The following is a 114,328-nucleotide window of genomic DNA, read 5'->3' as shown; positions in this document are numbered from 1 at the left end:
CCATCTTGCCGGTGTTTGCGCCGCGCATCAGGTCGATGAACGCTTGCGGTGCATTCTCCAGGCCTTCGACGATGGTCTCGTCCCACTGAATCTTGTTGTCGGCGAGCCACCCTGCCATGTGGGTGCGGAATTCGCCACCGAGGTGACGGTAGCCGCCCACGAGGAATCCGCGCAGTGTGAGCTGCTTGCCGATCACCAGTGCCAGGTTGTGGGGAGCGGTGGGCTTCTCGGTGGTGTTGTACTGAGCGATGGCTCCGCACAGGGCAATCCGGCCACCCTGGTTCATGGCATCGATGGCGGCTTCGAGATGCTCGCCACCGACGTTGTCGAAGTACACGTCGATGCCGTCAGGGGCGGCAGCGGCGAGCAGTTCGGTGATCGGGCCGTCGTGGTAGTCGAATGCCGCATCGAATCCGAGTTCGAGAAGTCGGGCAACCTTCGCCGGTGAACCGGCGCTACCGATTACTCGCTTCGCTCCGAGCAACTTGGCGATCTGACCGACGAGCGATCCGACGGCACCGGCTGCGCCGGAGACGAATACGGTATCGCCTTCCTTGAAGTTGGGCTTATCCCCCCAACCCGAGGCCGTGGACGACAACGTCGCCCACAGCGCGATCAGCCGACTTGGATTCGACGACCTCGCCGACAGCACCACCGTCGAGCGGCGCACCGACCTGGAACGGCGGAAGGTAGGACTTCACGTCGTTCATTCGGCCGCGCATGTACGGGTCGACGGAGATGGCGATGTTGCGGACCAGGATCTGGCCGTCTTCGAGTTCGGGGAGTTCTACTTCGGCGGTGGCGAAGTTCTCCGAGGTGGGCCAACCGTTCGGGCGTGAAGCGAGACGGATTTCCCGGCTGACAGTGGTGGTGCTCATTCGTCGTCCTTACTTACTTCGAGGGTGACCTCGATGTTGCCGCGAGTTGCATTGGAGTACGGGCACACCTGGTGCGCCTTCTCCGTCAACTCGACGGCCTGATCATGGGGCAGATGGGGGAGTGAAACCTCCAGCGTCACAGCGAGTCCGAAGCCTCCTGCACCGTTGGGGCCGATGCCGACCCGCGCGCCGACTGCGGAATCAGCCACGTTGGCCTTCTCGGCGCGGGCGACCATCTGCAGAGCGGAGTGGAAGCATGCTGCGTATCCGGCGGCAAAGAGCTGCTCGGGGTTGGTGCCTTCGCCACTGCCACCCATTTCCTTGGGAATGGCGAGGCCGAGATCGAGGCGTCCGTCCGAAGTGCGAGCGTGACCGTTGCGGCCTTCGCCGGTGGCAAGTGCTTCTGCGGTGTAGACGATATTCATGACTTCTTCTTTCCGTCGGAGTGGGCGTTGGATGCTTGAAGTGACTCACCGAGACGAGTGAGAACGTCTCGGAGTTCGGTGAGTTCGTCGTTACTCAGACCAGTGGCGCCTGCGAGCTTGGCCGGGATGTCCTCGGCCTTGCTGCGCAAGGTGGAACCCGCCTCGGTCAGGTGAATCTCGACGCGACGCTCGTCCGTGGTGAGGCGTCGGCGCTCGATGAATCCCAGACCCTCCAGCCTCTTGAGCAGCGGCGACAGAGTTCCGGTATCGAGATCGAGTGCCTCACAGATCTCACGCACGCCCCGGCCGTCTCGTTCCCAGAGTGTCAACAGGACGAGGTACTGGGGATACGTGATTCCCAGGTCGTCGAGCATTGCCCGGTACGCGGCCGTAGTGGCCCGCGACGCCGAATAGAGGGCGAAGCAGACCTGGCGTTCGAGAGCGAGTGGGTTGGTCACGAGAACAACTGTAGCGCACAGTTAAGTTGTGCACAACAAAGAAGTGTCAAATAGATCCGCGGATGCACAGCCGTCTGGTTACGGCGTCGACAGAATCTCGGATACGCACTCGAGGAAGGTGAGCACTGCCTGGGCGGCGGGTGCCGGAAATCGGGTGCGCACTGCCAGCCCGTCGTGGGTGCGCGAAAACCAGAACTGAACGTCGTCGGCGCTCGACACGCGACTGACTTGCTGCGGATTGATCGGCGCAGGTTGTGAGTCGCCGGGCCGTGATTCGCGGGGGCGAGATCCACCGGGCATGGTCCGGTAGTCGGCGTAGGACACCGAGAAGATGTCTCGGCGAGTGGGCGAAACCTCGGGTCCCAAGCTCCTCAACACTTGTCTCGACGACACGGACGACAGTGAAAGTGACTCGTGGAAAGCGAGATTGACTGCCCGAGCCGTGCTGTGAAGATCATCCATGCTCGTCACGGTGATGGGTGCATTGGCCACCAGCCAGCCGAAGGTGTGGTTGTGCCGCGGTTCCCGACGCGTGTGAACAGGGAACAGAAGGCGTGTGTCTCTCTTGTCGGTCAATTGTGTTGTGGCCAAACCGATCGACGCAAGAATCGCACCGAACGACGAGTGTCGATGATCGGCGCAGTTCTGGTCGAACAGCTCTGCTTCGTCGGCGTCGAGGAGCATTCGGGTGTCTGTGCCCTGGGGCGACATGGTCCCGGCGGGCAGCCCCAGATCTACGGGAAAATGGGGAGTGTCACCCCCGCAAGATCGAAGGAAAGACCGCCACCCCGAAATGCGGTGGTCGCCGGGCTCTGGATCCGCGGTTGCCGATTCACGGAAGCAGTAGTTGAGGAAACTCCCGGGCTCGGGCAAGAGATCTGACGCGATCGGATTACGGTCCGCCCGCGTGTATTCACGATACAGAGTGCTGATCTCGGTAATTGCGATGCTCATGGACCAGCCGTCGCAGATGGCATGGTCGAATCCGCAGATCACTGTCGACTGGTCCTCGCGGGTGATGGCCCCGAGAAAGTAGGCGGGAAACGCAAAAGGATTGCACCATCGATCCAAGCGCTCGCCCAAGAGTTCTCGCACCTGTTCCGGCGTTCGCGCGTCCGCCACTGTTTCCTCACGGAGGCGCAGATCGACGACATCGGCGACGTCGACGAACAGCGCCGAGGATTCATCCGCTTCTTCGGCCTGGGAGAACGAGCACGACAGGGCGTCGTGACGGGACGTCCATTCCTCGAAGCTGGCCCGGAGTGCGTCCGTGTCGATCGGGCCGGGAACGTCGAAAGTGGCAGCGAGCCAAGTCGTATCGCCGCGGCTCCCGGCAAGATGCAGCTGCTGATTCGAGGTCGGAGGAACCGGATATGTCGATCCGGTGGAGATTTCGCTCGGCGTCCACTGCAGGATGCGGCCCGGCCGTGCCTCGAACCTGTCGAGAAAGGTGATGTGCATCAGGCGGTCTCCACTTCCTGACGTGCATCCGCCTGACGAACGACACGGTAGTCGCCGGTATCGGCGACCGTTCTCAGGACGTTGCGGAGGTGTCGAAGGTACCGATCCACCGATGTGTGCGCTTGCTCGGTATCGGGAAAACTGACCATCACGTACGTACGGTCTTCCTTCCGGTTGATCCACATCGACAGATCACCCGTCGTTCCTGGCCCACCGAGTGCGCGCGCTTCGAGTTCGTCGTGGTGCTCGGCACCTGGAATCAGGCGCATGTCGATGTACGACACCATCGGCGGGACCGAGGTTCCGCCGATGTCGGATCCGGTCAACTTCGACACCTGGGCGATCACCGAGTGAATGGACACGTCCGCGAGTCCCTTCACGGCTGCGCGAGCAGCGTGAGCAAGGGGGAGTGCATCGGTGAAGGTGGTGACACCACTCAGCGTGAACGAGACCGGGACGAGATTGATGAACCAGCCTTGAGAAAACAGGTATCTCGGATCGGAACGAGTACCGACTGCGTTGAGCGCGAAGTAGTTCGCTCTGTCAGAAACTTCGATCTCGGTGAGGGCGAGGGCTGCGAAGATCCCCGTGGAGAATCCGACGCCATTGGACTTGCACAGCGCTGCGAACGCGGCTGACTCGTCGCTGTCGAGAACGTCGATATGTGTGCGGGTCGACCGGGTCTGTTCGCCCTGCGCGACGCCGAGGTCGAGGGGGAACGTCGGGAGTTGTCCGGCGTTGGCGGCGAGAATCGAAATCCATTGCTGCACAGGTTCTGCGGATAGGTCGAGGTTCTTCGCCGCTGCCCGTTCTTCGCCGCTGTACTCGACGTAGCTGCCGGGAGAGGGAAGTTGAGCGTCGATGCCGGCGCTTTCGGCGATGTACAGCGCACGAAGTTCTTCGACGCCCAGCATCAGCGACAGGCCGTCGGTGTGCGAGTGATCGACGCCGTAGTAGATGGTGAAACCGGCGCCGGTGCCGTGCTCGACGGCGCCACTGGTGAACGAAGGCCATTGCAGTGGGCTGGTATCGCCTGCGAAACTTCGGCTGACATGCTCGCGAACCGCATCGGTCGTGTTCAGGGAACCGACGCTGTGCGGCGCGAGTTCGATCGTCGATTCATCCACCACGTGACGGTCGATGACCCCGCTGCCGCCAGGATCTTCGGATGGTCTCACCTCGAACCAACTGTGAAGTGTGTTGTGCCGCAATACAAATGCTTGGACAGCCCGACGCAGTGCCTCCCGATCGAGATCACCGGGCAGAGTGAACGTGAATCCGATCCACGGTGACCAGTCGACGCCTTGTGCGCGCTTGTGATCGGCGGTACGAATGTGTCCCTCTTGTAGGAACGAGAGAGGTTGGTCGCTCAGTGGTGCCCGAGATGCTGCCGTCAGGGACTGCTCAGTAGGCCTGAACTCGGTGAGCGTCCCGGCTTTCGGTGCCCAGAGATCGATGGGTGTCATTTCCATGAGAGTTCTCCTCGATCGGTGCAGCGGTATTGATCGGTACGGCGGTATTGATCGGTACAGCGGTGTTGGTCGGAGGTGAGCATGTGTCGGTCGAGAAGGCAAAGTCCTCCATTTCGCGGCGTAGGAGTCCCGCGAACTGATGGATGTGGCGGCTTGTGCGCGCGTTGCCTGGGTGGCGTATGGCCAGATTGAGCCCTTCGGGAGTCCGTGTGAGCCAGATGTAGACGTCGGTTCCCGAATGATCGCGACTACGAAGGCCTCTGGTCTGCCAGCTCGTCCATTGCTCGGCACCAGGAACGTGACGAACGTCCATGTACGAGAGCACGAACGGCAGGTGCTGCGGGGAGTCGATCAGCTCGCACACTTTCGAATACGGCAGGGCCGCTGCGGGACGGACGCGTCGCATCTCCGTGCCGGCAACCTTGGCCAGATCGCTCACGGTTGCTGCGGGGGTAATCGGAATCCTCACCGGCACAACACCGATGAACCATCCCAGCGACGCGGCCCATCGAAGCTCCGAACGGGTGTGTTGCGGCACCACGACGCGGAATTCGTCTGCACCGGTGAGATCGCCGGTCACCTTGGCCGCGCACGCGAGTATCGCGGCCAGGAATCCTTGGTTGCTGCGCTTGCTCGCTTCTGCCAGGCGTTCGGCTCCCCGGGCGCTCAGAAGCCAGGCGGACAGGCTCTGCTGAGGGACTCGGCGTCCGGCGACCGGTTCGGGCAGCGCTGGAAAGAGCGGAGCCTCGCCCTGCGCGTAGAACTCGCGCCACGTCTGCACCGCAGGGTGAGAGCAGTCCGCGTGTCCCACGAGATCTCGTTCCCTGGTGCCGAAGTCGATGTAGCTTCCGGTCTCCGGCGGCGAGGAAGGGCTTCCCTCGCTCGCCGAACGGTAGATCGTCTGCAGTTCGTGCGCGGTCAACGCCACCGAATATCCGTCCAGCAGAGCATGATCAGCGGCAAAGACCACGGTGAAATGGTTGGGACCTTCAATTGTCGCGAACTGGTATGCAGGCCAGACAAGTGGATCGGTCGACCGGTCGAGCAGTTGCTGCAGATGCGTGAAGACGGACATCGAGGACGCAAGATGTCCGACTTCGTTACCCAGAACTCGGACGTCTCCAGGACCCGCGGTGCGTCGGACTATCGCTTCGCCCTCCATGGCGACTCGTGTTCGGAGCACTTCGTGGCGATCGATCCAGTGATCGAGAGTGGCCGCCCAGATCCTTCGGTCGAGTCGGTCGTGGATGCGAAACGAGGTACCCAGCCACGACGGAGTGCATCCGTCGTTGTGATGGTGCGCCTGCCGTTTCGCCTGCTCGGCATGTTTCAAGTGTGCTTCGTGTATGTAGCTGGCGGGACGCTGGTCGACAGGCCACAGTTCGGGCGGATTCACTGCGGCAGGAGTCCACTCGGTGACGGTCCCAGGAGGTAGGGGATAGTCGGCAAGTTCCGTGAATTCCATTGGGAAACCTGATCTCTCGAGATGGCGAAAGGTGGGGATCGTGAACGGGGCGGATGTTTGTAACCGAGAGTGACAGATGATTAGTCAAGGCAAGTAGAACGCGACCCGAGGCTCCGCGCAACTGCTTCGGTGCGGGATGTGACGAGGAACATTCTGCTCGTTATTTCGGACAATTCGAATACTGGACATCCGGTTTACTGCCCTGGTCACCTGTCAGTTGATCGATCAATCACTCTGGGGTGAAACAAATTTCAACAGACCGTTGTGAATTCCGTCGGACGGCGAAGAATGTGCGCATGCGAATGTCGGAATATGTTTGTGTGTAGCAATTTTCGTAAGGGTTTGACTGTATCTCTTTTAATTGCAACAGGGTTCGTGTACAGCCGTCGTGCCCGTTCGGCGCGCGGATTGTTCACCGAGTATTGACATGCTCGGCATCTGCCGGTCGTATGCAGACGGTATTTGTAAGCGATGACTGATCCGATGGAATACGACCTGGTTGTAATCGGCTCCGGCCCGGGTGGTCAGAAGGCTGCCATCGCGGCGGCCAAGCTGGGTAAACGGGTAGCGATGGTCGAGAAGGGCAACATGCTCGGGGGAGTGTGCGTCAACACCGGCACCATTCCGTCGAAGACGTTGCGCGAGGCGGTTCTCTACCTCACCGGGATGAACCAACGCGAACTGTACGGCGCAAGTTACCGCGTCAAGGAGAACATCACTCCGGCCGACCTGCTGGCGCGAACCCAGCATGTCATCACCAAAGAAATCGAAGTCGTGCGATCTCAGCTCCTGCGTAACCGCGTCGAATTGTTGGTAGGGGTCGGCTCGTTCGTCGACGAGCACACCATCCTCGTCGAGGACGCCTCGCGCGGAGACAAGATGACGATCACGGCAAAATTCGTTGTGATCGCGACCGGAACGTTGCCTGCCCGCCCGGCGGGGGTGTCCTTCGACAGTCACCGGGTGCTCGACTCCGACGGAATCCTCGATCTGACCTCCATCCCGACCACCATGGTCGTGGTGGGCGCGGGAGTGATCGGTATCGAGTACGCGTCGATGTTCGCGGCACTCGGCACCAAGGTCACCGTCGTCGAGAAGAGAACGTCGATGCTGGACTTCTGTGACCCCGAGGTCATCGAATCGCTTCGGTTCCATTTACGCGATCTGGCGGTCACTTTCCGATTCGGTGAAGAAGTGACGGCCGTCGACGTCGGAGCGAACGGAACGCTTACGACGCTGCGCAGCGGCAAGCAGATTCCCGCCGAGACCGTGATGTACTCGGCGGGACGGCAAGGCCTCACGGCGCCACTCGCGCTGGAGAACGCCGGGCTCGAAGCCGACGAACGTGGCCGTATCTACGTCGACGACAATTTTCGCACCAAGGTCGAACACATCTACGCCGTCGGTGACGTCATCGGCTTCCCGGCGTTGGCGGCGACGTCGATGGATCAAGGTCGACTCGCGGCCTACCACGCCTTCGACGAACCAGGCGCGAAGCTGATGGATCTGCAGCCGATCGGCATCTACTCGATTCCCGAGGTGTCGTACGTAGGCGCCACCGAGGTCGATCTGACCAAGGAATCGGTGCCGTACGAGGTCGGGGTTTCCCGATACCGTGAACTCGCGCGCGGGCAGATCGCAGGCGACACCTACGGGATGCTCAAGATCCTGGTGTCGACGGATGACCTGAAACTGCTCGGCGTTCATATCTTCGGCTCGGGTGCAACGGATCTCGTGCATATCGGCCAAGCGGTGATGGGGTGCGGCGGGACCGTCGAATACCTTGTCGACGCCGTCTTCAACTATCCGACACTGTCCGAGGCGTACAAGGTGGCGGCGCTCGACGTCATGAACAAGATCAGGGCTCTCAAGCAATTCCACTAGGGGTCGGGGTGTCCCCAGGTACCGGTCAGGGGCGGTCGGTGTACTTCTCGGGTAGCACTTGTTCGAATACCTGAGGGTGATGTCAGGCCTGGGAAAATAGGGCAGGGTCTACCTCTATGACCATTGCCCATGAACTTCGTGTGGAATTTCGATGCTGATCGGACTGCTTGCCGCGATCGTGGCGTGCGTCGGATACGGCGTTGCGTCGGTGTTGCAGGCGTACGGCGCGCGCAAGTCGGCAGCGGCCGCCGAGCAGCGAGGCGAGGCCGGACACGTGACGGCGACGGGTGGCCCGACCTTGCGTTCGACGTTCGCCGCCGCGCTGACGGCGTCGTTCATCCTGGGCACCGTGCTCGATGCGGTCGGATTCGCCGGTAGTGCCATCTCCGCGCGGCTCATTCCACTGTTCTTGTCGCAGACAGTGGTCAGTGCCAATCTCGTCATCACGGCAGTGCTGGGGACCGTGGTCCTGGGCATCCAGTTGCATCGTCGCGACTGGTTCGCGATCGCCGCGGTGATCGGATCGCTCCTGCTGCTCGGTTTGTCTTCGGGGCACGCGGGCGGCGGGAGTTCCAACGAGGTCGTCCACTGGGGTGTCCTGGTGGGCTCGGCGTTGATCTTGTCGATCGGTATCGGTTTGATCCGATGGTTGGGCTCACGCGCAGCAGTTGTCGCCGGGTTGATCTCGGGTGTGCTGTTCGGCTGTCTGGCCATTGCCGTACGCGTGGTCTACGGAATCGATCCGTTCGAAATCGGCACGATGCTCCGCGATCCGGCCGGCTGGGCAATCCTCGTCTCGGGCCTGGGCGGTTTCTATCTGCACACGGTGGCGTTGCAACTGGGATCCGTCAACGGAGCGACAGCGGCACTGGTTGTCGGCGAGACGGTCGTTCCGGGAATCGTCGGCGTCGTGGTGCTCGGCGATGCGTCGCGACCGGGCCTGGAATGGCTTGCCATCGTCGGATTCGTCGGAGCGATCGCGGGCGCCGTCGCCGTGGCCGTCTTCGGCGCGGCGAGCCACGAGGGGAAACCTGCCGAAGAAGTGACCGTCTGATTCGAAAACCACAGCCCTTCGAAAACTGGAACGCGAACACGACCACAGACGTGTTAAAAAGACACTTCAAGTCGATGGCGGAGGGTCAATGGTGCACGAGGGCCAAGCGAAGCACGAGGCAGAAGCCATCGCCGGCAACCGGTCGAATTGGGACGATCGCGCCGAGGTGCATGTGCGCTCCGAAATGTATGACGTCGGAGGGTTTCTCGCCGACAGAGCGGCCATTTCCAGAGTCGTGCAGAACGATCTGTCGAGTCTGTCTACGCATCTGCCGGCGTCGGGAGTGCGGGATCGCTCGCTCCTGCACTTGCAGTGTCACATTGGTATCGACACCATTTCCTGGGCGCGCCTTGGTGCGGTGGAGGTGCACGGGCTCGATCTTTCGCCCAACTCTCTGCGCCACGCAGCGCGTATCGCGAAGGCCGACGACCGCGAGATCACCTGGGTGGAAGGTGATGCGCGATTCGCCTCGACGCTGATCGACCGACGTTTCGACACGATCGTCACTAGCGCCGGGACAATCGTCTGGTTGCCGGAACTCGCCCACTGGGCCCAGTCGATCCACGACCTCCTCGAGCCGGGTGGGGTGTTTCAGATCCGGGACGATCATCCGATCCTCGGCGCAATGGCATTCGAGCCGTGGATGATCACCGACGACTACCTCTCCGGAGGCGGCATGCGATCGTACGAAGACTCGGCGACCTATACCGGGAACTCCGACGGACAGATAGCGCACACCGCCAACCACGAATGGCGCCACGACTTAGGCGAGGTCATTGGTTCCTTGCTGGATGTGGGTCTTCATATCGAATCAGTTTCGGAACTTCCCTACATGGACTGGCCGGCCTTCCCCGAACTCGTTCCATGCGCCAACGGATGGACTCTGCCGAGCCACTCTCCGCGGATCCCTTTGAACTTCGCCATCGTCGCCAGGCGAAATCAGCGAAGTGAGTGAGCAGAGCCGATCCCTTGGGAGACTTCGAATAATTCCTGGAGTGGCGTGGCCGTATTTCGTGCATGATCGTCGGATGGCTTTGTCCCGGTTGTTGCCTGCCAACTCGCCCCTATCGCAAGTCGGCGCGTCGAGTGTCGTGTGTCCAGGGATCGAGTGAATCGTAGTTCTTTCAAGCTAATACTTTTGGTGGATAGTGCTTTTCGCTCGAACTCTGCTCGGCGTTGTTGCAACCGTTCGACGAATTTGCAATATCAGGTTCGAGTGAACTTGCGTCGCTGTTCGGTCGGTCCAGCGGTAACGGAAACCGCATTTTCGCAGATAGTTCCAATGCACGACCGATGCCTCGCATACGTTGTGCGGTCAGAGGCACCGGGTCGTAGACCGGAGGAAAGTAATGAGCAGCTTGGATATTCAACGTTGGTCGAACGACTTCACTGCGCTGACCAAAGTCATTTCGGAAGGCATCGAGCAGTTTGTTCTCCGGTTCATTTCCAGCTGAAGTGATCTGAGCTCGCTGCCTGGCAAGGAGTTATTGATCTCCACCGCGGTTCGGAGGCCGAATCGTGATGAAGCAGAGGTTCTTACGGGGTCTGGGAGGCCTGGGCGGGGGCGAGCAGGTAGGAGAACACGTACGCAACTGCGGCGATGACCGCCAGTACGATCAAGGATGTCGGAAATCCTTGTCGACCCAGCTCATGGATCAACTAGAACACAGGCGCGATCCCGAGGCTGTGGAGTATTTCGGATTCAGGGGCTGAAGAACTCGAGTCGACTGTGCAGCCGTGCGATCGACGGGTCCCCGATCGTGCGCCTGCCGTCGGTACGGGCTTGGCTCGGTGTCATCCCGTAGAAGTTTTTGAACGCGCGCGCCAATTGGGATTTCGAGGTGAAGCCACAGCGCAGGGCCAACGCGTCGGTCGTTTCGTTCGACATCTCGGCTCTTGTCAACTCGCGGTAGACGAGTTCGAGGCGCTTGCGCCGTATGACAAGAGCAATTCCGCCGTCGGATGCGAATGCGCGGTAGAGCTGTGCTCGGGAGACCGACAATGCTGCGCACATGCTCGTCGGGCCGAGCCAGGTCTCCGAGAGATGCTCGGCGATGTAGGCGTACGCACGATCGCGGAGAGAGTGATCGGGCCGCGGCGACAGATCAGGTTCGGCGATACCCAAACTGACACGCAGGAGGGAAGCGACGACGTCCTCGTAGCCGGCCGCAGCATCGGGATCGAGATGCGGTAGCGCGAGTACGACCGATTGCATGCACTGAGCGAGCACGACGGCAGGAACTCCGCGCAGTACCGTCCCGTGTAGAGAACGACCCTTCGACTCCGCTTCGACGAGGGAGCGCGGCGCCAGGAGTGTGATGGTGCGTCCGGTCGCCTCGGTTTCGACGTCAGCGGTCCAGGTTCGCCCGAGGTCGAAGAACGCGATGTCCCCAGGGCGGGCGACAAAATCCACTCCGTCGGCGTCACCACTGACCTGTCCACCGAGGACGACCTGGATCATGTACTGATCGTCGAGTCCGCTCTCGGCGATCACAACTTTGCTGCGGTTGTACTTCTGCGCGTTGAAGGTCGTTTCACCGATCAGCGAGGTCCCGATAGGCAGGGCGGAGATCGAGCCTTGGAGGGGCGTGTCGGCGCCTATCGGCTCGGTGACGAAGAACGGACGCGTGACGACACGCCAGAAGTCGTTGGCGTCCGCAGGGTCCACCGATCGAGTCGACACGCGAATGCGGGCGGAATTCATCGGCACGCGGGCATGATATGTCAGATCCCGCAGGTCGCAGTCACTCTCCCGCAAATAAACGTCAATAGTGACCGAGCCCACATAATGAGACAAATCGGGCGTATTTGTGAGACGGCCAGTGCTCGCGTGTCGCGGTGATTCTGTCTATGTTGTTCGTTATGGGTGGACAGGTTGGGAGTTCGATGCTCGAACGAAATCTCGAGTTCGGCGGGGATCGACTGCTCGTTTGTCGGCCATCATGACATCCACTTCGAATCGGTCGCAGCTATCTCGAGCAAAGCGAAATCCTCGAGGACGGGGCACGCTGCAAAGACGGCTCGCCGGGCGTGGAGCCACGGCGATTCGTCCTCGTCTGCTCGGGTTGATGGAACGCTCGGCGGGATTGACGGTCATCGATTCGCCGCGTGGGTTCGGGAAGACGGACCTCGCCGCGTTGTGGCTCACGACTCTCGGGCACATGCCCATCAGACCAGTTGTCTGGGTGCCGGCGCCATCGAATCGGATGACCCCCCTCGAGTACTGGAACACTGCGCTCGCAGTGATTCAAGATTCTCTGGAATCGCTCGAGGCCCCGCCACGAATGCGCGAGGATCCGGTGGGGGCAATCGAATCACTACTCGACTCGTCGCCCACTCCATTCGTGTTGGTGTTCAACCGCATCGACCTGGTTGAGGGTGACGAGGTGGGACGCCGAATCGTGGATCTGATCGTGCGGCTTCCCGGATTGAAAGTAATCGTCACGCTGCAGGATCGGTCTGCGACGGACTTACTCGAGGACGTCCGCGTGGACGAGTACCTGTGCGCGAACGACCTCAGGTACACGCTCGACGAGTCCACAGTTCTGTTCGCGGAGGCAGGGATCCACCTTCCCTCGGGCATCGTCCATTCGATCTGCGAGCGTGTTGCCGGCGTTCCTGTGCTGATGAAGGTTGCTCTGAGTGCGGTTGCGGGGCTGAGTGAACCGAGTCGTGGGCGCGAACGCGTTCAGCAGCGAGTGGACCAGGCGATCCACGCGTACGTCAGTCGGACCGCTCCTCGATCGGGCAAGTCGCTCGAGTTGTTCGACTTCGCGACTACGATCGCCGCCGCCCGCACCGTCACACCAGAGATCGCTCGTGTCTTGTCCGACGATCTTGACGTGGAGGGCAAACTGGACTTGCTCGAGTCTTTCGGTCTGATCTTTCGGGACGGTCCCGAGGGAGAAGCATCCTGGTACTTTGCGCCGTCAGTTCGACTGGCATTCATGCAGATACGGACCGAACAAGGGGATGGATTCGACGATCCCTTCCAGATTCTCGTCGATCACGCTCTCGGGACTTCGGATATAGCCGGTGCCGTTCACTACGCCTTGGACGGACGCCATTGGACCAGGGTGCTCGACATACTCGAGCGTCACTGGGCCGATCTTCTGGTCGATCACACCGGATTGGTCCGGACTGCGTTGCAATCCATACCCGGCGACGTACTCAGTTCGAACTCTTCGATTCTGGTGGGCCGTGACCTGCTCGAATCACGCCTACGGCCGCAGTTGGTCAACGGCGATTCGTTGCCGACGGAACCGGCGGAATTGCGTGCGATAGGTGGTAGTTCGCATGCGCACAGCTTGTTGAACGTCGGGACGGTCCAATCGGTTGTGCTGAGAACATCCGGTAAGTACCAACGCTCTACCGAGATCACGCGCAAGTTGGCTCACGTCGTGTACGGACTCGGTGACGAGTCGTTGGGCGCGTTGGGGTCTCAACTGCCCGCCCTGCGCCTGATCTGGGGTGTTTCGCATCAACTGACCGGTGACCTCGGTGATGCCGCGGTGGAATTGCGACTCGCCTATCAGGGTGCGATGGAACACGGTCCGGAGTTCGTCCTGCGGCACGCCGCTGGCAATGCCGCGCTCAACTCCGCGCTGATCGGGGACGTCGCGCACGCGACAGACTGGCTTCACCTCGAAAGCACACACCCGGACGTTTCGGGATGGTTGGGACCGCCCTCGCATATGGGGGGAGCGATCGCGCGGGCGCTGGTGGCGTGCGATCGCGTGGACCTGAATGCCGGCGCTGCCGCGATGGACGCGCTCGCCGAGATCACACCGCCGGGCGACCTGTGGGCGTTCGCGGCCTACACGTACACCAGATTCGCACTGCTGCAATCGGATCCGTTCTCGGGGCTGATTTCGCTCCAGCGCGCAGTGGCAACGCACGGGCACGTGAATCCGTGTGAACGATCACTCGGTGACGCACTTCTCGCCGCGGCGCGTATCGATCTTCTGTTGGCGTCCGGGGAGGGTACCAAGGCGCTGGAGGAATCAGTCGCTGCGTCACATACGTTTGCTGTTGTCACGGTTTCTGTCGCTCGTGCGCATCTCCTGACGGGGGCTCCGTCACAGGCATTGGAATTGTGTCGCGAAATTGACTGGAGCGAGCAGTATCTCACGAGGTTTCGGCTCGAGTCCCTGCTGATCGAATGCGCTGCGCTGTGCGAACTGGGGAGAATCCCCGCTGCCGCCAGTCCGTGGGAGGAGGCTCGCGGACTGCTCGAAACCTCAGGTGTCCTGTCGGCGCTGGCGACCATACCGCGTGATCTGATCAGGCAACTGGAAGAGCGGGCCGAGGGCCCGAGCAGTGCCGTCGCAAGCTTTCTCGAATCCGAAGTGCCGCAGATGTATCCGGCGGTTATCGTTCAAGTCCAATTGACGAAGCGGGAGATGGACGTTCTCGTGGAACTGGGTCTCGGCATTCCGATCGGCGAGATAGCGCGAAAGTTGTTCGTATCCAACAACACATTGAAGAGTCACCTGCGAGCCCTGTATCGCAAACTCGGTGCGCATTCCCGCGAAGAGGCCGTCGCGGCAGCGCACCGACATAACCTCCTCGGCAGTGGGCAGGACTGATCGACGTCAGTGCAAATTGCGCTCGGAGTAGATCTTCATCGCGTCACGGACCAGCGAAGCGGTGCCTTCTCCGTACTTGTCGTAGTTTGCAGTGAAGCGGGGATCGTCGACGTACATCTGGCCGAGTCCGGTGAAGGCGTCGGCGCTGGGAGTCCTTCCCTGCCAACCGATTTTTATCCACTCGAACTGTCTCTGGGTAATCGTCTGGACGTCGTCGCTTTCCGCGGGTAGGCCCGCTGTCAGTGCTTTTCCGAATGCCGCTGCGATGTCGGCTTGAGCTTGCAGATGTGCTTTCCGGTCCTGCTCGGACATCGACCGCCACCAGTTGTCGCCGCTGGTATAGGCGTCCTTGCCCCAACGCTCGATGACCTCGTCCTTGTATCGGGTGTGGTCGAACCCGTCGAAAACATCTTCCGGCATGAGTGATTCACCTTTCTTCGTCTTGTTCAACGTCCTGTTGACCGATTCGATCTGTCTCGAGATCCGCGTGCGCTCTTGCTCGAGGAGTTCGAGGTGCGTACGCAGCGCGGCGGCCGTGTCGCGTTCACCGGTGAGGACTTCGGCGATGGCCGGCAATCCGAGTCCGAGTTCCCGAAGCAGCAGGATGCGTTGCAGTCGCACCAGGGCGTCTTCGTCGTAGAAGCGGTAGCCGTTGGCGCCGATGCGGCTTGGTTCCAGGAGTCCGAGATCGCCGTAATGGCGCAGCGTTCTGCTGGTGGTACCGGCGGATTTGGCGAGTTCTTGGATGGACCATTCGCTCACGTGGAGTTCCTACTCTCGGATCGGTTGTGCTCATTCAGCATGCAAGTTGACGTTGCGTCAATGTCAAGAAAGTTCTCGGTGTGCATTGTCGGGAACGTTTTATGTCCGTTTCGCCGTATCGCCACGAACGGGTCTCCAACTGATTGATTCGATGACCTAGGTCACGTGATTTGGCTCACAAATTGCCAATTTGAATAGTTGAGCAAGCCTCTGTTGACGCTTTCACATACCTCGACCACGATCATCTGAACAGATCGAGTTACGCGGTTGTTGAAAATGCACGGTAGTTGAAATGCACTGCAGACGGAACGGTGGTCCACGATGACTGAACTGGTGTCGGGCGTAGCCCAGGCCAAGCCCTATGACCTCGATGATCGGTACCGGTCGGGATCGGGACCGGTGTTGCTGACCGGTGTTCAGGCAATCGCACGCGGTTTCGTCGAGCAGCACGTTCGCGACATCCGGGCGGGTAAGCGTATTGCCACTTTTGTCTCCGGTTACCAGGGCAGCCCCCTCGGCGGCGTCGACAAGATGCTCCACGGCATGCCCAAGGTTCTCGCGGAACACGACATCACCTTCATCCCCGGCTTCAACGAGGAGCTCGCTGCCACCGCGGTATGGGGAAGCCAGACGGATCTCCCGGCCGGAACCGCGACCCACGACGGCGTGACCGGCGTCTGGTACGGCAAGGGCCCCGGCGTCGACCGCGCTACCGACACCATTCGCCACGCCAACATGTACGGCGTGAACCCCAAGGGCGGCGTCGTCCTGCTGGTGGGCGACGACCCGGCGTCGAAGTCCTCCACGGTTCCGGCCGTCAGCGAGCGCTCGCTTGCCGCGATGGGTGTGCCGGTTCTCTTTCCGCGCAATGCCGAAGAGATCATCACGATGGGTATGCACGCCGTTGCACTCTCGCGGGTGTCCGGTTGCGTCGTAGCGCTGAAGATCGTCGCCGACGTCGCCGACGGTGCCTGGACGATCGACGGCAGCATCGCGGACTTCGACATCGTGGTTCCGGAAGTGCAGTTCGAGGGCAAGCCCTTCGTCTACAAGCAGCGTCAGATGGCTGCGCCGCCGGACAGTGTCGTCGCCGAGGCCGATCTGTACGGCCCGCGATGGGATCTTGTTCACGCGTACGGAACTGCCAACAATCTCGATGTGATCGAGGTCAACCCCTCCGGTGCGAAGATCGGTATCGCCGCCACCGGTACAACTTTCGACTCCGTCCGCCAAGCTCTGGCAGACCTCGGCGTCGATGATGCGGCGCTGCACCGCGCCGGGATCCGTCTCCTTCGCATCGGAATGTGCTACCCCGTCGTGGGCGAGAAGATCAAGGAGTTCGCCGAAGGTCTCGAGCAGATCGTCGTGGTCGAGGACAAGACCGCGTTCATCGAAGCTCAGATCCGGGAAGTCCTGTACGGCACCGACGATGCTCCTCGCATCATCGGCAAGCGTGACGGCCAGGGCCGTCTGCTCATGCCTGCCAGTGGTGAACTGACCGCAGGCCGGCTGCTCGCCCCGTTGCGGCGCGTACTGAAGCCGCACGTCGAGCTCAAGCGCACCCTCCCGGCACCGCTGTCACTGAACGTGCTCTCCGCCAAGCGAACCGCGTACTTCTGCAGTGGGTGCCCCCACAACCGTTCCACCGCTATCCCCGAGGGTTCAATCGGCGGCGGCGGAATCGGTTGCCACACACTCGTCACCATGTCCGGCCGTGAGGACAGCGCTGTCACCGGCCTGACGCAGATGGGCGGCGAGGGCAGCCAGTGGATCGGGCAGGCACCGTTCACCGACGTGCCTCACCTGTTCCAGAACATCGGCGACGGCACCTTCTTCCACTCCGGTCAGTTGGCTGTCCAGGCATGCATCGCCGCAGGCGTGAACATCACCTACAAGTTGCTCTACAACGAAGTAGTGGCGATGACCGGTGCACAGGACGCAGAAGGTGCCCTCTCCGTTGCTCAACTCAGCCACAAGCTGACCACCGAGGGCGTCAAGCAGATCATCATCTGCGCCGACGAGCCTTCGCGCCACAACAAGCGCGCCCTGGCCAAGGGCACCAAGCTCTGGCACCGCGATCGCCTCGACGAGGCTCAGAAGGAGCTTCGCGAGATCAAGGGCGTCACCGTACTGATCTACGACCAGCACTGTGCGGCCGACGCTCGTCGCCAGCGCAAGCGTGGCACGCTGCCCACTCGCAACACTCGCGTCGTCATCAACGAGGCAGTGTGCGAGGGCTGCGGTGACTGCGGTGTGAAGTCGAACTGCCTCTCGGTCCAGCCTGTGGACACCGAGTACGGTCGCAAGACGAAGATCGACCAGACGTCCTGCAACACGGACTACACCTGCATGGACGGCGATTGCCCCTCATTCGTGACCGTCGAACTGGTGCCGGGCAAGAAGGCTCCCAAGGTCGCACGTCCCGTCCCGCCCGTCGTCGCAGATCCCGATTTCGGACCGCTCACCAGCACGCAGAACGTGTTCCTCGCGGGCATCGGCGGCACCGGTATCGTGACCGTCAACCAGGTGCTCGCAACGGCGGCACTGCGCGCCGGCCTCGAGGTGGAGAGCCTTGACCAGATCGGCCTGAGCCAGAAGGCCGGACCGGTTGTCTCGCACCTGCGTTTCAGCTCCAGCGCGCTCGAGCCGTCCAACCGCCTCACCCCGGGCAGCGCGGATTGCATCGTCGCCTTCGACCTGCTGACCGCGACGGACAACAAGAACCTCGACTACGGCAACGCCGAGAAGACGGTCTCCATCGCATCGACGTCGCAGACGCCGACCGGAGACATGGTCTACGACAAGGCTGTTCGCTACCCCGAGGAGACGTCACTCCTCGCCCGTCTCGACAAGGTGTCGCGCACCCTGCGCTCGTTCGACGCACTCGCCGCGGCACAGGAGTTGTTCGGTAACACCGCAGCCGCCAACTTCCTGCTGATCGGTGCTGCCTACCAGAGCGGTGGACTTCGTCTGCCGGCCGAGGCCATCGAAGAAGCGATCGGCATCAACGGCGTTGCCGTGGACGCGAACATCGCGGCATTCCGTTGGGGCCGTGCAGCAATTGCCGACACTGCAGCGTTCTCGGCCGTCACCACGCCGGCCAAGTCCGTCCGCGAACCCGTTGTCGCACCGGCTCACATGTTCGCCGGAACCACCTTCACCGGTGAAACCCTGCGACTGGTCGAACTGCGTGCGGCACAGCTCATCGAGTTCCAGTCCGTCAAGATCGCCCAGCGCTACATCGATCAGGTTCAGGCAGTCTGGACTGCTGAACGTGCCGCAACCGAGCGGACCGATTTCAGTGAAGCGGTCGCCCGCGGCCTGTTCAAGTTCACCGCGTACAAGGACGAGTACGAAGTTGCTCGCATGCTGGTCGATCCTGCCTTCATCGAAGACGTCAAGTCGCAGGTGCCGGCCGGGGAGAACCTGACCTACAAGCTCCACCCCCCGATCCTCCGAGTGATGGGCCGCAAGAAGAAGATCGGCCTCGGGCCCAAGTCGCATGTTGCACTGAAGGTTCTGGCCAAGGGCAAGAAGCTGCGCGGTACCAAGCTCGATCCCTTCGGCTACATGCACGTCCGCAAGGTCGAGCGTGAACTGCTCGCCGAGTACGAGGCCATGATCGCTGATCTCTCTCGTACGCTCGCAACCGACGGATACGATCGCGCCGTCGAGATCGCGGCGCTGCCGGACGTGGTTCGCGGCTACGAGGACATCAAGCTCGGCAACATCGAGCTGTACAAGACTCGCCTGCGCGAACTCGGTGTAGGTGAGTAGGAGCGTCGGCGAGTAGATCGAAGAAGACTGTGCCCCAGCGACCGTTGTCGCTGGGGCACAGTTGTATTCAGAGCGGTATCGTACGGAAGCGGGTTCAGGAGGGCGGGAACTGGCCGTCGGCGACCACAGCGCTGCCGTTCCACGTGAAATTCACGATATTCGGTCCGCCTTGAGGGCAGCAGAATGCGTCGTCGTCGAGCAACCATCGGTATTGGACGGACACCGAATTCTTGTTGCTGTCGATGACGTGTGTGTACGAGTACGGCTTGCTGGTAGCCGTGCCCAGGTAAGTCCCGTCGTGGAAGAACAGGACGTGTGACTGATACGTCGCATCGCCCACGCCGTCACCGTCGACCGAAACCCAGAGCAGGTCAGGACAATTACCGATCTGCTCCTCGCTCGCGGATCTCGGTATCCAGCTGCCGCCGTTGACGTCGGTTCCCAAGGTACCGATTGCGTCGGTGACGACCGGGGAGTCGACGTCGACACAGGGACCTGAAGCCGGGACTGCAGGCGTCGTCGCCGGCACGGATTCGCTTGCTGGGGTGCCCGATTGCGGCGGGGGAGAACTCGTTACCGTCGTCCCGGATTCGTTTGCCGTCGAGGTCGCCGACGCCGTTGAGCTTGACGCTGTTGAACTCGCCGCCGCCTCGGGTGTTCCTTCGGTCGACCCGCAACCGGCGACCATCAGGGCAGTGGCCGTCACCAGTGCCGAGACAGCGACGGCGGCCGAAATCGGAGCTTTCCTGCGCATGCGTCCTCCAGAGAGTGTGGGTTCACGTGTTCAAGTCCCTCCCTCGTTCTGTCGCCGGGCCGCATGCGTGCGTTATCGAACAACTGATAACGATCAGCTATCGGGCTTCGGTGTTGACGGCTTCGGTGTTTGTAGCTCGAGCGGAGTCGTATCGCACGGATCCGGCAACCACGGTCATCGCGATTTCCGTGGTCAGGAGAGAATCGACCCCTTCGGTGAACGGATCTTGTTTCAGTACGACAAAATCGGCTGCTTTTCCCCGAACCAGTTGGCCGGTCACATCTTCCCACCGGCACGAGTAGGCGGCGTCGCGGGTTGCGTGAGCCAGCGCGTCCGCGAGGGGGAGTGCGTACCCCGGCAGGTTGGGTGCCAGCGACGGATCGATTGCGGATCGACGGGTGGTGGCGATGAACATGTTCGGCAGCGGCGGGTGTGGAGCAGTCGGAGCGTCGGAACCCAACGCCAGAACCGCTCCGGCCTCGGTGAATTCGGGCCAGGGGTACGCGCGATTCACCCGGTAGTCGCCGAGCATCGCCTGCCAGTTCTCTTGGATAGCAGGGTCAGCGTGAACCGGTTGCATCGAGGCGATGATTCCCAGGCGGGCAAGCCTTTCGACGTTGTCCCGGGTGATGGACTCCAAGTGTTCCATTCGGTGCCTGCGGGGAATGTCTCCGTTGGCGGCGATCGCGTACTCGAGTGCCGTCAATCCGATCTCCGACGCCTCGTCGCCGATCGCGTGCATCGCGATCTGCAGGCCTGCGGCGTCAGCGGCTGTCACGACGGGGATCAAGGACTCGAGATCCCAGATGGGCTCGGCGTTGGTGCCGTCAGAGTACGGATCTTTCATTGCGGCAGTGCAGCTGTCGATCACACCGTCGATGATGATCTTGATTCCGGCGATACGGAGCCACGGACCTTGGACGCGCTCGTGGAGTTCGATCACGTCGTGAACTTGTCGGACGTTGTCAGCCTCGTTGTCCTCGCGGGTCATCAGCCAGTGAGCCGCGACGCGCAGCGGCAATGTGCCGTCTCCTGCATCCAATGCTCTTTCCAGCGAAGCTAATTCGTCCGCGCCGAGAGCCATGTCGACCGCGCCGGTCACGCCGTCCTCGAGATAGTGGCGGAACGCGAGCGCGAGGGCGGCGTCCCGGTCCTCGTCGGATGCGAGCTCCGCCAGTTTCGGCCAGACGTAGAGCATCATGGCGGTCTCGTACAGCATTCCGGTGGCTTCTCCGGTGTCCGGATCCCGGCCGATACGACCGCCGATCGGCTCGGGCGTGTCCGCGTCGATGCCGAGTTCTCGCAGTGCTGCAGTGTTCACCCAGACCGAATGTACGTCGTTGGCGTCGAGGTACACCGGGCGATCGGGCACGACGGCGTCGATCATCTCTCGCGTCGGGTGCCCTCCATCCAGCGCGGAGAACAACCAACTGCGACCCAGCAGGCGTGGTGCGTCCGGGTTCGATTCCGCGAATTGCTTGATGCTGGACTGAATGTCGGCGAGATCGGTGGCATCACGCAGATCCAACTTCTGCAGCGCGAATCCCATCATGACCAAATGTGTATGGGCGTCGACGAAACCGGGTAGCACGACGGCGCCTTGGAGATCGATCACCTCGGCGTCGGGAGCCAGGATATCGGCATAGACGGTTTCGCCCACGAATCTGAGCTTGTGGTTCTCGACGACTATCGATTCGGCCCATCCGTCGTCGGCAGCCGTGAAGATCTTTCCGTTGCGGTAGTGAGTGAAGCTGTCATTCATGACTTCTACGTGATCCTTACGCGATGACGGTAGTAGTGATGGCGGCGCTGTGGTGACGATACGCACCCTCGGTACGTGCGGAGAGTCGGGAAACCAAGGCGAACGGGACTAATAGAACGAAGCTGATCCCGGAGATGATGACTCCGAAGGTCGGATACCCGAGGCTGGCCGTCACCGAAGTGCCGAACAGCGGCGCGAACGCGGAGCCGATGAGGTAGGTGCCCAGTAGTGGGGCCGACCATCGGCCGGCGGCGTCGAGCGCGGCCGAGATGGCAACCAAGACGATGAACGTGGCCGCGTAGACAGTGTTCCAGGCGATGACCAGTACCAGGTAGATCGTGGGATCGGTGGTGAGGCTGGCAGACAGCTTCAGGATTGCCCCGAGTATCAGTAGCACGGAGATCGATACTGTCCGACTGACCCGAGAACCCAACGCGGTCAAAGTAACAGCCGCGAGCACGCCACCCGCCGTTGATGCGCTCAGCGCGAGACTCATTTGTTGATCCGAGAGTCCGGCGTGCTCGGAACCCATGATGCCGAGTACTGCCCACAGTGAGTCTTCGCTGATCGCCCAGACTGCAAGCATCGCGAGAAATGCGGTTCCGGCAAAAGTGAGTCGTTTCGCGCTTACCCCGGCGGGGAGAGTGGTGGTCGTCTTGGCGGACTTCGCCGTCTCCGGCGACTCTTTCACCGGGGATGACGGCAACCAGGTGACCGTTGCTGCGGTAGCCAGTGCCAGGACTGCGACGATGCCGAATGCGTTGGTCATGTGTGTGCCGAGGATGGGTATGAGAGCGAGGACGGCTGTGACGACGACACGGTTCACGAGGCCGCTGATGCTTGACGCCCGGTCCGGGACGATGATCGCGGTACACGCGATCATCGTGGACGGTGCGATGGCCGCAACGCCGAATGCTGCTGCCATTGCCATCAGGCTGACGCGGCCGAGGAGATGACGATGCCGACCCGATGCGATACGAGTGGTGGCGAGGCAGGTGAACGCGCAGACCAGCAGCGATGCGGTCAGGACGGCACCGGCGGCGGATTCGGTGACACCGAGGTCCTCGACCATTGCCACGATCATCAGGGGGATGAGGTTCGCGGTGATGAATCCCATGACACCGATGCTGAAGACGGCAATACCGCGGTTGGCGGTGAGTGGAACCCGGTCGGACTGCGTAATCGCAGAAGCGTTGATTGGCACTAGGGCAACCCCATGTCCTGAAGGGGGTGGCGGAACCGACCCCTGATGGCGTGATGCGAGTCACTTAATGAATGTGATTCGTTAAGTATGGGGATGGGCCCTGCCTCGGTCAAGGGGTATAACGAATTTGATTCGTTAATTGTATGTTTCGGGATACCGCCTCCCGCAAAGTGGCGTCGCCGGTCTGTTTCTTGTTGTGAGGCTTATGCTTCCGCAATGGCTGAGATTGCGGAACGCACCCGCTACTTCGAGCGCTACGTCACTTTCGTCGACGCGATTGTCGCCATTGCGATCACGCTGCTCGTCCTGCCGCTGGTCGAACTCACCAGTGACCACCACGGCACCACGTCGGAACTCCTGCGCGATCACGCTGCGCAGTTCTATTCGTTCGCCCTGAGCTTTCTGGTGATCTTCCGTCTCTGGTGGTCGCAGCATCGGCTGCTTCGTTTCGTGGTCGACGGAGACAAGGTGGTTGTGCGCGGGCTGGGGTTGTGGGTGATGACCATCGTGTTCTTGCCGTTCCCGACTGCGCTCGTTGCAGCGCCGTCGCAGGATCTCGGAACCAGGGCTCTCTACATCGGGACAATGGCAGCCAGTGCTGCGTGCCTGGCGGTGGTCGCGTGGGGTCTGGTTCGCAACCCTTCGTTGAGCGAAGAGAATGCGAAGCCGCATTTCACCGCTGAAATCGTCACTTTCCTGATCATGGTGGTGGCGCTGCTCGTCAGTGTGCTCGTTCCGGTGACGTCGTACTTCCCGCTGTTTCTTCTCCTGCTGTCGACGCCGATCGAGAAGCTGTGGAACCGAGTGGCGGCGAAATGGAGTCGCGGTGAAGGTGAGATGAGCTAGTCGGCGCGAGCGGTCATCGCGGATTTCTTGGCTTTGTTTCCGCAGATGTTCATCGAGCACCAGCGTCGGTTGTTGCCGCGGCTGGTGTCGACGTAGAGGCCGGTGCACCCGTCGCCCTGGCAGGCTTTGACGCGGTCGTGGTCGGGTCCACCGAGCACCGCGATCGCGTCGGCAGCCACTATCGACAAAGCGTCGCGGATCGGATTGTCTCCGGCTGATTTCCAGAGGGCCCGGCCACTCTCGAAGACGAGGTGGGCATCACCGAGTTCGGATGCGGTGTTGACGATCCCGACATCGGCGCGTGAGGCGCGGCGGTCCTCGCATACGGCGGTTCCGATGCGATGAATGGCCTCACGTAAATCCTGCGCGCCGCGGAGGTCGTCGTCTGTCGCGGTTGCTGGGGTGTCCATCAGATCGTTGGCGCGTAACCATAATTCGAGTCGCTGCGGGCTCGTGAGTCGTTCGAACCTCAAGCCGTTCCGATTGGTGAGGGTGGCGGTGAAGCGGAAGGCGAGCGTGTCGTTGTCGAGTCGAAACACGTCCCGAGCGGATTGATCAGCTCCTGCTTCGTTCACTTTCATCCTCCTTTGTAGCGAACCATCTCAACCGGTTCGACAGCAACTGTACCTGTGTGAGAGTGTTGAACCGTCTTAGGTGGTTCAACACTCTCGAGAGGGAAATCCATGACTTCTGTTTCCGTGGTCGGTTTGGGTGCGATGGGTCGTCCCATCGCTCGAAATCTGATGGGTGCAGGCTTCGACGTGACGGTGTGGAATCGCAGCCCTGAAGCGGTAGCCGAATTGGTCGCGGAAGGGGCGACCGGCGCGAAAACCGTTGCCGAGGCATTCCAGTCCGGTGTTGTGCTGTCGATGTTGGCGGATGATTCGGCCGTGTCTGCGGCCATTCTGGATCCCGCCGTACTCGCATCCGTTCCGACTGGAACCGTGCACGTCAACATGGCCACCGTCAGCGTCGGCCTTGCCAAGCGCGCCGCCGCACTGCACGCCGACTACGGCATCGGGTACATCGCGGCGCCGGTATTCGGACGCGTTTCTGTTGCTCAGGCCGGCCAGTTGAACATCATCGCCGGCGGCGACAGTTCCCTCCTCGAGCGAGTGCAACCCTTCCTCGACGTCATCGGGGCTCGTACGTGGCCACAAGGTGAGCGTCCGGAGGAGGCCAACATCGTCAAGATCATCGGCAACTACCTCATCCTCGCCGCGATTCAATCCTTGGGTGAGGCAATCACATTGGGGGAGAGGTCAGGTGTGGACGGAAGCCAACTCGTAGAACTGCTGACCTCGACGATCTTCCCGGGGCCGGTCTACTCCAGCTACGGAAACCTTGTCGCGACGCGTCAGTACGAGCCTGCAGGATTCACCACCACTCTGGGCCTCAAGGATTTGAGGCTTGCGCTCGACGCCGCCGACAGCGTCGATCTGGATTTGCCGTTCGGCGGCGTACTTCGAGGCGTGCTCGCTCAGGCTCTGGCGAACGGTCAGGGCGAGATGGACTGGGCGTCGATTGCAGAACTGGTCCGTTCCGGCCAGTCGGGTGAAGGCAGTCCCGAAACACCGACGAGGTGAGCGCGAACTCGGACGGGACTGCGACTTCGGCACTGGCGGAGACCGATTCCGTCCGGACGCTACCGCTGGCCGGGTTGTCGGCACTCGCAATGGCAGGTTTCATAGCAATCACAACCGAAACCATGCCGGCCGGACTACTGGTGCAGATCGGGTCAGGGCTGTCCGTATCTGTCTCCGGCGCCGGGCAATTGGTCACTGCATACGCGTTGGGCTCGGTCGTCGGGGCGGTACCACTGATCGCATTGACCCGAGGACTGCGACGGCGTGCTGTCCTGGTGTCGGCGACTGTTGGATTCGGTGTCTTCAATCTGGTGACAGCGCTGTCGTCGAATCTTGTTCTCACCTTGGGTGTTCGGTTTCTGGCGGGCATGGCAGCAGGTGTGGTGTGGGGGTTGCTTGCGGGGTACGCACGCAGGATGGCGCCCCCTCATCTGCAGGGGCGGGCCGTTGCGGTTGCCTCCGTCGGACAGCCGATCGCGCTGGCAATCGGCGTTCCGATGGGTGCGTGGCTCGGGACCCTGGCCGATTGGCGCGTAGTCTTCGCCGTGATGTCGGTTGCTGCGCTACTTCTGGTCGTGTGGATACTCACGGTGATGCCGGACTTTCCCGGGCAACAAGCGGATCGGCAGCTGTCGGTGCGGAAAGTCCTGGTCCTGCCGGGCGTACGACCGATTCTGTTTGTCGCGTTCTTGTGGATCTTCGCGCAAAACATCGTGTACACGTATCTGGCGGCGTTTCTGGATCGCATCGGTTTCGGCGATCGGTTGGGAATCGTTTTGTTCGTGTTCGGACTTTTCGCCTTCGTGGGCATCGGTGTGGTCGGGGTGTTTGTCGACCGGGCCCTTCGAAGTCTCACCGTGCTGAGCTTGGTGGTCTTTGCCGCAGCTTTGACGGCGTTGGGCGTCGGCGGTGACAGCTTCGCAGTGATCGCACTCAGCGTTGCGGTATGGGGCGTGGCATCCGGAGGCGCTCCCACTCTCCTTCAGACTGCGCTCGCCGACACGACGGGCGACGCTGTGGACACTGCGCAATCGGTTTTCGTGACGATCTTCAATGCGGCGATCGCAGCGGGCGGCGTCGTGGGCGGGCTGATCTTGGCGGACAGGGGTGCGGGAGCGTTGCCGTTGGTTTCGCTGGTGCTGATCGTCGTCGGTGTTCTTGTGGTCAGTATCCGACAATTCGGACATAGCTTGTGATTCACTTCACGCATGCGAAAGTCATTGCTGGTGGTTGCTCTCGTTGCTACTTGGTTTGTCGCCGGAGCGATGCCCGCGGGGGCTGCGGATGCGAACTGGTCCGGTGATTACTCGCTCAAGCGTTTCGCCGCGACCAAGACGGGCACAAGTCTGGCCGCCAGCCAGTGGGAGCCCGATTTCTCCGATACATACACGTTCGAGACGGATTGCTCGAGCGGAGTCTGTATCGCCACAGTGGTCGGCGGTCCGGCTCCCGCCAATCCGACGTTGCCGCAGCCTGCGCGATACACCTGGGACGGAACCAGTTGGGTGCACCCCTATGACTGGGAGTGGGATTGCTACCAGGGGGAAGGCGTGCCCAAGGTGTGGGCACCGGCGCACTCCGAGGCGTATTACACACCTCAGCCCGATGGCAGTCTGAAAGGTTCGTGGCGTACCGACATCGCGAGTGGTCCCTGCGAGGGATCGGTGATCATGCACGTCGAGGCGTACCCGGTCGGTCGATCTACCGGATCCTTCGGTAGTTGAGAACGATCTGTGGCCCGAAGGTGTTGAAACAAATCTGAGCCCGCGGGAATTGATCGAGCCCCATGCACGTTAATTGAGTCAGTAACGCTCAACTTTCTGCAAGGAGGCTTCGGAATGCCAGCATTCTTCGGGCCCGAGGGTCCCGGTCGCATCGATATTTCCCGGCTCATGAGCAGGGCCACCCAGCAACTCATGGCTGACGCTGCACGTGTAGCGGCTGCTCGCGGTGATTCGGATCTCGATGCACTGCACGTTCTCCGCGTCATGGCGGAGCAGGATCCGGTCCGCACGCTCATGCAGCGCGCCGGAGCCGACCCGAAATCCGTGGTCGACGCCGTCGACCTGCGGCTGCCACAAGGCCGTGAGCAGGGGGCCTACTCTGCTCCTGCGCTCAGCAGCGCCGTGAAAACCGCTCTACTCGAGGCTCATCAACTGGCCCGAGCCCTGGGATCGACGTACATCGATCCCGAACACCTCTTCATCGCATTGGCTGGTGACCCCGATCATGTTCCGGGTCGTCTGCTCGCTTCGGCCGGCATCACGCCGGAGAAGCTGCAGGCAGCGGTTCAGAATCCTGCAGCCGGTCCAGTCGAAGAGGAGTCCACCACACCGACGCTCGACAAGTACGGCGTCGATCTCACCGATCACGCACGCAACGGCGGCGTCGATCCGGTGATCGGCCGCGCCGACGAGATCGAACAGACCATCGAGATCCTCTCCCGCCGCACCAAGAACAACCCCGTCCTGGTGGGTGAGGCCGGCGTCGGCAAGACTGCCATCGTCGAAGGTCTCGCCCAGCGCATCGTCGACGGGGATGTCCCGGAATCGTTGATGGGCAAGAGGATAGTCCAGCTCGAACTCTCGAGCATGGTCTCGGGTACTCGCTACCGCGGAGACTTCGAGGAACGGCTGACCAAGGTGATCGACGAGATCACCGCACACAAGGACGAGCTGATCGTCTTCATCGACGAGATGCACACCATCGCCGGTGCCGGAGGCGGCGCCGAAGGTGCGATGGATGCCGGAAACATCCTCAAGCCCAAGCTCGCTCGCGGTGAACTGCACATCGTCGGCGCCACCACGCTCGACGAATACCGCAAGAACATCGAGAAGGATCCCGCGCTCGAGCGGCGCTTCCAGCCCGTACAGGTCGGAGAGCCGTCGATCGAGGACGCGATCGCCATCTTGAGCGGACTGCGCAGTCGGTACGAGGATCACCACAAGGTCCACTACACCGACGAGGCGATCACCGCTGCGGTGGAGCTGTCGGCACGTTACATCGGCGACAGGTTCTTGCCGGACAAGGCAATCGACTTGATCGACCAGGCCGGCGCCAGGCTTCGTTTGAAGACTGCCACGGTAGACACCGCTGCTCTGCAGCAACGTCTCGAGCAGCTCGAGAGCGACAAGGAGAAAGCCGTCGCCGACGAATTGTACGAGAAGGCGTCGACCCTGCGTGACGAGATCAACGGCGTCGCAAAGCGTCTCGAGAAGGCAGGGTCCTCGGTTCCTTCCGAGGAAACTCCGGATGTGACTGCTGAACAGATCGCCCAGGTTGTCGCCCGTGCCACGGGTATTCCGGCCAGTCAGATGACTCAAGCAGAGAAAGATCGCCTGCGCCGTCTGGAAGAGGAACTGCACGGTCGTGTCATCGGGCAAGATGACGCCGTTCGCGCAATCGCGCGTGCGGTGCGTCGTAGCCGGACCGGTATGAGCGATCCGGATCGTCCCGTCGGTAGCTTCCTGTTCCTCGGACCCACCGGTGTCGGCAAGACGGAGCTCGCAAAAGCTCTGGCTGCCACACTCTTCGGTGACGAGAACAAGATGCTGCGCTTCGACATGAGCGAGTTCGGTGAGAGGCATACGGTAAGCCGATTGGTCGGTGCTCCTCCCGGATATGTCGGCTACGGCGAGGCCGGGCAGCTCACGGAACAGGTGCGTCGTAACCCGTACTCGGTGATCCTGCTCGACGAGATCGAGAAGGCACACCCGGACGTGTTCAACACCTTGCTCCAGGTGCTCGATGACGGGCGTCTGACCGACGGCCAGGGTCGGACGGTGGACTTCAAGAACACCGTCGTGATCATGACCAGCAATCTCGGCTCGGACATCATTTCGAGCAAGTCCGGTGGACTGGGCTTCACCACAGGTGATGCAGAGTCGGCGGAGAAGCCACTGCGCGACCGCGTGATGGCCAGGTTGCGCGAATCGATGCGGCCGGAGTTCCTCAACCGCATCGACGAGATAGTGATCTTCCGCAAGCTCGACACCGAGCAACTGCACCGGATCACTGATCTGTTGCTCGACGACAGCCGGAAGCGGTTGCAGTCCAAGGGCATCGACATCGAGTTCACCGCCGACGCAGTGGACTGGATTGCCGAGCACGGGCATCAACCCGAGTTCGGGGCTCGCCCGTTGCGTCGTTCGATTCAGCGTGTGGTCGACGACAAGATCGCCGACATGCTGCTCGACGATCTCCTCGAAGAGGGCGGCAGTATCACCGTCGCGGTTGACGAGGGTGAGTTGGTGTTCAGCTAGGAGGGGCACAGCCCCCGTGAGCGGTTAGGGAGTCTCTGGACTCCCTAACCGCTCAGAGGCGCGCAGCGCCCAAAATCTCCGCCGCCAGGGCGTCGTTGTGCCGGAAAAACCCCGCATTGGTACGGGGACGAGGGAAAGCCGCCGACCAGTTGTGGCCTGCAACCCACGGCCCGGCCGCGAAGCGGCGAGGATGAGCTGTGTTGTCCTGGTCGAGAATTCGTGAAGTACCGTCGACGGCGAGCTTCGCCGAACTGTCCACGGTCGCACGAAGTTCGACTGCCTCGCCCCGACCGTGAAGCGTCCGCAGGAGCGAGTCACCGCTCGCGCTGATGGACGCAACCGGCAAGCGTGCTTCGACGAGGGTGTTCGCGGCCACGATGTCGGTGTGCGACGCACTGCGAGCGACAAAGATCCCAGCCCCCGTTGCCGGGTCGATCTCGGTGGAGAACGCTGAATCCGGCCCGAGGAACTGGACGATGCCGGCCTCGTTGAGCGCGATCAACTGTTCCAGTCGCTCGGGTGGCGGACCACTGGCGATGAAGCTGAAGAACGAATGAAGCCAACCCTCGACGTCCTTGGCGACGGATTCGGCCGGGATTCTGCCGCGCCGCAGCAATTCTCCGACAGTCATGTACGTCGACAGCAGCGCTGAGAAGACAGCGGCGTCGGCGCTGAAATACGGGTCCGACCTCCGCGCGACGTCTGCCGAGATGTATTCGTTGATCCGGGATTGGACCTCGGCAAGTCCGTCGTAGCGCTCACCGCCGAGTGGGCGGTTCAGTCGCTCGAGATCGATACGGTCTTCCGGCTTCGGAACTGCGTTCTCGACCAGTTCCTGCAATCGAGACGATCCCCAAGCCAGCGAGGCGAATTCGGCGTCGAACTCCTCCCAGGTGCCGACCGTCCGATCCGGGTGCGACGCGAACAGTTCGTGATAGTGGGCGCCTGCCAATTCTTTCGACGCCAGCGGCCAGATGTCGTTTCGGAAATCCAACGGCCCGTCGCCGGGCACAAGATCAGCGGTGAAGAACCGGGGTAGCGGTGGCCGCGCGTCGGCGATCGAGTACGAAATCTTGGAGTGGTACGGCACGCCTCGACGAGATCCGGCGTACAACAGAGGTTCCCGACCCGAGGGAGTGTAAGTGAGGGTGCCGTCCTCACCGCGTTCGAAGACGCCGCCGCGGCTCTCGGCGAGGAGAACCATCCAGTCGATGAAAGCCAGCCCGAGCCCGGCGATCAGAACCGGTTCGCGTTCGGGAATGACATCGGCGTCGAGGTCGGCGGTGTATCCCGGACCTACGTAGGTCAACCCGTGCTCGGACGCGAAGCTGGTCAGCGCGGTTTCACGCGAGGCAGCCAACGCATCGGGGTGCCCTTGCGCGAGAAGGACGGCTGTCGCTTCGATGACAACTCCGTCGTCCAGATGAACCGTCTGTATCTCGCCGACGTTCACGATGTCGACCACGGATCGTCGATGAACCCGAACGTCGACGTGCGCTGGTGCAGAGTCGACCGCAGTCTGGAACACCCAGTTCAGGTATCGGCTCTGCAGTGACCTCGATGCAAACGACGACGGGGTAATCATCGGAACTTCTGCCGCGATTTCGGGGAATTCGGCAAGTTCAGCCGAGTGCTCGGCGACCCATTCCGCGAGGGTCGGACCCGGCAGCACCGGGCCGGTCACGGCGGTGGTCTCGTCGGTGAACATCGTGACGTCCGCGGTTGTCGAATTCATCCACAGAAGCGGCGCCTGGCTGCCTCGCCAAATGCGGCCGGCGCCTGCCGGATACGGGTCCACGACGTGAATGTCGATCGGTATGGGATCGGCGTTCACCGATTCGTGAGCGAGGATTCGCTCGAGTACGCCGGTCCCGCGGGGGCCACCGCCCACGATCACGACGACAGCTGCTGTCCCCACTGAGGTACGGGGTCGATCGCCTGGCACGAGTCCTCCATCGGACCTGGCAGAAAGCACCCGCACCTCAGCAGAGGGGGTTGCTGCGACGTCACGGAGCCAGGACTCTCGATCGCTCTGGATGGTTTGTCCAGCTTATCTTCGGAGAATCGTGAGGCAAGGAATTCCGGACATCAGATCAGCGTGAATCAAACAGTTGTCAATCGTTATCTTTCGGTTTGCGTTGCCGGCAGGATCCGAGCGTGAACATCCCCGAAGCCGATTCGTGATCCCCCGACGCCGGGAGCGGTGGCTGAGATGGCGATGGTGTCGCCGTCTTCGAGAAAGGTTCGAGTCTCGGAGCCCACAGTCACGGGTTCCTTGCCACCCCAGGTCAGTTCGATGAAGGCGCCGCGCTGATCCTTGTCCGGTCCGGAAATGGTTCCGGATGCAAAGAGATCGCCGGTGCTCGCTGCTGCGCCGTTGATGGTGGTGTGCGCAAGCATCTGCGCAGGCGACCAGTACATCTGGGCGTAGGGCGGCCGGGAGACGACGTGACCGTTCCATTCGACGGCCAGGTCGATGTCCAACCCCCACTTCTCCTCGCCGCGCAGGTAAGAGAGAGGTTCGGGGTCCTGCACCGGCGTATCGATTCGGGCCTCTTCGAGCGCGAGCAGCGGGACAACCCACGCAGAGATGGACGTCGCGAAGCTCTTCCCGAGATTCGGGCCGAGAGGGACGTATTCCCACGCCTGGATGTCCCGGGCGGACCAGTCGTTCACGACGACGGCGCCGAAGACGTGCTCGGCAAAGTCGTCCGGGGTGATGGAATCGCCCATCTTCGAGGGAGTTCCGACGATGAAGCCCATTTCGGCCTCGATGTCGAGGCGGCGGGACGGTCCGAAATCCGGGTTCTCCTGATCGGGTGACTTGCGCTGTCCGCAGGGGCGAACGATATCGGTGCCGGAGACGACGATGGTGCTCGAGCGCCCGTGGTATCCGACCGGAAGGTGCTTCCAGTTCGGCATCAAGGGGGCAGCGTCGGGTCGGAACAGGCGTCCGAGGTTGGTCGCATGATTTTCCGACGCGTAGAAATCCACGTAGTCGGCCACCGCGATCGGCAAGTGCATTGTGACTGAGTCGACGGGAAACACTGCTTCCGAGTCTATTTCGCCGGTCACTAGATCCGTGATCCGATTACGCACCGATACCCACTGATCTCGGCCCAGCGCCATGAACGCATTCAGACTCGGTTCGGCGAAGACGGAATCTCCCAGTGTCGCTGCGAGATCGACCACCGAGTCGGCGACCCGAACACCAACACGCGGTGATCCTCCGGCGGGGGAGAAGATGCCGTATGGCAGATTGTCGATCCCGAACAACGAGTCGGCGGGAATGTCGATGGTCGTGACGGTCATACGAGTGTTCCTTCGGTTTTGTCGGAGCGGACGATCAATCCGAGACCTTCGAGTTCGGTGAGAGGGTCCGAAATGCTACAGGTCCCGAACGAGAGGAAGCGGCGACGCACCTCGCCGGCCTCGTCCGCGGTCAGTTCGGCCAGGGCTTGCGCGATCGATTCGCCATCGCGTTGCGCCAGAGCAGCAACAACTTCCGAGCGGTCGGCGCCCCGCCTCACAGCGTTGACGGCCACCATGATGTTGAGGAAGCCGTGCTGCTCGAAACCTGTCTCCGGATCGGTATTGCGCACGCCGTGATGCAGTCCCGCGGTCGCCTTGAACGGGATACCCGCTCGGACAACGGATATCACGGCATCGGCGAGCTCGTCCTCGTCCGGGTACGCTTCGGCGACAATTCCTCCGGTGCGAAACTTCGCGGAGTACCCGGCGGTTTCGAGCGCCGTCAGAAAGTCCACGCGTCGATCACCGCGGGGTACCTCGACAAAAATGTCCAGGTCGGGATGAGCGGCATGGACGGGAGCGAGTTCCTCGAAGGCGGCTTCGGCGTCCAACCCGTCAGGAATTCCCACTTCGACGGCGGCGACGCTGACACCGGGGATAGCGAGCGCGTTCGACAGTGCCGCCGCCGTATCGGCTGGACCGGCCGGCACAGTCAGACTCAGCGTCACCGGGTTGTCAGCTGAAACGTACGCGGCCAGTTCGCTCAATCGCGGCGCGGGAAAGACGAAGGGCCCGACCAGTGCGTCATAGTCCGCCTGCTGGTAGGCCGCGTGGGCCGGAACTGCCTCGGCGAGAGGAGCATTGCCGGGTGGGAAGAGTGCTGCGTCGTCGCACAGGCCGCGCAGGAGTGCGGAGATGATCGTCATTGCTGAGGCCCCCGCCCTGCCCAACTCCAGGCGTACGCTTCGTCTTCACAGGCCAAGGCTCCCTCACCCAATTCGAGGGGCCGGAACGTATCGACCATCACGGCCAGCTCGTCGAAGAACTCGGCGCCGATGCTTCGCTCGTATGCGCCGGGTTGTGGGCCGTGGGCGTGGCCGCCGGGATGAATCGATATCGAACCCTGCCCGATGCCGGAACCCTTGCGTGCCTCGTAGTCTCCGCCGCAGTAGAACATGATCTCGTCCGAGTCGACGTTCGAGTGGTAGTACGGCACGGGGATCGACAGGGGGTGGTAGTCGACCTTGCGGGGCACGAAGTTGCAGATCACGAAGTTGTTCCCCTCGAATGCCTGATGCGCGGGCGGCGGCTGGTGAACACGGCCCGTGATCGGCTCGTAGTCGGAGATGTTGAAGGTGTACGGGTACAGGCATCCGTCCCAGCCGACGACATCGAAAGGGTGCGTGGGATAAACCATTCGGGTGCCGACGATGCCCGCCGACGTGCGGTGCTTGACCAGTACCTCGATGTCGGTGCCTTCGGCGATCATGGGCGCGGTCGGTCCGTGCAGGTCTCGTTCACAGAACGGTGCGTTCTCGAGTAGCTGGCCGAAGCGGGAAAGATAGCGCTTGGGCGGGACGATGTGACTGTTCGCTTCGATGGCGTAGGCACGAAGTGGTTTGTCACCCTTGGGGATCCATCGATGCGTTGTGGACATCGGGATCAGGACGTAGTCACCTTCACAGGCCTCGAGTGTGCCGAAGACAGTCTCGACGGTCGCCTCGCCAGATTCGATGTAGACCATCTCGTCGCCGATTGCATTGCGGTACAGGGGAGATGGCGCCGCCGCAACGACGTAGGACAGTCGCACGTCGGCATTTCCGAGGATGAGACGACGGCCGGTTACCACGTCGGTCTCGTTCCAGGTGCTTTCGGGAAACAGCGTGTGGAGTTTCAGATGGCGCGGTTTGAGGGGATGGTTGGGGGTTGTGCTCTGATCGCGCAGTTCCCAGACTGTTGCGTCGACGATGGCCGACGGGATCTCGCGGTGGTAGAGCAACGAAGAATCCGAGGAGAAACCTTCCTCGCCCATCAGCTCTTCGTAGTAGAGGTTGCCGGACTCGTCACGGTGTTGGGTGTGACGCTTCGGTGGGATGTTGCCGAGTTGTCGATAGAACGCCATGACGGGGCTCCTTCTGTGCTGTTCTGCCTGGCTCACCTCCACCAGATAGTAAATACATTAACTAAAATGATGTGATGGGCGCAACCCTCCAAGGGGGTTCGGGTCTATGTCAGTTACGTCCGCGTACGTCGAACTGGCTGCGGTTGGTGATCAGTTTGTCCAGGAGCATGACAAGAATTCGCTGTTCGGCCTCGCTCAGGACGCTGACCCAGGCGTGTTCGCGTTCGTTCTGCTCGCGAAACGCTTCGACCATGGCTTCTCGGCCTTTGTCGGTCAGGTACAGCTGGACCGAACGGCCGTCGTTCTCGGTGGGCCGACGATCGATCAATCCGTCTGCAAGCAGCGACTTGGACAGATTGGAGACCGCTGCCCTACTCATTCCGGTGAGCTCGGCGGCAGCCTTCGGCTCGATCGGACCGGCCAGCCAGGTGACGAACAACAGTCGGAAGGAGGACCATGACCAGCCTCGAGGGCGGTGGATCGACGACTCGAGATCGTACGTGACGACGTTGGAGGCTCGGTTGAGCGTCAGGAGAACCTCGGTGGCGAGCTGATCGCGAAAGCCGTGTTCGGTGGCCAGCTTTTTGTTGGCCAGTTCGATGAACGACCAGAAATTGAGTTCGCCGACGGTTGACTGGTCATCGGTTGTCCGGTCATTCATGGACTAACCCTAGCGCGATCGGCAGGTGATTAATCTATGTACTAGATCTCGGGGTTCTGATGAAACTTCGCAACCTGGCACTGCGGTCGAGGTTCTGAACTATCGTGACGCGCGTGACTGTGCGCAGCGACGAGTTTCCCCTGGATACCGACCTCATGTCGGTGGGACAACTCGAGCGGAGACGACGATTGACCACGGCGGTGGTCGAGATGCTTGCAGCGATGCCGTCGGATCGAATCCAGATGAAAGAAGTGTCGGAGCGTTCAGGCGTGGCGCTAGGCACTCTCTATCGCTACTTTCCGACCAAACAGCAACTTCTTGCTGCGGCGATGACGGCGTGGAGCGGGCTCGAATCGGCTCGTCGTCCTGAGGAGTCGCGAACAGGCGGCGAAGAGAGCAATGCGTACGAACGGGTTCTGGCACTTCATCGCCGCGAGATGAAGGCATTCGAGCGTAGGCCTCACTTCGCTCGACTCGAGATCGAACTCCATTCGTCCTCGGATCAGTTCGTGATCGAGTCGTTGGATCAGCGCGCGGCTGCCCATCGGAGAATGCTGTTCGAATTGATGGACGGTATTCCGGCCGAGACGGCGCGGGTTGCGGCCGTGGCAATGGGCGGCACGATGTTGACGGCCCTTGCACTGTGGACCAGTGGCCGGATCGGATTCGCAGAGGCCCAGCGGAACGTCGAAGACGTCATCGGACTGGTACTTCGCTGAACGGTGTCACTCTAGAATTCAGTTCTTGTTTCTGTCGCTGTGAATGCGAATCATCGCTGCAGCTTTGTGAAAACGAAGACGCAGGGAGCGTTCTTACCTAGAATTCACTTACAAAACTGCCGGGATGTCCGATCCAAGGATCGACGTGTCCGTGAACTGTGAAAGTGAGTCGCAATGAAGCGCTCGTACCGAGCTCGCTCTCGAATCTGGATGGTTGTCCTGGCGTCGGCGACACTGGTGGTGACGGGGTGCGCCGGTAGCAGCCAAGGTACGACCACGGATGCATCGGACGTGACGGTCGGAGTTGTCGGTGACCAGAACAACGGGGGAGAGCCGCGCTCGGGTGGCACCGTGTCGTTTGCCACCTACAACGGGATCAGCAGTCTCGATCCGGCTGACCGTCAGGACGGCGGCGCTACCGGTGGTAGCGAAATGGCGGCCATCTACGACCTTCTGATGCGCTTCGATACGGCGGCGGGCGAATACGTTCCCCACTTGGCGCAGTCTTTGTCGGCCAACGGCGACAACACGGTGTGGACACTGAAATTGCGCGACGGCGTCACCTTCAGCGACGGCACTCCGATGGACAGTGCGGCAGTCCTGTGGAGTATCGATCACTATCTGCAGAAGAAGGGAACTCACGCGCTGGTGTGGAAGACCACTGTGCGCGAGACGAATTCACCGGATCCGAGTACGGTCGTCTTCACATTGGCGCAGCCGTGGGACGAGTTCCCGATCATGTTCACCACCGGTCCCGGCATGATCGTCGCGCCCTCGTCGATGGCTACCGGCACGTTCACCCCGATCGGGGCAGGTCCGTTCACCGTCGAGAAGTTCGCCTCCCAGGACGAATTGGTGCTCGCTGCCCGTCCGACGTACTGGGACGGGGCACCGTACCTCGAGAAGTTGCGCTTTCCGGCAATCGTCAACGAGAAGAGCAAACTCGAGGGATTGCACACCGACGGAATTCAGGTCGCCTATCTGAAGTCTCCCGATTTCATACACGAGGCTTTCGAAGCCGGTGATCCAGGATTTGTGTACTCGGCCAGCATGGCCGGCGTTCTGGCAATCAATCAGCGCGACGATCGGGCAGCGAAGGACGAGCGCGTGCGTAAGGCGATTGTCGCTGCGGTGGACCCGACTACGTTCAACGAGCGAGTTCAGGGCGGCTTCGGCGAACCCGGCACCGACATGTTCGCGTCGTGGTCGCAGTGGCACGGATCGGTGGCCGGGAACGGCTTCGACCCCGAGGCGGCGAAGAAGTATCTCGCCGAGGCGAAGGCCGACGGTTACGACGGAAAACTGACGTACGTCGGTATGAACGATCCGGCGACGCAGCGCAGCGCACTGACGTTTCAGTCGCTCTTGCAGGCAGTGGGTTTCACGGTCGACATCACCTACGCAACCAGCATCAACGATCTGATTTCCATGCTGTACGCGAAGCATGACTACGACGTGTCCTACTTCGCGTTCAACGTGCTGGAAGAGTCACCGTTCGTGCGTATGTACGGCAACCTGTTCAGCGAATCGCCGTCGAACATTCTCGGCTACAAGAACGCTCGGATGGACGAGTTGCTCGGCAAGCTGCAAACAGCGTCGGGCGAGGATGAGCGGCGAGCCGTCATCGACGATATTCCCTTTTTGGTAGTGCCCACTACCAAAAAGGCGCACCGGGGCTTCGCCCCTAAAGCTCCGCTCGTACCACCTTCGCGGCTTCGACGAGGTTACGAAGCGACGCTTTGACCTCGATCGGCCCCCGTGTCTTCAATCCGCAGTCCGGATTGACCCACAATCGTTCGACCGGAACAGCTTTGAGTGCTTCGCGTAGCGACTCCGCGATCTCGTCGACGCTCGGCACCCGCGGCGAGTGGATGTCGTAGACACCGGGGCCGACGCCGAGATCGAACCCGACCGAACTGAGATCGTCGAGGACCTCCATGTGTGAGCGTGCCGCCTCGATGGACGTGACGTCCGCGTCGAGGCCGGCGATGGCGCCGATCACCGCTCCGAACTCGGAGTAGCACAGGTGCGTGTGGATCGCGGTGGAATCCGCGACGCCCGAGGTGGCCAACCGGAAGGCGCCGACCGACCAGTCCAGGTAGGCGCGCTGATCCTCGGCACGCAGTGGGAGTAGTTCTCGCAGAGCCGGTTCGTCGACCTGGATGATTCCGATTCCGGCGGCCTGCAGGTCGACGGTCTCGTCTCGAATGGCCAGTGCGACTTGATTTGCCGAGTCGGCGAGGGGTTGGTCGTCGCGGACGAACGACCAGGCCAGAATGGTGACTGGTCCGGTGAGCATGCCCTTGACCGGCTTGTCGGTCAGGGACTGTGCGTACGTGATCCAGTCGACGGTCATCTGCTTCGGGCGCGAGACGTCGCCGTACAGAATCGGCGGACGCACGCAGCGGGTGCCGTACGACTGGACCCAACCGTTGGCGGTGGCGAAGAATCCGTCCAACTGCTCCGCGAAGTACTGGACCATGTCGTTGCGTTCCGGCTCACCGTGAACAAGCACGTCCAGGTCCAGCTTTTCCTGGAGCGCAACAACTTCGGCAATTTCGGCGCGCATACGGTTGACGTACTCGGCTTCGTCGATCTCGCCCTTGCGCAGTGCTGCGCGAGCGATGCGGATCTTCGAGGTTTGCGGGTACGAACCGATGGTCGTCGTGGGCAGCGGCGGCAGAGAAAGCAGCTCGTCCTGGGCAGCGCGACGTTCGGCGGCGGGCGCGCGACCGGTCGCCGAGTTCAGCACCGCGTCCAGGCGTCCCCGAACACTCGCATCATTGAGTCTGCGATCGTCCTTGCGGGTCGACGCGGCCGCTCGTGCCAGAGCGAACTCGTCCTCCACCGACTCTCTGCCCTGTGCGAGAGCGGTTGCAAGAGTTACTACTTCCTTGACCTTCTCGGTGCCGAACGCAAGCCACGAGCGCAGGGCCTTGTCGACATCGGACTCAGCGTCGAGTGTGTACGGAACGTGCAGCAGGGAGCACGACGTGGAGACGGCAAGCGTGTCGACGCTGCCGAGCAAGGCACCCAAAGTGCTCAGTGCCGAGTCCAGATCGGACCGCCAGATGTTTCGTCCGTCGACCACTCCGGCGACGATTAGTTTGCGGGCGAGGTCAGGTACGGAGCCGATCGAATCCTGACCGGCCACCAGGTCGACGGCAAATCCTTCGACGCCGGTGGACGCAAGCGCGGGCAACGCGTCACGCAGCGAACCGAAGTACGACGCCAACAGGATCGACGGCCGCTCGGACAGCGCTGAAAGCTGTTCGTACGCAGCGCGTGCCGCTTCGATTTCCTCATCGGTGCGATCGCCCACGAGGGCCGGTTCGTCGAGCTGAACCCAGCTCGCACCGGCCTTCGCGAGCCGCCCGAGTAGATCCGCGTAGAGGGGGAGTAGTTCGTCGAGCCGCGAGAGCAGCGGCTCGTCTGTGCCGACAGCCTTCGAGAGCAGCAGGAAGGTGACCGGTCCGATGACGACCGGGCGGGCTGCAATGCCGTCGGAAAGTGCTTCTGCCAGTTCGGACAAGACCTTGGACGGGTCGAGTGCGAACGTGGTGGACGGCGAGATCTCCGGCACCAGGTAGTGGTAGTTGGTGTCGAACCACTTCGTCATTTCGAGCGGCGCGATGGTGTCCGTCCCACGGGCAGCGGCAAAGTAGCGGTCCAACGGATCGGCGACCGACGCGACGCGGTCGGGCAGCGCGCCGAGAAGAACTGCGGTGTCGAGCATCTGGTCGTAGAAGGAGAAGGTATTGACCGGGACGGAGTCGAGGCCCAGGTCACGGAGGTCGGCCAAGCCCTGCCGACGGAGGTCACGGGCGACAGCCTGCAGGGCGTCGGCGTCGATGCGCCCTGCCCAGTAGCTTTCGGTTGCCCGCTTGAGTTCTCGATGAGGACCGATGCGCGGTGAGCCCAGCACGGTCGAAGTGAATGTTGTTGTCACGGAGTTTCTCCAGATTGCCAATGCATTGATGGCCACTGCCGGCAGACGGGTACACCTCACGAGACCTCGAGTTTCGGCGGACAGTACTGCCCGCACCGCACACGAGGTCCGATGGAGATCTACACGCCCATTCCACGAGGCGGTGGACCGTCGGGCACGGCGTGCCCGACACAGTCGGCAGGTCTTCGGACTCGCGGGCACTCGATCGAGTTGGATCGAACCTACTGGCCGTCGCTTCCCAGGCGGATGCCCAGTGCACATAAACGGCGGTCGTTCCTGCTTACCGCTGCGGGACAGTCCCGGATTTTCACCGGGTTCCCTCTCACTCCGACAGCTTGCGCTGACGGGGCTTCGACGCCGGGAACGGTCTTCGGGGCTCCTCATGACCGCGCCGGGCGAACCAGCTGCATCGACCAGCATAAGGCCAACCCTCCCTGAGCAGTCAAGGAGAGTCGGCGAAGGGCGCTACGCGCGTGACATGTAGGAATTCGAGTCCGGTGGTACGCGCGGAAGATTCTCGGAGGAACGTAGATTCTCCGCCATTTCGACAAGCAGATCCTGCGAAGACGGCGATAGATCGACGACGCGAGAGGTGAGGTTTCGTAGGCGCACGTTGTGCAGCTGTTCGAGGAGAGAGAGGTCCGCCTCGCCGCCCGAGATCGCGGGCGGAGTTTGATCGGACGGGGCGTAGAAGTAGTCCGGATGGACGTTGAAGAAGTGGGCGAGGGCGGCAACCACTTCGGGTGACGGGTTGGTTCGGACGCCGGTGCGCAGTTGGGACAGGTACGGCGTCGAGATGCGGCAGCCGAACTCGGTCATGCCGCGAACGACCATCGCGTTGGTGACGTGAAAGTCGGCAGTCTCGAACAGCGAGTTCAAGCGATCGTTGAACTGGTTCGACATGAGACGTCCCTTCCCCCGTTACACACAGGCTCCGTCGATTCAATTAACTGCATCATAGCCAGTTATCGAACGATTAGCTGTTTTGGATTCTCGCGAAGGGGGTCGTTTGCAGGGAAAATCCCTAGGGTAGAAGGTCCCTACTTTGAGTGATCTGGACAAATCGCCGTCAAGAATCGAACCGCGAACTATTTGCCGGGGAAGTGGATTCCGGCCACGCGGATCAGAGCCAGCCGTTCGACTCGGCGATTCTGACGGCTTCCGCGCGCGTCGACGCACCCGTCTTACCCATTGCGGATGACAGATGATTTCGAACCGTCCCTGCGGACAAGAAGAGCGCCCCTGCGATGGCTGCCACGGGTGCGCCGTCGTGAGCGGCGCGCAGTACTTGGGTCTCACGCTCCGTCAGAGGCGACTCGCCGCTGACGAGGCTGTCGGCCGCAAGGGTGGGATCGACGACGCGCAGTCCGGCGTGGACACGCCTGACTGCGTCGGCCAACTGCCTGGCGGGTGTGTCCTTGACGACGAACCCGCCGGCCCCGGCGTGCAGGGCTTTGCGAAGAAATCCGGGACGTCCGAACGTGGTGACGATCAGGACTCGGGTGTCGGGTGCTGCCTCGCGAAGGGCCGCCGTCGCGGCGATTCCGTCCATGCCGGGCATCTCGACGTCCAGAAGCGCGACATCCGGGCGGTGTTCGAGAACAGCGGCCACAACCTCGTCGCCGCGACCGACCTCGGCCACCACGGAGAGGTCGGATTCCAGATCGAGTAGTGCGGCCAACGCTCCTCGCACGAGCGCCTGGTCGTCCGCCAAGAGCAGCCGTATGGTTGCTCGATCGCCCTGGCTGTTCACTCTGTCTCCTGTTCGACTACCTGAAGTGCAAACCCCTGCGGCTGGGGATGAGTGATGATCACTCGTGCGCCCGACGCTCCGGCGCGCTCGCGTAATCCGATCAGACCGTTGCCGGAAGACGTCGACCCGGCCCCTTGCCCGTCGTCGACGACCGACGCACTTTTTTCGTCGACCGTGATCCGGCAGTGGGTCGCACCGCTGTGTCGAACGACGTTGGTGACGCCCTCACGGATCGTCCATGCAAAGAGTTCGCGAAGACGCGTGGGAACCATGTCGGTACTGCTCGGCACCTCGTCCTCGATACCAGCCGCACGCAATGCCTCTCGTGCTCGGGCTATTTCGACGGGAAGAGAAATCCCACGAAATCCTTCGACGGCCGAGCGCACGTCTGCCAACGCGTCACGCGAAAGTCTTTCGAGGTCGTCGAGTTCGTTGCGCGCACGTTCGATATCGACATCGAGTAGGCGATTGGCCAGTTCGGCTTTGATCGTGATGACGGTCAGCGAGTGTCCGAGGATGTCGTGCAGATCGCGCGCCATCCTCGTTCGCTCCTCCATGATTGCCCGCTGCTCCTGCTCTTCGCGTTCATGGAGCATGGCGAAGTTGCGGCTGATCAGGGACATGATGCCCCAGGTCGCGAATGCGGCCGCGCAGACTCCGAGCGAGAGTCCGGAGTAGTTCCCCCACCCGGACGAGAGGCTGACTATCTCCACGGAGGCCGCGAACACCAAGGCGAGAATGCCGCCCGCGACGGTCGGCAGCAGCGTCACCGCTGTCACCGCGAGATACGGTGCGGCTGCCAAACCAGTCGGCCCGACGCTGACGATCATCACGGCGGCCAACGCGGTCAAGGCGGCCAAAGCCAGTGCAGCTTCGCGAATCGTCGGCCGAGTCATTGTCATTCGACGCCGCTGCTGCGTTGTGGCGAACGTGTAGAGATAGAGCGCACCGAAGGCGACCGTCGCGAGAATCCCTGTCCAGCCGCGCAGTTCGTCGCGCAGATTCCATCCCTCGATCAGCGGCCCGCCGAGAAATACCATCCAGACCGCCGCGAAGAGAACGCCGAAACGATTCCGCCGCGGGAGCGCGACGGAATCTTCTCGGTCAGTCGTTTGCGACAACTACACACGCTCCGTATCTCGTTGGAACCGCCAGATCGCTCCGCCGGCGAAGATGGCGAACCACACCAGGATATTGACGATCCAGGTCCAGTGAATGCTATTGCCCGTCAACGGTGCGTGGGCGAGGGCGTTGATGCCGAACATCGGGGTGAACTGTGCGATGGTCGCCCATACGGAACCGTCGGTGAGCGGCACGAAGAGTCCGCCGCCGAAGGCGAGCAGAGCCAGTCCCGGTCCGAGCAACTGCATGACGTTCTCACTGGGGAGTAGATACCCCATGAACAGGCCGAAGGCCGCGAAGATCGACGATCCCAACCAGGCGATCAATGCCGTTGTGAACCAGAGTGATCCGTCCATCTGCGCCGAGGTGAACGCGCCGACGACGTAGACGACAAGGATCGAGACGAGACCGAGCAGCATCGCCATGATCAGTTTGACGGCGATGTAGGCGACCGGGGTCAGGGGAGTCAGCCGAAGTTGTCGGCTCCATCCGGACGCTCGTTCGATCGAGACCATCGCTCCGCCGCTGGTGGTGGCCAGCATCGCGCCGTAGAGAGCCATGCTGATCATGATGTACGCGGCGACATTGCCGTGCCCGATCCCGTGATCGTCGTCGCCTTGACCGAGACCGAAGACGAGGAAGAAGACAACCGGCATGACGAGCGTGAAGATCATCGTGCGCCGATTGCGGGTCAGGCGACGAAATTCCAGTCGCAGTAGCGTCGTGTTGAATCCGCCGAGAGGTACGACGGTTCGCTCGGCTCCGTAGGTGTTCGCTTCGGTTGCAGTGGTCATCACTTCTGTCCTTCGGAGTTGTTCGACGTGAGTGCGATGAATGCGTCTTCGAGGCCACGCGAGACGATTTCGAGATCGCGAGCCTGGGTATTGGTCAACAGGAACCGTGCAACGGCATCGGTGTCACCCGAGTGCACGAGCAGTGACTCACCGCGCACCTCGACGGCGTCGGAGTTCGGTATAGCTCGCAGGAGTTCGTCGGTGATGCCTGGAACAGTCGCGCGCAGGGTGCGCCCGGACGCCATCGCCTTGACCTCGGCGGTGGTCCCGTCTGCGACCACGGTGCCTTGCCTGACCAGGATGATGCGGTCGGCGTAGACATCGGCCTCTTCGAGGTAGTGCGTCGCAAAAAGCACAGTGCGACCGTGATCTGCGTCGGCGCGGATGGCGGACCAAAAGTCCCGACGCCCTTCGACGTCCATGCCGGTGGTGGGCTCGTCGAGAATGAGCAATTGCGGGTTCGACAGCAACGCCATCGCAAATCGCAACCGCTGTTGTTGTCCGCCTGAGCATTTGCTGACCAGGCGATCGGAGATGTCGAGGATTCCGGCTCTCCCCAGCACTTCGTCGACCGGACGGGATTGGGCGTACAGGCTGGCGGTCAGCTGCACCGTCTCGGCAACCGTCAGCTCTTTCAGTAGTCCGCCGGTCTGCATGACTGCGGAAACGAGTCCGCGGGCGATCGCCGATCGGGGTGACATTCCGAAGACGCTCACGTCGCCCGACGTCGGCCGGGACAGGCCGAGGATCATGTCGATGGTTGTCGTCTTGCCTGCGCCGTTCGGGCCGAGGAACGCGACGATCTCGCCGGGGCGGATGCTCAGGTCGATACCCTTGACGGCGTCGACGGTTCCGAAACTCTTGCGAAGTCCGGTCAACCGGACGGCGTCGTGTGCCGATCCTTCACTGAGTGTGTGCAGTGCCTGTGGTGAATGCCGTGCCTGTGCTGAGGTCATACATAGAATCTGCTCGCTTCGAGGTCGTGATCCCTCGTCCGTCCGTCATTCTTCTGCCATGACATTTGTCATCGGGTCGGCCGGTATCTGTTTCGGTGCAACCTGGCCGAGGCGCGCGAGGACCAACCCCGCGATGATTGCTGCGCCACCCACAGCTTGGAGTGCAGTGACGGATTCCCCGACCAGGATCCACGCGGCGAGGACCGCGCACAGCACTTCGGTCAGCGCTACGAGAGATCCGATTGTCGGCCCCAGCAGCGTGATTGCGGCGATGCCGGTGAGATAGGCAATGACAGTGCTGACCAGGACCAGGACCACCACCGGCAGCCATACGTTCACCGAATGGTCTGCCACGACGGCGTTCGAGGCCGAGAACTGGAGTGGGAGGACGCCGACGAGTCCGAGCGCGCCGATGACCATTGCACTGACCGTGAGCCCCGATGCCGCGAGCACAACAGGATGGAGATCACCGTCCGCACGTTCGGAAATGACGAAATAGACTGCAAGGCATGCCGCGGCGGCCAGTCCCCAGGCGACTCCGACGGCACTGATCTCTGCCGATCCGAAGACGTCGATCACCACGGCGGCGCCGATCATGGCAACCGCCGCACCGAGAAGCGTCTGCACGCTCGGACGCGCGCCCTTGGTTATCCACACCCATCCGATGACGATGATCGGTGCAAGGTACTCGAGAAGCAATGCGACGCCGACCGAAAGATGTTGCACGGCATTGAAGAAGCACAGTTGAACGCCCGAGATCGCGAACACCCCGTACAGCAGTACCGTTCGCGTGTGGGCGCTCACCTGTCGTAGGCGAGGCCATTGGGTGGCTACGGCGATCACCATCATCACCAGTGCGCCGCCGGCAACGCGCGCGAACACTGCGCCGCCGGGGGACCACCCCGATTCGATGAGAGACTTCGCGAACGGGCCCGAGACGCCGAACGTTGCCGCGGACAGCAGAGCGAAGATCAAGCCGTTGCGAGAGTTCACGTCGTCACCCGTCAGGAGTAAAAGCGATTACGATGCTGACATTAGGTTGATAGAGCTCAGGAGTCAAAGTGCATTTTGCTGGTGACACGGAATCGGCGCTCGTCTTCGCCGCGTCGTTGGTCAACACGGCCCGCGGCGGGGCTGAACTGCTTCCGGATCAAGAGGAGCTGACACGGTTTCTCGACGCGGATCATTGGACCGGCAGGCGGGACGGCACGCGGGAGGAATTGACGGCGGTTCGTGCGCTGCGTCCACGACTGCGCAAGTTCTGGGAAGCCGCGGGAGTGGACGACGCCGTCGAGGTGGTGAACGCACTGCTACTCGAATCGGGCGCGAGGCCGCGGCTCACCAGGCACGACGACCTCGGCTGGCATCTGCACGTCACCGCTGACGATTCGCCACTGGTGGACCGGATGGCCGCAGAAGCGGCGATGGGTGTGCTCGATCTGATCCGAACCGACGAATTCTCGAGGTTGCGATGGTGCGAGGCCCCGGACTGCGAGGCGGTCTTCGTGGATTTGTCGCGCAATCGTTCGAAGCGATACTGCGACACCGGAAACTGTGGGAACAGGGCGCACGTCGCCGCCTATCGTGCCCGTAAATCCGGGGCGTGACCAAGCGGCGTTCGGAGGGATAGAACCAGGCTGAGTGAATACCTTGTCGGGAGCCAGGATCGGTCTAGCGTTGTGAGTTCGGAACAGATTTCGCGAAGCCAGGAGGATGGTCGGTGGCCGATCGTAGGCGTCCACTCAAGACGGTGACCGGTGTCAGCGGGGCGGTGAGTATCTACGACGCCGCGATCGATCCGACGACGTCGACGGTCGCGTCCGCGATCGACGTCGCAAAGACGGCCGAGGCGAACAAGATCGACGGACTGTTTGCCGCCGACCTGTTGAGTTTCGGCGCGCAGGGCGCGATCGGTGCGCAGGAGCCGTTGATCTTCCTTGCCGCGCTGAGTGCGGTCACCACCCATGTGGGGCTGATCGCCACCGTCACGACCACATTTCATCACCCTTTCAACCTGGCGCGGTTGTTCGGCACCCTGGACCACGTCAGCAATGGTCGAGCCGCATGGAATGTCGTCACTTCCTCACTCGGAGAAGAGAACTACAGCGACCTGGACCTGCCGAGTCCGGAGGAGCGGTACGCCCGAGCGGCCGAATCGCTCGAGGTGGTCAACGCGCTCTTCGACAGCTGGAAGCCCGGCGCCCTGACCCGGGGAGAGGGCTCAGCGGTACTCGATCCGTCGAGGGTGGTCCCCATCGAGCATCGAGGCAAGTACTTCACCGTGCAGGGGCCGCTGAACATCCCCTCCCTGCCGCAGCGTCGTCCGGTCCAATTCCAGGCAGGCCAATCTGCCGGAGGTATCGAACTGGGTGCTCGCTTCGCGGAGGTCGTATTCACTTCTCTCGCAACCTTCGAGGACGCGGTCACCTACACGAAGACGATCCGCGCCAGGGCGGCAGAGTTGGGGCGTGGGGACGAACTGCCACTGATTTTCAGCTCGTTCCACGCAACGTACGGCGCTACCGAAGCCGAAGTCGAACGATTGGTCAGAGAAGCCGAGGAATCGACGGACTTCGACGCCGGACGCACCAGGCTTGCCGACATGTTCGGCGGTGACGTGGATTTCTCGGAATTGCCGCTGGATCGGCCGATCCCGGAGTCGTTGTTGCCGGACCCGTCGTCGGTGAATCGACGACGGGGCCGGGTCGAGATCTTCGGCAAGCTCGCATCACAAGGAAAGACTCTGCGTGAGTTGATCATCGCGTCCAAGGACACCGGCCACTGGGCAGCGGCGGGCACCCCGGAACAGCTCGTGGACGCGATCGAGGAACGATACGACGCGGGCGTACTCGACGTCATCACGCTCGGTGACCTTGCCGATCCGCGTACACGCGATTTCGTCACGAACGGACTGCTGCCGGAACTACGCAAGCGCAGAATCGTGGGAACAGATTACGTCGGGGGTACCTTCCGTGAGAACCTCGAGTTGCCACCGCTGCCACCGGTTTCCAGCACCTAGTTGTTGGAGGCGAGTGAGCGCATGAAGAACATGAGGTTGGCCGGCCGTTCCGCCAGGCGCCGCATGAAGTAGCCGTACCACTGGCTGCCGTAAGGAACGTAGACCCGCAGGTGATTGCCTGCGGCTACCAATCTGCGTTGTTCGCCGTCGCGGATGCCGTAGAGCATCTGAAACTCGAAATCCTCGGCTGTCCGTTCGGTCAATGTGGCGAGTTCGAGGGCGGCGTCGATCATGGTGGGATCGTGGGAGGCGACCATCGGGTACCCGTCACCTTCCATCAAGACCTTCAGGCAACGCAGGTACGACGCGTCGACTTCGCCGGGCTTTTGGAACGCAACGTCGGCCGGTTCCTTGTATGCACCCTTGCACAGCCGAATTCGTGAACCTGATCCGGAGAAGTGCCGGCAGTCGGCCTCGGTGCGGTGCAGATACGCCTGCAGGACCGTGCCGAGCGTCGGGAAGTCGCGGCGCAACTCTTCGACGATGGACAGTGTCGAGTCGGTGGTGGTGTGATCCTCCGCATCGACGGTGACCCACGCGCCCACTTCGTCTGCCGCTGTGACGATTCGGTGAGCGTTCGCCAGGGCGATTTTCTCGCCGTCACCGGGAAGTGACTGCCCTAACGCGGAGAGCTTGAGCGAAACCTCGAGGGTGTGTTGCGTCCCAGCCGCTTCGGAAAGCGTTGCGTACGAGCGGAGAAGGGAGAGATAGGCGTCGACGGTAGCTGTTGCCTGAGCTGGATCGGTAGTGTCCTCGCCGAGGTAGTCGACCGTCACGAACCGGCCACTGGTGAGGATGTCGCGTACGGCAGAGACCGCTGCGGGTTCCGCGTCCCCGGCGACAAACCTGTCTACCAGCTTGCGGGTCACGGTCATCCCGGAGACTGTCTTCTCCAGCCGCGACGAGCGTGCCGCCGCGAGGAGTACCGGGCGCAGCGGGTTGCTCAGCGAGACGGCACTCATCAACGGTTCTCGCTCTCGGCTGGATCGACGTCCTGGTGGGGGTAGCGATGATCGGTGGGAGGAACGAAGGTTTCCTTGACGGTGCGTGTCGACGCCCAACGGAGCAGGTTCTGCGGTGAACCGGCCTTGTCGTTGGTACCGGAAGCTCGAGCGCCGCCGAAGGGCTGTTGTCCGACTACCGCGCCCGTCGGCTTGTCGTTGACGTAGAAGTTTCCGGCGGCGAACCGCAGACCGTGGTGAGCTTGATCGACGGCCGCACGGTCGGTGGCGATCACGGCACCGGTCAGGGCGTACGCGGATCCGCTGTCGATACGAGCGAGGATGTCGGCGTAGGCATTCGGTGCGGAGTCGTCGTAGACGTGCAGGGAGAGTATGGGGCCGAAGTACTCGGTGCTGAAGGCCTCGTCACTGGGGTCGTCACCGAGCAGGACCGTCGGCGAGATGAAGAATCCTTCGCGGTCGTCGTAGTCGCCGCCTGCTGCGATGGTGAGGCTGCCGGTCGACTTGGCTCGGACGATCGCGGCGGCGTTGCGGTCGAAGGAACGCTGGTCGATGACGGCGCCGCCGAAGTTCGTCAGGTCCGTGACGTCGCCGTACTTCAGTGACGACACTGTGTCGATGAACGTGTCGCCCATCTTGGCCCACACCGATTTCGGGACGAATGCCCGTGACGCGGCCGAGCATTTCTGTCCCTGATAGTCGAAGGCCCCGCGGATCAATGCCGTCGTGAGTACGTCGGGGTCTGCTGAACTGTGTGCGAGTACAAAATCTTTGCCGCCGGTTTCGCCGACGAGACGCGGATACGTCCGGTAGTTCGAGATGTTGGCTCCGACCTCACGCCACAAACGCTGGAACGTTGCGGTCGATCCGGTGAAGTGGATGCCCGCCAGGCGGGGGTCGGCCAGCGCGACTTCGGACACCGTGGGTCCGTCGCCGAGAACAAGATTGATCACCCCGGGCGGGAGGCCGGCGGCTTCGAGTAGTTGCATCGTGAGGTATGCCGCGACGGCCTGCGTCGGTGACGGCTTCCAGATCACGGTGTTGCCCATCAGGGCCGGTGCGGTAGGGAGATTTCCGGCGATGGCGGTGAAATTGAAGGGAGTGATCGCGTAGACAAAACCTTCGAGTGGTCGATATTCGACGCGATTCCACACTCCCGGAGCGGAAACGGGTTGGTCGGCGAGTATCTGACGAGCGAACGCGACGTTGAAACGCCAGAAATCGATCAGTTCGCACGGGGCATCGATCTCGGCCTGATATGCGGTCTTCGACTGACCGAGCATTGTTGCGGCGGCGATGGTTTCGCGCCACGGGCCGGAGAGTAGATCGGCGGCGCGGAGGAAGACCGCAGCTCGATCGTCGAACGAGAGGTCGCGCCAGGCCGGGGCGGCGAGTGTAGCGGCGTCGATGGCATCACGAACATCCGAGTGCGTTGCGCCCGCAAACGATCCGATGACCGAGCTGTGACGGTGTGGTTGAACTACGTTCTCCCGCTTGCCCTCCGCAGTTCGGTGGACGCCCCCGATGACCTGTCGGATGTCGGTGGGTGCCTCGGCCAGTTCGGTCAGTTTGGTGCGTAGGCGTGATCGTTCCGGGCTTCCCGGCCCGTAATTGTTGACCGGCTCGTTGGAGGGGTGGGGGACATTGGTGACGGCGTCCATGACGATCCTTCGGCAGACTGATGGGTGGGGCAGTTGTCGTGTCGTCATCAGTCAAGCCGAAAGGAGTCGGCGAGTAATCCGCTGATCGGCCAAACTTCTCGGACGCTGTTTGTTCGATCGGATGAACCGTTTCCGCAGGAAAATGCACTATTCTCGAAATTGAGGCGTTGGAACGGTCCGGAAAGTGGGTGGTACGTGGCTATCCGTGAGGTCAGGCTCGACGCGGTCCTTCGGGCGCTGGGCGGAGCCTTTGTCGAGCTCGTCTTCGCGCCGTCAGGTGATGACGTCTTCGTCGACTCCGTGGTGTTCGCGGAGGTCGGGGACCTCACACGCCCCGGAACCGCGGACGTCGAATCCTCTGAACTCTGGCTCGCTGTCGGTATCGGCGCAGCCGAATTGGCAGCCTGGCTGAACCGCGTCGATCAGAAGGGATCAGCGCCTCGGGCCGTCATGTCGAAGGAGGCCTCGGACACGTCGGTGCGCGCGGCGGCACAGCGCGCCGGGATCGCCTTGATGGCAGTCCATCCGGACGCTCGTTGGGATCGATTGTTCACCACGATCCGGGGCGTGCTCGATCATTCGGTATCTCGTCAGGATTCGGAGGACGTTGTATTCGGCAGTGACACAGACTTGTTCGAGCTGGCGCAGAACGTCGCGTCACTCACCCGGGGGATGGTCAGCATCGAGGACGAGCGTTCCCACGTGATGGCTTATTCGGCATCAGGAGATGCTGCGGACGAGCTCCGCCGGCAGTCGATCCTCGGCCGTGAAGGACCTCGGGAATACCTCCGGAAGCTGCAGGAGTGGGGCGTCTTCGAAAGCTTGCGGCGAAGTGACGACGTGGTCGAGGTGCCCGCGCACGAAGACCTCGCGATCAGGCGACGGTTGGTGGTTCCCATTCGCAGAATTTCCGAGAACGTCAAGGGGGAGAGCGGTTTCAGTTCTGATCTGCTCGGCACGATCTGGGTTCAGGAAGGCCCGCTTCCCATCGCCGGCGATGTCGACAGAGTGCTCCGCGGTGCCGCGGCCATTGCAGCTCGGCTGATTTCGCGCATCCGAGACGCGCCGAGTAACGAGGCGATACAGGTTCAGCGCTTGCTCGGGGTTCTCGGCGGCGGCGTCGATGTTCCTTCTCTGGCGGCCTCGTTGTCCATCCCGATGTCCGGACCCGCGATGGTGATCGGCGTGGCGAGTGTCGGGAGCAGCGTGTTGTCGGCTTCGGGTGAGCTCGTGTCGTCGTTGCGCCTGCACGCCAGTGCCTTTCACCGTGAATCGCTGGTGAGTGCATTCGGCGCCCGGATCTATGTGCTGTTTCCGCGAACCCAATCCGTGAAATCCACAGACTCGTGGACCCGTGAAGTTGTCGCGCGTTTGGACAAGGTGTCGCCCTCGGGTTTACGGGCCGCAGTCTCGTCGCCGGTTTCGACGCTTGCGGAGGTGGCCAGGGCTCGCGCCGAAGTGGATCGGGTCTTGGACGGAACGTCGGGGGATGTTCGTGTGACCACCCTCGCGGACTCGCGCACTCCGGTGCTGCTGGGCGAAATCATGGACGCGATTGCGGCCGACGAGCAACTGCACGATCCGAGAATCGACGCGCTCGACGTCTACGACAGGCGTAACGGGTCGAACATGCGTGAAAGCGTGTCCGTTTACCTCGCGCATTCGGGCGATGTCCGACGCGCGTCCGAGCAGCTTCGCATTCACCCGAACACACTCAGGTATCGGATCAAAAGGGTCGAGGAGATAACAGATACCGACCTGTCCGAGCCCTCGACGAGGCTGTTGATGGAGATTCAGTTGGCGGCGTCCGCTCGCGCAGTGAGTTCGCCGAACCTGTCGGACCCCAGCAGTACTCTTCGCGAATGATCGACTCAGCGAAGGTGCCAGGCGCAGCGCGCGCATATTTCGACGGCGGAGACGTCCGTGACGTGTTCACCGAAGACGCGGTGGTGCGTGACGACGGCCGGACGTATGTCGGGATCGAAGAAATCGTGGCGTGGAAGTCCGCCGTGTCGACGGCGTTCACCTTCACCCAGAAGATCGAGTCGGTCAACACCCCAGGCTCGGCCGTTGTCGTGTCGGTGAAGGTCGAGGGTGATTTTCCCGGAAGCCCCGTCCGGTTGCATCACCATTTTTCTCTCGACGGTGATCGGATTTCCGCTCTCACGGTGTGCCCCTGATGCCCACCGCTGACGAACTGCTCGGGAAATCCGTCGTCGCCGATCTGGCAGGCTGCCTCGAGCGAGCCTCCGGTCAGACACGCCTCGCCCTCGTTCGGGGTAGTACATCCGAATTCGACGGTATGAGTCTCGGCGAACGTACCCGCGTCGTGCGGGACGCGATGACTGCCGAACTGCCTCAGGATCTTCCGGCCTTCGCCGAGATCATCCGCCGTGCGCTTTCAGGGGAGACCTTCACTGGTTGGATGATCTGGCCGGTGACCGAAGCCGTCGCCGTCACGGCGACACGAAGTGGCTCCGAGTCGGACTTCGACGAGGGAATGGCTCTCCTTGCCGAGCTGACGTCGCGTCTGACGGCCGAATTCGCAATTCGCACATTTCTCGAAACGAACCTTGACCGTTCGCTGGCGATCGCACTCACCTGGACCGGCCATGAAGACGAACACGTCCGGCGCTTGGCGACCGAAGGCACTCGTACTCGTTTGCCCTGGGGAAGACGAGTGAAAGAATTGACGGCGTGTCCCGAGTCGACAATCGCCATTCTCGACGAGCTGTATCAGGATGATTCGGAATACGTACGACGTTCGGTCGCAAACCATCTCAACGATCTCAGTCGTGCTGACGCAGCGCTCGCCGTGTCGACTGCGAAGCGTTGGTTACAGACACCGGATTCCAACACACTGAAAATCGTCAAACATGCATTGCGGACGTTGATCAAGGCCGGCGACCCAGATGCTCTGTCTCTTCTGGGGTTCTCGCCGCCCACCGACGTCGTGGTCGAAGGGTTCGTCATCGACCGCGAAATAGTCGATGCGGGTGGAGAACTCACCTTCGACTTCGCTGTCACGAACAACGGCAGCGAGTCCGTCACCGTCGTGATCGATTACATCGTCCACCACGTGAAGGCCAACGGGACCACGACGCCGAAGGTCTTCAAACTGACAACACGAACGCTCGAGCCTGGGGTGCCGGCCCGCATCGCGAAGAGGCATTCCTTCAAACCGATCAGTACCCGGAAGTACTACGCCGGCGACCATGCCGTCGAAGTGCAGATCAACGGTGTACGCCAGGTGCGAGGCGAATTCCGCTTGGAGGCGTGAGTGACCCCACCWGGTGTGGTGGGGYCACTCCAGTACCGATCCAATGCCCGCACGGATGTCAGCGCATGACCTGTACCTGTTCGGCGATATCAGCGGCCAGGGCCATCGCAGTCAGCGCGAGGCCGTTGTTGAGGTCGTATCGCAGTTGTCCGACATGTCCGTCCTGGACAGCGCGGACTCGTCTCCACGTGGGCGACTCGGCTTCGACGGCGTCGGGGTTCTGTAGCAGTACGAAGTCGGCCTGGTCGAAGATCGCGAGCTCCTCGAGGCTGTAGAAAGTCGAATCCTTCCGATCGGGTGCGGCATGGGCGGCGTCAGTCAAGACGTTCAGGCCGAGGTCCTGTGCAACCGACACGGCGAACGTGTTGTTCTGCAGCCAGATCTGACCGCTGTCTGCACCGGCGATCGCAATCGACTTGCCTTCGAGGAGACCACCGATCTTGGCCCGCGCTTGAGCAAGTTCTCCGTTGTATCGGGCGATGACGCGTTCGGCGACTTCGCGGCGATCGAGCGCCGTGAGCTGCGCGGTCATGGCCTGTTTCCAGGACGAGCCCGTCGTGCCCTCGTCAACGACGAGCACCGGGGCGATGTCAGTGCCGAGCAGGCCCCTGTCCTGGTAGTAATCCCACCAGCCTTTCCCGACAACCAACAGATCGGGGTCGTAGCTCAGTATCGATTCGGCATTCGGTTCGTTGTTCGTCCCACCGAGGCGAGCTGCGCCGGCGGGTACCTGTTGCATGAGCTGAGACTTCGGATCCCAATTGGTCGCGACGATCGGGTACTCGGCCAGTAGTGCAAAATCGAGGGCGCCTCGGGCTTCGAGCACCACGACACGCTTGGGGTCCCGCGGGAGACGGTAGGTCTGGTCTGCGACGACGATGTCGACCCACTCGTCCGAGGCTTCGGTGCCGCTGGATTCGCTCGAACATGCAGACAGTGCGCCCAGTGCACCGAGCGCCGCCGCACCGGTCAGGAACCCGCGTCGTGTCAAGGAATCGATCAGACGGGTGAATTCGTCGTCCACATCTTTTGTCGACTGCAAGGGGGTTTCGGTCGCAGAAGGGGACACCGTCGGGTGGAAGGTTTTGGTCGATTCGATCACAGGCATGAGAAGGCGCAGCTCCATCTGATGTTCCGGGCATTGGCAGGTGCCTAACCAACGTATTCGAACTTCGCAGCCGGAGCCTTACTCGAAAGCGCCAACCGCTCAGCGGATTTGGCCATTCTTCACGGACTCGTGCCACGGGACTCGCCCCTCGGATTCGGCTTGTTGTGGAGGGGCGCGCCCATCTGATCCGAACTCGAGGTATCGTGGCCGTCATGCAGCGCGTCTATTTCTGGTTTAGCAGGCCGGCCCCGGGTGGGCCTGCCGGCGTAACCACGCGCTGACAACCTCCACCCAAGAGCCGGACTACAGACCGGCTCGCTGGAGTTTCTCTTCATCTCTGGGGTCGGCCTGAGAACAGGAAACCGAAAACCCCATGACTGTCACCATCGACACCACCGCAGCTTCGGACAGCCTCGACGATCAGCGCACTGTGAGTATCAGTCCGCTCGTGTCACCGGCGACTGTTCGTGCTCAGCACGCTCCGGACGAGGTCGCGGCCGCAACCGTGCGGACCGGCCGTGCCGACACGATCAACATCCTCAACGGTGACGACGACCGTTTGATCGTTGTTGTCGGACCGTGCTCGGTACACGATCCGGAAGCTGCGATGGACTACGCCCGCCGGTTGGCTGCCAAGGCCGAAGAACTGCGGGACGACCTGCACATCGTCATGCGGGTCTACTTCGAAAAGCCGCGCACCACGCTGGGTTGGAAGGGCCTGCTCAACGATCCCCACCTCGACGGCACCTACGACGTGAACACCGGTCTTGGTATCGGCCGCAAGTTGCTGCTCGACGTGTCGAGCCTCGGTCTGCCCGTCGGCTGTGAATTCCTCGACCCGATCATGCCGCAGTACATCGCGGACCTGGTCAGCTACGGCGCGATCGGCGCTCGGACCGCTGCGAGCCAGGTTCACCGTCAGCTGTGCAGTGCACTGTCCATGCCGGTCGGTATCAAGAACTCCACCGAAGGTGACGTGCAGGTAGCCGTCGACGGTACCCGCGCTGCGGCAGCGAGCCACGTGTTCCCCGGAACCGACCTCGACGGTCAGGCTGCCTTGATCCGTACGGCTGGTAACCCCGACTGCCACGTCATCCTGCGCGGTGGCAGCGACGGACCGAACTACGACGCCGAGACGGTCGCGGATACCCTTGCCCGCCTGCGTAAGTCGAACCTGCCCGAGCGCGTGGTCATCGACGCGAGCCACGGCAACAGCAGCAAGGATCACGAGCGTCAGGTCATCGTCCTCGACGACATCGCAGCTCGTCTCGCCGCCGGTGAGCAGGGAATCGCGGGTGTCATGTTGGAGAGCTTCATCGAGGCCGGTCGTCAGGACCTGACCTTGGGCAAGGCGGACGAACTCACCTACGGTCAGTCCATCACCGACGCATGCATCGACTGGTCCACAACGGCAGCGCAGTTGGACCGTCTGGCGCAGGCCGTTGCGGCTCGGAGGGGCTGACGCCCCCGTGCGCCTTTCTGGTAGCGCCAACTACCAAAAAGGCGCACAGGGCCGCTAGGCCAACACTGCTCGCGTGGCCTCGACCAGGCGCTTCAGCCAGGCGTCCGTGCCGACGGCCTGACGCAGCGGCTCGTTGGGCAATTCGATGCTGACCGGCAGTCCGGAAGGCAGGGTCGACCAGATGTCGGTCAGGGCGATGCCGCCGGTGCCGGGCACCAGACGCTCTTCGCGGGCGTGACGGATCAGTTCTGCGTCATCCGTAGGAGCGGGGGTCGAACCGTCGCACATCTGGGCGTAGTGAAGCCACGCGCGCGGGATGGACGCAAGATCCTCCAGTGTGGTCGCCGAGCGGTCGGTGTGGAGTGCGTCGACGAGGACACTACGAGCCGGACCGTCTGCCGCCGAGACGATCTCGATGGCCGCACGCGCATCGGGCACCGCAGTCCACGGCATGAATTCGAGCGAGGCGACGATGCCGTAGTTCGCGCACAGTTCAGCGAGGCGGGCATAGGAGTCAGTGAGCCGAGCGCGGTCGCGATCGTCGCCGCCCACCAGAACGGCTTTGGCTCCGAGCTGTGCACCCGCTTCGAGAAGCGGAACATAGTCGGCGGGGTCGAAGTCGGCTGCAAGGCGGATGATTTCGAGGTCGAATACCTCAACGGGTGAATCGCCTAGTCGACGCACCAATTCGTTCAACCCCTGCTTGTCCTCGTGCAGGGGGTACGCCGTAGTGCCCGGTGCCGCGGGCATCAGACGGATACCGATGGTGTCGAAGCCGTGCTTTTCGGCCAAGTCGACGTGCTGCATCGGTGCGGTATCGAGCACCGTGAGGGCTGCCAGCCCGAGTGAGAGTGTCATGCGTGTGCTCCAACTGTCTTGGCTCCGGCCAGTTCCCGACCTGCCAGATAACCGAACGTCATAGCCGGGCCGAGGTTGATGCCGCCGGACGGGTAGTGCCCGCCCATCACGCTGGCCTGATCGACGCCGACGGCGAGCAATCCCTCGATGGGGCGGTCGTTGTCGTCGAGCACATGCGACGACGAGTCGGTGACAAGCCCGGCGAAGGTACCGAAACTGCCCGGCACCACCTTCACCGCGTAGTACGGACCCTTCTGTAAGGGCGCGAGCGACGGGTTCGGCCAGGGGTTGGCGGTATCGCCGGATCCCCGGTTGAACGGCGTTGTACCGCGACCGAACTCGGGGTCTTCACCGGCCACGGCCCCGACATTGAATGCCTCGATTGTCTTTTCCAACTGCGTCGGATCAACGCTGATCTTCTCCGCCAGTTCGCGAACAGTGCGACCCCGTGTCAGGTATCCCGAGCGCAGGTACGGCTGGATCGGGATCGGCAGGGGCTTGGCCATGCCCAGCGGGAGGTAGCGCACATACTGCTGGTCGGCAATCAACCACGAGCACACTTCTTCGCTCTCGGGAACCTGCTCGACCATCGCGAGGGTGTAGTCGTGGTAGCCGAGTGCTTCGTTGACAAAACGCTTGCCGTTCGCGAGAACTCCGATGACACCGGGCTTTCCGCGGTCGAGGATGTGCGGGAACACACCTTCCTTGCCGTTGCGGTAACGAACGATGGAGACGGGGCAGTACGCGACGGGGGAGGCAAGAGTGCGGTCGAGGCGACCACCCACGGATTCGCCGAGGGTGATGCCGTCGCCGGTGGTTGTCTTCGGAGTGAGTGACCAGTGCTCGTTTCCGGTGGGGGTACGGGGGAACAGTTCACGTCGGCGGTCGATGTCCTGGGCGAAGCCGCCGGTGGCCAGTACGACGCCGCGCGTGGCAGTTACCGAGTACGCACCATCCGGACCTTCGAGGCGGACACCGACAACGCGACCGTCATCGTCAGTCTGCAGCGATGTTGCCGACGTTTTCACCCGAATCTCGACGCCGAGATCGAGCGCTGAGCGAAGCATCATGCCGACAAGCGCAGTGCCGTTGACGAGTTGCTGGCCACGACGCTTGGTGGCGAGATCGAACATGTGCTTTGTCACGCGAACGCCACAGTGCACAAATGCTTTCGGCGATCGAGTCGAGTGCAGGAATGCCTGCAGGTCGGGGCCGGCCATGATGCCCATTCCGAGGAATGACGTCTCGTACAACTGTCGACGGAGCAGCGCCGCGACGTCGGGTCCGAGCTTTCGCAAGCTCACCGGTTTCGGTCCGACGGAACGATGACCCGTGCCGGCTCCCGGTGTGTCGCCGTGTATGTCGGCGATCTTGGCTCCGGGAACGAACTTCAGTGCAGTCTTGCGTTCGAAGAACTCGACCATCTCCGGTGCGCCGTCGAGGAGTGCATCCACCTTGGCAGCGTCGAAGTTGTCGCCGAGTCGGTTCTCCAGATATGTCCGTGGCGCCGAACGATCCTCCACAACCCCGTCGGCGATGGCAAACATGTTGCGCGGGGTCCACATCCACCCGCCCGACCAGGCCGTTGCGCCGCCGCAGGTGTCGGCCTTCTCGACAACGAGTACCGACGCGCCGCCATGTGCTGCGGCAATTGCTGTGGAAAGCCCGCCTGCGCCGGAGCCCACGACAACTACGTCGTAGGTGAGGGGGGTACTGCTACTCATTTCTGCTCCTTGGCAGTTGTTGCGAGGGTCGGTGTCGATGTCAGATCGACAACCTTCCCGGTTCGTGACGATTCGTAGATTGCGGCGATGATGGCAAGTGATGCGCGGGCGTCCCGGCCGGTGACGGCGGGTTCGCGCCCGGTCAGGACCGCGTCGGCGAAGTCCTGAACCTGCAGGGTGTGGAAGTCGGTCAGTGCTGCATTAACCGCTCCCACATCGAGATTGGCGTCGATGTCGGCAGAGTACGGCGACTGGAACTCCACTTCACCGGGCACGGTCCAGATTTCGTTGACACCCTCGTGCCCTTCAGGAAATTCGAGGACGCTGGCGATGGCGCCGGTGCGCCCGATCACTGTCACGCGGTTGCCCAGATTGTGATTGGCACCGGTAGTCGCGGTGACGGTGGCGGTGCCGCCCGAAGCAAAGGAAATTACAGCTGACGCACTGTCCTCGGTCTCGATGTGCTCACCGTGGGTGTGGGTGCGGATGAAGCCGCTGACCGAGACGGCCTCGCCCATGAACCAGGCCAGCATGTCGATCTGGTGCACCGCCTGCGTCATGAGCACGCCACCGCCGTCGGTGTCCCAGCGTCCGCGCCACGCGTCGGCCGAGTAGTAACTCGACGGACGGTGCAGGATCACCGACGCCTCGCCGAGCGTGGGCAGTCCGATCCGGCCGTCGTCGATGGCGTCCCGGATCCGACGCGCGGCCGGCCAGAAGCGACGTTGGAAGAGGACGCCGAAGGTGATACCGGCGCGGTCGGCGGCCTCGATCATGCGGTCGGCGGCAGCAACATCGACCGCGATGGGCTTCTCGCACAACACATGTACACCCGCTTCGGCAGCGGCCACGACTACCTCTTCATGTACCGGGTGTGGCGTGCAGACGGTGCAGGCGTCGAGTCCGAGGGCAAGAAGTTGCTCCACTGAACTCACGGCTGCGGGAATGCCGTGCGCTGCCGCGAACTCCTGGGCGCGTCCGAGATCGGGATCGCAGCAGCCGATCACCTCGACGCCGGGGACTTGTTGTAGGGCTCGGGCATGGTTGCCGGCGATCTTGCCGCAGCCGACGATTCCGACTTTCAACGTCATCAGAAATGTTCCTCTGCTTCGACGTCCCGCGCCGCAGACTCGCCGCGGTCGAGACTGTTCAGTACTTCGATGTCTTCGCCGGAGAGGGTCACGTCGAGTGCTGCCAGGTTCTCGGCCTGACGCGTCGGGTTCGCTGATCGCGCGACCGGAACCACACCCTGCGCGACGTGCCAAGCGAGGACCACTTGAGCTGGGGTGCAACCGATTCGGCCGGCGATCTCCCCGACCACGGCGTTGTCGAGCACATCGCCGCGGCCGAGCGGGCTCCACGACTGCGTGAAGATTCCGAGTTCGTCGTTGGCGCGGCGCACCGGAATTCGCGCGAGCGACGGGTCCATCTGAATCTGGTTGACTGCCGGTGCCTCGCCGGTTTCGGCGACGACGCGGCGCAGGTGGTGCTCCAGGAAGTTCGACACACCCACGTACCGAACCAGTCCGGCGTCGCGGCAGGCCAGCATCGCCTCGAACGACGCAACGTAACGATCGATTCGCGGGAGCGGCCAGTGGATCAGGAACAGATCGAGTTGATCCAGTCCCAGTCGTTCCAGGCTCTGCTCGAGCGCTCCGCGGATGTCACCGGAAACCTGGTCGTTTCCACGAAGTTTGGTGGTGACAAACAGTTCTTCTCGCGGCAGAGCAGACTCCGCCAACGCTACGCCGACGGCGTCCTCGTTGCCGTAGATCGCGGCGGTGTCGATGAGGCGGTTCCCGGCCTCGATTCCGGAGAGTACCGACTTCGTGGCGTCGGCACCGACCAGTGGCCAGGTTCCGAGTCCGATGGGTGGCAACGCAGTTGCCACCGGTGCGGCTGTGTGTGCGCTCATGCGTGAACCTCCTGACGGGCCGCAGCGGCGGCGGTGATGGCGACGGCAACGTCGGCTGCGGTCACGAGTGCGGCATGGATGGATCCGCCGTCACCGCTCGCGTCGCCGACGGCATGGACCCCGAGTCGTGGTGCCAGTGAACGTAGTTCGGTCAAAAGCTCCGAGCGCGGCTCGACGCCCTGTGAGATCAGCAGCTCGCCGGGGGCGTCGACTTCGCTCAGTACATCGCCTGTCGAGATCGTGACCCGATCGGCGTCGACTTTGGTGACGATCGAGCTCAGGTAGGTCGTGAGGTTCTCACTTGAGGCCAGGCGCGGCAGCAGTACGATCTTGCCGCGTCGGCCGACGTCGTGCGCGATGGTTTCCTGCGGCCCGATCATGACGACCTGGGTGCCCTTCTGGAGCAGATCGTCGGCAACAGCGGCAGCCTCGCGGTCGGCGCCGAAAATGGTGATTGCCTCGGGGGCCGGATCTCCGGAGGCGAGGAACTCGCGGACATCACGGACGGTACGGGTTGCTGCTCCGGGGAGGTCAGTCACGGGACCGTGCCCACCGGCAGCAAGGACGATCGCGTCGAAGTCACTGTTTGCGAGCAATGCTGCGTCAGCTCTGGTCGAAGTGTGGCACTGCACCCCGAGTTCGGCCAGTTCCGCGAGGTACCAGTCCACGATCCGCCCGTATTCGGGATATTCGTGCAGCTTCGATGCCAGAGCGAAGTCGCCACCGAGACTGGGGCGTTCGTCGTACAGGTCGACGCGGTGACCGGCAAGTGCCAGGTCGCGGGCAGTGGCCATTCCGGACGGACCGGCACCGATGACGGCGACCCGCACGGTGGCATCAGCCGGCTTTGTAGGCTGATCCAGTTCACGTCCGACCCACGGGTTGACGGAGCAGGGAATGGGACCGGCAGCCAGGCTGTCGATGCAGTAGTTGCAGGCGATGCACGGGCGGTACCGGCCACCGTCGACAGCGCGATTCGGGAAGTCCGGATCGGCGTGCAACGTACGGGCCATGCTGACGAAGTTCGCCTGCCCGGATTCGATGATCTGCGCGGCGATCTCCGGCGACGTGATGCGTCCGGCCACACCAACCGGGATGTCGAAGTCGCGCTGGTACTGCTCGGAGTACGGCGCGAGGAGTCCACGGGACCATTCACCGGGCTGGATGATCCACTGTCCCGCTTCGTAGTTGCCGGCCGAGACGTCGAGGAAATCGAGTCGGTCGGTATCGATGTCGTCGATGCGCACGCGGGTCGTCTCGGCGTCGAGTCCGCCGTCAATGCCTTCGAAGGCTGAGAATCGAAGTCCCAGAGTGATTCCCGGAGCATGCTCGTGGACGGAGGCGATGACCTTGTTGACGAACAAGGTGGGGTCGGCCCATTCGTCGTCGCGGTGATTGTAAGCAGGGGAGAGGAACTGGTGGATCAAGTACCCGTGGCCACCGTGCAGGGAGATGACGTCGACGCCGGCCTGCTGGCACCGTGCGGCAGCCTCACCGAAGCATTCGATGATGTGCTCGATGTCGTCGCCGTCGAGTTGTTCTGGCATTTCGCCGCCGACAACCAAACACGGAATCGGTGTCGGGGCAACGGGAACAAACCCGCTGACAGAACCTTGCGCCGTACGTCCACCGTGGTTGAGTTCGACTCCGACGAGGGCGCCGTGAGCGTGGATCGCGTCGGCCATCTTCTTGATGCCGAAAATCCGTTCGTCGACGTCGACGCCCATCTGCCGGATGCGTCCCTTGCCGTCGGCACGCACGTAGCTCGCTTCGGTGAAGATCAGTGCAGCACCACCTTCGGCGCGGCGGGCGAGGTACGCGATGTACTCGTCCGTCATGGTGCCGTCGACTTCGCAGTAGTTGCGTTCCATCGGGGCGGACACGAACCGGTTCCGGAGGCGGACGCTGCCCATGTCGAGAGGTTCGGCGAAAGGCGCAGTCACCTTCATCAGTGCTCCTGGTACTTCGCGAGAAAGTAGGTGTTCGGTTGTGCTCATGCGCATGCCGTCTCGGAGAGCAGCTCGCTCAGATGGCTGCGCATGCGATCCGTATCGGCTTCGACACCGGTCAGGAGTGTGAAGGTGTCAGAGGCTTGAGCCACCAGCATCTGCCCACCGTCGAGAACCGCGCATCCGAGAGCAGCTGCAGCGTCGAGCAATTCGGTGTGCATCGGTCGATAAACGATGTCAGCGACCCACAATCCGGAATGCAACGCCGCAGGGTCGAAGGGAGTTCCGGGGTGACCCACCATGCCGATCGGAGATGCGTTGACGACGCCGTCGCACGTCGTCAGGTTGACGGCGATCTCATCGATCGCCAAAGCCGTTGTGCGCGTGGCAGGGAAGGCCGAGGTGACGCGAGAACACACATCGGCAGCGCGATCGGGATCAATATCTGCGATGCGAAGATCCGTGGTGCCGGCGGCGGCGAGTGCGTATGCCACAGCGGAACCCGCCCCTCCTGCCCCGGCAAGCACCACTCGGTCCAAGGCGGCGTCGGGCAAACCGCGCTGCAGTGCTGTGAGGAATCCGCTGTGGTCAGTGTTGTGGCCGATCAAACGGCCGTTGTCGACCACAACCGTGTTGACGGCACCGAGCAACCGCGCGTTGCCGGACAGCTCGTCGAGCGCGTCCACGACAACCTGCTTGCACGGGTGGGTGATGTTCAGTCCGGTGAAATCGCCCGCGACGGCGCCACGCACCACCTCACCGGTTTTCTCGACCGAGATGTTCAGGTTCTCGAGATCGATCAGTTCGTAGCTGTAATCGTCGAGTCCGAGTGCTGCTGCTTCGTGTGCGTGCAACGCGGGCGAGAGTGAGGTGGCGATACCCGACCCGRCAATTCAGCGCGAGGGGCCGGTCCGGTCAAGCGTTGTTGCTGGTGAGCTCTGAGTCCTGCTTGATCGGCAGGCTCGGCTTCGGTTGGCCCAGTTCTGCTGTGGGCGTGCGGTACGTTTCCGGTCCGGTCATTGCCGCGATGGCGGAGATGACGGCGAAGCCCAGGCACATCCATGCAACCGGTGTCCAGTTGCTCTTGTCTCCGGCCGAAATCGCCTGGGCGATAGCCGGTGTGAAGCCGGCAACAAGGAGTCCGAGCATGAGGCTGACGGCCATTCCGGTGTATCGGACCTTCGCGGGGAACTGCTCCGGGAAGTATGCCGGGTACGTGCCGTTGGGCATCGCGTAGAAGATTCCGATCATGACGATTCCCGAAGCGAAGACCATGGGGACGCTTTGGGTTCCGATCGAATGGAAGAAGACGAAGATCATCAAGCCGGCTCCGATGGCGCCGACGACGAAGATGGGCTTACGTCCGTAGCGATCCGAGAGAATGCCGAACAGCGGCTGAGTCAGTACGGCAACAAAATTGGCGGTCGCGATGGCCCACAGCATCGTGGAGCGTTCGAAGCCGGATTCGACGGCGTACGCCAGGGCGAAGACGTTGACGATGGTGTTGATCATCGCGAAGGTCGAGCTCATGCTGATACGGATCACGGTGCGCCAGTGCGAGCGGAACATCTCGACGACGGGAATTCCGGCCGTCTCGTCCTGTTCCTTGAGTTCTTCGAATACCTCGGGCTCATCCAAGGCGCGACGTAGCCACAGCGCAACGACGGTCACGATGATGCTGAGCCAGAAGGGAACTCGCCAACCCCACGAGTAGAGGTCTTCGTCGGGCAGGCTCGCCACTGGGATGAATACCAGGCTGGAGACGACGATGCCGAACATGATCCCGCTCATGGTGAACGAGGTGAAGAACGAACGACGGTGATCAGGTGCGTGTTCGAGAGTCAGTGCCGAAGAGCCGGGTGATTCACCGCCGGCAGAGAGCCCTTGAAGAAGACGAAGCAAGACGAGAATGATCGGCGCGGCGATGCCGATCTGGTCGTAGGTCGGCAGGCAACCGACGATGACCGTCGCAACACCCATGAGGAGCAGGCAGGCGAGAAGCGCGTTCTTGCGTCCGTACCGATCGCCGAGGTGTCCCCACAGCACTGCGCCGAGTGGGCGGGCGACGTAGGCCACGCCCAGGGTGCTGATCGAGAGCAGCGTTGCCGTCGAGCCGCCGCCAGGAAAGAAGATCTTGGGGAACACGAGCGCGGCTGCGGAGCCGTAGATGAAGAAGTCGTAGTACTCGAGGGTGCTGCCGAGGAAGCCCGAAACGGCGGCGCGGCGCGCATTCGAATTCGGGTGCTCCGCAGTGGAGTGCGTGGAACCGGTGGAGTTGATCGGTGGTGCCATGTGAAGTCCTTTCGTCCCGATGGGCCGACCGTGGCGGCACGTTTGGTGATGCACCACGCATCGGTGACGTCCCTCACCTTTCGGCGGCTGAGACGACAGTGCCACGAAGGACTATGGCGCGTCCAACACTAAATGAGTCTCAGATAATGACGTTTTTGGTCTCAATCTCCGGCGTCGGCAGAATCTCCTCGGACGTCTCCAGCGCGACGGCGAGTGCATCGGTCATATGTCGGGGTGACCAGGCAATTCCGTGGTTCATGAACGTCGGCTCGCCGGTGAGTGGGACGAACACACTGCCAGGTGGGGTGATAGCAGCCATGCCGGACGTCATCAGCGCTACACCGACGCCGGCGGCAACGAGCATGAGGATCATGTACGGATCGGTGATCTCCTGGACGACGCGAGGCCTGAAGTCTGCGTTCATGCAGGCGCGCATCGCGGTTTCCTGGAGGGCCGAGCCGGCCGAGAGCGGGGTGGTCACGAATCCGTCGTCGGCCAATTCGCGGAGATCGATCGCGTCCCTCTCGGCAAGGGGATGGTCGATCGGAAGTACGGCGCCGAACGCCTCCCGTCGGATCAGCCGGGTAGACAGTGATGCGGATTCCACCGGTAGTCCGACGAAGGCGAGGTCGAGGGCGCCGCTCTCGAGTTGAATGACCGCGTCGCGCGTCATGATCCGGCCGAGGAGTGTCAGTTCGACTTCCGGATAGCGCTGACGCAACGCGCGGGTGAGCGGCGGAAGTGCTTGATAGTTGAGCACTCCGGTGAACCCGATCGTGACTCGTCCGTAGACGCCTCCCGACGACGCACGCGTAGCGTGTCGTGCCGTCTCCATGTTCTCGATGACGCGATAGGCGTGGGGGAGAAAGGCATGTCCGCCGGACGTGAGTGCGACGCTGCGAGTGCTTCGTTCGAACAACTTGACGCCGATGTCCTTTTCGAGCTTTCGGATCATCTGGCTGAGCGGCGACTGAGCCATCTGGAGCCGTGATGCGGCCCGCCCGAAGTGAAGTTCTTCCGCAACCGCGACAAACGCGTGCAACCAGCGGGTTTCCATCGCCAAGGCCTCCAGGTATTTGACGTTGACAACAAACGCCATATATTCAGAATTTCTACACAGTGTGACGGCAATTATGCCTGTTTGCAACATAAATTGAGTGCGTAGCGCACAGAAACTCAGGAGTGAATGCGATGCAGGGTTACCCAGAGGGTGTCACCGCGCTCGTTACCGGCGGTGCGAGCGGAATCGGCGCCGCCAGTGCAAAGATGTTGACGGAGAGGGGAGTTCGGGTGGTAACGGCAGATCTTGCCGAGGGTGCGGACGAACAACTCGACGTGAGTGATCCGACAGCAGTCGATGCGCTTCGAACCAGACTCGGCAGAGTCGACATCTTGATCAACAGTGCGGGAATCGTAGGACCATCAGCGCCACTCGTCGACGTCGACCTCGCGGCTTGGCGGCGTACGTTCCGCATCAACGTCGAAGGGACATTCCTGATGTGCCGGGCGTTCGTGCCGGGGATGGTTGCGTCCGGGTGGGGGCGGGTCGTCAATCTCGCGAGTATTGCTGCCAAGGACGGAAACCCGAATCAGAGTGCATATTCCGCGTCCAAAGCGGCAGTCGTCGCGCTGACGAAGTCGCTCGGCAAAGAGGTCGCCACCGCCGGTGTGCTGGTCAACGCGATTGCTCCCGCGGCCGTGGAAAGTCCTATGAATGCCGGCACCGATCCGGCCATCCTCGCCCGCTCGCAGTCTTTGACGCCGATGGCGCGGATGGGGCGGGCCGACGAGATCGCCGAATTGATCTCCTGGCTGTCGTCGTCGGCGGTGAGTTACTCGACGGGTGCTGTGTACGACGCCAGCGGTGGCCGCGCAACGTACTGAATTACCTTCTGGAAGAAGTCGATCAGAACTGGAGCAGTGACTGCCACAGTTCGCGAGATGCGTCCTGGTACTCGAGCATGTGCGAGATCAGTTCACGTAGTGGCTGCGTCGGTTCGAGTTCTTCCGGAAGGAGCGGATTGCGCACGATGACCGCGATCACCGCGCTGCCCAAGGCAAGTGATTCACGGGCAGCCTCCTCGCGACTGATTGTCGCCAGGCGTGTTTGCGCCTGTGTGAGTGCTTCACGGGCCTCGGCGATGTCGACCAACAGTGCTTCCGAGTTCCAGAGTGTGCGGATTGTCGAATCATCCCCGGGGGCAAGGTGAGCGATTTCCATGACAGCCGATTCGGGGGCGGCGCCGAGTCGGCGGAGAGTGCGGCGGGCGCTGTCCGTGCCGCCGAGCAGATTGTTCGGGCGGACGGCGAGTGTGGGCTTCCACTCCTCGTAGCCCGCCAGGCGCAGCGCCTGATCGTGTCTTCGGGCGGCAGTGCGGTCGCTTCGTTTGAGCGCTGAGTGCTCGACGGCTATCCACGTGCCGTCCCAGGGGCGTATGCGATCGGTACGAGTTCGCCACCCCTCGACCTCGCTGTAGGTGGGGATGCCGTCCGGGTTGAGGACGTACGTTCCACGAGCGGTGCGACGCAGTTTGTTCTCGCGGCACAGGCGGCCCGTTGCCACGCGAACGCTCGATGCGCTGACACCGACGATCTCGCCGGCCCGGGTCAGCACTGCAGTGCTGAACTCGGTGTCCGGACTCGCCGTTGCGAGGTCCAGCACAACTCGGGTTGCGGACATTCCTCGATCAGTTTGTAACAACTTTTGAACAACTCCTGACAAATTCTGTTACAAGTGGCATGGTGGGTACCGGGAAACCTTATCCGCGAGCAGTGAGGAAATATCGTGACCGACTCCGATCGACCAGGTGGCGATGTCTATGTGGAGCGTGACGGTGGCGTCACCGTCATCGTGATGAATCGCCCTGATCGCAAGAATGCGGTGGACGGGCCGATGGCGGCGCAGTTGCGTGATGCCTTCCTGGAGTTCGAATCGGACGAGAGTCAGAAGGTGGCGATTCTGTGGGGCGCGGGCGGCACATTTTGTGCCGGTGCGGATTTAACCGCAGTCTCCGACCCCGCCCGCGTGCACGAGTTGCATCCGGAAGGCGGCGGCACCGGCCCGATGGGGCCGAGTCGGTTGGTGTTGTCCAAGCCATTGATCGCCGCCGTCAGCGGATACGCGGTTGCAGGAGGGCTCGAGCTTTCATTGCTCGCGGACCTGAGGATCTGCGAGGAGGATTCCGTGTTCGGAGTCTTCTGCCGGCGCTGGGGAGTTCCTCTCATCGATGGTGGGACCGTGCGACTGCCGCGAATCGTCGGGCAGGGGCGAGCGCTCGACATGATCTTGACCGGTCGCCCGGTCGACGCTCCGGAGGCGCTGGCCTTCGGACTGGCCAATCGTGTTGTTCCAGTGGGGCAGTCACTCCAGGCAGCCAAGGAGCTTGCGCACCAGTTGTCCGCTTTCCCTCAACTCTGCATGCTCGCGGATCGCGCGTCGGCCTACCGATCTTTTGATCTACCACTTGCCGAAGCACTGCGGGCCGAGGGCGTCGCGGGAAATCCCATTGTCATCGCTGAAGGTGTGCGCGGCGCTGCTGCGTTCGCCGCGGGCGCCGGCCGGCACGGCCGGTTCGAGAACAACCCGAATTCGAACGAGGAAACTGAACCATGATGCCCATAACCAGAGACCTGATCGCCCGTGGTGCGCGACAGCACGGATCGCGAACAGCCGTCGTTTTCGGCGATCGATCGATGACGTTCACGGAAGTGGACGAACTCAGCAGCCGATTGGCGCACACATTCATCGCCCTCGGTATCGGGCGTGGTGCACGGGTTGCATTGCTGGTCAACAACTCTCTTGCCAGCGTCCCCGTCGATTTTGCCTGTGTCAAAGCCGGCATCAACAGGGTTCCGCTCAACTCGCGTCTCTCGCTCGACGAGCACGCGAGAATGCTCGAGGACACCGACACCTCGTACGTCGTCTTCGGTAGTGACCTCGCCGACCGCGCCGCTGAACTGTCCGCCAGGTTCCCCGAACGTACGTTCATCGGGCTGGAAACAGGTTCGGCGCGGCAGCGTTCGCTGCTCGACCAAGCACAGAGCATGCCTTCGGACACACCGGACGTCGAGTTAGCTCCCGACGATGTGATCCTGACGCTGTTCACCTCCGGGACCACGGGAACATTGAAGGCCGCGCAGCACACTCAGCGCAGCTACGCCGGCATCTGCCGCAATGTTCTGCTCAATCTGCTTCCGGCGACTCAGGACGATACGATGCTGCACGCGGCATCACTGATTCATGCCAGCGGTGTCTTCGTGCTTCCGTTCTGGCTGCGTGGCGGCAAGACCGTCATCCTTCCCGGATTCGACCCGTCGACCTTCTTGGACTCGATAACCGAGCATCGGGCTACGGCAATCAATCTGGTGCCGACGATGATTCAGATGCTCCTCGAACGCCCTGATTTTGCGAGCGCAGACATCTCGAGTCTGAAATCCGTGATCTACGGTGCGTCGCCGATGCCGCTGGCCACCATCGAACGTGCAATGCAGGCGTGGGGGCAACACCGTTTTCTCCAGTACTACGGGCAGACCGAGGCACCGCTGTGTATCGCAGTCCTACGGCCCGAAGATCACACGGAAGATCGCCTGCTGTCCTGTGGTCAGCCCGCCATCGACGTCGAGATCAGGCTGCTCGACGGCGAGGGAAACGAAGTGCCCCAGGGAGAACCGGGTGAAATCGTGATCCGCTCGCCATCGGCGATCGCCGGATACTTCAATGCACCGGAACTGAATGCGGACACCTTCACCGAAGACGGCTGGGTTCACACCCGTGACATCGGTCAGTTCGACGCCGAAGGATTCTTGTTCTTGAAGGACCGAGCTTCGGACATGATCATCAGCGGCGGATACAACGTCTACCCCCGTGAAGTCGAGGATGCACTCCTGACGCATCTGTCTGTCCGTGAGGTCGCCGTGGTGGGTACCGCCGACGCCAAGTGGGTGGAGGCGGTCACGGCTGTGGTGGTACTCGAGGACGGGACCGTCGAAAACGACGCACTGCAAGCATCATTGGTCGCGCACGTCGGCGAACGACTGGCGTCGTACAAGAAACCGCGTCGGGTTGTTTTCGCAGAATCCATACCGAAGACGGCCGTCGGCAAGCTCAATCGGAAGGCGCTGCGAGACGAACTCCGCGACGCTATCTAACTCCGCGAGTGCGGAATTGAACGCTGATTCTCGGCCCGAGGGCCCGCGCACTCTTCGGGACACAGTGTTCCCACGTGCGTTGGCAGGATCCGCCCATGACGAGTAAATCTCCGTGTCCGAGATTGAAGCGGATGGATTCGCCGCCCCCACGAGGGCGCAATAGGAGCGGGCGAGCCGCACCGAGAGACAGGATGGCCACCATCGTGTCCTCGGTGCGACTTCGTCCCGTATCGTCCCCGTGCCAGGCAACGCTGTCGGAACCGTCGCGATAGAAACACAGACCCGACGTGGCGAATGGTTCACCGAGTTCGTCGAAGTAGTGACTGCTCAGCGCGTCTTTGGCTTCGGTGAGAAGCGCGTCCGGCAGTGGTTGATTCTCTGCGTAGAAACACACCAGACGAGGGACGTCGACAACGCGGTCGTACATCTGACGCCGTTCGGAACGCCACGGCACCGTAGCCTCCAGATTGTCGAACACGGCCTCCGATCCGGTCAGCCAGGCCGGGCGATGGTCGACCCATGCGCCGGCGGTGAGAATACGTCGCTGCACCGTGCCGTCGAGATCGGCCAAAGAAACGCCGAGGTCACCGTTGTCGAACAGAGACGGTTGCATCGTGGCGGTCATAAGCTCCACCGTACACCGAAATCGAACATATGTTCCCATGAATTTTGATTGCAGTGCTGGACGGCTGTTCATCCTTGCTGGGTGATGTCCGTCGGCGTGAACCTTTGAATACTGTTCTCACGCTATTTCGCCGAAGAAGGGGACGTCATGACTGCTCCGCACCAATCTCATGCGAACCATCCTGTCCGACAAGGCTTTGCCATCGGGACCACGGTGGCGGCAGCCTGCCTGCTCTTCGTCGCGGGAATCGTCGCGTTGCTCCAGGGCATCGCGGCTCTCGCAGACAACGACCTGCTGATCGTCGGAGTCAACTACACCTTCGAATTCGATGTCACGACATGGGGTTGGATCCACATCGTGCTCGGAATCATCGGCATCGCGGTGTCGCTGGGATTGTTCGTCGGCATGACGTGGGCCCGCGGCATGGCCTTCGTGATCGCGGCGCTCTCGATCGTGGCGAATTTCCTGTGGATGCCGTACTACCCGCTGTGGTCGATCGTGATCATCGCCCTCGACGTCGCCGTGATCTGGGCCGTCGCGACCTGGCGACCTGACGAGGTGTGATCCTCTGACCGAAGTGAGTGGTTCACCTGCGACAGGTGAACCACYCACTTCGCTGTGTCCGGGCCTCCACGGTCGGCCTCATCCCTACACGGCGTCAGCGCCGTTTCGGTGACTCGCGATCCTGGTTCTCGCGCGGACGCATGTCCTTCGTCGATCGGTGTGGGAAGCCGTGGATCATCGAGCAAGAGATCCAGCAGATCACCACCGTTGCGATTCCGAGTCCGATCGACGCGAATGGTTCCTGCGTGGCCAGCCAGACGCTCAGGCCGATTGCCGTCCCGACGATCAGAATCAGGATGGTGTCGAGTCGTGTCGTTTGCATCGAAATCATCGCCTGGCACAGATTGTTTTCGGCGGCCCGCTGGTTTTGGCGGCCCGCCACCCGGCGAGTGACAGCCGGGGGCAGACCTTGCGCGGCTGACCCCTCGCTCTGGAAATCGCCGCCGCAAGTGATCAATACCCGCGAAATTCGTCTGCGAAACTATTGGCAGGCAGAACAGGACCTTTGGCCGGTCAGATCGATTCCGCGCGGTTGGCCGCCTCGATGAATCGGGACCAGAACGGTACGCGGACGCTAATGGGAGAGAGTGTCTTTCGGCCCTGTCCGAGGGGGAACTCATTGGCGAGATATTCGAGGAGGTTTGCCCCGTAGTAGACGATATCGGTCTGCCACACGGAGATCACCGGCGATCCCGAGGGGGAGGGTGCGGCGGGCGTGAAGCGGTGTCCGAAGATCGGGACAAGGCGCGGCCACGCTCCGATCTGTTGACGCACGATTGTGGTGACGTCCTCGGGTGAGGCGGGCATTCTGCCCCACGATGCCGGCCAGAACGGTGGTTGTTGATGCAGTGCATCCCAGATGAAACCTTCGGTGACTGTATCTAGCCAAGTACCCAACTCGAGGTCGTCGGCGCTACGCCAGTTCGGCCAACGGTCGCCAAGTGGTAACGCAGTGGCAAGAAGGCTGCGGTGGTCTGGGTTGAAGTGAAATCCAAAGCGTTCGTGGACGGAATCGAACTCTGCGTCGGTCAGGCCCTCGCTGAGTTCGATCCCGGCCCCGTTGAGCCGTGCCGCTGCCTCGCGCCCGACGTGCTTCATTTCAGGAGTCTTGCAGATGCTACGTCCAGAACGGCAACGATGCTCTGGTCGATCACCGCACAATCGCCCGGCCGGCCTGTTGGTCGAACCTACGTTGAGGTTGTACATACTAGTTGTTACAGTCGATTGGTGAACTCAAAGGACCAGCTGACGGGTGCGATGGCAGAGCTGTTGTGGGAGCGCGGTTATGCAGCGACGAGCCCACGCGACGTGATGACACGTGCCGGGGTTGGCCAGGGCAGCATGTATCACCATTTCAGTGGAAAGCACGAACTCGCGGTAGAGGCGCTGTCTGCAGTTACCCGAGAAATGACGGGCGAGTCATCTCCGTTGGGTGGAGAAGGCTCGCCCCTCGAACAGATGAAGCGCTACCTCTCATTGCCGCGGCCGGGTACTCGGGGGTGCCGGGTGGGTCGGATGACCCAGGACCCGGAAGTGGTCACGGATGCAGAACTGATCGCAGTCGTTGCGAATGCCTTCGACACCATGCTGAACCATTGGGAGCGGGCGATCACTGCCGCGATTGCTGCAGGAGAACTTCCGACGAGCATCGTCCCGGCGGATCTCGCGCGAACGCTGGCAGCCGTCCTGCAGGGCGGCTATGTACTTGCCCGCGCGCAGGGTGAACAGGGCCCGATGGATGCGGCGGTTCGTGGAGCCATTTCCCTGCTCGACGCCGCCCAGTCCGCTCTCCGCACCGATCACTGACCAACTCGAGAAAGAGAAATCAATGTCCGTTCGTATCGGAATCAACGGCTTCGGCCGTATCGGTCGCAGCTACCTGCGGGCTGCGCTACGCAGCGATGCGGATGTCGAGATCGTCGCGATCAACGACATCGCCGACGCCGCAACCCTCGCTTCGCTCCTGGAGTGGGACTCGGTGTCCGGTCATCTGGACGGCGTCGAGGTCGACGGGGACGCGATTCTCGTTGCAGGAAAGCGCATTCGCGTCACCTCTGAGCGCGAGCCGTCCCTCATCCCCTGGAGAGCCGAACGCGTCGATGTCGTCATAGAGTCGACCGGCCGATTCACGGACTCGGTCAACGCTCGCCAACACCTGACAGCGGGAGCGCGAAAGGTGATCATTTCGGCTCCCGCCGACAGTGATGTCCCTGCAGTTGTACTCGGAGTAAACGACGACGTCCTCGACATGTCGGAGGACGTATTCTCGAACGGATCCTGCACGACCAACTGCCTCGCACCGATGGTTAAGGTGCTGCACGAGGCGTTCGGCATCGAGTCCGGACTGATGACGACGATCCACGCCTACACCAGCGACCAGCGCCTCCACGATGCTCCTCACAGCGATCTCCGGCGCGCCCGCGCCGCGGCATTGTCTACGATCCCGACTTCCTCCGGCGCCGCCGCCACCATCGGGCGGATCATCCCAGAGCTGGACGGAAAATTGACCGGACTCTCGCTGCGCGTCCCCGTGCCAGTCGGTTCTATCACCGACCTCACTGCCCATCTCTCACGACCGGCGACTGTCGTGGAGATCAACGAAGCGTTTCGCGTCGCATCGCAGACTCCCGAACTCTCGTCTTACCTTGCCTATTCGGAGGCGCCACTTGTCTCTGCCGACATAGTCGGCAATCCCCACTCGGCAATCTTCGATGCGCCCCTCACACAGGTCGTCGGCGAACAAGTGAAGGTTTTCGCCTGGTACGACAACGAATGGGGATTCTCGAACCGGCTCGTCGAGCTTTCGCAGCGGGTTGGCTCATAGCGACCAGACGCAGGGGCGGAAGGCTTCGGTCGTGGAGGCTGTGCGACGGAAACTGATTTCCCATGGGGGACCCTCGTATGGACCGCACTGGTGCGTGGTGCCCGCAATGATTGGCCGCGATGTGCCCTCACCTGTGGCAGAGGGCGCTGGGTTGTCGAGCGAGTCCGCCATCGTTGCCGTAGATCGGTTGCCGGTGATCTCACCGTACTAGTCGGAAGGTGGTCTGGGCTCGAGGAAATCGGGAGGTGCAGCTGCCGCCGACCCGCATCAGATCGGGACGCAGTCGTTGTACTGTGAGCCATGCCGACCCTGCTTCGACGTGCATTCAAGATCGGCGCGTAGCGCTGGCAACGATTGTGGTGGCGGCCTACCTGTATGCGGCCTTCACTTATCGCAGCGCTGATGTCTTTGCGCCGCCAGGACGCATCGAGTCTCTCGGTCGGACCTATCTGATCAGTAATTTCCCGCCGCGCACTCGTGAAGACCTCGAACAGCGATACGCGCAAGGCCACCGTGAGCAGTACACCTTGGAACAAGTGAGTTCCGTATTTCCGTGGCGCGCTGTCTACCAGTGGCAGAACGACCAGATCCGCGGCCAGGCGACGTCGAGCGCGTACCTGAAATGGGGCGAGACGTACATCAGCTATTCGCTTTCGGGTGGCCCATGATTCTGTGTAGACCGAGTCGAACTCACATCGCTTCGTCTGCTGTCGCTCGTCGTGCTACTGATGCGCCGGACTGCGCTTGCCACCGTTCTTCGATGCGGCCGTACCGCCACACGAGGAGGGCGATCATCCATGTGACGACGAAGAGTCCGACGATGATGAAGCCCATCGCGCCGAGATCCAAGTTCCCGATGGCGCCGAGAATCCCGTCGTGGATGTCGAGTTTGTCGGTGAAGATCGAGATGATTTCCTGGGTCCCGATCAGCAGTGCCACTGCCACCGAGAGTCCGGTGATCACCATGTTGTAGTAGATCTTTCGTACCGGCTGGGCAAATGCCCAACCGTAAGCGAAGTTCATGAACGATCCGTCGATCGAGTCGAACAGAGACATCCCGGCGCAGAAGAGTATCGGTAGAACGAGGATCGAATACCACGGGAGCCCTGTCGCTGCTGCGCCGCCGGCGATCACCAACAGTCCCACTTCGGTGACGGTGTCGAATCCCAGTCCGAACAGCAGACCGACCGGGTACATGTGCCAGGGCTTGCGAACCATCTTCATCACCGGGCCCAGGATCTTGTTGAGGGCGCCGCGGCTGTCGAGTTCCTTCTCGAGTTGTTCCTCGTCGAAGGTTCCGGCCTTGTACTTCGTGTACACCCGATGAATCCCGATGAGAGAGAAAAGATTCAGGAGGCCGATCAAGATCAGGAACGTTCCGGAAATGGTTGTGCCGAACAAGCCGGTCCACTTTTCCAGATCGGAGTTGTCGTCGGAAAGGCTGGTGGCAAGTTGCCGCACACCCAACGCCAGAAGTGCGACGAGAACAAAGACGATGGTGGAGTGTCCGAGTGAAAACCAGAAACCGACGGACATCGGTTTCTTGCCGTCCGCCACCAACTTCCGAGTGGTGTTGTCGATGGCGGCGATGTGATCGGCGTCGAAAGCATGGCGCATGCCGAGCGTGTACGCCGTGACACCGAGTCCGATGCCGAAGACACTGCCTTCGATCGTGTAGTGGCCGGGGACAACCAGACCGAGAAGAACTGCCCACCCGACGACGTTGAGTGCAACGACGGTGACGGTCATTCCGATGATGCTTCGACGCTGGCCTCGATCCAGACTGTGCCAAGCGCCGGCGATTCGGGTGCCCGTCGTGGTCATTGTCGTGGACATCGAACCTCACCGATCTTTCAGTCGCGGCCGGCGGCCACCCTACTGAAATCGTATAAGTGTTCAACTGTTCAGATAAGCGCCTGGAGGTTACAAATCACCCATCCGGGAGTAAAGCTGCTTTGCTCCCGGATGGGAATTGCTCAGGCAAACACGGTATTGACCAGCGCAACGTAGATCGTCGTTCCGACAACGATGCTCAGGACGGCATTCTTTCGCCACAGGTGCGCGGCGATCGTGGCACACACTGCAATCAGTTCGGGGAGGCCGTGAGACGGGGCGGTGATCGACACCCCTTTGAGTGAATACATCACGAGGATCAGCATGACGCCCGCCGGCATGTAGATGCCGAGGTAGCCGACCAGGGCGGAGGAGCGCAGCGGCATGAGCGCGGCGAAGGGGATTGCGCGCAGCGCGAAGGTGACCACGGCCATGACTGCGACCGCCGCAAAGATGTACGAGGTGTCAGGCATCGATCTTCGCCTTTCGTGAGTCGCAGACAAAGCGGCCGATCAGGAAGAGCACGAAGGCGCCCATTGCAATTGGCAGCATGTGATCCGGGGCTGCGAGCCGGGCGACCAGGGCGCAGGTGACCGCAGCGGCCGGCACCGCGAATCCGTTTTGTGCGCGAATTGCCTCGATCGAGAGGACGACGAACAGTGCGGTCAGAGCGAAGTCGAGACCGACTATCGAATCCGGAATCCACTGTCCTGCCGTCGCGCCCAGGATCGCGCCACCGATCCAGTAGCCGTGGAGGTACAGCTGGGAGTAGACGATGACGCGTCCGGTGAGTGCCTTGGGATCGGCAGTTACCGACATCGCATAGGCCTCGTCGGTCAGCGCGAACATGCTGTAGAAGCGGGCGAAGGGGTTGCGAATCTTTTCCAGCGGAAAACTCAAGGCGTAGAACACATGTCGAAAGTTGACCAGCAGTGCGGTCAGAGCGACGTACGGCAGTGGTGTCATGGCCGCGACCATTCCGACGGCGAGAAACTCCAGCGATCCGGCGTAGATCAGCGAGGTGAAAGCGACTGCCCACCAAGGGTTGAGGCCCTGTTGGACCACAAGAACGCCCAGGGCTATCCCGAGTGGGAGCAGGCCGAATCCGACCGGCAGCGACAGTTGGAAGGCGTGCCGCCACGCCGGGGTTCGCGGCGAGAGTTCGACGGCAGGCGCGGCCGTCGACGATGCTGGTTCGATCACGACGCAAATCTATAACAAAGATCGAGGTGATCGATTGCTCAGAATGCCCACATATTGAACAGTGCGCAATAATCGTGCGATGGATGCCATGGATGACGCAATTTTGTTTCACCTCCGTCAGGACTCGAGTCTGACGAACACGGAATTGGCGGATCTGGTGGGTCTGACACCATCCCCTTGCCTGCGCCGCGTGAAAAAGCTCGAAGCCGACGGAATCATTACCGGGTACCGCGCGATCGTCAGTCAGGAAGCGCTTGGCCGAGGGTTTCAGGTGATCGTCACCGCCGAGATCGGAGTCAACGACCAGGCGACCATCGAGGACTTCGAATCCCAGGTCGCCGCCTTCGACGAAGTGATCGAATGTCGGCGGTTGTTCGGAATTCCCGACTACTTCATTCGGGTCGCGGTGAAAGATCTCGCGACGTACGAGAACTTCATGGTCACCAAGCTCAGCGGGCTTCCGGCTGTCTCGCGGGTGACATCGCTGATCACCATGAAGACCATCAAGAGTGTCGACTGATGCCCGGGCTCGGCTGAACCTTCACTAGGTGTCGGTGGTCGGCGTTAACGTCGGAACATGGGATACGAATTTCAAGTCACAGTAGATTCGGCACACCCGCACGAACAGGCGAAGTGGTGGGCCGCAGCACTCGGGTGGGCAGCGGAGCCCAGCGACGAAGACTTCATCAGGGGCCTCGTCGCTGCTGGTCACGCCAAGGAATCTGACACCACGACCTTCGAGGGAGTTCTCGTCTGGCGCGAAGGTGCAGCCATCAGCGATCCGGAGCATCCCGAACGTCCCCGCGTTCTGTTCCAACTGGTTCCGGAATCGAAGACGGTGAAGAACCGGCTCCATTTCGACATACGAGTGGGCGACAAGCGCGAGGATGTCGCAGCGCACCTCGAGACGGTGGGGGCGACGATCCTGCACCGGGGAGCGCAGGGGCCGAGCGTGTGGATCACGATGACCGATCCCGAAGGAAACGAGTTCTGCGTCAGCTAGCGGTACGAACTCGGAGTGTCGCCGGTCCATCGTTTGAAGGCACGACGGAACGCGCTGGGCTCGGAGAACCCCAATCGCGCCGAGAGTACTTCGACGGATTCTCCGCGCCGCAAACCAGCGATGGCTACGTCGCGGAGCACTTCCTCGCGTAGTTGATTCAGTGATGTTCCGTCACGCCGCAGCAGTCGACGCAGATGGGGAACGCTGATCGAGAGCATCTCGGCGATCTCCTCGGCCGTGGAGGTTCGCCCCTTCACCCCGAGTTCCAGGACCCGTCGCACCTGCGCCGACGCAGTGCTGTCGTAGTCGCGTTCGGACATGAGCTGAATCGGAGATTCTCGGAGGTACTCCTCCAACGTCTCCTCGGTTTGGATGATCGGTGCGCGCATGGCCGAGTTGTCGAACTCCAGTGCCGCTCGCTGCGCGCCGAAGGTGACCGGCGCTCCGAAGATGTAGTCGTAGTCCTGCGCCAACCGCGCATCCGGTGCCGAGTACGGAAATTCGACTGCCCGAAGTCGGACGCGCTTTCCGATCAACCACGCGGAAAATCGGTGCAGCAAGATCAGGACAAAATCGGTTGTGACACGTTCTGCGACATCAGGTTCGGCGACGCCTTCGCGAGCTCGGACTGCGAAGCTCACCCGCGTGCTTTCCTCGCCCTTCTTGATCGACAGTGGGGCGAGAGCCGGTAGCGCACGGATCACGTCGGACATTCGAGCGAACGCTGATCCGAGGTCAGGGCAATGGATCAACGTCAGGCAGATCAATCGGAAAGTGCCACGGGGGACCGGGGCGGATCCGAGGCCGAACAATTCGTCGTCGGTGATCTGCCAGGTGGTTTGAATGAAGGTGGTGACCTGAGTTGGGGTCAGCCGCGCGCGAGCGTCCGACAATGTCTCCAGGTCGATCCCAGCAGCTCGCAGTGCACCAGACAAATCGACGTCGTTGTCCGGCGAGAACGCGAGGTAGCGGTGGACGAATGCGGTCGGGATGGTCCGCGCTGTCATGGGTGCGCTGCTCCTTGGAGCAGGTGGAGACGGCGTGCAGCTTCGGAAAGAATGTGGTCCTGCTTGCAGAAGGCGAAGCGCACCAGGTGCTTCCAATCGTCGCGGTTGTCCGCGAACACGTCGACCGGTACGGCCGCGACGCCGATACGCTCGGGCAGTGCGCGACAGAAATCTCCCGCGTCGGTTTCACCCAACGGTCTGATGTCGGCAAGGAGGAAGTACGTGCCGCCGCCGGAATGCACCGTGAAACCGGCCTCGGTCAGAGCCTTTCCGAGTACGTCCCGTTTGCCCTGCAAGCTCTGTCGAAGTTCGACGACCCACGGCTGTTCGTTGGTCAGCGCGTAGGCAACGGCCGGTTGGAATGGTGCACCGGCAACAAATGACATGAACTGCTTGGCGGCACGGACTCCGTCGATGAGTTCTCGGGGGCCGATCGCCCAGCCGGTCTTCCAGCCGGTGACATTGAAAGTCTTTGCGGCACTGGACACAGTGACGGTGCGCTCACGCATGCCCGGGAGCGACGCCATCGGTGTGTGGGCGAGGCCGTCGAAGACCAAGTGCTCGTAGACCTCGTCACTCAACACGATCAGGTCGCGTTCGCACGCGAGTTCGGCGATCGCTCGAAGTTCGTGATCGGCGAATACGGTGCCGGTGGGGTTGTGAGGACTGTTGACGATCAGCATCTTCGTCTTGGCGGTGATCGCGCCGCGCAATGCATCGAGATCGACCGCGAATCCGTCTCCCGCGGCGACCAGCGGAACAGTCCGACGCACAGCGCCTGCCAATGCGACGGATGCAGCGTAGGAGTCGTAGTACGGCTCGATCAGCACTACTTCTTCGCCGGGTTCGACCAGTCCGAGAATTGCAGCACTGATCGCCTCGGTGGCGCCGACGGTGACTAGAACTTCGGAGTCGGGATCACTGTCGAGTCCGTAACGGACGCGCCGATCCTCCGCGATGGCCTGACGCAAGACGGGCATGCCCGGACCGGGCGGGTATTGATTGACGCCTTCGGCGATGGCTCGGCGCGCTACTTCGAGCATGGCCGCAGGACCGTCGGTATCCGGAAAGCCCTGACCGAGGTTGACCGCGTCGTGAAGTGTGGCCAACGCTGTCATCTCGGCGAAGATCGTGGATGCGAACGGCTGCAGACGCGAGACGGTGCGGTTGCGGGGCGTCGAAGGCATCTTTGCAGCTTAGTCGGCTGACACCGCATCCTCACATCCGCTCGGACGCGGTGCTTGTCACGTTTGAATCGCCGCCATCGTCCAACTCTGTAGAGAGCATCGAATCCGGTGCCCCAGAACATACGGAGGCTTGCCATGACTCGCATTCCCGCAGTGACACCGTCAGAAGCCAGTCCGTTGATCAAAGTGGCATACAAATTCGCCGCCAGGCAGTACGACGAAGTCCCCGAGCCCTTTGCCGTCCTGGCCAACCATCGGAAATTGTTCGTCGCGGCTGCCCGTCACGAGATGGCCGTGCAGAAGGCGTCGAAGGTGCTGCCGTCGAACATTCGTGAACTGGCCGTCTATCGCGTCGCCTGGACTGTCGGCTGCTCGTGGTGTGTCGACTTCGGGACGATGCTCTCGCGCCTGGACGGTTTGGACATCGACAAGCTGAAAGGGATCGCGAATTACCGGGATTCACCGAAGTACAGCGAGGACGAGCGGGCCGCGATCGCCTACGCCGATGCCATGACCGGTGACCCGCACGGGGAGAACGGGGTGACGGACGAGCAGGTCGCGGATCTCGAGCGCAGGTTCGGGCGAGCGGGCGTCGTGGAACTGACCTATCAGATCGGGCTCGAAAACATGCGCGCCCGGATGTATTCGGCGTTGGGGATCACCGAGCAAGGGTTCAGCACCGACTCCTGCCGCGTGCCCTGGGCCGAAGAATGATGCGCTGACTCGTCTACGGCAACTATCGACAATGCTCCGCAGATACGTGATCATGATTGACTAGTTCACGCATCTGCGGAGGATTTCGGCTTGTTAGGTCCGCACTTGCGACCTACGATCACCTGGTGCCCAACATTCGAATCCGTGAAGCTGCCGGTCTGCTCGGTGTCAGTGACGACACCGTTCGACGGTGGGTCGACGGTGGGCTTCTCACCGCGACGACGGACGACTCCGGCCGCAAGGTCATCGACGGTGCCGAGTTGGCGGGCTTCGCCCGGTCCAACGCCGGACCCGCACCGGCCGATCCGCTCACGGGTGCGAGTTCGGCCCGCAACCGGTTCGCCGGCCTCGTCACCAAGGTCGTCACCGACAAGGTGATGGCCCAGGTCGAAATGCAGTGTGGGCCCTTCACTGTCGTCTCGTTGATGAGTACCGACGCGGTTCGGGAGCTCGGACTCGAGGTCGGGAGTATCGGAGTCGCAATCGTGAAGGCCACCACCGTCATCGTGGAAACGCCGTAGTTCTGAACATACTGGAGGAAATTCGTGAAGCGTGTAGTCGGACTTGTTGCAGCAGGTGCCTTTTCGCTTGCCCTGGTGACCGGTTGTAGTTCCTCCGACAATTCGTCGTCGGAGACGTCGTCGGCCGCTCCGACCACGACCACTTCCAGTGACAGTGCCACGGGAAGCATCACCGTCTTCGCGGCGGCGTCACTCAAGAACAGCTTCACCGAACTCGGCAAGGAGTTCGAGTCCGAGAACCCCGGTTCATCGGTCACATTCAGCTTTGCCGGGTCCTCGGATCTCGTCGCCCAGATCACCCAGGGCGCACCCGCCGACGTGTTCGCCTCGGCTGACGCCGCCAACATGACCAAGGCCACCGATGCCGGTGTCGTCGCGGGGTCGCCCTCGGATTTCGCGAGCAATACCTTGACGATCGTTGTACCGCCTGGCAATCCGAAGGGCATCGCGTCCTTCGCCGATCTGGCAAAGGAGGGGACACAACTGGTGATCTGCGCTCCGCAGGTCCCGTGTGGCGCGGCTACGAAGAAGGTCGAGACGGCCACAGGCGAGACCCTCTCGCCCGTCAGTGAGGAATCGTCGGTGACCGACGTTCTCAACAAGGTGACGTCCGGTCAGGCCGATGCCGGCATCGTCTACGTCACCGACGCGAAGTCCGCGGGTGACAAGGTGCAGACGGTCGCGTTCCCGGAAGCCACCACGGTGGTCAACCTGTACCGGATTGCGGTGCTGAAGGATTCGAAGAATTCGGAAACCGCAACCAAATTCGTCGATCTCGTGAAGGGGCCCAAGGGCCTGGCAGTTCTGAGTGACGCGGGATTCGCTGCCCCGTGACACACCTAAGACCGGCAGCCCGGGCTCCGCTCGGGTTGCCGGTATGGATTTACCTTCCGGCGCTGATCGGCGGAGCGTTTGTCATCGCGCCCTTGGCCGCGATGCTGGCCACCGTGCAGTGGTCGCAGTTCTGGGAACTCGTGACTTCCGAATCGTCGGTTGCCGCGTTGAAACTGAGTTTGAAGACAGCGGCAATGAGCACGCTGCTGTGCATCCTGTTCGGGGTACCGATGGCCGCGGTGTTGGCGCGCAGTCATTTTCGGGGACTGTCCGTTCTTCGATCCTTGATTCTGCTCCCGCTGGTTCTGCCGCCCGTGGTGGGCGGTATCGCGTTGCTGTACACGTTCGGGCGCAAAGGGTTGATCGGTGAGCAGTTGGAAGTGCTCGGCATCCAGATAGCATTCTCGACAACCGCGGTGGTCCTGGCGCAGACGTTTGTTGCGCTACCGTTCCTCGTCGTCAGCCTCGAAGGTGCACTACGCACTGCGGGTACAAGATACGAGGCCGTTGCCTCGACGCTCGGAGCCCGCCCGACCACTGTGCTTCGTCGGGTGACTCTGCCGCTGGTGCTTCCCGGTCTGGTGTCAGGGGCAGTTCTGGCTTTCGCTCGAGCGCTGGGGGAATTCGGTGCGACGCTGACCTTCGCGGGAAGTCTGCAAGGGGTGACGCGTACCCTGCCGCTGGAAATCTATCTCCAGCGCGAGACCGATCCGGATGCAGCGGTAGCGCTTTCGCTTGTGTTGGTCGTAGTCGCGGTGGTCATCGTGGTTGCAGTGCGTGGACGCGGATCGGCGGGTTCGTTGTGAGTGGCCTCCACGTCGACATCGAGATTCCGGAGCGCGACGTCGTTGCGACGTTCGACGTAGCGGCGGGCGAGGTGACCGCCATCCTCGGGCCGAACGGCGCCGGCAAGTCGACGGTACTGGCGGCGGTTGCCGGACTGCATCATCCGCGGCGCGGGTTGATCGAACTCAATTCCCGCATTCTCACCGATACCCGTAGGGGAGTCGTGTTGGCACCCCATCGGCGCGGCACTGCCCTACTCGCGCAAGAGGCACTTCTCTTTCCCCATCTCAGTGCGGCTGCGAACGTGGCGTTCGCGCCGCGCAGTGCAGGGCGGTCGCGTCGCGATTCCGCCGAGTCCGCGCGCCATTGGCTGGACGCAGTCGACGCCGGCGATTTGGCTGACCGCAAGCCTTCACAACTCTCCGGTGGACAAGCGCAACGGGTTGCAGTGGCGAGGGCATTGGCTGCTGAACCTGAACTGCTTCTACTCGACGAACCGATGTCCGCGCTCGATGTCGCCTCCGCCCCCGCGTTGCGGTCGTTACTGCGCCGAGTGCTCCGGACCGGCGATCGCACTGCCGTACTCGTCACGCACGACGCTCTGGACGCACTTGCGCTGGCCGACACGGTTGTCGTCATGGACGGTGGCCGGGTCGTCGAACGTGGTGACGTACGAACAGTTCTGACCCGCCCGCGTAGTGCATTTGCAGCACGCATCGCCGGGATCAACTTGCGCAGCGGCACGATGGCCGGAGACGGAGTGCTCAGAAGTCCGGTCGGGGTGGATATCGCGGGCCAGACGGAGACCGACCTACCGGCCGGCAGTGCCGCCGTGGCGGTCTTCGAGCCGCGAGCAGTGTCGGTCTACCTGGATCCGCCGCACGGCAGCCCACGAAATGCGTTTGCGGTCACGATCGCGGAGATCGAAAACCGAGGCGATGTCGTCCGAGTGCGAGCGGAGGACGAAGCCGGCCAGCCGGGCTTGTCTGCCGACATCACGGCGAGCGCAGCGGCCGAACTCGATCTGGTTCCGGGATCGGCCGCTACGTTTGTGGTCAAGGCCACCGAGACGCTGATCTATGCGCAGGGCGCAGGCTCGTAGACGTCCTCTACGACCGAATCCGCATAGAGGGCTGCAATTTCGGATGCGTACTTCTCGGCTATCGGCTTGCGCCTGAGCTTCATCGTCGGTGTCAGCTCGTCGCCGCCTGGCTCCCAGAACGTGGTGAGTACGTGAAACCGCTTGATCTGCTCGGCCCTCGACAGACGCGAGTTTCCCTCGGAGACAGCAGTTGCAACGATGTCGACGATCCGAGCGTCCTTGGCGAGTACCGCGGCCTCGGCCGCAAGTCCCAGTGAGCGTGCCGCTCCGACCGCGGCGTCGGCGCTGAGAGTGATCAACGCTGTGTTGAACTTTCGGCCGTCTCCGATCGTCACGACCTCACCGATCAACGACGACGACGTCTTCACTGCCGTCTCGATGGCGGCCGGTGACATGTTCTTTCCCGACGCGTTGATGATCAACTCCTTCTTGCGATCGATCACCGTGAGGTAGCCGTCCGCGTCGGCGGTGACGACATCTCCGGTCGAGAGCCACCCGTCTGCACTGATCGCTTCGGCCGTTTTTGCCGGTTCGCCGCGGTACCCCTTCATAACCAACGGGCCTCGAACCAGTAGCTCGCCGTCCGCCTCGATGCGCATTTCCATGCCTGGGAGTAACTTTCCGACCGTTCCGAGCTTGGTCGGCTCGGCCGGCGCGGTGCTCGCGATGCATGTCAGCTCGGACATTCCCCAGATCTCCGAGATCGGAACTCCCAGGGCTGCAAAGAATGCCAACGTGTCCGGCGGAATCGGTGCGGCGCCAGAGATGGCCCACTTCAGTTCTGCAAAGCCGAGTTTCGCACGCAGAGCGGACAGGACCATCGTATCGGCTCGGGCGTAGTCCGCTTCCAGTTCGGCGGGGACTGTTTCACCGGTTCGTAAGTGTGCGAGACGAGTGCGACCGACGTCGAGTGCCCACTGCAACGCCGCTCGCCGCGCGTCGTCCGGTTCGTTGGCGACAGCCGATTCGACTGCAACTTTCAGCTTTTCCCACACACGGGGGACGCTGCCCCAGATCGTGGGGCGACAGTCCGGAAGCGCGGCCGCTACCTGGCTCGGATCCGGCACGACAGTGATCTGGGTGCCGAACACCATTTGCATGTACAGGCAGGTGAGCCGATCGGCGATGTGCGCCGACGGCATGTACGAGGTGATGCGGTCACCGAATTCGACGGGGAGTACAGCGCTTACGGCGTTGGTTTCGAACAACAGGCATGCATGAGTCGTCTCGACGCCCTTGGGGTTGCCGGTCGTGCCGGAGGTGTAGATCAACGTGGCGACGTCGTTCGGTTTCACCGCACGCCAGGTGCCCTCGAAATCGAAATCCGATGCGGCAGAATCCTTCATCTGCTCCAGGGTCACAGTGCCGGGCTGGTGGACATGCGATTGCGCGTCGACGACGACGATCGTCTCGAGTGTGGCGCCCGAGCGGCGGACCGTATCCACGTACCGGTCTTCGCAGACGAGAACCCGTGCACCCGAATTGGCGAGGATGTAACGGATGGCTTCGGGTGCCGACGTGTTGTAGATGGAGAAGGACGTCGCGCCGAGATGTTGGGCACCGACGTCGATCGGATAGAACTCGATGCGGTTACTCATCATCAGGGCAACCGTATCGCCGTGTCCCACGCCGATTCCGGCCAATCCCGCGGCAACCTCGCGGACCTGTTCGGCGTACTCGCGCCACGTCAGTGTTCGCGCATCGCCGATGTCTCGCAGGGCCACCGAGTCGGGCGCTACCGCCGACACTCGCTGGAAGGCTGCACACAACGTGGTCATGATGATCTCCTGGATGCCTTTGTCAGGGCTGATGCATTCGTCGGGGCCGCAGCGGTGGTTCTGTCTTCGAGTTCGCGGATCAGGTCGTGTGCCTGTTTGTCCCTGGCCAGATAGCCGTCGGCCAGGACATTGATGAATCCGCGTCCCCACGCCCAGGGTTCCCAGGCAGCGGGGGCAAGGGTCCGCGCGGCGCGGCGCGCGATCGCGTCTGCGATCACCGTGGCGGCACGGTCCGGGGAGATTCGATGACGGAGGGGACCGGGTAGTCGAGCGTCGAGTTTGCGCCCGATCTCGTCGTCGTCGAGTGTGGCGCGTGCAAGTTGTGTATCCACCATCCCGAAGTACGCGATGCCGGCAGTGGCGCCGTAGCCGGCAACCTCGAGACGCAGCGCCCGGCCGAGCGCTTCGACCCCAGCCTTGCTGATCATGTACGAAGCGCCGCCCAAACCGGGGGCGAACGACGCTGCCGATGACACGACGACGACGTGCCCACTGTTGCGGATCACCTCGTCGATGGTCGGATGCACTGTGTTGAAGACGCCGGTGAGATTGACGTCGAGCACGCGATCGAATGCGTCGGGATCGATCTGGCGCAATGTTGCCGGGGGAGGGGTGATTCCGGCGTTGGCCACCACGACGTCGATTCTGCCCAGCTGCTCGATGATCGTTTGCACGGCTGCGGTCATGCCGTCCCGATCTCGGACATCGGCCGTCACCGTCACGACTCGCTGTGACTCGAATGAGCGCTCGGCCGTTGCCAATGAACTTTCGTTGACGTCGACCAGCGCCACGGTGGCCCCACGCCGGTGGAGAGTGCGCGCCAGCGCGGAACCGATACCGTCGCCTCCGCCGGTGATCAGCACGACCTTTCCGGCAACGTCGTAGTCGATTCGGCGTCCGGGCAGTGGAATGCCCAGATCGCGGACTGTTCCCGCAATTGCGGACATGCGTCCCGTCATTGCTTCAGTGCCTTCCGTGTAGCGCGCGGATGAGAACCTTGACCAGCCAGTCGATTCGGGCGGTCCGTCGAAACGTCGTCAGTGGTAGGGGCGAACGGAATCGTTGCCTGGTCATCGACCGGGCATAGGTGAACTCCTTCAGACCATCTGGGCCGTGAACGCGTCCGAAACCAGATGCTCCGACCCCACCCAGTGGCAGGTTGGGAACCGCGGCATACATCACGTAAGAGTTCACCGACGCTCCTCCGGATCGGAGCCGATCGGCAACAGCCACTCCATCCTTGCCGAACACGCTTGCTCCCAATGCATATGGCGACGCATTGACCAACTCCACCGCCTCGTCCATCGAGGCGACCTTGGTGATCGTCATCGTCGGGCCGAAAGTTTCCTCCGTGACGGCGAGGCTGTCTTCGGGGACGTCGACCATGATGGTCGGTTGCACATACTGGCCGGAGATCGAGCCGAGCCCTCCGAGAACGACACGTCCACCTCGAGACACCGCGTCGTCGATGTGGCGCCGGATTACAGCCACTTGCGAGGGCATGGTGATCGGACCGATCTTGTCTTCGGCCCCCGGACCCGCATGAATTCGGGCAGCCAAAGTGATTGTCTTGTCGATAAACTCGTCGTAGACCTGTTCGTGCACGTATACACGCTCGACGCCCAGACAGGTTTGACCGGAGTTGGACAATGCGCCCCACACCGCAGCATCCGCGGCGGCACCAACATTTCCGTCGGCATCAAGGACGAGCGCGTCCTTACCGCCACATTCCATCAACACCGGTGTGAGGGTCCCGGCGCACGCTGCCATGACTTTCTTGCCCGTCGCGGTCGATCCGGTGAACCCGATCTTGTCGACACCGGCCAGGCACAGTGCCGCGCCGACCGAACCGTCGCCTGTGACAACTTGCAGCACAGGATGTTCAGGGACGACCTCGGCAAACGCTCGGACCAACCATTGCCCGACTGCCGGCGCGAACTCACTCGGCTTGTAGACCACGGCGTTGCCTGCAGCCAGCGAGAACGAGAGCGAACCGAGTGGGGTGAAGACCGGATAGTTCCACGGACCGATCACACCGATCACCCCGAGAGGTCGATACTCCACCGAGGCGGCCTGATTGACCGTCAACAAACTGGAGCGGACGCTGCGCCTGCCCAATACCTTTCGGGCATTCTTCGACGCCCACGCGAGATGTTCGAGTGCCATGGCGATTTCGAGCATCGCGTCAGGGTGCGGCTTGCCCATGTCCCGGTGCACGACGTCGGCGAGTTCGGATGCTCGACGAGCGATGATTCCACGCCACCGATCCAGTCGACGAGCGCGTTGCTCGAATGTCAGTTCTGCCCACCACTCGGAAGCAGTACGGGCGTCGCGCACTGCCTGTGTCACCGTGTCGTCGGACGCCTGTGTGGTCGTGTCGATCTCGGTCGCGGTCATCGTGGAGTTCCTTGAAGTGTGTGGTGGACGGCGCCGTCGGCCCAGCTGCGAGTGACGCGTTCGAGGATCGGTCGGGACAGAGACAGAATCGGGGCGAACCACGGCTGCGCTTGTACGGCGAATGTCCAGGTGAGGCGGCTGCCTGTCGAAGTCGGTTCCAGCACCAGATCTTCGGCGAAGCGTTTGAACCCCGGCAGTGACGCCGACTCCACGTAGAACGTCATTCGGTGCCCCTCGTCCCAGCGGAAGAATCTCTCGTTCAGTGCAGCAAAAGCGCCGGCGCGCACGGTTCGGGTAGTCCCGATGCCGAATGGTCTGGCCGAGGTCCAGTCGGCTCCGGTGATCCCGCGCGCCCACGACGTGAGCGCTCCGTCCGAGGTCAACGTCTGCCACAGGCTTTCGCACGTCGCTTCGGATTCGATCCGGTGAGTGATCACCAGCGGCGCGGATCGGACGAAGTCTGCGTCGGCTGCCGCAAGAGAGAATTTTCCCCTCACAGGTCCACCACCAAAGATGCACCGGTGGAACGTGATCGACAGGTCAACATCGAATCGGCACGTTCGGATTCGGTGAGCAAGGTGTCTCGATGATCGACGCTCCCCGAGAGCACCCGAACCTTGCACGTACCGCAGAAGCCCTGTTGGCAGGAATACGCGACTCCGGGAAGTGCACGTCGTATCGCAGCCAAAGCACTTTCGGACTCGCCCACATCGACGGTGAGACCGGTGCGCGCCAGATGCACCGTGAACTCCTTGCCGTCGACTACCGGGAGTGGGGAGAACCTCTCGCTGTGCACCGATCCGGTCGGATTGCCGGCGAAGGTCGCCGCGCGCACCATGTTCATCAGCGGCGCCGGTCCACACGTGTACACCGCGGCACCGGGATCCGCAGCAGCGACCAGTGTTTCGATATCCGTCGGGCCCAACTCGTCGTCCGGTCGGATGGTTACCCGGCCGCTGGAGTATTCCTCGATCTCGTCGAGAAATGGCATGGCCGTCCGAGTTCGTCCGAGATAATCCAAACGCCACGGGATTCCGCGGCGGTGACAACGTTGCACCATGGGAAGGAGCGGAGTGATCCCGATTCCGCCCGCAACAAAGAGGTACGACGGAGCAGCGACAAACGGAAATGCATTGCGTGGCCCTCGGACGTCCACAACCATGCCGGGTTTCAGCGACTCGTGTATCTCGCGCGAGCCGCCCCCACCCTCGTCGATCCTCCGGACGGCGATCCGATACGAGGACAAGTCGTCGGGGTCGCCGCACAGCGAATACTGTCGTTGCCTTCCCGAGGGGAGAAAGATGTCGAGGTGGGCGCCGGGAATCCACGACGGAAGGGTGATTCCTTCCCTCGGGGTCAAGGTGACACTCAGGACGTCGTCGCACTCTGACCGGACGGACTTCACGTCCAGAGTCATGTCGAACCCGCTGTAGCGGACCGGGCTCGGGCGCGAAAGTATGTGCGCTGCTGGACTTGCTGCAAAGATTCGGCGGTATGCGCCGGTGGCTTGCGCGGCAAACCTCAACGATCGGGTCGGTGTGAAGTCGGGTGCGTCGTGGGAACTGTCGGCAGTCGTCTTGTTCATCCTGCGCTCGCTTCGGAAGAACGATTGGCGGCAGGCGAGCGAGCGAGGTAACGCATGGCGACGTCCATGTCCCCGATCTGGGAAGGATGGAAGCTCGGCCGCAGATACGGAGGAATCTCGGTGATCAGGAATTTCATGTTGGGTACCAGGCCACGACGGGTGGCGCTTATCAGTTGGAGAGGCCACAGTCGGCCCTTCGTCGTGGACGGGTCCTGTCGGAACAGGTAGTTCATCGAGGCGATGAACAGCACGAACAATGTGAAGCTGGCCAGCAGCGCCGTGCGAACGCGTCTGGCGTAGCTGCCGTCCACGTACATGTAGGCGTCGAAGGCTACGTTGCGGTGTTCGACTTCCTCGGCGCCGTGCCACTTCACCATGTCAAGCATCATCGGGTGCATGCCGGCATCTTCGAGGGCGGGATCGGTGAGCAGCCATTCCCCGACCACCGCCGTGTAGTGCTCCATGGCGGCAAACAAGCCGAGACGTTCACAGAGCCAGGCGTGCTTGGCTTTTCCGGTCAATCCTTTGTCGCCCAATATCTTGTCCACGAGCCAGTCCATCCGGCGTGACATCGGTTTCATGTCCATGCCGAGGTCCGCAAGATGTTCGCGTGCACCTTTGTGCGACGACGCGTGTGTTGCTTCCTGGCCGACGAATCCCACCACCTCTTCGTGCAGGCGGGTGTCCTCGATGAGCGGGAGTGCTTCGGCGAGCGTTGCGGACATGGCCCGCTCTCCCTCGGGCAACACGAGATGCATGAAGTTGACGACGTGGGTGACCATCGGTTCGTTCGGCACGTAATGCAGTGGTACGCCGTCCCAGTCGAATTCGACGTCCCGCGCGGCGATCGCATGTGCTTCGTCTGTGTAGCGGCGAGCGCCGGACGGTGCGACGACGGGTGTGCCTCGGAAGGCGTTGATGCCGAGCATTATCGGCTCCTCACGGTTTCTCGAGCAGTGGTGAGTGCTGCGGACGAGACGGGTTGTACCTGCGCGTAGTGAGCGAGGTCGGCTCGTTTGGTCCTGGCGCGGAATGATCGGTTGAATCCGGGATAGAAGGTGTAGTTGCGGCCGCCGTCGACAAGGTAGTAACTACTGCACCCGCCGGCGTTCCACACGCTGGTGGCGAGTCGGCGGTCTGTCGCGCGTACGAACTCGCGTTGCACGTCAGCGCGGACGTCGATGCTGCCGATGCCGCGCTCGTCCATTTGAAGAATGCAGCTCACGATGTACTCGACCTGGGCTTCGATCGTGACGACCTGCGAGGTGTAGACCACGGAATTGGGGCCGAGGATCATGAAGAAGTTCGGAAAACCGCTGATAGTGGTGCCGAGGAAGGCCTCGGCACTGCCGTTCCACGTCTGTGCGAGGCTGCGGCCGTCCTGGCCTCGGATGATGTCGAACGACGGGTTGTCTCCCATCCGAAAGCCGGTTCCCATGACTATGGTGTCGACTTCCCGGAAGGCGCCGTCCGCGGTGAGAACTCCGCGCTCCTGCACCTCGACGATTCCGTCCGTCACCACCTCCACATTGGGTGACGCCAGCGCGGGATAGTAGGTGTTCGAGAACGTCGGACGCTTGCATCCGAATGCGTAGTGGGGGAGCAGCTTTGCGCGAAGCTCCGGGTCCCGCACCTGCCGGCGAAGGTGTGCTCGGCCGAGTGCGGCCAGCCCTTTGAGCAGTGACGGCTTGTACACGAATCCGGGTACCAGGGCTTCTTGAAGCAGGTCGAGTCCCTTGCGTGCCAGTCGTTGGGTGAGCGGCACCCGCTCGAAGAGAGCGCTTGGCCAGCCGGTCATCGGCTGATCCGGATGCGGCAGGATCCACGTCGGTGTCCGCTGGAACACGGTCAACGTGTCCGCGAGCGGTTGCAGTCTGGGGATGATCTGCACCGCAGAGGCGCCGGTGCCGACCACGGCTATCCGCTCACCGCGAAGGTCGTGGTCGTGGTTCCAGTCCGCGGTGTGGAACATCTGACCACGAAACGATTCGAGCCCGGGAAGGTCGGGTGTGGCGGGGGCACTGAACGGGCCGGTGGCCGCGACCAGGAACTGTGCCTCCCAGACGGTTTCCGCAGTGTGTACCCGCCAGATCTGGGCTTGCTCGTCCCACGAAGCTTCTGTCACGTCCTGGTTGCAGTGGAAATGACCGGCCAGTCCGAAGCGGCGGACGCAATCCCGGAGATAGTCGTAGATCTCGGGCTGTAGCGGATACAGCCGCGTCCAGTTCGGATTGGGCGCAAACGAGAACGAGTACAGAATCGACGGGATGTCGCACTGTGCACCGGGGTAGGTATTGACCTGCCAGGTCCCCCCGGGCTCCGCAGCACGTTCCAGAACGACGAAGTCGTCGATCCCGGACTGCTTCAAGCGGACAGCCGTTCCGATGCCGCCGAAACCGGCTCCGATGACGACGACTCGTGTTCGGCGAGTTCGAGTTTCCTCGTCACCGGCCGATGGCCCCGAGGTTGGGTCGATGTCGACCATGTGTGACGCCTCCTGATTGGTGCGTGAACAACTGAACGAAGAGTAAGTCTGACATCAAGTGATGTCAACAGCGATTGATGTCAGAATTGAATTGATTGACATCGTGCGATGTCAGTTCGCTTGCCGAGGTCGCCGCGATAACCTGAGGTCGAGAGCACTGCCGGTCAGTGAGAACATGGGGACATGACGGATACCGAGGCTCGGCGCACCGGCCCGCGCAGGTGGCGTGGGCAGGAACCAGAAGATCGCCGCGCCGCGCGCCGGGCACAGCTGATCGAAGCCGGGTTGCAGATCATGGGCACCGAGGGTGCGGCAGCCGCGACCATGCGTGCGACCTGCCGCGAGGCTGCGCTGACCGAACGGTACTTCTACGAGAGCTTCGCCAATCGTGACGAACTGCTGGTCGCCGTGCTCGACGAGGTCGTTCTCGGGGCACGCGACACTATTCTGGACGCTCTCGAGGCGGCGCCTTCCGAACCGTCGGCCCTGATCCGTCACGTGGTGAAGGCCTTCACCACCTACGTATTCAAGGATCCGCGCCGTGGACGCATCATGTTCGTCGAATCCCAGGCGGAACCTGCGCTGTGGGATCGAGGGCGAGAATTGATGGCGGAGTTCACCAATCCGATCTCCGCGTCGCTCGAGCTGATGTACGGCGGCGAGGCAACCGACTCCGCGAACTCCGAACTCAATTCGGTGGGGCTGTTCGGTGCCCTCGCGTTCATCTATCAGGCGCACACCCCGTCCTCCAAGATCTCTCGAAAGCGTTTGGTGGAACACATTTCGCTCATGGTCGAAGCGCAGGCGACGGTCGACAGCACGCCCGCGAGAAAAGAATGACGTCCGCGTCGGCCACAGGCGGAAAGCGTCTCGGTCCTGAAGACCGGCGTGAGCAGATCATTGTCAGCGCGGCAAAGGTTTTCGAGGAGAAGTCTTTTGCCGACGTCTCGATGACCGAGTTGGCCAAGGCGGCCGGGGTCGGTCGTCCGCTGCTCAATCATTACTTCGGCTCCAAGCGGGAGTTGTACCTCGACGTCGTGCGGCGATTCGTCTTCATTCCCGAAGTGGCGGTGGACCGCATTCCGCGATCGGCGAGCCAGGAGAAGCGGATCGGCGCCGTGATCGATCGGTGGCTCGACGTCGCCTGGCGTCATCGCGACATGTGGATCTCGACAGTCATGTCCGACGACCTCCGCCGTGATCCCGAGATGGATCGGATCCTGCAGGACGCTGACGACGTTGCTGCGCGACGGATGATGGATGCGCTCGAGATTCGACCGAGTGAAGGCAGCGAGGCTGCTGTTCATTCGATGATCGTGGCGTACGGAGGATTGGCGAAGGCCGCCAGTAAGCAGTGGTTGGTGACGGGAGCGCTCGACCGCGAACAGGTGCACCTTCTGCTGGTACGCAGTTTGCTCGCCATCGTGCGTGACGTTCTGCCGGCGTGCGAGGCGGATTCCTGATTGCTCAGAGTGATCTCGCCACGAGGTCCTTCATGACTTCGTTCGATCCGGCGTAGATTCGCTGAATACGAGCGTCGGCGTACATCTGAGCGATGGGATATTCGAGTATGTAGCCGTACCCGCCGTGTAGTTGCACGCAGCGGTCGATCACGGCGCACTGCTGGTCGGTGAGCCAGTACTTGGCCATCGCGGCGGTAGTCGCATCGAGTTGCCCGGCAAGGTATTTGACGATGCAGTCGTCGATGAACGTTCGTGAGATACGAGCGATGGACGCACACTCGGCAAGTTCGAAGCGGGTGTTCTGCAGATCGAAGAGCGTTTGCCCGAACATGTTTCGGGATTTGGTGTACTCGACGGTGAGGGCGACTGCACGCTCCATTGCCGCAGTGGCTGCAACCCCACAGATCAATCGTTCGGGCAGTAGCTGCTGCATCAGCTGGGCAAACCCTGTGCCTTCGCGGTCCCCGAGCAGGTTTGTTGCAGGCACCCGCAAGCGGTCGAAGAACAGCTCGGTGGTGTCCTGGCCCTTCTGTCCGACCTTCTCGAGTATTCGCCCGCGCTCGAAACCTGGTGTGTTGTCATCGACCTCGGCCACGATGAGCGACACTCCACGCGCTCCGAGACCGGGATCGGTCTTGGCGGCAATGATCACCAGATCACAATTGCGACCGTTCGAGATGAATGTCTTTGCGCCGCTGATCAGATAGTCGTCACCGTCGCGGACGGCGCGGGTGGTGATGTTCTGCAAGTCGGATCCGGTGCCGGGCTCGGTCATGGCGATTGCGCCCACCCACTCGCCACTCACCAGCTTCGGTAGCCAGCGCAGTTTGTGCTCGTGATCGGCGTAGGCATTGAGGTAGTGCGGCACGATTCCCGAGTGCACGCCGAGTTGGAGTGAATGATCACCCGCCATGACCTGCTCGTGGAACAGCACGGCGTCGTGCGCAAACGTTCCTCCTCCGCCGCCGTACTCGGTGGGGATCGACATGCCGGCGAGCCCGAGCGTCCCGAGTTCCCGATATGCGGATTTGTCGGGAAAACCCTGGGACGCGAAGCGTTTCTGATGCGGTGTGACGTGTTTGGCGAAGAAGTTCCTTGCCAGGTCGGCCACGGCCTCCAATTCGTCGTCCATCCACGGGGACCGGCGTTCGGTGGTTCGGGTTGCGGTAGATCCTTGCGTCATCGTGATTCTCCCGATCGATGAAGTGCGACCCGCGAGCGGATCCGACTCCACCTATCATCCACACTGTTGACAGAGTGTCAATAACGGGGTGGTCGAATCGACCTCCGGACCCGCCTCGAATTCCACGTCGGCCGCCCGCAAGAATGGGACGACACAGACACGAACAGGCCGGCGCGAAGGATGGGCAGTGGACCCCGAAGAAACATCAGCGGGTCACGAGTCCAACCTCCCGGCTCCGCGGCCGGCGCGCAGCGTCCTGTTCGGATTGCCACCGGTGGGAAACCGGTACCCCGGAGCAGTTCGCGTCGCCCTCGCCCTGGCGATTCCGGCGGCCATCGCCACACTGCTCGGATTCGGGTCTGCGTCGCTCCTGGTCGGCCTCGGCGCATTTGCATCGATCTACGGTGAGGGTCGTCCGTACCGGAGCAGGTGGAAGGCAGTCGGTATCGCCGCGACGGCGCTGACGATCCTGTCCTTCATCGGGGCATCAGTGGGTGAGCCCGTCCACCGAGCCATCGCCGAGGGAGCGCCGACGGTGCTGCTCGTCTTTGTCGTGCTGATCATGGCCGTCGTGGTGTCGACCTGCGCCTTCACCGTCGACGCGCTTCGATTGGGTCCACCGGGCGCGTTCTTTCTGTTGCTCACCACCGAGATCAGCTCCGTGATCGCCACTCCCGGCCAGCCGCCGGTCGAGGTCGCGATGTGGACGGCAATCGGTGGGATCAACGCGGTGGTCGTCTCGATGACGGGAATCCTGTGGGCACCGAGAGCTGTCGAACGCAGCGCTGTACAGGCAGCCGTCTCGGCAGTTGCGGAGTACACGGACGCTCAGGCGGCGTACGCCCCACCCGAACTCACGCGAGACAAACGCCACGCTGCAGCACTTCGGCTGCACGACGCGTGGCAGTGCCTTTACCGCGGCGCAATCGTCGGGAAAGACCACCCGTTGACCCGTGAACTCGAACGAGCGCAGATCTCGATGGCCAGAGCGATCTCCGACGACCACGATCCGGAGCTCAGGGCGGACCCCGCGTTCGACGTCGACGAGGTCGGGGCCCACCCGCCTCTGCCCGATCCGACGATCCGATATCGGTTCCTCCGCGCCTGCAATCCGTCCAGCCGAGCGTCGGTCACGGCACTTCGGCTGTCCATTGCCTGCATGGCCGCGGGAACCCTCACCGTCCTGCTCGGCATCGATCGCCCGGACTGGGCGGTGATCGCCGCGGCGATGGTCCTTCATCAAGGACCGGATCGAATACTGGGCACCTATCGCGGAATTCACCGCATCGGCGGAACCGTCCTCGGGTTGATTCTGTTGGGTGCCATCTACGCCTGGAGTCCGACCGGTCTGTGGTTGGTGGCGGTACTTGCAGTCCTGATGGCCGGGATCGAGCTGTTCCTGGTGCGGAATTACGGGATAGCCGTCATCTTCATCACCGCCCTCGCGATTCTCCTCGGCGCGGCCGGTGGTGCGCACGGGACCGTCCAACATCTGATCCTCAGCCGCATGCTCGAGACGGCAATCGGCGTCGTCGTGGCGTTGGTGGTCCTGTGGACGGTGGGGCGCGGTGCGCATCGACGCACTCTGATCTGGGTCGACGAACGGGCGGGTAGTGTCCTGTTCAAGCTACTGACCGAAATTCGCGCGAGGCACTATGCACCACAGGTGAATTGGTCGGAGCTTTCGGAGCTTCGACGGGACCTGGACTTCGAACTACGAGGTAGCGCGATGGCCGGGATCGACGCCGCCCACAACGAACCCGAGTGGGCGTCGCAGCAGTGGAGGACGCACACCGAATTGCATCATCTGGGATCGGATGTACTGCACCGACTGTGGTTCGGAACGCAGGTGTCCAGATCACACCTCGAGGAATGGGAGTCTCGCTACTTGCGTTCGGGTTCGGTGTGATCGAGCATCGGCACAGCGCTGAACTTGGCTGGATTCGCAATATCGTAGGCTGCGCACACAACTCCGTCGCGGACAGTGAAGCCGGCAACGCGAGCGGCGAACTGCGGGTACTGGTCATCCCCTGGTGAGCCGGCGAATACACCGCCGAGCCGTCCGTTGACGAGAACCGGTGACATCGAGAACACCGCTGCCGGTCCGTACTTGCGGGCCAATCCCAGGTAGAACCGCGCCACACGATCGCTGCCGCGCACAATGTTGACAGCCGTGCGGGTCGTTCCGCCTGCGTCACCGATCAGGACGGCATCGGGATCGAGTGCATCGATCACGGCGTTCAGATCTCCACTCGCGATAGCCGTCACCAATCGCTCGACGGCGGCAGCATGCTCCTCGCTACTGACCGGGACCGGCGCCGACGCTGCGGCTTTACGGGCCCGCGAGGCCAACTGACGGGCAGTGGCTACTTCGATGTCGAGGATGCGCGCAACCTCGGCGAAGGGCACGTCGAAGCCGTCATGCAGGACGAAAGCAACGCGTTGAGCGGGAGTAAGGGTGTCCAGGACGACGAGGGCAGCAAAACGATTCTGTTCCTGCGTCACGACGTACTCCAGCGGATCGGGTGTCGCTGAGGGTGTGCCCGCGGTGGCGTCGACGGGCGTGACGATCGGCTCCGGAAGCCACTGTCCGACATAGCTTTCTCTTCTGACTGCGGCCGATTTGAGATGATCGAGGCAGATCCGACCGACAACAGTGGTGAGCCATCCGCGCAGCTCCCGGATCTCGAGGTCGCTTCCTTGTCTCGATTGTGCGACTTGCAAGCGTATCCATGCCTCCTGCACCGCATCCTGAGCGTCGCTGAAACTTCCGGTGAGACGGTAGGCCACCGACGTCAGGTGGCCACGGTGTTGCTCGAAGTCCTGCGCAGTCGTCGGCGAAAGCATGCCCTCATGATACGGACCTCACACATTAAATCCGGCATGAATGTAACCGTTGACCCAGGTAGTGGGTGCCGACGTATGGTTTCGGCACTGCTAACGGCTCGATTCTGTCTTCACATTCATTGGAGTCTCACGTGTTTCGGTCTTTCCCGCTCATGTCGCTCAACTGTTGTCGTTGAACTGACATTCCCCACACCTGCCTGTGCCGAGCGCCGCACACGGCGCTCCGGACAGGTGTAGCCGAGAACTGAACCAATCATCTTCTACAGGAAGCAACTTCATGATTCGCCCTCGTTTCGCGCGCTCGGTAGCCGCGGCCGTCGCCTTTGTCACTCTGTCCAGCCTTGCCGTTGCCTGCTCGGGCTCCTCCGACGAAGTCGTCAAGACCGCCGACGGCAAGACCGTCCTGCGGTACGAGGGCAGCACCGGACAGGTCATCTACCCCGAACTGGCCGCTGACCTCGGTTACTTCAACGACGTGGAGCTCAACTGGATCGGCGATACGACCAGCGGCCCTCAGAGCATTCAGAACGCAGCGACCGGTCAAACCGAGTTCGGCGGAGCGTTCAACGGTGCGGTGGTGAAGTTGGCTTCCGCGGGTTCACCGATCACCTCGGTCATCGGGTACTACGGCTCCGACAAGGAGAGCTTCAACGGGTACTACGTACTCGACGACAGTCCGATCAAGTCGGCGAAGGACTTGATCGGCAAGAAGGTCGGGATGAACACCCTTGGTGCGCACCACGAGTTCGTCGTCCGTGAATGGCTTGCGCGGCAGGGACTTACGCCTGACGAGATCAAGCAGGTTGAATTGATCGTCGTTCCGCCGGTCAACACGGAACAGGCGCTGCGGCAGGGACAGATCGATGTCGCCACCCTCGGCTCGGTCTTCCGTGACTCAGCGCTCGAACGCGGTGGTCTTCGCGAGCTGTTCACCGACGAATCGCTGTTCGGCTCGTTCACCTACGGCACGTTGGTGTTCCGTGACGATTACATCGCGCAGAACAAGGAGGCGGTCGCCGATTTCGTACAGGGAACAGCGAGGGCCATCCGCTGGACGCAGACGCACCCACGAGAAGAAGTGATCGCGAAGCTGACGTCGATCATCAACAGCCGCGGACGCAACGAGGACACCAAGCTCATCAGTTACTGGAAGAGCCCAGGAGTCGCCGGTCCCGGCGGAACGATCACCGATACCGAGATCAGCACGTGGATCGACTGGCTCACCCGTAACGGTGAACTCGAAGAAGGAAAGTTGAAGCCGTCGGACATCTACACCAACGAATTCAACCCGTACGCCAACGGAACGTATTCACCCGACAGCGGCGCTGACGGACAGGCACTGGAGGCAGCAAAATGAGCACAGAACCGAAACTACGGCTCGAGCACGTCACCAAACAGTTCGACATTCGTGGGACCGACGAAGTTTTCACCGCGGTCGAGGACATCAACATCGACGTGGCGCCGGGGGAGTTCCTGGTCCTCGTCGGGCCGAGTGGTTGCGGCAAGTCGACTCTGCTGGACCTCCTCGGAGGACTCAGTTCGCCCACTTCTGGTCGAATCCTTCTGGACGGCAAGCAGATCACGGGCCCAGGCTTGGATCGGGGAATCGTCTTCCAGCAATACGCGCTACTTCCATGGCGAACTGCACGTCACAATATCGAGTTCGGACTCGAAGCGAAGGGCGTGAAGAAGAGCGAACGGCGCGAGCTCGCCGAGCATTACCTCGAACTGGTCGGTCTGCAAGGTTTCGCGGATCGCTATCCGCACGAGTTGTCCGGTGGAATGAAGCAGCGAGTCGCGATCGCCCGCAGCTTGGCCTTCGATCCCGAAGTGTTGCTGATGGACGAACCATTTGCAGCGCTGGACGCACAGACGCGAGAGTCGCTGCAGGACGAGCTTCTGCGCATCTGGAAGGCCACCGGCAAGACCATCCTGTTCATCACCCACGGAATCGACGAGGCCATCTACCTCGGGCAACGTGTTGCAGTACTGACTTCGAGGCCGGGGCGCGTCAAGACGATCGTCGACATCGACATCGACCGGTCCGGCGACGACGTGCGATCAGGTGAGGAGTTCCGTGTGTTCCGGCACCGGATCTGGACGCTGCTGCACGGTGAAGTCGAGCGCGCTCGGGCCGGCGAACTCGATCCTGCCAAGGAGGTTGCACATGTCTAGCGCATTGGCGACGCCGGAGGTGGTCGCCACCCCGAAACCGTTGGCCGACAAAACACCTGACATTGCGCAGCGGAGCCAGGCCGGCGGCAAGGCGGCGCGATACATTGGTTCCACCGCCTGGCGGATTGCCAAGCCGTCGATTGCGATCGCGATCTTCCTCGGGATCTGGGAAGCGGCACCTCGGCTCGGGCTGGTGGACAAGGTCTTCCTCCCGCCTTTCACCGAAGTTGTGTCCGCATTCTTCACTCTCGCCGAGAACGGACAATTGCAAGAGCATGTTTCGGCCAGTCTGACGCGTGCCCTGACCGGATTCTTCGTGGCCATTGCGATCGCGATTCCGTTGGGAATCGCGATCGCCTGGTACCGCCCGGTCTCCGACTTCCTCAACCCGATTCTCGAATTGTTCCGCAACACAGCAGCCTTGGCTCTGCTACCCGTCTTCGTGCTGATTCTCGGAATCGGTGAGGAATCGAAGATCGCCCTGGTGATCTACGCCTGCACCTTCCCGATTCTGCTCAACACGATCTCCGGTGTGCGAACAGTGGACCCCCTGCTGATCAAGTCCGCTGCCTCGCTGGGGTTCTCCTCGATTCGGCTGTTCCAGAAGGTGGTTCTGCCCGCCGCGGTTCCCACGATCTTCACGGGTATCCGCATGGCCGCCGCGTCGTCGATTCTCGTGCTGATCGCCGCCGAAATGGTCGGGGCCAAAGCCGGTCTCGGGTATCTGATCACCGCTTCCCAACTCAACTTCCAGATCCCGAACATGTATGCGGGCATCGTCGCGATCTCGTTGTTGGGTCTGACAATCAACGCGATTCTGGTCCTGATCGAACGTCGGCTCTCGCGCTGGCGCGTCACCACCTGACCACACTTTCACGGAAAGATTCTGCGAACTCATGTCCGAACGACAATTTCATCTGAACGCCTTCCTGATGGGCGTCGGCCATCATGAGGCGGCGTGGCGCCACCCACGCACAAATGCGGCCAACCTTCTGGACGTCAAGCACTTCCAGGAACTGGGGAGAATCGCCGAGCGTGGCAAGCTGGACTCGGTGTTCTTCGCCGACGGTCTAGCAGTCGGCCCGCGGGTCAAATACAACACTCAGGCGATCTTCGAACCCGTCACCTTGCTGTCGGCGATCGCTGCGGCCACCGAGAAGGTGGGGTTGATTGCAACCGCGTCGACCAGTTACAGCGATCCGTACACTCTTGCAAGGAAGTTCGCTTCCCTCGATCACATCAGTGGCGGACGAGGCGGGTGGAACATCGTGACGTCGGCCGGCGCCGACGAGGCCGCGAACTTCGGCCTCGATGCGGTACCGACGCACAGCGGTCGTTACGAGCGCGCCGAGGAGTTTCTCGACGTGACGCTCGGACTCTGGGACAGCTGGGAAGAGGGGGCAGTTGTCCTGGACGAAGAGACCGGAATCTTCGCCGATCCTGATCGTGTCCATCGCATCGACCATGACGGTCAACGATTCACGGTGGCTGGCCCGCTCAATTCGCCGAGGTCTCCACAGGGACGTCCGCTGCTTGTACAGGCCGGTTCCTCCGAGAGCGGTAAGGATTTCGCGGCGAGGTATGCCGAAGCCGTGTTCACCGCTCAACGAACACTCGAGCAGGGGCAGGATTTCTACAACGATCTCAAAGCGAGGCTGATCAAGTACGGGCGTAGTCCCGACGAGATCAAGGTGCTGCCGGGCATCGTGCCCTTCATCGCGGATACGGAAGAAGAAGCGAAGGCTCTGGAGCAGTCGTTCACGGACCTGATCTCTCCGGAGTATTCGCTGCGCCAGCTCTCGAACATGGTGGGTGTCGATCTCACCGAGCATTCTCTGGATGCCCCGCTGCCACCGTTGCCGGACATCGATCGCATCCAAGGGAACAAGAGTCGATACCAGCTCGTCAAAGATCTTGCAGAGAGCGAAAACCTCACCGTCCGTGAATTGATCGGCAAACTCGGCGGTGGCCGCGGGCATCGGACATTTGCCGGGACACCGGAGCAGGTCGCGGACGAGTTGACCGAATGGTTCGACAAGGGCGCAGCGGACGGCTTCAACATCATGCCGCCCTATCTGCCCGGAGGGCTCGAGGTGTTCGTCGACCGGGTCGTGCCGATTCTGCAGGCGCGTGGGCTCTTCCGAACCGAGTACACCGAATCGACCCTGCGGGGCCACTACGGCCTCGATCGTCCGGCGAACCGGTTCTCGCGGGCCGCTGACGCGGCAGAAGTGAGCGCGTGACGGAAACACTGCCCAAGGAACAGCCGGCGATCGCCGGACTCAAGCCACTGGTCACAACGGTTTTCGTGCCGGCGGCCATCTTCGGGATCGGTCAGGGTGCGGCTGCCCCCATCATGGCCGTCACCGCGCGCGACCTGGGTGCATCGGTCGCCGTCGCCGGCCTGATCGTTGCGCTCGGTGGCTTGGGTGCCGTACTCGGTGACCTCCCTGCCGGCCGGATAGTGTCGCGTTTCGGTGAGCGTAGATCGATCATCGGCGGAAGTTCTTTGGGTGCAACAGGAGTGGTGATCTGTCTGCTTGCACAGACTCCGTGGATGCTCGGTATCGGCGCACTGTTGACCGGACTGGCGAATGCGGTGTGGGGCCTTGCGCGGCAGAGCTACCTCGCCGAGACCGTGCCACTCGGTCTTCGGGCCCGAGCAATGTCGTCGTTCGCCGCGATGTGGCGGTTGGGGTTCTTCCTGGGACCGCTCATCGGTGCCGGCGTGATTCTCCTGGTGGGAGCGCGCGGAGGATTCCTCGTCCAGTTGGTGGGCGTCGTGCTCGCCGGGGCGCTGATGGCCCGCGTTCCCGACCCGCCACGAAAGGTGCAGGCGGGCAACAGCGATCACGGGCACGTCACCCTCCCGGAGATCCTTCGCCGTCATCGTGCCGCTCTTTCGACGCTCGGGACAGGCTCCCTTCTGATGGGCGCCGCCCGTGCTTCGCGTGAGGCCGTTCTTCCATTGTGGGCATTACACCTCGGGTTGGATGCAGCCCAGGTGAGTGTGATCTTCGGTATCGGTGCGGCGGTGGACCTGCTGTGCTCGTATCCAGCCGGACACATCATGGACCGATACGGACGTAGGTTGGTCGCGGTGCCTTCGCTGACGGTGATCGGTGTGTCGTACCTGATGTTGCCGTTTTCGACGGGCGCAGTGGGATTGACCGTGGTCGCTGTCGTGATGGGGATCGGCAACGGACTGGGCAACGGCGTGATCATGACTCTCGGCGCTGATATCGCCCCACCCGAAGAGCGCGCCGAGTTCCTCGCTGCATGGCGATTGACGCACGACACGGGCATGTTCGGTGGGCCGCTCGCGATCGGTCTTCTCGCCGCGGTGTTCCCGCTCGGGTGGGCATTTGCCGCACTGGGCGCGACTTCGTTCGCCGGCGCGGCGATGATGTTCCGCTTCATTCCGGTCTATTCTCCGCAGGTGTCACCCCGGTCGCGCGTCGGGAAACTGTAGGTAGGCTCGCTACATGCGATTCGGACTGTTCGTACCTCAAGGCTGGCGTCTGGACCTGGTCGGCATCGACCCCGCGAAGCAGTGGGAGGTGATGCGAGACTTCACGCTGCGCGCGGAGGCAGGGCCGTGGGAGTCGGTGTGGGTCTACGACCACTTCCACACCGTTCCCCAGCCGACGGAAGAAGCGACTCACGAGGCGTGGACGTTGATGGCCGCACTCGGTGCGTCGACCTCGCGTATCCGACTCGGCCAGATGTGTACCGCCATGAGCTACCGAAACCCGGCGTACCTCGCCAAGGTCGCCGCGACCACCGACCTGATCACGGGTGGACGCGTCGAGATGGGCATCGGCGGCGGTTGGTACGAGCAGGAGTGGCGCGCGTACGGCTACGGTTTCCCCTCTGCCGGTGAGCGTCTGGGCCGCCTCGACGAAGGAATCCAGATCATGCAGCAGGCGTGGTCGACCGGCAGCTCGACGCTCGACGGCAAGTACTACCAGGTCGACGGAGCGCTGTGCCGTCCACTTCCGTTGCAAGAGGGCGGAATTCCCATCTGGGTTGCCGGTGGCGGCGAGAAGGTCACACTCAAGATCGCGGCCAAGTACGCGCAGTACACAAACTTCGACGGCACCCCGGCCGGCTTCGCGCACAAGTCCGAGATCCTGAAGAAGCACTGCGACACCGTCGGTACCGATTTCGATGCCATCGTCCGTTCGGCCAACTACAACGTGGCCATCGGCGCGACGGAAGCCGAGGTGGCTCAGCGGTTGGAGACACTGAAGGACAGACTGACGCCGTTGGTCGGCGAAGCTGCCGCCGATGCGTCGCTCGATGCATTCCGCGGAATGCCTGCCGTCGGTACACCCGAGCAGATCATCGAGAACCTGTCGGCGCTCAAGGCGCAGGGACTCGAGTACGGAATCTTCTACTTCCCCGAGGCCGCGTACGACACGTCGGGAATCGAGATGTTCGAGAAGGAAGTGCTGCCCGCGCTCGCGTAACCGTTAGGGCTAGCGCAGGGAGTCAGGAAGATCGGCCGGGTTGATCAGAACCCGGCGATCGGGGTGGGTGCGAACTTCTTCGGAGTCGGGGATCCGGCTCTGCAGGAAGTTCCACTCGCTCGCACTGACAGCTGCGATCGCGCGTGCCAGCACTGCCGAGTCCTTGGTTCCCCACTCGATCGGCATGGGGCTGACCATCTGCCACGTGTCAGCCTTGCTGCGGGTGGAACGATCCGAACGCAGTGCCACCGACGGAATGCGGTCGCCGACTCGCCACTTCGGATTGAGTCGAACGTTGCGGCTGACGAGCGCGTACTTCGGTGCTCCGGCCGCCGGCTTCGCGATGTCGATCAGTGCCGTCAGGGTCGCCGCTCGAGGGTGAACCTCGGTGACGATCGCGGGAACCAGTGGGTTGTCCGCATACAGAGATTCGACGCTTCCCACCTTGCGAGGTGCCCACAAGGCGACCCACAGTGAACTGGCCGCACCGATGGCGAGGACCGCGCCGATGATGATGGACCACACCTCACCCATGCTGATCAGCCAGGCTCCGACCGCGGCGAGGACGATCGCGAAGATCACCGCAGAAATCTGCAGGCGGCGTACGTCGGCCAGTGTGTCGTTGACCGACTTGGCGTGGGCCTTGTCGACGGTGAACTGGAAGTCAGCCACGAAAAAATCCTTCGGGTGGTGCCGGACGATCTAGGACCGGCCCCCGATCTCCCGGGAGCCGTCCACCAGCGTAGCTAGTTTCGCGCGCGCTCCCACATCTGCAGGTAAGCCTCGGCGCCACGGCTCATGTCCTCGATGATTGTGTCACCGTCGGCGCCCGCAGCAATACGCATGTCCGCGATCCAGTCGGGAATCATCCCGTACTGGGCAACGCCGTCGGTGTTCACGTCGAAAACCCTGGTGCCGGCGCGCTGCTGGTCCATGACGGTGCCGTCGAAGGCGGTGTACGGATATTGGAGCGGATTTTCGGCGGCGTCACCGCGCGGTGCGGCCTGCGGCCCGAAGCCGTTGGTGTCTGCGCCGTAGCCGAAACCGAAGTAGTAGTTCTCGCTTCGCATTGCCCGTGCGTCGCGCCACTGGTCGATGAACCCACGCTCCTCGGGCTTGTCGTCCGATGCGTCCAGTTGCCCGGCGTACAGGGCGACAAATCCGCCGAGCGCGTAGATCCGCTTGTAGAGGCTCGGGTCGCTCCAGCTGTGACTGGAAACAACACCGGAATAGTTCGCTGCTTCGAGAATGTCGAGGGCTTCTTCGGCGGTCTTGACGCTCATGTGATCGATGTCCACGATCATCCCTCGGTCCATCAAACCTCGGATCGTGTATGCGCCGAGGTCGGTCAGGCCGTGCGAATTGCATTGCGGACCAGAGGGGTACACCGGAAGCGTCACTCCGGGTGGGAGTACCGCGAGAAGATTCTGTGCGCCGTCGACCTTGGTGGGCAGCACATTGTCCTCGGCAACGCCGGTGCATGGTTCCGATTGCCAGAACTCCCCGGTGCCCAGGTAGTTGCCGATATTGACGGCCACTCCGGTGACGCCGCCGTCGAAACGGGCACCGCCGAGGGCGTTGTCGAACTTGTGCGTGACGATCATCTGCCGAACACCGAGGTCGTACAACTCGTCCAGGCCGCGGTCGATGTCGTCCTCGGTGCACTGCGGAATACCGTTGCGCACAGAGCAACCGAAGGGTTCGGACACCTCCACCCCGAGGGTGACGGCCAGCTTTCCGTCGGCGGCCACCTGCCTGGCCTGTTCAGGGGAGCTCACGATGCGGAACCAACCCCGGCCGGGACCGCCGTACTGGGCGTCGATGTAGTCCTGGAGTTCGCGTGTCTGCTGCGCCTGGATCCGGACGGTCTCCATCTCGTCACAGGGATTTCGCTTGCTCGGATACAGCTCACACAGCACACGGTTGGCGACAAAGAGATTGGTGAAGATTCGCAGACCACCACGCCAGGCGCGCTCGACCCACTTGTAGTACGTCTGCTCGTGCGTCAGTGAATCGTGCGCCGGCCAGTCGGCGAAACTCGGCCAGCCGGTGGTGTCGTGAGTTTCGAAGGGATTGCCGTACGACAGAACGTTTTCGAGGAGCGCCGGTATCCCGTCGGGTTGATGGTCCGGGCAGTCGACGAGCGCTGCGGTGACGCCCTGAGGATCGAAAGGTCGGCCGCAGTGCAGGTTTCCGCCCATGAACTCGGAAGCATTCATGTGCACGTGTGTGTCGATGAATCCGGTGACTTCACCGTTCGGTCCGATTTCTCCTGGAACGCCGTTTGCGCCCACCTCCGCTTCGGGGAAGTCGGAGCAGCCGTCGCGCGGGATCAGCGTGAACGCAGATTCGGGAACATCACCGGGATCGGACATCGTGAGCGTCAAGTCGCGCGAGATCAGTTGACGGCCGTTCGAGGTCGCGGTCAGAACGAACGATTCACCGGTGGACATCACTGTCCAGTCGGTGGAGGGAGTTGCTTCGGAAGTGGCGAGTACCGAGTCCGCGCCGTCGTGCGAGAGCATCGACCCGTCCGGGCCGTACAGCATGAAACGACCCAACTGGGCCGCATGTAGCCGGAACGGTTCGGCGTCTGCGGCTTTCGTTACGTCGGTGAGGTACGCCGACCCGTCACGACGGACGAAATCACCAGACTCGGTGCGCAGCGCGAAGCAACCGTTCGCAAGTGCGTACACCGAGTTCTGCGCGGTAGGAGCAGGACTCGGTGCCGCGGCGCTGACGCCGGTCGTGGCGACGACGACGGCGGCAGTCAGCAGCGAGATGGTTCCGGCGAGCCGACCCCGTAGACGTGGAACTGAGCGCATGGTGCTGGTGACCCCCGGCCGATGGACACGACTGTGACAGGGGACACTCTACAGGCAACTGGACGTATGTCCATTTGATTCTGCAACGTGTTGCAGAAATGCTCAGCCGATTGCAGGTCCGAGCAGGTCATCGGCGTCGGTGATCCGGTAGGCGTAGCCCTGTTCGGCGAGGAATCGCTGACGATGTGCCGCGTATTCCGCATCGAGAGTGTCGCGGGAAACCACCGAATAGAAGTGGGCCTGACCGCCGTCGTGCTTGGGTCGCAACAGTCGTCCGAGCCGCTGAGCTTCTTCCTGTCTCGATCCGAAGGTTCCCGAAACCTGCACGGCGACAGACGCCTCCGGAAGGTCGATCGAGAAGTTCGCGACCTTACTCACCACCAGCGTCTGGATCTCACCGTTACGGAACTGATCGAACAGGATCTCACGTTCCTTGTTCTTGGTGGATCCCTTGATCACCGGCGCGTTCAGGGCTTCGCCGAGTTCGTCGAGCTGATCGAGATACGCACCGATCACCAAGGTCGGGGAATCGGGGTGCTTCGCCAGAATGGACTTCACGACAGCAATTTTGGTGTGCGCCGTCGAGCACAGTTTGTAGCGCTCCTCCGGTTCGGCGACGGCATAGGACATGCGCTCGGCGTCCGTCATCGTCACTCGCACCTCGACGCAGTCTGCCGGCGCGATCCAGCCCTGCGCTTCGATGTCCTTCCACGGAGCGTCGTAGCGCTTGGGCCCGATGAGCGAGAAGACGTCGCCTTCGCGGCCGTCCTCACGAACCAGCGTTGCGGTCAGGCCGAGACGGCGGCGCGACTGCAGGTCTGCCGTCATCCGGAAGACGGGCGCGGGCAGCAAGTGGACCTCGTCGTAGATCACCAGTCCCCAGTCCCGGGAGTCGAACAGTTCGAGGTGCTTGTACTCGCCCTTCGTACGACGCGTGATCACCTGGTAGGTGGCGATCGTGACCGGCCGAATCTCCTTGCGCTCGCCGGAGTACTCGCCGATTTCTTCCTCGGTCAACGACGTGCGGGCGATGAGCTCACGCTTCCACTGACGACCGGCGACGGTATTGGTGACGAGGATGAGTGTGGTGGCTTTGGCCTTTGCCATGGCTGCTGCGCCCACCATCGTCTTGCCGGCGCCACACGGCAGCACGACGACGCCCGAGCCGCCGGCCCAGAACGAATCCGCTGCCATCTGCTGGTAGTCGCGCAGTTCCCAGTGGCCCTCTTCGAAAGCGAGATCGATCGGGTGCGCTTCGCCGTCCACATAGCCGGCGAGGTCCTCGGCCGGCCAGCCCACCTTGAGCAACATCTGCTTGAGGCGGCCGCGTTCGCTCGGGTGGACGATCACGGTGTCGTCGTCGACCTTCTCACCGAGCATCGGCGAGATCTTCTTGTGTCGCATCACCTCGGTGAGGACTGCCCGGTCGAGGCTGACCAGGATGAGGCCGTGCACCGGGCTCTTGACCAGCTGCAAGCGTCCGTACCTGGCCATCGTGTCGACGATGTCGACCAGCAGCGGTTGCGGAACTGCGAATCGTGAGAACGAAACCAGAGCGTCGACAACCTGCTCGGCGTCGTGTCCGGCGGCGCGGGCATTCCACAAGGCCAGGGGAGTGATGCGATACGTGTGGACGTGCTCGGGGGCGCGTTCGAGTTCCGCGAAGGGGGCGATTGCCTGCCTGGCATCGCCGGCGCGCTCGTGGTCGACCTCCAACAGCAGCGTCTTGTCGGATTGGACGATCAACGGTCCGTCGGTCACGGAAGCCTCCTAGTGAAACAAACGCGGCAGCCACAGAGCGTTGCACCGCGTTGTCGGCTGACGCCAACCCTGCCATTGTCCTGGTATCGGAGCGCATACGCCAACAGACGACGCTCGCACAGCCAGAAGTAGAGGTGCCCGAGTTCGGGCACCCCTACGTCAACAGGGCAGGACCAACCGCTATTCCGGGCGACCTGCGGCGGGCAGGACGAGGATCTTCACGTGCTCGTCGGGTGCGCGAAGAGCCGCAAAAGCGTCCGAGACTCCGTCGAGCCCGACACGGCCGGTAATGATCGCTTCGGCGTCGATCTCGCCGGCGGCCAACCGAGCAAGGGTGATGTCGTACGCGTTCTCGTAGGGGCCATGACCGAAGTTGATCGAGATCCTTCGGAACTGCCCGATGACGGGAACGATGGTCTCGTCGCCGAACGGCGCAGCCAGGACCTGAATCCGCGAGTTGAACGGCAGGGTGCGCATCAGTTCGCCGATGACCCCCGCCCGGCCGCTGCATTCGTAGGCGATCAGGATGCCGTTCGCGGCCTGGCCCACGAGCGGGTTGCCTTCGGCGACCATCTGATTCCACAGTTCGATCGGATCCTGTTCGAAGGGGTCGACGACGATGTCCGCGCCCATCTTCTTGGCGAGCTCGCGGCGTTTGGGGGAGGGTTCGGACGCGATGACGATCTGTGCCCCTCTCGCTTTCGCCGCGACGATGGCACCCAGTCCGATCGTCCCGCAACCGACGACGAGCGCTGAATCGGCCGAGGTGAGGCCGGACTGCTGGAGATGCATCTCGCCGACGTGTAGAGGTTCGGCCAGTGTGGCGTGCTCGAGTGACAGATGGTCGGGAACCTTGCGGACCCAGAATGCGTCGACAACGATGTGATCGCCGAACGCGCCGTGGTATTCGTTCGAGTAACCGATGATCGTCGGGATCCCGGTAGCCGTGTCGGTGGCCAAGCCGATGCCGGCCACCCGATCACCGATCATGAAATCGTCTACTGCAGAACCGGTCTCGGCGACGATGCCCGCGTATTCGTGACCCAGCACCACGGGTGCGTCTGGATCGAAGGTGGCGAGCGGGTAGCCACCGTTCTGTGCGACCTCGACGAATCGGCACGGGTCCTTCGACATGCTCAGGTCGCTGCCGCAGATTCCGCAGGCGACGACGTCGATGCGGATCTGATGGGGTGCCAACGGCGGCGCGTCGGCCATCTCGGCGACGGCGAATTCTCCCTGTTGGAATCGGACGGCCCTCATGCGCGCACGGCTCCCGTCTCGGCCGGTTGGCCGTAGTAGTCGGTATGGGCTTTGGTGATCGCTCCGACCAGCCCGCCGATCAGGTATTCGCGGTTGTCCTCGGCGAACTGCATGCTCGCCTGACGTCCGACATTCCGCTTCCGGAAGTGCGGGACCACCTCGGAGGCGAACAATTCGTAGCTGCGTTTGGTGTCCTCCCAGCTCGCCATGTCCACGTGAAGGATCAGGAACGTGCCGAACCCTCCTGTCTTCTCGATCAGACACTCGATCTGAGCGATCGCATCTTCGGGCGTACCGATGATCGCCTGACCGAACTCGCCGAGCGTGTCGTTGCGCCACTGGTCGATGATTCCGGCAGGTGTATCTGCCCAGGCAGTTTGTAATCACTTGTAGCTCAATGCTATCTGGCGCAGTCATGTCGTCTAAGGTTGTTTCAAGTCGATCAACTGAACCAGGCATTTTGAGAAGGAGCGTTGAAGAGGTCATGCGACTGGACGTCACAATCACCCCCACCTCCTCGACCGTCGAACTGAACGGGGTCGACGACTTCACCAGTCTCTCGGTCGTCGTAGGCGGCGACGATCAATCCGAGACTCTGAGTCGGGCATTGGAACCGTGGGGGGAACTCGAGGACGATCATGTCTGGCTCGACATTGCTCACCTGGAGCAAGCCGTCGCGGCCCAGGTCGGAAACGCGCAGTGGAAGCAGAAGTTCTCCGCGATGGTGGACTACGCGCGCGCCCACGGCTGGGTCGATCGCGACAACAGGGTGCGAGCACACCGTGAATCACTCTGACTCCGCGGTCAGCGCTTCGGAGAAGTTCGGCGAGCCTGTGCGAAGCTCGTTCGTATGACCGACTCCCGGCAGAACCGTCAAGGCGACGTGACACGTCTGCGTTTGCTCAAGACTGCTGAACGGCTTTTCGCGACAGAGGGATTGGATGCAGTTTCGCTGCGCGCGGTCAACGCGGCGGCCGGTCTCGGACCGTCGTCCGTCCACTACCATTTCGGCACCAAGGAGGATCTGGTCGCCGCGGTGCTGTTGGACATGGGAACGTCGGTGCGAGATCAGATCAGCGCGAACGTGGACGCCCTAGCCGCCGACAAGGAGCCGCCGACGGTCGAAGCGTTGGTGCGGGCCGTCACGGCGCCATACAAGACACTGCTTCTTCGCCATCGCACGCGGGGAATGCGATGGATCAGAATTGTCACGCAGATTTCGCAGCCGCAGATGTCACGACCGGGCCATCCAGCCCTCGAGGCGACCGAGCTGCACCTTCGTGATCATCTTCTCGACCAGGTCCGTCGTACCTTTCCTGCTACCGATCCCGAAAGGCTCGAGACTCGCTGGGCGGTTGCCTTGATGGGCTTCCTCCAGGCGTTGAGCCGGGCGGACGATTGGAGCGGAAGCAGCAAGCCGCTCGCGCCGGAGCGACTTGCCGACTTCTACGAGGACCAGGTCGTCTTTCTGGTGGGTGGAGTGCGACAGTTATTGGGATGAGCGCCTAATTGATGCGCCTCCTATTTCTGTGCGACCACTGACTTCCGCATTTCCATTACATGAGTAATAGCTTCGGAAATTCCGGATCTATAACCGATATTCTTTTCGGAATCACCCGGAGTGGAATCAAGCTCCGATTCGAGTCTCGTTTGAATACGGTCCAGGGTGTGGATTGTTCTTTTCACGATGGTTGATTCTCTTTCTGCGGTAAATCCGAAAGAAGTATTCCGGATTGCCGAGCGTGTTCGTCGAGGACACACAGTGATGCCAGGGTCATGCCCGCTGCGTAGCCGCGCGAGCGTGCATCAGTTCCTCGACTACGTGACTTGAACAGGTTGAATGTTTCGTGCAGGTGCACGAGGGTGTCGGTGGAGGCAGGCATTGGTCAGCTTCGCAGTCAGCTCGTCTTCCTCTGGACTGTGCTGTCAGCTCCGCTTCCGCTTACGAATGAACTCGGAAGACTCCGTAGTTTTCGCCCGCTTTTCCGCGCGGCGTTCCTTGATCGACTGAGCGGGTTTCTTCATGTTCTTTCCCGGCGCCTTGTCAGCCATTGTCGCTCCTCATTTTTCGAAGTGGCAATCACAAACTGACCTCGACCATACTTCATTTACAGAAAAAAGCCAGTTGCTTCTTTTCTGCTACTTTTTTCCGGAGTCGACGGGGCTGACGGAAGTAATGCGGTGCAACGTGAAACGGCGTACGGCACCACTTGCCGGGTCGAAGGCGTCCAGCTGTCCGCCACCCACGCTGACGGGGTCGACGATGCGATGAGTCGCTACCCCCTGAGCGTCGACATAGCCGATGTTGACGCTCGAATTGTCCCGGGCCGCTGTGGCCAGTAACGCGATGGTGGCGGCATTGTTCTCCCTCGAACCGTCCGTCCGGACACCACCACGGCCCGGGGCGGAAGCGCGGTCACCTGCTCGCATCGTCCGTACCAACGACGCCAATTGATCCGCCGACGGGCTCGCGGGCATTCGCGACGCCGGTCGGCTGCGACGGTTCGGTACACGCGCCCCGCGTGGGCGGAGATCGACCAACGTGCCCGAGGAGTCCTCACCTGCCGGCGCGAATCCGGCTGCGCGCAGCTCGGCCAGGACCTCGCGCAGTGGGGCCTGCGAAATCGCGACTGTGGGAGCCAAGGCGCGCAATGCCAGGGGCTCCGCCACCGCCGAAGCGAGGACCTCCGCCAGCAGTGACGCGTCCTCACATCGAATGAACGACGCCGCCACTCCGGCACGCAGTCGCCCGTGTCGACGGGCGACATCGTCGATCAGATACGAAAGTGATTGGGGAACAGGCGTCTTCGATTTCGAGGCGAACATCGCATGCAGTTCGGTGGCCGTCAGACCGGCGTCGAGCGCACGACGCACGCTGTCCTCGCTGATGCGGTACATGGACGCCGATCCTGCCGACTCGATGTCCGCGACCAGGCTCACCTGCTCGAGCAGGTCCGGTACGAGCGGGCCGGGCGCAACCAGAGTCAGATCTGCCTGGACCAGGATGTAGTCGATGGGCTCGGGTAGCGCGGACTGCATTTCGGCTTCGGCGTCCCCGCCGTGCAGCAAAGCTCGTCCAGGTGACGACAACGCGCCGCGGGCCACCAGCCCGAGGGCCGCGGCCTCGTCCAGAGTCCGCTCGATTGCGAACGTCCGTAGGCGCCCGCTCCATCGCGGGCGTCGCCACGCCAGTAGTCGACTTACCTCGACGGCCGATGCAGTCTGGCCACTGTCGAGTTCGGAGAGTAGCCCCAGAATGGCCTGGCGATCGCGCGGAGCCGCCGGGGCCCGGCCTTCCTCGGACAGCGCCGCGATGGGCTTGTCGGTGGAATCCCTCAGCCCGATCATCCACGGAACTCGCGGTACGTCGACCCAGGCGGACGCCAGCACCTCCCACCGACGAGCTGTGGACGCGTTGAGCCAGCCGTCGACGGCGAGTGTGGGCGTCCAGTATTCGTCCGCGTTGTCCGAGACCGGCGCCGGGTCGGGCGTTCCACTGGCGATGAGTCCGGCTGCCGAGAGCAATTCGACGAGCAGGCTCACTCGCGCT

102 protein-coding genes, 1 pseudogene and 1 riboswitch (2 of these 104 only partly in view) are annotated in these 114,328 nt (G+C 62.2%); of the genes and pseudogenes, 43 read left to right on the top strand and 60 right to left on the bottom strand.

Features of this window, described 5'->3' with window-relative positions:
* The 6 genes and pseudogenes from AC1DVN_RS00790 to AC1DVN_RS00765 form a co-directional block, all read right to left on the bottom strand.
* A pseudogene (locus tag AC1DVN_RS00790) lies at positions 1-878 on the bottom strand (NADP-dependent oxidoreductase) (it extends 14 nt beyond the left edge of the window).
* Positions 875-1,303 (bottom strand): organic hydroperoxide resistance protein, encoded by a 429-nt coding sequence (locus AC1DVN_RS00785; protein ID WP_003939720.1) that lies wholly within the window; start codon positions 1,301-1,303, stop codon positions 875-877. Before AC1DVN_RS00785 ends, AC1DVN_RS00790 begins: the two are co-directional and overlap by 4 nt.
* Entirely contained in the window at positions 1,300-1,761 is a 462-nt protein-coding gene (locus AC1DVN_RS00780) for a MarR family winged helix-turn-helix transcriptional regulator (protein ID WP_003940568.1), read from the bottom strand. The genes AC1DVN_RS00785 and AC1DVN_RS00780 overlap by 4 nt, the downstream gene beginning before the upstream one ends.
* A 78-nt stretch (positions 1,762-1,839) precedes the next feature.
* Entirely contained in the window at positions 1,840-3,222 is a 1,383-nt protein-coding gene (locus AC1DVN_RS00775) for a condensation domain-containing protein (RefSeq protein ID WP_259116957.1), read from the bottom strand.
* A complete protein-coding gene (locus AC1DVN_RS00770; protein ID WP_097386974.1) occupies positions 3,222-4,694 on the bottom strand; it encodes a condensation domain-containing protein in 1,473 nt (490 codons plus the stop codon). Before AC1DVN_RS00770 ends, AC1DVN_RS00775 begins: the two co-directional genes overlap by 1 nt.
* Complete coding sequence (locus AC1DVN_RS00765; RefSeq protein WP_477993151.1) at positions 4,627-6,159, bottom strand: condensation domain-containing protein; 1,533 nt, start codon at positions 6,157-6,159, stop codon at positions 4,627-4,629. The genes AC1DVN_RS00770 and AC1DVN_RS00765 overlap by 68 nt, the downstream gene beginning before the upstream one ends.
* A gap of 471 nt (positions 6,160-6,630) precedes the next feature.
* Here AC1DVN_RS00765 and sthA point away from each other — a divergent pair, with 471 nt between their 5' ends.
* The 3 genes from sthA to AC1DVN_RS00750 all read left to right on the top strand — a co-directional run bounded on the left by sthA (position 6,631) and on the right by AC1DVN_RS00750 (position 10,052).
* Positions 6,631-8,043, top strand: a complete 1,413-nt coding sequence (sthA, locus tag AC1DVN_RS00760) for a Si-specific NAD(P)(+) transhydrogenase (RefSeq protein WP_007733953.1) — start codon at positions 6,631-6,633, stop codon at positions 8,041-8,043.
* Between the two features lie 151 nt (positions 8,044-8,194).
* On the top strand, positions 8,195-9,097 hold the full coding sequence (locus AC1DVN_RS00755) for a hypothetical protein (protein ID WP_438472361.1): 903 nt from the start codon (positions 8,195-8,197) through the stop codon (positions 9,095-9,097).
* Between the two features lie 88 nt (positions 9,098-9,185).
* Positions 9,186-10,052 carry a class I SAM-dependent methyltransferase gene (locus AC1DVN_RS00750; RefSeq protein ID WP_308371115.1) on the top strand — a complete coding sequence of 289 codons (867 nt, stop codon included), beginning with the start codon at positions 9,186-9,188 and terminating at the stop codon, positions 10,050-10,052.
* A 747-nt stretch (positions 10,053-10,799) separates the two neighbouring features.
* Here the strand turns inward: AC1DVN_RS00750 and AC1DVN_RS00745 are convergent.
* Positions 10,800-11,801, bottom strand: a complete 1,002-nt coding sequence (locus AC1DVN_RS00745) for a helix-turn-helix domain-containing protein (protein ID WP_477993381.1) — start codon at positions 11,799-11,801, stop codon at positions 10,800-10,802.
* Between the two features lie 364 nt (positions 11,802-12,165).
* Here AC1DVN_RS00745 and AC1DVN_RS00740 point away from each other — a divergent pair, with 364 nt between their 5' ends.
* A complete protein-coding gene (locus tag AC1DVN_RS00740; protein WP_477993148.1) occupies positions 12,166-14,685 on the top strand; it encodes a helix-turn-helix transcriptional regulator in 2,520 nt (839 codons plus the stop codon).
* Positions 14,686-14,691: 6 nt separating this feature from the next.
* Here AC1DVN_RS00740 and AC1DVN_RS00735 read toward each other — a convergent pair whose 3' ends face one another.
* Positions 14,692-15,447, bottom strand: a complete 756-nt coding sequence (locus AC1DVN_RS00735; RefSeq protein ID WP_019745027.1) for a MerR family transcriptional regulator — start codon at positions 15,445-15,447, stop codon at positions 14,692-14,694.
* Positions 15,448-15,768: 321 nt separating this feature from the next.
* On the opposite strand from AC1DVN_RS00735, the gene AC1DVN_RS00730 reads away from it, so the two are divergent.
* Positions 15,769-19,224, top strand: a complete 3,456-nt coding sequence (locus tag AC1DVN_RS00730) for an indolepyruvate ferredoxin oxidoreductase family protein (protein WP_477993146.1) — start codon at positions 15,769-15,771, stop codon at positions 19,222-19,224.
* A 94-nt stretch (positions 19,225-19,318) separates the two neighbouring features.
* Here AC1DVN_RS00730 and AC1DVN_RS00725 read toward each other — a convergent pair whose 3' ends face one another.
* The 3 genes from AC1DVN_RS00725 to AC1DVN_RS00715 all read right to left on the bottom strand — a co-directional run bounded on the left by AC1DVN_RS00725 (position 19,319) and on the right by AC1DVN_RS00715 (position 22,944).
* Entirely contained in the window at positions 19,319-19,978 is a 660-nt protein-coding gene (locus AC1DVN_RS00725; protein WP_021345351.1) for an LppP/LprE family lipoprotein, read from the bottom strand.
* Positions 19,979-20,075: 97 nt separating this feature from the next.
* Positions 20,076-21,740, bottom strand: a complete 1,665-nt coding sequence (locus AC1DVN_RS00720) for an amidohydrolase (RefSeq protein WP_477993144.1) — start codon at positions 21,738-21,740, stop codon at positions 20,076-20,078.
* A 16-nt stretch (positions 21,741-21,756) separates the two neighbouring features.
* Entirely contained in the window at positions 21,757-22,944 is a 1,188-nt protein-coding gene (locus AC1DVN_RS00715) for an MFS transporter (protein ID WP_477993142.1), read from the bottom strand.
* 216 nt (positions 22,945-23,160) lie between these two features.
* On the opposite strand from AC1DVN_RS00715, the gene AC1DVN_RS00710 reads away from it, so the two are divergent.
* Positions 23,161-23,790 (top strand): TMEM175 family protein, encoded by a 630-nt coding sequence (locus AC1DVN_RS00710; RefSeq protein WP_019745022.1) that lies wholly within the window; start codon positions 23,161-23,163, stop codon positions 23,788-23,790.
* On the opposite strand, the gene AC1DVN_RS00705 is transcribed toward AC1DVN_RS00710, so the two are convergent.
* Positions 23,787-24,371 (bottom strand): CGNR zinc finger domain-containing protein, encoded by a 585-nt coding sequence (locus AC1DVN_RS00705; protein ID WP_477993140.1) that lies wholly within the window; start codon positions 24,369-24,371, stop codon positions 23,787-23,789. The two genes, AC1DVN_RS00710 and AC1DVN_RS00705, sit on opposite strands and share 4 nt — an antisense overlap.
* A 102-nt stretch (positions 24,372-24,473) precedes the next feature.
* Here AC1DVN_RS00705 and AC1DVN_RS00700 point away from each other — a divergent pair, with 102 nt between their 5' ends.
* From AC1DVN_RS00700 to AC1DVN_RS00685, 4 genes are all read left to right on the top strand, one after another.
* Positions 24,474-25,376, top strand: a complete 903-nt coding sequence (locus tag AC1DVN_RS00700) for an NAD(P)-dependent oxidoreductase (protein WP_477993138.1) — start codon at positions 24,474-24,476, stop codon at positions 25,374-25,376.
* Positions 25,373-26,572, top strand: coding sequence for an MFS transporter (locus AC1DVN_RS00695; RefSeq protein WP_477993136.1), 1,200 nt, complete (start codon positions 25,373-25,375; stop codon positions 26,570-26,572). Before AC1DVN_RS00700 ends, AC1DVN_RS00695 begins: the two co-directional genes overlap by 4 nt.
* Before the next feature lie 12 nt (positions 26,573-26,584).
* The gene (locus AC1DVN_RS00690; RefSeq protein WP_019745018.1) at positions 26,585-27,100 is read left to right on the top strand and encodes an Rv2253 family sensor-like surface protein; all 516 of its coding nucleotides are present in this window, start codon (positions 26,585-26,587) and stop codon (positions 27,098-27,100) included.
* A 114-nt stretch (positions 27,101-27,214) separates the two neighbouring features.
* Entirely contained in the window at positions 27,215-29,638 is a 2,424-nt protein-coding gene (locus AC1DVN_RS00685; protein ID WP_477993134.1) for an ATP-dependent Clp protease ATP-binding subunit, read from the top strand.
* 52 nt (positions 29,639-29,690) lie between these two features.
* Here the strand turns inward: AC1DVN_RS00685 and AC1DVN_RS00680 are convergent, their stop codons facing one another.
* The 5 genes from AC1DVN_RS00680 to AC1DVN_RS00660 form a co-directional block, all read right to left on the bottom strand.
* Positions 29,691-31,583 (bottom strand): FAD/NAD(P)-binding protein, encoded by a 1,893-nt coding sequence (locus tag AC1DVN_RS00680; protein WP_477993132.1) that lies wholly within the window; start codon positions 31,581-31,583, stop codon positions 29,691-29,693.
* A gap of 176 nt (positions 31,584-31,759) precedes the next feature.
* A complete protein-coding gene (fahA, locus tag AC1DVN_RS00675) occupies positions 31,760-32,950 on the bottom strand; it encodes a fumarylacetoacetase (protein ID WP_477993130.1) in 1,191 nt (396 codons plus the stop codon).
* Entirely contained in the window at positions 32,947-33,816 is an 870-nt protein-coding gene (locus AC1DVN_RS00670) for a hypothetical protein (RefSeq protein WP_060938126.1), read from the bottom strand. Before AC1DVN_RS00670 ends, fahA begins: the two co-directional genes overlap by 4 nt.
* Positions 33,813-35,012 carry a homogentisate 1,2-dioxygenase gene (locus tag AC1DVN_RS00665; protein ID WP_019745013.1) on the bottom strand — a complete coding sequence of 400 codons (1,200 nt, stop codon included), beginning with the start codon at positions 35,010-35,012 and terminating at the stop codon, positions 33,813-33,815. Before AC1DVN_RS00665 ends, AC1DVN_RS00670 begins: the two co-directional genes overlap by 4 nt.
* Before the next feature lie 109 nt (positions 35,013-35,121).
* On the bottom strand, positions 35,122-35,673 hold the full coding sequence (locus tag AC1DVN_RS00660; protein ID WP_019745012.1) for a MarR family winged helix-turn-helix transcriptional regulator: 552 nt from the start codon (positions 35,671-35,673) through the stop codon (positions 35,122-35,124).
* A 104-nt stretch (positions 35,674-35,777) separates the two neighbouring features.
* Between AC1DVN_RS00660 and AC1DVN_RS00655 the strand changes: the two genes are divergently transcribed.
* Complete coding sequence (locus tag AC1DVN_RS00655; protein WP_041815189.1) at positions 35,778-36,392, top strand: TetR/AcrR family transcriptional regulator; 615 nt, start codon at positions 35,778-35,780, stop codon at positions 36,390-36,392.
* A gap of 174 nt (positions 36,393-36,566) precedes the next feature.
* On the top strand, positions 36,567-38,135 hold the full coding sequence (locus AC1DVN_RS00650; protein WP_477993127.1) for an ABC transporter substrate-binding protein: 1,569 nt from the start codon (positions 36,567-36,569) through the stop codon (positions 38,133-38,135).
* On the opposite strand, the gene metE is transcribed toward AC1DVN_RS00650, so the two are convergent.
* The 7 genes from metE to AC1DVN_RS00615 form a co-directional block, all read right to left on the bottom strand.
* A complete protein-coding gene (gene metE / locus AC1DVN_RS00645) occupies positions 38,077-40,341 on the bottom strand; it encodes a 5-methyltetrahydropteroyltriglutamate--homocysteine S-methyltransferase (RefSeq protein WP_477993125.1) in 2,265 nt (754 codons plus the stop codon). The two genes, AC1DVN_RS00650 and metE, sit on opposite strands and share 59 nt — an antisense overlap.
* Positions 40,342-40,500: 159 nt before the next feature.
* Positions 40,501-40,709: riboswitch (cobalamin riboswitch) on the bottom strand.
* A 97-nt stretch (positions 40,710-40,806) separates the two neighbouring features.
* Complete coding sequence (locus AC1DVN_RS00640; protein WP_019745008.1) at positions 40,807-41,244, bottom strand: helix-turn-helix domain-containing protein; 438 nt, start codon at positions 41,242-41,244, stop codon at positions 40,807-40,809.
* A 220-nt stretch (positions 41,245-41,464) separates the two neighbouring features.
* The gene (locus tag AC1DVN_RS00635) at positions 41,465-42,094 is read right to left on the bottom strand and encodes a response regulator transcription factor (protein WP_019745007.1); all 630 of its coding nucleotides are present in this window, start codon (positions 42,092-42,094) and stop codon (positions 41,465-41,467) included.
* Complete coding sequence (locus tag AC1DVN_RS00630) at positions 42,091-43,215, bottom strand: sensor histidine kinase (RefSeq protein WP_019745006.1); 1,125 nt, start codon at positions 43,213-43,215, stop codon at positions 42,091-42,093. The genes AC1DVN_RS00635 and AC1DVN_RS00630 overlap by 4 nt, the downstream gene beginning before the upstream one ends.
* A complete protein-coding gene (locus AC1DVN_RS00625) occupies positions 43,216-44,010 on the bottom strand; it encodes an ABC transporter permease (protein WP_019745005.1) in 795 nt (264 codons plus the stop codon).
* A complete protein-coding gene (locus tag AC1DVN_RS00620; protein ID WP_069145719.1) occupies positions 44,010-44,966 on the bottom strand; it encodes an ABC transporter ATP-binding protein in 957 nt (318 codons plus the stop codon). Before AC1DVN_RS00620 ends, AC1DVN_RS00625 begins: the two co-directional genes overlap by 1 nt.
* A gap of 45 nt (positions 44,967-45,011) precedes the next feature.
* Positions 45,012-45,959 (bottom strand): EamA family transporter, encoded by a 948-nt coding sequence (locus AC1DVN_RS00615; protein ID WP_019745003.1) that lies wholly within the window; start codon positions 45,957-45,959, stop codon positions 45,012-45,014.
* 68 nt (positions 45,960-46,027) lie between these two features.
* Here AC1DVN_RS00615 and AC1DVN_RS00610 point away from each other — a divergent pair, with 68 nt between their 5' ends.
* Together AC1DVN_RS00610 and AC1DVN_RS00605 are read left to right on the top strand one after the other, a co-directional pair.
* Complete coding sequence (locus AC1DVN_RS00610; protein ID WP_080909074.1) at positions 46,028-46,573, top strand: CGNR zinc finger domain-containing protein; 546 nt, start codon at positions 46,028-46,030, stop codon at positions 46,571-46,573.
* A 113-nt stretch (positions 46,574-46,686) separates the two neighbouring features.
* Positions 46,687-47,985, top strand: coding sequence for an NtaA/DmoA family FMN-dependent monooxygenase (locus AC1DVN_RS00605; protein ID WP_477993121.1), 1,299 nt, complete (start codon positions 46,687-46,689; stop codon positions 47,983-47,985).
* Here AC1DVN_RS00605 and AC1DVN_RS00600 read toward each other — a convergent pair.
* Together AC1DVN_RS00600 and pruA are read right to left on the bottom strand one after the other, a co-directional pair.
* Positions 47,982-48,947, bottom strand: a complete 966-nt coding sequence (locus tag AC1DVN_RS00600; protein WP_477846822.1) for a proline dehydrogenase family protein — start codon at positions 48,945-48,947, stop codon at positions 47,982-47,984. The genes AC1DVN_RS00605 and AC1DVN_RS00600 overlap by 4 nt on opposite strands.
* Positions 48,947-50,608, bottom strand: coding sequence for an L-glutamate gamma-semialdehyde dehydrogenase (pruA, locus tag AC1DVN_RS00595; RefSeq protein WP_060938131.1), 1,662 nt, complete (start codon positions 50,606-50,608; stop codon positions 48,947-48,949). Before pruA ends, AC1DVN_RS00600 begins: the two co-directional genes overlap by 1 nt.
* 195 nt (positions 50,609-50,803) lie before the next feature.
* On the opposite strand from pruA, the gene AC1DVN_RS00590 reads away from it, so the two are divergent.
* The 3 genes from AC1DVN_RS00590 to AC1DVN_RS00580 are packed head-to-tail and all read left to right on the top strand — an operon-like array spanning position 50,804 to position 53,888.
* Positions 50,804-52,474, top strand: coding sequence for a PucR family transcriptional regulator (locus AC1DVN_RS00590; protein ID WP_477993119.1), 1,671 nt, complete (start codon positions 50,804-50,806; stop codon positions 52,472-52,474).
* Positions 52,471-52,788, top strand: coding sequence for a nuclear transport factor 2 family protein (locus tag AC1DVN_RS00585; RefSeq protein ID WP_317830558.1), 318 nt, complete (start codon positions 52,471-52,473; stop codon positions 52,786-52,788). Before AC1DVN_RS00590 ends, AC1DVN_RS00585 begins: the two co-directional genes overlap by 4 nt.
* On the top strand, positions 52,788-53,888 hold the full coding sequence (locus AC1DVN_RS00580) for a DNA alkylation repair protein (RefSeq protein ID WP_477993117.1): 1,101 nt from the start codon (positions 52,788-52,790) through the stop codon (positions 53,886-53,888). The genes AC1DVN_RS00585 and AC1DVN_RS00580 overlap by 1 nt, the downstream gene beginning before the upstream one ends.
* 58 nt (positions 53,889-53,946) lie before the next feature.
* On the opposite strand, the gene AC1DVN_RS00575 is transcribed toward AC1DVN_RS00580, so the two are convergent.
* Positions 53,947-54,996, bottom strand: a complete 1,050-nt coding sequence (locus AC1DVN_RS00575) for an ABC transporter substrate-binding protein (RefSeq protein WP_060938271.1) — start codon at positions 54,994-54,996, stop codon at positions 53,947-53,949.
* Between the two features lie 373 nt (positions 54,997-55,369).
* Here AC1DVN_RS00575 and AC1DVN_RS00570 point away from each other — a divergent pair, with 373 nt between their 5' ends.
* Complete coding sequence (locus AC1DVN_RS00570; protein ID WP_400819215.1) at positions 55,370-56,458, top strand: 3-deoxy-7-phosphoheptulonate synthase; 1,089 nt, start codon at positions 55,370-55,372, stop codon at positions 56,456-56,458.
* A 54-nt stretch (positions 56,459-56,512) separates the two neighbouring features.
* Here AC1DVN_RS00570 and AC1DVN_RS00565 read toward each other — a convergent pair whose 3' ends face one another.
* The 8 genes from AC1DVN_RS00565 to AC1DVN_RS00530 form a co-directional block, all read right to left on the bottom strand.
* On the bottom strand, positions 56,513-57,316 hold the full coding sequence (locus AC1DVN_RS00565) for a sugar phosphate isomerase/epimerase family protein (protein ID WP_477993115.1): 804 nt from the start codon (positions 57,314-57,316) through the stop codon (positions 56,513-56,515).
* A complete protein-coding gene (locus AC1DVN_RS00560; RefSeq protein WP_317830562.1) occupies positions 57,313-59,040 on the bottom strand; it encodes an FAD-dependent oxidoreductase in 1,728 nt (575 codons plus the stop codon). Before AC1DVN_RS00560 ends, AC1DVN_RS00565 begins: the two co-directional genes overlap by 4 nt.
* Positions 59,037-60,131, bottom strand: a complete 1,095-nt coding sequence (locus tag AC1DVN_RS00555; RefSeq protein WP_029256059.1) for a Gfo/Idh/MocA family protein — start codon at positions 60,129-60,131, stop codon at positions 59,037-59,039. The genes AC1DVN_RS00560 and AC1DVN_RS00555 overlap by 4 nt, the downstream gene beginning before the upstream one ends.
* Positions 60,131-60,955 carry an aldo/keto reductase gene (locus AC1DVN_RS00550; protein WP_477993112.1) on the bottom strand — a complete coding sequence of 275 codons (825 nt, stop codon included), beginning with the start codon at positions 60,953-60,955 and terminating at the stop codon, positions 60,131-60,133. The genes AC1DVN_RS00555 and AC1DVN_RS00550 overlap by 1 nt, the downstream gene beginning before the upstream one ends.
* Positions 60,952-62,904 carry an oxidoreductase gene (locus AC1DVN_RS00545; RefSeq protein ID WP_477993379.1) on the bottom strand — a complete coding sequence of 651 codons (1,953 nt, stop codon included), beginning with the start codon at positions 62,902-62,904 and terminating at the stop codon, positions 60,952-60,954. The genes AC1DVN_RS00550 and AC1DVN_RS00545 overlap by 4 nt, the downstream gene beginning before the upstream one ends.
* 44 nt (positions 62,905-62,948) lie before the next feature.
* Positions 62,949-63,797, bottom strand: coding sequence for a shikimate dehydrogenase (locus AC1DVN_RS00540; protein WP_477993377.1), 849 nt, complete (start codon positions 63,795-63,797; stop codon positions 62,949-62,951).
* Positions 63,798-63,819: 22 nt separating this feature from the next.
* On the bottom strand, positions 63,820-65,196 hold the full coding sequence (locus AC1DVN_RS00535; protein WP_020908842.1) for an MFS transporter: 1,377 nt from the start codon (positions 65,194-65,196) through the stop codon (positions 63,820-63,822).
* 139 nt (positions 65,197-65,335) lie between these two features.
* Positions 65,336-66,253: a LysR family transcriptional regulator gene (locus AC1DVN_RS00530; RefSeq protein ID WP_020970528.1), complete on the bottom strand. Its 918-nt coding sequence runs from the start codon at positions 66,251-66,253 to the stop codon at positions 65,336-65,338.
* Positions 66,254-66,387: 134 nt separating this feature from the next.
* Here AC1DVN_RS00530 and AC1DVN_RS00525 point away from each other — a divergent pair, with 134 nt between their 5' ends.
* The gene (locus tag AC1DVN_RS00525; protein WP_477993109.1) at positions 66,388-67,080 is read left to right on the top strand and encodes an SDR family NAD(P)-dependent oxidoreductase; all 693 of its coding nucleotides are present in this window, start codon (positions 66,388-66,390) and stop codon (positions 67,078-67,080) included.
* A 22-nt stretch (positions 67,081-67,102) separates the two neighbouring features.
* Here AC1DVN_RS00525 and AC1DVN_RS00520 read toward each other — a convergent pair whose 3' ends face one another.
* Positions 67,103-67,876, bottom strand: coding sequence for a hypothetical protein (locus AC1DVN_RS00520; protein WP_279217699.1), 774 nt, complete (start codon positions 67,874-67,876; stop codon positions 67,103-67,105).
* A 105-nt stretch (positions 67,877-67,981) separates the two neighbouring features.
* On the opposite strand from AC1DVN_RS00520, the gene AC1DVN_RS00515 reads away from it, so the two are divergent.
* Both AC1DVN_RS00515 and AC1DVN_RS00510 read left to right on the top strand, forming a co-directional pair.
* Positions 67,982-68,809: a crotonase/enoyl-CoA hydratase family protein gene (locus AC1DVN_RS00515; protein ID WP_019744984.1), complete on the top strand. Its 828-nt coding sequence runs from the start codon at positions 67,982-67,984 to the stop codon at positions 68,807-68,809.
* On the top strand, positions 68,806-70,344 hold the full coding sequence (locus tag AC1DVN_RS00510) for an AMP-binding protein (RefSeq protein WP_279163597.1): 1,539 nt from the start codon (positions 68,806-68,808) through the stop codon (positions 70,342-70,344). The genes AC1DVN_RS00515 and AC1DVN_RS00510 overlap by 4 nt, the downstream gene beginning before the upstream one ends.
* Here AC1DVN_RS00510 and AC1DVN_RS00505 read toward each other — a convergent pair.
* Positions 70,337-70,969 (bottom strand): alpha-ketoglutarate-dependent dioxygenase AlkB, encoded by a 633-nt coding sequence (locus tag AC1DVN_RS00505; protein WP_029256052.1) that lies wholly within the window; start codon positions 70,967-70,969, stop codon positions 70,337-70,339. The genes AC1DVN_RS00510 and AC1DVN_RS00505 overlap by 8 nt on opposite strands.
* A gap of 147 nt (positions 70,970-71,116) precedes the next feature.
* On the opposite strand from AC1DVN_RS00505, the gene AC1DVN_RS00500 reads away from it, so the two are divergent.
* Complete coding sequence (locus tag AC1DVN_RS00500) at positions 71,117-71,533, top strand: DUF7144 family membrane protein (protein ID WP_003940106.1); 417 nt, start codon at positions 71,117-71,119, stop codon at positions 71,531-71,533.
* Between the two features lie 94 nt (positions 71,534-71,627).
* On the opposite strand, the gene AC1DVN_RS00495 is transcribed toward AC1DVN_RS00500, so the two are convergent.
* Positions 71,628-71,855 carry a hypothetical protein gene (locus AC1DVN_RS00495; protein WP_020970523.1) on the bottom strand — a complete coding sequence of 76 codons (228 nt, stop codon included), beginning with the start codon at positions 71,853-71,855 and terminating at the stop codon, positions 71,628-71,630.
* A gap of 191 nt (positions 71,856-72,046) precedes the next feature.
* Complete coding sequence (locus AC1DVN_RS00490; protein ID WP_256063208.1) at positions 72,047-72,631, bottom strand: hypothetical protein; 585 nt, start codon at positions 72,629-72,631, stop codon at positions 72,047-72,049.
* 129 nt (positions 72,632-72,760) lie between these two features.
* Here AC1DVN_RS00490 and AC1DVN_RS00485 point away from each other — a divergent pair, with 129 nt between their 5' ends.
* The 3 genes from AC1DVN_RS00485 to AC1DVN_RS00475 all read left to right on the top strand — a co-directional run bounded on the left by AC1DVN_RS00485 (position 72,761) and on the right by AC1DVN_RS00475 (position 75,025).
* On the top strand, positions 72,761-73,339 hold the full coding sequence (locus AC1DVN_RS00485) for a TetR/AcrR family transcriptional regulator (protein WP_081328939.1): 579 nt from the start codon (positions 72,761-72,763) through the stop codon (positions 73,337-73,339).
* Between the two features lie 22 nt (positions 73,340-73,361).
* Positions 73,362-74,357 (top strand): type I glyceraldehyde-3-phosphate dehydrogenase, encoded by a 996-nt coding sequence (gene gap, locus AC1DVN_RS00480; RefSeq protein WP_047889893.1) that lies wholly within the window; start codon positions 73,362-73,364, stop codon positions 74,355-74,357.
* Positions 74,358-74,650: 293 nt separating this feature from the next.
* Positions 74,651-75,025 (top strand): hypothetical protein, encoded by a 375-nt coding sequence (locus AC1DVN_RS00475; RefSeq protein ID WP_477993104.1) that lies wholly within the window; start codon positions 74,651-74,653, stop codon positions 75,023-75,025.
* Positions 75,026-75,047: 22 nt separating this feature from the next.
* Here AC1DVN_RS00475 and nicT read toward each other — a convergent pair whose 3' ends face one another.
* From nicT to AC1DVN_RS00460, 3 genes are all read right to left on the bottom strand, one after another.
* The gene (gene nicT / locus AC1DVN_RS00470) at positions 75,048-76,193 is read right to left on the bottom strand and encodes a Nickel transporter NicT (protein WP_477993103.1); all 1,146 of its coding nucleotides are present in this window, start codon (positions 76,191-76,193) and stop codon (positions 75,048-75,050) included.
* 140 nt (positions 76,194-76,333) lie between these two features.
* Entirely contained in the window at positions 76,334-76,663 is a 330-nt protein-coding gene (locus tag AC1DVN_RS00465; protein ID WP_003940007.1) for a branched-chain amino acid transporter permease, read from the bottom strand.
* Positions 76,656-77,393: an AzlC family ABC transporter permease gene (locus tag AC1DVN_RS00460; RefSeq protein WP_477993100.1), complete on the bottom strand. Its 738-nt coding sequence runs from the start codon at positions 77,391-77,393 to the stop codon at positions 76,656-76,658. The genes AC1DVN_RS00465 and AC1DVN_RS00460 overlap by 8 nt, the downstream gene beginning before the upstream one ends.
* Positions 77,394-77,472: 79 nt before the next feature.
* Between AC1DVN_RS00460 and AC1DVN_RS00455 the strand changes: the two genes are divergently transcribed.
* Together AC1DVN_RS00455 and AC1DVN_RS00450 are read left to right on the top strand one after the other, a co-directional pair.
* Positions 77,473-77,913, top strand: a complete 441-nt coding sequence (locus AC1DVN_RS00455) for an Lrp/AsnC family transcriptional regulator (protein ID WP_020970517.1) — start codon at positions 77,473-77,475, stop codon at positions 77,911-77,913.
* Positions 77,914-77,970: 57 nt separating this feature from the next.
* Positions 77,971-78,396 carry a VOC family protein gene (locus AC1DVN_RS00450; protein ID WP_003940409.1) on the top strand — a complete coding sequence of 142 codons (426 nt, stop codon included), beginning with the start codon at positions 77,971-77,973 and terminating at the stop codon, positions 78,394-78,396.
* Here the strand turns inward: AC1DVN_RS00450 and AC1DVN_RS00445 are convergent.
* Together AC1DVN_RS00445 and AC1DVN_RS00440 are read right to left on the bottom strand one after the other, a co-directional pair.
* Positions 78,393-79,403: an AraC family transcriptional regulator gene (locus AC1DVN_RS00445; RefSeq protein WP_477993098.1), complete on the bottom strand. Its 1,011-nt coding sequence runs from the start codon at positions 79,401-79,403 to the stop codon at positions 78,393-78,395. The two genes, AC1DVN_RS00450 and AC1DVN_RS00445, sit on opposite strands and share 4 nt — an antisense overlap.
* Positions 79,400-80,590 carry a pyridoxal phosphate-dependent aminotransferase gene (locus AC1DVN_RS00440; protein WP_097387000.1) on the bottom strand — a complete coding sequence of 397 codons (1,191 nt, stop codon included), beginning with the start codon at positions 80,588-80,590 and terminating at the stop codon, positions 79,400-79,402. The genes AC1DVN_RS00445 and AC1DVN_RS00440 overlap by 4 nt, the downstream gene beginning before the upstream one ends.
* A gap of 135 nt (positions 80,591-80,725) precedes the next feature.
* Between AC1DVN_RS00440 and AC1DVN_RS00435 the strand changes: the two genes are divergently transcribed.
* The 5 genes from AC1DVN_RS00435 (at position 80,726) to AC1DVN_RS00415 (ending at position 84,547) form a co-directional block, all read left to right on the top strand.
* A complete protein-coding gene (locus AC1DVN_RS00435) occupies positions 80,726-81,304 on the top strand; it encodes a carboxymuconolactone decarboxylase family protein (RefSeq protein ID WP_020908828.1) in 579 nt (192 codons plus the stop codon).
* A 125-nt stretch (positions 81,305-81,429) separates the two neighbouring features.
* Positions 81,430-81,825 carry a TOBE domain-containing protein gene (locus AC1DVN_RS00430; RefSeq protein ID WP_003940157.1) on the top strand — a complete coding sequence of 132 codons (396 nt, stop codon included), beginning with the start codon at positions 81,430-81,432 and terminating at the stop codon, positions 81,823-81,825.
* Between the two features lie 24 nt (positions 81,826-81,849).
* Positions 81,850-82,659 carry a molybdate ABC transporter substrate-binding protein gene (gene modA / locus AC1DVN_RS00425; RefSeq protein WP_113683303.1) on the top strand — a complete coding sequence of 270 codons (810 nt, stop codon included), beginning with the start codon at positions 81,850-81,852 and terminating at the stop codon, positions 82,657-82,659.
* The gene (locus AC1DVN_RS00420) at positions 82,656-83,465 is read left to right on the top strand and encodes an ABC transporter permease (RefSeq protein ID WP_019744969.1); all 810 of its coding nucleotides are present in this window, start codon (positions 82,656-82,658) and stop codon (positions 83,463-83,465) included. Before modA ends, AC1DVN_RS00420 begins: the two co-directional genes overlap by 4 nt.
* Positions 83,462-84,547, top strand: a complete 1,086-nt coding sequence (locus AC1DVN_RS00415; protein ID WP_019744968.1) for a sulfate/molybdate ABC transporter ATP-binding protein — start codon at positions 83,462-83,464, stop codon at positions 84,545-84,547. The genes AC1DVN_RS00420 and AC1DVN_RS00415 overlap by 4 nt, the downstream gene beginning before the upstream one ends.
* Here the strand turns inward: AC1DVN_RS00415 and fadD11 are convergent.
* Genes fadD11 through AC1DVN_RS00380 form a run of 7 tightly spaced genes read right to left on the bottom strand, consistent with a single transcriptional unit; the run spans position 84,523 to position 92,792 of the window.
* Positions 84,523-86,325 carry a fatty acid--CoA ligase FadD11 gene (gene fadD11 / locus AC1DVN_RS00410; protein WP_477993095.1) on the bottom strand — a complete coding sequence of 601 codons (1,803 nt, stop codon included), beginning with the start codon at positions 86,323-86,325 and terminating at the stop codon, positions 84,523-84,525. The genes AC1DVN_RS00415 and fadD11 overlap by 25 nt on opposite strands.
* On the bottom strand, positions 86,322-87,284 hold the full coding sequence (locus tag AC1DVN_RS00405; RefSeq protein WP_069145735.1) for an SDR family oxidoreductase: 963 nt from the start codon (positions 87,282-87,284) through the stop codon (positions 86,322-86,324). Before AC1DVN_RS00405 ends, fadD11 begins: the two co-directional genes overlap by 4 nt.
* Positions 87,285-87,288: 4 nt before the next feature.
* Positions 87,289-88,722: an aldehyde dehydrogenase family protein gene (locus AC1DVN_RS00400; RefSeq protein ID WP_477993092.1), complete on the bottom strand. Its 1,434-nt coding sequence runs from the start codon at positions 88,720-88,722 to the stop codon at positions 87,289-87,291.
* Entirely contained in the window at positions 88,719-89,219 is a 501-nt protein-coding gene (locus AC1DVN_RS00395; protein WP_477993090.1) for an SRPBCC family protein, read from the bottom strand. Before AC1DVN_RS00395 ends, AC1DVN_RS00400 begins: the two co-directional genes overlap by 4 nt.
* Positions 89,216-90,307: a PDR/VanB family oxidoreductase gene (locus AC1DVN_RS00390; protein WP_020908820.1), complete on the bottom strand. Its 1,092-nt coding sequence runs from the start codon at positions 90,305-90,307 to the stop codon at positions 89,216-89,218. The genes AC1DVN_RS00395 and AC1DVN_RS00390 overlap by 4 nt, the downstream gene beginning before the upstream one ends.
* Positions 90,304-91,236 (bottom strand): metal-dependent hydrolase, encoded by a 933-nt coding sequence (locus tag AC1DVN_RS00385; RefSeq protein WP_020908819.1) that lies wholly within the window; start codon positions 91,234-91,236, stop codon positions 90,304-90,306. The genes AC1DVN_RS00390 and AC1DVN_RS00385 overlap by 4 nt, the downstream gene beginning before the upstream one ends.
* Positions 91,236-92,792, bottom strand: a complete 1,557-nt coding sequence (locus AC1DVN_RS00380; protein WP_279217689.1) for a flavin-containing monooxygenase — start codon at positions 92,790-92,792, stop codon at positions 91,236-91,238. Before AC1DVN_RS00380 ends, AC1DVN_RS00385 begins: the two co-directional genes overlap by 1 nt.
* Before the next feature lie 183 nt (positions 92,793-92,975).
* Here AC1DVN_RS00380 and AC1DVN_RS00375 point away from each other — a divergent pair, with 183 nt between their 5' ends.
* Positions 92,976-93,632, top strand: a complete 657-nt coding sequence (locus tag AC1DVN_RS00375) for a TetR/AcrR family transcriptional regulator (protein ID WP_070385585.1) — start codon at positions 92,976-92,978, stop codon at positions 93,630-93,632.
* Positions 93,629-94,255 carry a TetR/AcrR family transcriptional regulator gene (locus tag AC1DVN_RS00370; protein ID WP_020970505.1) on the top strand — a complete coding sequence of 209 codons (627 nt, stop codon included), beginning with the start codon at positions 93,629-93,631 and terminating at the stop codon, positions 94,253-94,255. Before AC1DVN_RS00375 ends, AC1DVN_RS00370 begins: the two co-directional genes overlap by 4 nt.
* A gap of 4 nt (positions 94,256-94,259) precedes the next feature.
* On the opposite strand, the gene AC1DVN_RS00365 is transcribed toward AC1DVN_RS00370, so the two are convergent.
* Entirely contained in the window at positions 94,260-95,438 is a 1,179-nt protein-coding gene (locus tag AC1DVN_RS00365; protein WP_020908816.1) for an acyl-CoA dehydrogenase family protein, read from the bottom strand.
* A gap of 187 nt (positions 95,439-95,625) precedes the next feature.
* On the opposite strand from AC1DVN_RS00365, the gene AC1DVN_RS00360 reads away from it, so the two are divergent.
* A complete protein-coding gene (locus AC1DVN_RS00360; RefSeq protein ID WP_336503559.1) occupies positions 95,626-97,347 on the top strand; it encodes an FUSC family protein in 1,722 nt (573 codons plus the stop codon).
* Here the strand turns inward: AC1DVN_RS00360 and AC1DVN_RS00355 are convergent.
* Positions 97,323-98,285 carry a sigma-70 family RNA polymerase sigma factor gene (locus tag AC1DVN_RS00355; RefSeq protein WP_019744956.1) on the bottom strand — a complete coding sequence of 321 codons (963 nt, stop codon included), beginning with the start codon at positions 98,283-98,285 and terminating at the stop codon, positions 97,323-97,325. The two genes, AC1DVN_RS00360 and AC1DVN_RS00355, sit on opposite strands and share 25 nt — an antisense overlap.
* Positions 98,286-98,562: 277 nt before the next feature.
* Between AC1DVN_RS00355 and AC1DVN_RS00350 the strand changes: the two genes are divergently transcribed.
* The 6 genes from AC1DVN_RS00350 to AC1DVN_RS00325 are packed head-to-tail and all read left to right on the top strand — an operon-like array spanning position 98,563 to position 104,932.
* Positions 98,563-99,642: an ABC transporter substrate-binding protein gene (locus tag AC1DVN_RS00350; RefSeq protein WP_019744955.1), complete on the top strand. Its 1,080-nt coding sequence runs from the start codon at positions 98,563-98,565 to the stop codon at positions 99,640-99,642.
* Complete coding sequence (locus tag AC1DVN_RS00345) at positions 99,639-100,460, top strand: ABC transporter ATP-binding protein (RefSeq protein ID WP_003940477.1); 822 nt, start codon at positions 99,639-99,641, stop codon at positions 100,458-100,460. The genes AC1DVN_RS00350 and AC1DVN_RS00345 overlap by 4 nt, the downstream gene beginning before the upstream one ends.
* Entirely contained in the window at positions 100,453-101,325 is an 873-nt protein-coding gene (locus AC1DVN_RS00340) for an ABC transporter permease (RefSeq protein WP_030535349.1), read from the top strand. The genes AC1DVN_RS00345 and AC1DVN_RS00340 overlap by 8 nt, the downstream gene beginning before the upstream one ends.
* 31 nt (positions 101,326-101,356) lie before the next feature.
* Complete coding sequence (locus tag AC1DVN_RS00335; protein WP_019744952.1) at positions 101,357-102,703, top strand: LLM class flavin-dependent oxidoreductase; 1,347 nt, start codon at positions 101,357-101,359, stop codon at positions 102,701-102,703.
* Positions 102,700-103,932, top strand: a complete 1,233-nt coding sequence (locus tag AC1DVN_RS00330) for an MFS transporter (protein WP_477993085.1) — start codon at positions 102,700-102,702, stop codon at positions 103,930-103,932. Before AC1DVN_RS00335 ends, AC1DVN_RS00330 begins: the two co-directional genes overlap by 4 nt.
* Before the next feature lie 13 nt (positions 103,933-103,945).
* A complete protein-coding gene (locus tag AC1DVN_RS00325) occupies positions 103,946-104,932 on the top strand; it encodes an LLM class F420-dependent oxidoreductase (protein ID WP_020970501.1) in 987 nt (328 codons plus the stop codon).
* A 9-nt stretch (positions 104,933-104,941) separates the two neighbouring features.
* On the opposite strand, the gene AC1DVN_RS00320 is transcribed toward AC1DVN_RS00325, so the two are convergent.
* The 5 genes from AC1DVN_RS00320 to AC1DVN_RS00300 form a co-directional block, all read right to left on the bottom strand.
* Positions 104,942-105,604, bottom strand: coding sequence for a DUF3239 domain-containing protein (locus tag AC1DVN_RS00320; protein ID WP_020970500.1), 663 nt, complete (start codon positions 105,602-105,604; stop codon positions 104,942-104,944).
* Positions 105,605-105,678: 74 nt separating this feature from the next.
* Complete coding sequence (locus AC1DVN_RS00315) at positions 105,679-107,757, bottom strand: peptidase (RefSeq protein ID WP_477993083.1); 2,079 nt, start codon at positions 107,755-107,757, stop codon at positions 105,679-105,681.
* A gap of 102 nt (positions 107,758-107,859) precedes the next feature.
* The gene (locus tag AC1DVN_RS00310) at positions 107,860-109,518 is read right to left on the bottom strand and encodes a DNA repair helicase XPB (protein ID WP_019744947.1); all 1,659 of its coding nucleotides are present in this window, start codon (positions 109,516-109,518) and stop codon (positions 107,860-107,862) included.
* Between the two features lie 180 nt (positions 109,519-109,698).
* Complete coding sequence (locus AC1DVN_RS00305) at positions 109,699-110,778, bottom strand: alcohol dehydrogenase catalytic domain-containing protein (RefSeq protein WP_477993081.1); 1,080 nt, start codon at positions 110,776-110,778, stop codon at positions 109,699-109,701.
* Positions 110,775-110,987 carry a hypothetical protein gene (locus tag AC1DVN_RS00300; protein WP_477993079.1) on the bottom strand — a complete coding sequence of 71 codons (213 nt, stop codon included), beginning with the start codon at positions 110,985-110,987 and terminating at the stop codon, positions 110,775-110,777. The genes AC1DVN_RS00305 and AC1DVN_RS00300 overlap by 4 nt, the downstream gene beginning before the upstream one ends.
* A 275-nt stretch (positions 110,988-111,262) precedes the next feature.
* Here AC1DVN_RS00300 and AC1DVN_RS00295 point away from each other — a divergent pair, with 275 nt between their 5' ends.
* Complete coding sequence (locus tag AC1DVN_RS00295; protein WP_477993077.1) at positions 111,263-111,574, top strand: hypothetical protein; 312 nt, start codon at positions 111,263-111,265, stop codon at positions 111,572-111,574.
* Positions 111,575-111,628: 54 nt separating this feature from the next.
* Entirely contained in the window at positions 111,629-112,279 is a 651-nt protein-coding gene (locus AC1DVN_RS00290) for a TetR/AcrR family transcriptional regulator (protein ID WP_092763021.1), read from the top strand.
* Positions 112,280-112,704: 425 nt separating this feature from the next.
* Here the strand turns inward: AC1DVN_RS00290 and AC1DVN_RS00285 are convergent, their stop codons facing one another.
* Together AC1DVN_RS00285 and AC1DVN_RS00280 are read right to left on the bottom strand one after the other, a co-directional pair.
* Positions 112,705-112,830, bottom strand: a complete 126-nt coding sequence (locus AC1DVN_RS00285; RefSeq protein ID WP_019744941.1) for a hypothetical protein — start codon at positions 112,828-112,830, stop codon at positions 112,705-112,707.
* 87 nt (positions 112,831-112,917) lie between these two features.
* A protein-coding gene (locus AC1DVN_RS00280; protein WP_020908802.1) for a helicase-associated domain-containing protein crosses the window boundary here: on the bottom strand, positions 112,918-114,328 show its 3' portion. The gene runs 914 nt beyond the window's last position; only the last 1,411 of its 2,325 coding nucleotides appear in the window; its start codon lies off the right edge, out of view — the gene reads right to left on this strand; the stop codon is at positions 112,918-112,920.

It is taken from the genome of Rhodococcus sp. P4_E4 (assembly GCF_056401575.1).
This window is presented reverse-complemented; position numbering and strand designations above follow the sequence as displayed.

What these genes read in the sequence shown, in the direction of transcription:
- AC1DVN_RS00785 (WP_003939720.1), bottom strand. Translation starts at nt 1,303, where the DNA reads ATGAATATCGTCTACACCGCAGAAGCACTTGCCACCGGCGAAGGCCGC.
- AC1DVN_RS00775 (WP_259116957.1), bottom strand. Translation starts at nt 3,222, where the DNA reads ATGCACATCACCTTTCTCGACAGGTTCGAGGCACGGCCGGGCCGCATC.
- AC1DVN_RS00770 (WP_097386974.1), bottom strand. Translation starts at nt 4,694, where the DNA reads ATGGAAATGACACCCATCGATCTCTGGGCACCGAAAGCCGGGACGCTC.
- AC1DVN_RS00765 (WP_477993151.1), bottom strand. Translation starts at nt 6,159, where the DNA reads ATGGAATTCACGGAACTTGCCGACTATCCCCTACCTCCTGGGACCGTC.
- sthA (WP_007733953.1), top strand. Translation starts at nt 6,631, where the DNA reads ATGACTGATCCGATGGAATACGACCTGGTTGTAATCGGCTCCGGCCCG.
- AC1DVN_RS00755 (WP_438472361.1), top strand. Translation starts at nt 8,195, where the DNA reads ATGCTGATCGGACTGCTTGCCGCGATCGTGGCGTGCGTCGGATACGGC.
- AC1DVN_RS00750 (WP_308371115.1), top strand. Translation starts at nt 9,186, where the DNA reads ATGGTGCACGAGGGCCAAGCGAAGCACGAGGCAGAAGCCATCGCCGGC.
- AC1DVN_RS00745 (WP_477993381.1), bottom strand. Translation starts at nt 11,801, where the DNA reads ATGAATTCCGCCCGCATTCGCGTGTCGACTCGATCGGTGGACCCTGCG.
- AC1DVN_RS00740 (WP_477993148.1), top strand. Translation starts at nt 12,166, where the DNA reads ATGGAACGCTCGGCGGGATTGACGGTCATCGATTCGCCGCGTGGGTTC.
- AC1DVN_RS00730 (WP_477993146.1), top strand. Translation starts at nt 15,769, where the DNA reads ATGACTGAACTGGTGTCGGGCGTAGCCCAGGCCAAGCCCTATGACCTC.
- AC1DVN_RS00725 (WP_021345351.1), bottom strand. Translation starts at nt 19,978, where the DNA reads ATGCGCAGGAAAGCTCCGATTTCGGCCGCCGTCGCTGTCTCGGCACTG.
- AC1DVN_RS00720 (WP_477993144.1), bottom strand. Translation starts at nt 21,740, where the DNA reads ATGAATGACAGCTTCACTCACTACCGCAACGGAAAGATCTTCACGGCT.
- AC1DVN_RS00710 (WP_019745022.1), top strand. Translation starts at nt 23,161, where the DNA reads ATGGCTGAGATTGCGGAACGCACCCGCTACTTCGAGCGCTACGTCACT.
- AC1DVN_RS00705 (WP_477993140.1), bottom strand. Translation starts at nt 24,371, where the DNA reads ATGAAAGTGAACGAAGCAGGAGCTGATCAATCCGCTCGGGACGTGTTT.
- AC1DVN_RS00700 (WP_477993138.1), top strand. Translation starts at nt 24,474, where the DNA reads ATGACTTCTGTTTCCGTGGTCGGTTTGGGTGCGATGGGTCGTCCCATC.
- AC1DVN_RS00690 (WP_019745018.1), top strand. Translation starts at nt 26,585, where the DNA reads ATGCGAAAGTCATTGCTGGTGGTTGCTCTCGTTGCTACTTGGTTTGTC.
- AC1DVN_RS00685 (WP_477993134.1), top strand. Translation starts at nt 27,215, where the DNA reads ATGCCAGCATTCTTCGGGCCCGAGGGTCCCGGTCGCATCGATATTTCC.
- fahA (WP_477993130.1), bottom strand. Translation starts at nt 32,950, where the DNA reads ATGACCGTCACGACCATCGACATTCCCGCCGACTCGTTGTTCGGGATC.
- AC1DVN_RS00670 (WP_060938126.1), bottom strand. Translation starts at nt 33,816, where the DNA reads ATGACGATCATCTCCGCACTCCTGCGCGGCCTGTGCGACGACGCAGCA.
- AC1DVN_RS00665 (WP_019745013.1), bottom strand. Translation starts at nt 35,012, where the DNA reads ATGGCGTTCTATCGACAACTCGGCAACATCCCACCGAAGCGTCACACC.
- AC1DVN_RS00660 (WP_019745012.1), bottom strand. Translation starts at nt 35,673, where the DNA reads ATGAATGACCGGACAACCGATGACCAGTCAACCGTCGGCGAACTCAAT.
- AC1DVN_RS00650 (WP_477993127.1), top strand. Translation starts at nt 36,567, where the DNA reads ATGAAGCGCTCGTACCGAGCTCGCTCTCGAATCTGGATGGTTGTCCTG.
- AC1DVN_RS00640 (WP_019745008.1), bottom strand. Translation starts at nt 41,244, where the DNA reads ATGTCGAACCAGTTCAACGATCGCTTGAACTCGCTGTTCGAGACTGCC.
- AC1DVN_RS00625 (WP_019745005.1), bottom strand. Translation starts at nt 44,010, where the DNA reads ATGACCACTGCAACCGAAGCGAACACCTACGGAGCCGAGCGAACCGTC.
- AC1DVN_RS00620 (WP_069145719.1), bottom strand. Translation starts at nt 44,966, where the DNA reads ATGACCTCAGCACAGGCACGGCATTCACCACAGGCACTGCACACACTC.
- AC1DVN_RS00600 (WP_477846822.1), bottom strand. Translation starts at nt 48,947, where the DNA reads ATGAGTGCCGTCTCGCTGAGCAACCCGCTGCGCCCGGTACTCCTCGCG.
- pruA (WP_060938131.1), bottom strand. Translation starts at nt 50,608, where the DNA reads ATGGACGCCGTCACCAATGTCCCCCACCCCTCCAACGAGCCGGTCAAC.
- AC1DVN_RS00585 (WP_317830558.1), top strand. Translation starts at nt 52,471, where the DNA reads ATGATCGACTCAGCGAAGGTGCCAGGCGCAGCGCGCGCATATTTCGAC.
- AC1DVN_RS00580 (WP_477993117.1), top strand. Translation starts at nt 52,788, where the DNA reads ATGCCCACCGCTGACGAACTGCTCGGGAAATCCGTCGTCGCCGATCTG.
- AC1DVN_RS00575 (WP_060938271.1), bottom strand. Translation starts at nt 54,996, where the DNA reads ATGCCTGTGATCGAATCGACCAAAACCTTCCACCCGACGGTGTCCCCT.
- AC1DVN_RS00570 (WP_400819215.1), top strand. Translation starts at nt 55,370, where the DNA reads ATGACTGTCACCATCGACACCACCGCAGCTTCGGACAGCCTCGACGAT.
- AC1DVN_RS00565 (WP_477993115.1), bottom strand. Translation starts at nt 57,316, where the DNA reads ATGACACTCTCACTCGGGCTGGCAGCCCTCACGGTGCTCGATACCGCA.
- AC1DVN_RS00560 (WP_317830562.1), bottom strand. Translation starts at nt 59,040, where the DNA reads ATGAGTAGCAGTACCCCCCTCACCTACGACGTAGTTGTCGTGGGCTCC.
- AC1DVN_RS00555 (WP_029256059.1), bottom strand. Translation starts at nt 60,131, where the DNA reads ATGACGTTGAAAGTCGGAATCGTCGGCTGCGGCAAGATCGCCGGCAAC.
- AC1DVN_RS00550 (WP_477993112.1), bottom strand. Translation starts at nt 60,955, where the DNA reads ATGAGCGCACACACAGCCGCACCGGTGGCAACTGCGTTGCCACCCATC.
- AC1DVN_RS00545 (WP_477993379.1), bottom strand. Translation starts at nt 62,904, where the DNA reads ATGAAGGTGACTGCGCCTTTCGCCGAACCTCTCGACATGGGCAGCGTC.
- AC1DVN_RS00535 (WP_020908842.1), bottom strand. Translation starts at nt 65,196, where the DNA reads ATGGCACCACCGATCAACTCCACCGGTTCCACGCACTCCACTGCGGAG.
- AC1DVN_RS00530 (WP_020970528.1), bottom strand. Translation starts at nt 66,253, where the DNA reads ATGGAAACCCGCTGGTTGCACGCGTTTGTCGCGGTTGCGGAAGAACTT.
- AC1DVN_RS00525 (WP_477993109.1), top strand. Translation starts at nt 66,388, where the DNA reads ATGCAGGGTTACCCAGAGGGTGTCACCGCGCTCGTTACCGGCGGTGCG.
- AC1DVN_RS00520 (WP_279217699.1), bottom strand. Translation starts at nt 67,876, where the DNA reads ATGTCCGCAACCCGAGTTGTGCTGGACCTCGCAACGGCGAGTCCGGAC.
- AC1DVN_RS00510 (WP_279163597.1), top strand. Translation starts at nt 68,806, where the DNA reads ATGATGCCCATAACCAGAGACCTGATCGCCCGTGGTGCGCGACAGCAC.
- AC1DVN_RS00505 (WP_029256052.1), bottom strand. Translation starts at nt 70,969, where the DNA reads ATGACCGCCACGATGCAACCGTCTCTGTTCGACAACGGTGACCTCGGC.
- AC1DVN_RS00500 (WP_003940106.1), top strand. Translation starts at nt 71,117, where the DNA reads ATGACTGCTCCGCACCAATCTCATGCGAACCATCCTGTCCGACAAGGC.
- AC1DVN_RS00495 (WP_020970523.1), bottom strand. Translation starts at nt 71,855, where the DNA reads ATGCAAACGACACGACTCGACACCATCCTGATTCTGATCGTCGGGACG.
- AC1DVN_RS00490 (WP_256063208.1), bottom strand. Translation starts at nt 72,631, where the DNA reads ATGAAGCACGTCGGGCGCGAGGCAGCGGCACGGCTCAACGGGGCCGGG.
- gap (WP_047889893.1), top strand. Translation starts at nt 73,362, where the DNA reads ATGTCCGTTCGTATCGGAATCAACGGCTTCGGCCGTATCGGTCGCAGC.
- nicT (WP_477993103.1), bottom strand. Translation starts at nt 76,193, where the DNA reads ATGTCCACGACAATGACCACGACGGGCACCCGAATCGCCGGCGCTTGG.
- AC1DVN_RS00465 (WP_003940007.1), bottom strand. Translation starts at nt 76,663, where the DNA reads ATGCCTGACACCTCGTACATCTTTGCGGCGGTCGCAGTCATGGCCGTG.
- AC1DVN_RS00455 (WP_020970517.1), top strand. Translation starts at nt 77,473, where the DNA reads ATGGATGCCATGGATGACGCAATTTTGTTTCACCTCCGTCAGGACTCG.
- AC1DVN_RS00450 (WP_003940409.1), top strand. Translation starts at nt 77,971, where the DNA reads ATGGGATACGAATTTCAAGTCACAGTAGATTCGGCACACCCGCACGAA.
- AC1DVN_RS00445 (WP_477993098.1), bottom strand. Translation starts at nt 79,403, where the DNA reads ATGACAGCGCGGACCATCCCGACCGCATTCGTCCACCGCTACCTCGCG.
- AC1DVN_RS00440 (WP_097387000.1), bottom strand. Translation starts at nt 80,590, where the DNA reads ATGCCTTCGACGCCCCGCAACCGCACCGTCTCGCGTCTGCAGCCGTTC.
- AC1DVN_RS00435 (WP_020908828.1), top strand. Translation starts at nt 80,726, where the DNA reads ATGACTCGCATTCCCGCAGTGACACCGTCAGAAGCCAGTCCGTTGATC.
- fadD11 (WP_477993095.1), bottom strand. Translation starts at nt 86,325, where the DNA reads ATGACCACGTTGTGTGCAGCCTTCCAGCGAGTGTCGGCGGTAGCGCCC.
- AC1DVN_RS00405 (WP_069145735.1), bottom strand. Translation starts at nt 87,284, where the DNA reads ATGACGGGACGCATGTCCGCAATTGCGGGAACAGTCCGCGATCTGGGC.
- AC1DVN_RS00400 (WP_477993092.1), bottom strand. Translation starts at nt 88,722, where the DNA reads ATGACCGCGACCGAGATCGACACGACCACACAGGCGTCCGACGACACG.
- AC1DVN_RS00390 (WP_020908820.1), bottom strand. Translation starts at nt 90,307, where the DNA reads ATGAACAAGACGACTGCCGACAGTTCCCACGACGCACCCGACTTCACA.
- AC1DVN_RS00385 (WP_020908819.1), bottom strand. Translation starts at nt 91,236, where the DNA reads ATGCTCGGCATCAACGCCTTCCGAGGCACACCCGTCGTCGCACCGTCC.
- AC1DVN_RS00380 (WP_279217689.1), bottom strand. Translation starts at nt 92,792, where the DNA reads ATGGTCGACATCGACCCAACCTCGGGGCCATCGGCCGGTGACGAGGAA.
- AC1DVN_RS00375 (WP_070385585.1), top strand. Translation starts at nt 92,976, where the DNA reads ATGACGGATACCGAGGCTCGGCGCACCGGCCCGCGCAGGTGGCGTGGG.
- AC1DVN_RS00370 (WP_020970505.1), top strand. Translation starts at nt 93,629, where the DNA reads ATGACGTCCGCGTCGGCCACAGGCGGAAAGCGTCTCGGTCCTGAAGAC.
- AC1DVN_RS00365 (WP_020908816.1), bottom strand. Translation starts at nt 95,438, where the DNA reads ATGACGCAAGGATCTACCGCAACCCGAACCACCGAACGCCGGTCCCCG.
- AC1DVN_RS00355 (WP_019744956.1), bottom strand. Translation starts at nt 98,285, where the DNA reads ATGCTTTCGCCGACGACTGCGCAGGACTTCGAGCAACACCGTGGCCAC.
- AC1DVN_RS00350 (WP_019744955.1), top strand. Translation starts at nt 98,563, where the DNA reads ATGATTCGCCCTCGTTTCGCGCGCTCGGTAGCCGCGGCCGTCGCCTTT.
- AC1DVN_RS00345 (WP_003940477.1), top strand. Translation starts at nt 99,639, where the DNA reads ATGAGCACAGAACCGAAACTACGGCTCGAGCACGTCACCAAACAGTTC.
- AC1DVN_RS00340 (WP_030535349.1), top strand. Translation starts at nt 100,453, where the DNA reads ATGTCTAGCGCATTGGCGACGCCGGAGGTGGTCGCCACCCCGAAACCG.
- AC1DVN_RS00335 (WP_019744952.1), top strand. Translation starts at nt 101,357, where the DNA reads ATGTCCGAACGACAATTTCATCTGAACGCCTTCCTGATGGGCGTCGGC.
- AC1DVN_RS00325 (WP_020970501.1), top strand. Translation starts at nt 103,946, where the DNA reads ATGCGATTCGGACTGTTCGTACCTCAAGGCTGGCGTCTGGACCTGGTC.
- AC1DVN_RS00315 (WP_477993083.1), bottom strand. Translation starts at nt 107,757, where the DNA reads ATGCGCTCAGTTCCACGTCTACGGGGTCGGCTCGCCGGAACCATCTCG.
- AC1DVN_RS00305 (WP_477993081.1), bottom strand. Translation starts at nt 110,778, where the DNA reads ATGAGGGCCGTCCGATTCCAACAGGGAGAATTCGCCGTCGCCGAGATG.
- AC1DVN_RS00300 (WP_477993079.1), bottom strand. Translation starts at nt 110,987, where the DNA reads ATGGCGAGCTGGGAGGACACCAAACGCAGCTACGAATTGTTCGCCTCC.
- AC1DVN_RS00295 (WP_477993077.1), top strand. Translation starts at nt 111,263, where the DNA reads ATGCGACTGGACGTCACAATCACCCCCACCTCCTCGACCGTCGAACTG.
- AC1DVN_RS00290 (WP_092763021.1), top strand. Translation starts at nt 111,629, where the DNA reads ATGACCGACTCCCGGCAGAACCGTCAAGGCGACGTGACACGTCTGCGT.
- AC1DVN_RS00285 (WP_019744941.1), bottom strand. Translation starts at nt 112,830, where the DNA reads ATGGCTGACAAGGCGCCGGGAAAGAACATGAAGAAACCCGCTCAGTCG.